The 114,091-nt window shown below is 53.2% G+C and carries 102 protein-coding genes, 4 tRNA genes and 5 pseudogenes (1 of these 111 cut by a window edge); 67 read left to right on the plus strand and 44 right to left on the minus strand.

All coding sequences use genetic code 11. From position 1 onward, the window contains the following. Positions 1-58: 58 nt before the first annotated feature. Both ACUTSU_RS10935 and argF read right to left on the minus strand, forming a co-directional pair. Positions 59-514 (minus strand): annotated as a pseudogene (locus tag ACUTSU_RS10935) (ABC transporter substrate-binding protein); the annotation flags it as partial. Positions 515-651: 137 nt separating this feature from the next. Beyond that, a complete protein-coding gene (gene argF / locus ACUTSU_RS10940; RefSeq protein ID WP_445651217.1) occupies positions 652-1,671 on the minus strand; it encodes an ornithine carbamoyltransferase in 1,020 nt (339 codons plus the stop codon). 163 nt (positions 1,672-1,834) lie between these two features. On the opposite strand from argF, the gene rraB reads away from it, so the two are divergent. Together rraB and miaE are read left to right on the plus strand one after the other, a co-directional pair. Continuing rightward, positions 1,835-2,263, plus strand: coding sequence for a ribonuclease E inhibitor RraB (rraB, locus tag ACUTSU_RS10945; protein ID WP_135314920.1), 429 nt, complete (start codon positions 1,835-1,837; stop codon positions 2,261-2,263). Positions 2,264-2,306: 43 nt separating this feature from the next. Further along, complete coding sequence (gene miaE, locus ACUTSU_RS10950) at positions 2,307-3,071, plus strand: tRNA isopentenyl-2-thiomethyl-A-37 hydroxylase MiaE (protein WP_445651218.1); 765 nt, start codon at positions 2,307-2,309, stop codon at positions 3,069-3,071. 23 nt (positions 3,072-3,094) lie between these two features. Here miaE and ACUTSU_RS10955 read toward each other — a convergent pair whose 3' ends face one another. After that, positions 3,095-4,702, minus strand: coding sequence for a GMC family oxidoreductase (locus ACUTSU_RS10955; protein WP_445651219.1), 1,608 nt, complete (start codon positions 4,700-4,702; stop codon positions 3,095-3,097). A 351-nt stretch (positions 4,703-5,053) separates the two neighbouring features. On the opposite strand from ACUTSU_RS10955, the gene ACUTSU_RS10960 reads away from it, so the two are divergent. Beyond that, entirely contained in the window at positions 5,054-6,058 is a 1,005-nt protein-coding gene (locus tag ACUTSU_RS10960; RefSeq protein WP_445654149.1) for an acyltransferase family protein, read from the plus strand. A gap of 47 nt (positions 6,059-6,105) precedes the next feature. On the opposite strand, the gene ACUTSU_RS10965 is transcribed toward ACUTSU_RS10960, so the two are convergent. From ACUTSU_RS10965 to pepA, 4 genes are all read right to left on the minus strand, one after another. Further along, the gene (locus ACUTSU_RS10965; protein ID WP_445651221.1) at positions 6,106-6,609 is read right to left on the minus strand and encodes a GNAT family N-acetyltransferase; all 504 of its coding nucleotides are present in this window, start codon (positions 6,607-6,609) and stop codon (positions 6,106-6,108) included. Positions 6,610-7,055: 446 nt separating this feature from the next. Continuing rightward, entirely contained in the window at positions 7,056-9,932 is a 2,877-nt protein-coding gene (locus tag ACUTSU_RS10970) for a valine--tRNA ligase (protein ID WP_445654150.1), read from the minus strand. 13 nt (positions 9,933-9,945) lie between these two features. Beyond that, complete coding sequence (locus ACUTSU_RS10975; RefSeq protein ID WP_445654151.1) at positions 9,946-10,395, minus strand: DNA polymerase III subunit chi; 450 nt, start codon at positions 10,393-10,395, stop codon at positions 9,946-9,948. A gap of 210 nt (positions 10,396-10,605) precedes the next feature. Then, complete coding sequence (gene pepA / locus ACUTSU_RS10980) at positions 10,606-12,117, minus strand: leucyl aminopeptidase (RefSeq protein WP_445651224.1); 1,512 nt, start codon at positions 12,115-12,117, stop codon at positions 10,606-10,608. 280 nt (positions 12,118-12,397) lie between these two features. Here pepA and lptF point away from each other — a divergent pair, with 280 nt between their 5' ends. Together lptF and lptG are read left to right on the plus strand one after the other, a co-directional pair. Next, the gene (gene lptF, locus ACUTSU_RS10985) at positions 12,398-13,492 is read left to right on the plus strand and encodes an LPS export ABC transporter permease LptF (protein WP_445651225.1); all 1,095 of its coding nucleotides are present in this window, start codon (positions 12,398-12,400) and stop codon (positions 13,490-13,492) included. Next, positions 13,492-14,562: an LPS export ABC transporter permease LptG gene (gene lptG / locus ACUTSU_RS10990; RefSeq protein WP_445654152.1), complete on the plus strand. Its 1,071-nt coding sequence runs from the start codon at positions 13,492-13,494 to the stop codon at positions 14,560-14,562. The genes lptF and lptG overlap by 1 nt, the downstream gene beginning before the upstream one ends. 66 nt (positions 14,563-14,628) lie before the next feature. On the opposite strand, the gene ACUTSU_RS10995 is transcribed toward lptG, so the two are convergent. The 3 genes from ACUTSU_RS10995 to ACUTSU_RS11005 are packed head-to-tail and all read right to left on the minus strand — an operon-like array spanning position 14,629 to position 17,792. Next, entirely contained in the window at positions 14,629-16,014 is a 1,386-nt protein-coding gene (locus ACUTSU_RS10995; protein ID WP_445654153.1) for a GntP family permease, read from the minus strand. Positions 16,015-16,016: 2 nt separating this feature from the next. Further along, positions 16,017-16,982: a D-erythronate dehydrogenase gene (gene denD, locus ACUTSU_RS11000; RefSeq protein WP_445654154.1), complete on the minus strand. Its 966-nt coding sequence runs from the start codon at positions 16,980-16,982 to the stop codon at positions 16,017-16,019. Positions 16,983-17,024: 42 nt separating this feature from the next. Then, a complete protein-coding gene (locus ACUTSU_RS11005) occupies positions 17,025-17,792 on the minus strand; it encodes a DeoR/GlpR family DNA-binding transcription regulator (RefSeq protein WP_445651228.1) in 768 nt (255 codons plus the stop codon). Positions 17,793-18,228: 436 nt separating this feature from the next. Between ACUTSU_RS11005 and ACUTSU_RS11010 the strand changes: the two genes are divergently transcribed. Then, a tRNA-Leu gene (locus tag ACUTSU_RS11010) sits at positions 18,229-18,313 on the plus strand. Positions 18,314-18,512: 199 nt separating this feature from the next. Next, a pseudogene (locus ACUTSU_RS11015) lies at positions 18,513-19,213 on the plus strand (tyrosine-type recombinase/integrase). A gap of 129 nt (positions 19,214-19,342) precedes the next feature. On the opposite strand, the gene ACUTSU_RS11020 reads toward ACUTSU_RS11015, so the two are convergent. The 6 genes from ACUTSU_RS11020 to ACUTSU_RS11045 form a co-directional block, all read right to left on the minus strand. Then, positions 19,343-20,269: an HNH endonuclease gene (locus ACUTSU_RS11020; protein ID WP_445654155.1), complete on the minus strand. Its 927-nt coding sequence runs from the start codon at positions 20,267-20,269 to the stop codon at positions 19,343-19,345. Beyond that, on the minus strand, positions 20,259-21,953 hold the full coding sequence (locus ACUTSU_RS11025) for an AAA family ATPase (protein WP_445654156.1): 1,695 nt from the start codon (positions 21,951-21,953) through the stop codon (positions 20,259-20,261). The genes ACUTSU_RS11020 and ACUTSU_RS11025 overlap by 11 nt, the downstream gene beginning before the upstream one ends. Continuing rightward, positions 21,953-23,143: a restriction endonuclease subunit S gene (locus tag ACUTSU_RS11030; RefSeq protein WP_445654157.1), complete on the minus strand. Its 1,191-nt coding sequence runs from the start codon at positions 23,141-23,143 to the stop codon at positions 21,953-21,955. The genes ACUTSU_RS11025 and ACUTSU_RS11030 overlap by 1 nt, the downstream gene beginning before the upstream one ends. Next, on the minus strand, positions 23,140-24,768 hold the full coding sequence (locus ACUTSU_RS11035; protein ID WP_445654158.1) for a type I restriction-modification system subunit M: 1,629 nt from the start codon (positions 24,766-24,768) through the stop codon (positions 23,140-23,142). Before ACUTSU_RS11035 ends, ACUTSU_RS11030 begins: the two co-directional genes overlap by 4 nt. A 61-nt stretch (positions 24,769-24,829) precedes the next feature. Then, on the minus strand, positions 24,830-28,243 hold the full coding sequence (locus tag ACUTSU_RS11040; RefSeq protein ID WP_445654159.1) for a DEAD/DEAH box helicase family protein: 3,414 nt from the start codon (positions 28,241-28,243) through the stop codon (positions 24,830-24,832). Between the two features lie 130 nt (positions 28,244-28,373). Next, a complete protein-coding gene (locus tag ACUTSU_RS11045; protein WP_445654160.1) occupies positions 28,374-28,949 on the minus strand; it encodes a hypothetical protein in 576 nt (191 codons plus the stop codon). A 14-nt stretch (positions 28,950-28,963) separates the two neighbouring features. On the opposite strand from ACUTSU_RS11045, the gene ACUTSU_RS11050 reads away from it, so the two are divergent. From ACUTSU_RS11050 to ACUTSU_RS11100, 11 genes and pseudogenes are all read left to right on the plus strand, one after another. Next, the gene (locus ACUTSU_RS11050) at positions 28,964-29,311 is read left to right on the plus strand and encodes a universal stress protein (RefSeq protein ID WP_445654161.1); all 348 of its coding nucleotides are present in this window, start codon (positions 28,964-28,966) and stop codon (positions 29,309-29,311) included. A 487-nt stretch (positions 29,312-29,798) separates the two neighbouring features. After that, a complete protein-coding gene (locus ACUTSU_RS11055) occupies positions 29,799-31,295 on the plus strand; it encodes an alanine/glycine:cation symporter family protein (protein WP_445651231.1) in 1,497 nt (498 codons plus the stop codon). Positions 31,296-31,566: 271 nt separating this feature from the next. Continuing rightward, positions 31,567-31,802, plus strand: a pseudogene (locus ACUTSU_RS11060) (CopG family ribbon-helix-helix protein). Positions 31,803-31,932: 130 nt separating this feature from the next. Next, on the plus strand, positions 31,933-32,568 hold the full coding sequence (locus tag ACUTSU_RS11065) for a carbonic anhydrase (RefSeq protein WP_020825036.1): 636 nt from the start codon (positions 31,933-31,935) through the stop codon (positions 32,566-32,568). Positions 32,569-32,868: 300 nt separating this feature from the next. Further along, complete coding sequence (locus tag ACUTSU_RS11070) at positions 32,869-33,051, plus strand: hypothetical protein (protein WP_445651232.1); 183 nt, start codon at positions 32,869-32,871, stop codon at positions 33,049-33,051. 336 nt (positions 33,052-33,387) lie between these two features. Then, positions 33,388-33,504 (plus strand): RNase A-like domain-containing protein, encoded by a 117-nt coding sequence (locus ACUTSU_RS11075; protein ID WP_445654162.1) that lies wholly within the window; start codon positions 33,388-33,390, stop codon positions 33,502-33,504. Positions 33,505-33,700: 196 nt separating this feature from the next. Further along, entirely contained in the window at positions 33,701-33,994 is a 294-nt protein-coding gene (locus ACUTSU_RS11080) for a contact-dependent growth inhibition system immunity protein (protein WP_445654163.1), read from the plus strand. 427 nt (positions 33,995-34,421) lie between these two features. After that, a complete protein-coding gene (locus ACUTSU_RS11085) occupies positions 34,422-34,598 on the plus strand; it encodes a hypothetical protein (RefSeq protein WP_445654164.1) in 177 nt (58 codons plus the stop codon). 344 nt (positions 34,599-34,942) lie between these two features. After that, the gene (locus ACUTSU_RS11090) at positions 34,943-35,323 is read left to right on the plus strand and encodes a putative T6SS immunity periplasmic lipoprotein (RefSeq protein ID WP_445654165.1); all 381 of its coding nucleotides are present in this window, start codon (positions 34,943-34,945) and stop codon (positions 35,321-35,323) included. Then, positions 35,284-35,760, plus strand: coding sequence for a putative T6SS immunity periplasmic lipoprotein (locus ACUTSU_RS11095; RefSeq protein ID WP_445654166.1), 477 nt, complete (start codon positions 35,284-35,286; stop codon positions 35,758-35,760). Before ACUTSU_RS11090 ends, ACUTSU_RS11095 begins: the two co-directional genes overlap by 40 nt. 86 nt (positions 35,761-35,846) lie before the next feature. Beyond that, positions 35,847-36,092 (plus strand): helix-turn-helix domain-containing protein, encoded by a 246-nt coding sequence (locus ACUTSU_RS11100; RefSeq protein WP_445654167.1) that lies wholly within the window; start codon positions 35,847-35,849, stop codon positions 36,090-36,092. Positions 36,093-36,216: 124 nt separating this feature from the next. Here ACUTSU_RS11100 and ACUTSU_RS11105 read toward each other — a convergent pair whose 3' ends face one another. After that, positions 36,217-37,425, minus strand: a complete 1,209-nt coding sequence (locus tag ACUTSU_RS11105) for a hypothetical protein (RefSeq protein ID WP_445654168.1) — start codon at positions 37,423-37,425, stop codon at positions 36,217-36,219. Between the two features lie 318 nt (positions 37,426-37,743). Between ACUTSU_RS11105 and ACUTSU_RS11110 the strand changes: the two genes are divergently transcribed. From ACUTSU_RS11110 to ACUTSU_RS11130, 5 genes are all read left to right on the plus strand, one after another. Beyond that, the gene (locus ACUTSU_RS11110) at positions 37,744-40,107 is read left to right on the plus strand and encodes a type I restriction-modification system subunit M (RefSeq protein ID WP_445654169.1); all 2,364 of its coding nucleotides are present in this window, start codon (positions 37,744-37,746) and stop codon (positions 40,105-40,107) included. Beyond that, entirely contained in the window at positions 40,107-41,444 is a 1,338-nt protein-coding gene (locus ACUTSU_RS11115; RefSeq protein WP_445654170.1) for a restriction endonuclease subunit S, read from the plus strand. The genes ACUTSU_RS11110 and ACUTSU_RS11115 overlap by 1 nt, the downstream gene beginning before the upstream one ends. After that, positions 41,441-44,689: a type I restriction endonuclease subunit R gene (locus ACUTSU_RS11120; RefSeq protein ID WP_445654171.1), complete on the plus strand. Its 3,249-nt coding sequence runs from the start codon at positions 41,441-41,443 to the stop codon at positions 44,687-44,689. Before ACUTSU_RS11115 ends, ACUTSU_RS11120 begins: the two co-directional genes overlap by 4 nt. A 115-nt stretch (positions 44,690-44,804) precedes the next feature. Beyond that, positions 44,805-46,880, plus strand: a complete 2,076-nt coding sequence (locus tag ACUTSU_RS11125) for an McrB family protein (protein ID WP_445654207.1) — start codon at positions 44,805-44,807, stop codon at positions 46,878-46,880. Next, positions 46,873-48,171 carry an McrC family protein gene (locus ACUTSU_RS11130; RefSeq protein ID WP_445651242.1) on the plus strand — a complete coding sequence of 433 codons (1,299 nt, stop codon included), beginning with the start codon at positions 46,873-46,875 and terminating at the stop codon, positions 48,169-48,171. The genes ACUTSU_RS11125 and ACUTSU_RS11130 overlap by 8 nt, the downstream gene beginning before the upstream one ends. A 45-nt stretch (positions 48,172-48,216) precedes the next feature. On the opposite strand, the gene ACUTSU_RS11135 is transcribed toward ACUTSU_RS11130, so the two are convergent. Together ACUTSU_RS11135 and ACUTSU_RS11140 are read right to left on the minus strand one after the other, a co-directional pair. After that, positions 48,217-49,335 carry an HNH endonuclease gene (locus tag ACUTSU_RS11135; protein WP_445651243.1) on the minus strand — a complete coding sequence of 373 codons (1,119 nt, stop codon included), beginning with the start codon at positions 49,333-49,335 and terminating at the stop codon, positions 48,217-48,219. A 243-nt stretch (positions 49,336-49,578) separates the two neighbouring features. Next, on the minus strand, positions 49,579-50,055 hold the full coding sequence (locus tag ACUTSU_RS11140) for an ash family protein (protein WP_445651244.1): 477 nt from the start codon (positions 50,053-50,055) through the stop codon (positions 49,579-49,581). Between the two features lie 400 nt (positions 50,056-50,455). On the opposite strand from ACUTSU_RS11140, the gene ACUTSU_RS11145 reads away from it, so the two are divergent. Both ACUTSU_RS11145 and ACUTSU_RS11150 read left to right on the plus strand, forming a co-directional pair. Continuing rightward, positions 50,456-51,013 carry a type IV secretion protein Rhs gene (locus ACUTSU_RS11145; protein ID WP_445651245.1) on the plus strand — a complete coding sequence of 186 codons (558 nt, stop codon included), beginning with the start codon at positions 50,456-50,458 and terminating at the stop codon, positions 51,011-51,013. Between the two features lie 2 nt (positions 51,014-51,015). Continuing rightward, positions 51,016-51,435, plus strand: a complete 420-nt coding sequence (locus tag ACUTSU_RS11150) for a putative T6SS immunity periplasmic lipoprotein (protein WP_445654172.1) — start codon at positions 51,016-51,018, stop codon at positions 51,433-51,435. A gap of 49 nt (positions 51,436-51,484) precedes the next feature. Here ACUTSU_RS11150 and ACUTSU_RS11155 read toward each other — a convergent pair whose 3' ends face one another. Both ACUTSU_RS11155 and ascF read right to left on the minus strand, forming a co-directional pair. Next, positions 51,485-52,915, minus strand: a complete 1,431-nt coding sequence (locus tag ACUTSU_RS11155; RefSeq protein WP_445654173.1) for a 6-phospho-beta-glucosidase — start codon at positions 52,913-52,915, stop codon at positions 51,485-51,487. Between the two features lie 226 nt (positions 52,916-53,141). Next, positions 53,142-54,587, minus strand: a complete 1,446-nt coding sequence (gene ascF / locus ACUTSU_RS11160) for a PTS cellobiose/arbutin/salicin transporter subunit IIBC (RefSeq protein ID WP_445654174.1) — start codon at positions 54,585-54,587, stop codon at positions 53,142-53,144. Between the two features lie 285 nt (positions 54,588-54,872). Between ascF and ACUTSU_RS11165 the strand changes: the two genes are divergently transcribed. After that, on the plus strand, positions 54,873-55,895 hold the full coding sequence (locus tag ACUTSU_RS11165) for a LacI family DNA-binding transcriptional regulator (RefSeq protein ID WP_445654175.1): 1,023 nt from the start codon (positions 54,873-54,875) through the stop codon (positions 55,893-55,895). 14 nt (positions 55,896-55,909) lie between these two features. On the opposite strand, the gene ACUTSU_RS11170 is transcribed toward ACUTSU_RS11165, so the two are convergent. The 7 genes from ACUTSU_RS11170 to ACUTSU_RS11200 form a co-directional block, all read right to left on the minus strand. Further along, positions 55,910-56,641, minus strand: a complete 732-nt coding sequence (locus tag ACUTSU_RS11170; RefSeq protein WP_445654176.1) for a Fic/DOC family protein — start codon at positions 56,639-56,641, stop codon at positions 55,910-55,912. Then, positions 56,638-56,901, minus strand: coding sequence for a hypothetical protein (locus ACUTSU_RS11175; RefSeq protein ID WP_208905170.1), 264 nt, complete (start codon positions 56,899-56,901; stop codon positions 56,638-56,640). Before ACUTSU_RS11175 ends, ACUTSU_RS11170 begins: the two co-directional genes overlap by 4 nt. Positions 56,902-57,155: 254 nt before the next feature. Continuing rightward, positions 57,156-58,118 carry a GTPase gene (gene yjiA / locus ACUTSU_RS11180; RefSeq protein WP_445654177.1) on the minus strand — a complete coding sequence of 321 codons (963 nt, stop codon included), beginning with the start codon at positions 58,116-58,118 and terminating at the stop codon, positions 57,156-57,158. 12 nt (positions 58,119-58,130) lie between these two features. After that, on the minus strand, positions 58,131-58,334 hold the full coding sequence (locus ACUTSU_RS11185; protein ID WP_004953088.1) for a YbdD/YjiX family protein: 204 nt from the start codon (positions 58,332-58,334) through the stop codon (positions 58,131-58,133). A 215-nt stretch (positions 58,335-58,549) separates the two neighbouring features. Then, complete coding sequence (locus ACUTSU_RS11190; RefSeq protein ID WP_445651252.1) at positions 58,550-60,730, minus strand: carbon starvation CstA family protein; 2,181 nt, start codon at positions 60,728-60,730, stop codon at positions 58,550-58,552. 244 nt (positions 60,731-60,974) lie between these two features. Next, positions 60,975-61,685 carry a trehalose-6-phosphate synthase gene (locus ACUTSU_RS11195; protein WP_445651253.1) on the minus strand — a complete coding sequence of 237 codons (711 nt, stop codon included), beginning with the start codon at positions 61,683-61,685 and terminating at the stop codon, positions 60,975-60,977. A 63-nt stretch (positions 61,686-61,748) separates the two neighbouring features. After that, positions 61,749-63,122: a glutamine synthetase family protein gene (locus ACUTSU_RS11200; RefSeq protein WP_445651254.1), complete on the minus strand. Its 1,374-nt coding sequence runs from the start codon at positions 63,120-63,122 to the stop codon at positions 61,749-61,751. 194 nt (positions 63,123-63,316) lie between these two features. Here ACUTSU_RS11200 and ACUTSU_RS11205 point away from each other — a divergent pair, with 194 nt between their 5' ends. Further along, positions 63,317-63,646: a hypothetical protein gene (locus ACUTSU_RS11205; RefSeq protein WP_445651255.1), complete on the plus strand. Its 330-nt coding sequence runs from the start codon at positions 63,317-63,319 to the stop codon at positions 63,644-63,646. Positions 63,647-63,927: 281 nt separating this feature from the next. Here ACUTSU_RS11205 and yncE read toward each other — a convergent pair whose 3' ends face one another. Together yncE and ACUTSU_RS11215 are read right to left on the minus strand one after the other, a co-directional pair. Further along, entirely contained in the window at positions 63,928-65,004 is a 1,077-nt protein-coding gene (gene yncE, locus ACUTSU_RS11210) for a 7-bladed beta-propeller protein YncE (protein WP_445654178.1), read from the minus strand. 339 nt (positions 65,005-65,343) lie between these two features. Beyond that, complete coding sequence (locus ACUTSU_RS11215; RefSeq protein ID WP_445654179.1) at positions 65,344-66,126, minus strand: hypothetical protein; 783 nt, start codon at positions 66,124-66,126, stop codon at positions 65,344-65,346. On the opposite strand from ACUTSU_RS11215, the pseudogene ACUTSU_RS11220 reads away from it, so the two are divergent. Next, positions 66,123-66,410: pseudogene (locus ACUTSU_RS11220) on the plus strand (SDR family oxidoreductase); the annotation flags it as partial. The gene ACUTSU_RS11215 and the pseudogene ACUTSU_RS11220 sit on opposite strands and share 4 nt — an antisense overlap. On the opposite strand, the gene ACUTSU_RS11225 reads toward ACUTSU_RS11220, so the two are convergent. Then, the gene (locus tag ACUTSU_RS11225) at positions 66,403-67,221 is read right to left on the minus strand and encodes an AraC family transcriptional regulator (RefSeq protein WP_445651258.1); all 819 of its coding nucleotides are present in this window, start codon (positions 67,219-67,221) and stop codon (positions 66,403-66,405) included. The pseudogene ACUTSU_RS11220 and the gene ACUTSU_RS11225 sit on opposite strands and share 8 nt — an antisense overlap. Positions 67,222-67,344: 123 nt before the next feature. On the opposite strand from ACUTSU_RS11225, the gene ACUTSU_RS11230 reads away from it, so the two are divergent. The 8 genes from ACUTSU_RS11230 (at position 67,345) to ACUTSU_RS11265 (ending at position 76,589) form a co-directional block, all read left to right on the plus strand. Further along, positions 67,345-68,223: a helix-turn-helix domain-containing protein gene (locus ACUTSU_RS11230; protein ID WP_445654180.1), complete on the plus strand. Its 879-nt coding sequence runs from the start codon at positions 67,345-67,347 to the stop codon at positions 68,221-68,223. Between the two features lie 289 nt (positions 68,224-68,512). Continuing rightward, complete coding sequence (locus ACUTSU_RS11235; protein WP_445654181.1) at positions 68,513-69,433, plus strand: L,D-transpeptidase family protein; 921 nt, start codon at positions 68,513-68,515, stop codon at positions 69,431-69,433. Positions 69,434-70,008: 575 nt separating this feature from the next. After that, on the plus strand, positions 70,009-70,941 hold the full coding sequence (locus ACUTSU_RS11240; RefSeq protein WP_445654182.1) for an Rpn family recombination-promoting nuclease/putative transposase: 933 nt from the start codon (positions 70,009-70,011) through the stop codon (positions 70,939-70,941). Between the two features lie 296 nt (positions 70,942-71,237). Next, complete coding sequence (locus ACUTSU_RS11245) at positions 71,238-71,645, plus strand: ExbD/TolR family protein (RefSeq protein ID WP_135314976.1); 408 nt, start codon at positions 71,238-71,240, stop codon at positions 71,643-71,645. A gap of 1 nt (position 71,646) precedes the next feature. Next, positions 71,647-72,393 (plus strand): energy transducer TonB family protein, encoded by a 747-nt coding sequence (locus ACUTSU_RS11250; RefSeq protein WP_445651261.1) that lies wholly within the window; start codon positions 71,647-71,649, stop codon positions 72,391-72,393. A 39-nt stretch (positions 72,394-72,432) separates the two neighbouring features. Next, positions 72,433-74,676: a TonB-dependent receptor family protein gene (locus ACUTSU_RS11255; RefSeq protein WP_445651262.1), complete on the plus strand. Its 2,244-nt coding sequence runs from the start codon at positions 72,433-72,435 to the stop codon at positions 74,674-74,676. Positions 74,677-74,695: 19 nt separating this feature from the next. Next, a complete protein-coding gene (locus ACUTSU_RS11260; protein ID WP_445651263.1) occupies positions 74,696-75,346 on the plus strand; it encodes a MotA/TolQ/ExbB proton channel family protein in 651 nt (216 codons plus the stop codon). Further along, positions 75,339-76,589: a phospholipase D-like domain-containing protein gene (locus ACUTSU_RS11265; protein WP_445654183.1), complete on the plus strand. Its 1,251-nt coding sequence runs from the start codon at positions 75,339-75,341 to the stop codon at positions 76,587-76,589. Before ACUTSU_RS11260 ends, ACUTSU_RS11265 begins: the two co-directional genes overlap by 8 nt. Positions 76,590-76,623: 34 nt before the next feature. Here the strand turns inward: ACUTSU_RS11265 and ACUTSU_RS11270 are convergent, their stop codons facing one another. From ACUTSU_RS11270 to ACUTSU_RS11280, 3 genes are read right to left on the minus strand one after another with little or no spacing between them, the layout of a single operon-like run. Continuing rightward, the gene (locus ACUTSU_RS11270; RefSeq protein ID WP_445651265.1) at positions 76,624-76,752 is read right to left on the minus strand and encodes a hypothetical protein; all 129 of its coding nucleotides are present in this window, start codon (positions 76,750-76,752) and stop codon (positions 76,624-76,626) included. Positions 76,753-76,755: 3 nt separating this feature from the next. Continuing rightward, entirely contained in the window at positions 76,756-78,264 is a 1,509-nt protein-coding gene (locus ACUTSU_RS11275) for a CoA-acylating methylmalonate-semialdehyde dehydrogenase (RefSeq protein WP_445654184.1), read from the minus strand. 15 nt (positions 78,265-78,279) lie between these two features. After that, positions 78,280-79,620, minus strand: coding sequence for an aspartate aminotransferase family protein (locus ACUTSU_RS11280; protein ID WP_445651267.1), 1,341 nt, complete (start codon positions 79,618-79,620; stop codon positions 78,280-78,282). Positions 79,621-79,755: 135 nt separating this feature from the next. Here ACUTSU_RS11280 and ACUTSU_RS11285 point away from each other — a divergent pair, with 135 nt between their 5' ends. Next, positions 79,756-80,685, plus strand: coding sequence for a LysR family transcriptional regulator (locus ACUTSU_RS11285; RefSeq protein ID WP_445651268.1), 930 nt, complete (start codon positions 79,756-79,758; stop codon positions 80,683-80,685). A 134-nt stretch (positions 80,686-80,819) separates the two neighbouring features. Here the strand turns inward: ACUTSU_RS11285 and ACUTSU_RS11290 are convergent, their stop codons facing one another. Beyond that, positions 80,820-81,947 (minus strand): iron-containing alcohol dehydrogenase, encoded by a 1,128-nt coding sequence (locus ACUTSU_RS11290; protein ID WP_445651269.1) that lies wholly within the window; start codon positions 81,945-81,947, stop codon positions 80,820-80,822. Positions 81,948-82,213: 266 nt separating this feature from the next. On the opposite strand from ACUTSU_RS11290, the gene ACUTSU_RS11295 reads away from it, so the two are divergent. Continuing rightward, a complete protein-coding gene (locus ACUTSU_RS11295) occupies positions 82,214-82,348 on the plus strand; it encodes a hypothetical protein (protein ID WP_445651472.1) in 135 nt (44 codons plus the stop codon). Between the two features lie 70 nt (positions 82,349-82,418). Then, a pseudogene (locus ACUTSU_RS11300) lies at positions 82,419-82,565 on the plus strand (FAD-dependent oxidoreductase); the annotation flags it as partial. A 118-nt stretch (positions 82,566-82,683) separates the two neighbouring features. Here the strand turns inward: ACUTSU_RS11300 and hpaR are convergent. Beyond that, a complete protein-coding gene (gene hpaR / locus ACUTSU_RS11305; protein WP_445651270.1) occupies positions 82,684-83,139 on the minus strand; it encodes a homoprotocatechuate degradation operon regulator HpaR in 456 nt (151 codons plus the stop codon). A 359-nt stretch (positions 83,140-83,498) separates the two neighbouring features. On the opposite strand from hpaR, the gene ACUTSU_RS11310 reads away from it, so the two are divergent. From ACUTSU_RS11310 to hpaC, 11 genes are all read left to right on the plus strand, one after another. After that, positions 83,499-84,131 (plus strand): fumarylacetoacetate hydrolase family protein, encoded by a 633-nt coding sequence (locus tag ACUTSU_RS11310; protein ID WP_445651271.1) that lies wholly within the window; start codon positions 83,499-83,501, stop codon positions 84,129-84,131. Beyond that, on the plus strand, positions 84,128-84,892 hold the full coding sequence (locus ACUTSU_RS11315) for a fumarylacetoacetate hydrolase family protein (protein WP_445651272.1): 765 nt from the start codon (positions 84,128-84,130) through the stop codon (positions 84,890-84,892). Before ACUTSU_RS11310 ends, ACUTSU_RS11315 begins: the two co-directional genes overlap by 4 nt. Further along, complete coding sequence (hpaE, locus tag ACUTSU_RS11320; RefSeq protein WP_445654185.1) at positions 84,889-86,343, plus strand: 5-carboxymethyl-2-hydroxymuconate semialdehyde dehydrogenase; 1,455 nt, start codon at positions 84,889-84,891, stop codon at positions 86,341-86,343. Before ACUTSU_RS11315 ends, hpaE begins: the two co-directional genes overlap by 4 nt. A gap of 357 nt (positions 86,344-86,700) precedes the next feature. Next, entirely contained in the window at positions 86,701-87,558 is an 858-nt protein-coding gene (gene hpaD, locus ACUTSU_RS11325) for a 3,4-dihydroxyphenylacetate 2,3-dioxygenase (RefSeq protein ID WP_445651274.1), read from the plus strand. 9 nt (positions 87,559-87,567) lie between these two features. Further along, positions 87,568-87,954 carry a 5-carboxymethyl-2-hydroxymuconate Delta-isomerase gene (locus tag ACUTSU_RS11330; protein ID WP_445651275.1) on the plus strand — a complete coding sequence of 129 codons (387 nt, stop codon included), beginning with the start codon at positions 87,568-87,570 and terminating at the stop codon, positions 87,952-87,954. Between the two features lie 10 nt (positions 87,955-87,964). Continuing rightward, entirely contained in the window at positions 87,965-88,768 is an 804-nt protein-coding gene (gene hpaH, locus ACUTSU_RS11335; protein ID WP_445651276.1) for a 2-oxo-hept-4-ene-1,7-dioate hydratase, read from the plus strand. A gap of 10 nt (positions 88,769-88,778) precedes the next feature. Next, positions 88,779-89,573: a 4-hydroxy-2-oxoheptanedioate aldolase gene (hpaI, locus tag ACUTSU_RS11340; RefSeq protein ID WP_445651277.1), complete on the plus strand. Its 795-nt coding sequence runs from the start codon at positions 88,779-88,781 to the stop codon at positions 89,571-89,573. Between the two features lie 30 nt (positions 89,574-89,603). Continuing rightward, positions 89,604-90,974, plus strand: a complete 1,371-nt coding sequence (hpaX, locus tag ACUTSU_RS11345; RefSeq protein WP_445651278.1) for a 4-hydroxyphenylacetate permease — start codon at positions 89,604-89,606, stop codon at positions 90,972-90,974. A gap of 141 nt (positions 90,975-91,115) precedes the next feature. Further along, entirely contained in the window at positions 91,116-92,024 is a 909-nt protein-coding gene (hpaA, locus tag ACUTSU_RS11350; protein WP_445651469.1) for a 4-hydroxyphenylacetate catabolism regulatory protein HpaA, read from the plus strand. A gap of 180 nt (positions 92,025-92,204) precedes the next feature. Then, positions 92,205-93,767 (plus strand): 4-hydroxyphenylacetate 3-monooxygenase, oxygenase component, encoded by a 1,563-nt coding sequence (hpaB, locus tag ACUTSU_RS11355; protein ID WP_445651279.1) that lies wholly within the window; start codon positions 92,205-92,207, stop codon positions 93,765-93,767. A 17-nt stretch (positions 93,768-93,784) separates the two neighbouring features. Then, complete coding sequence (gene hpaC / locus ACUTSU_RS11360; RefSeq protein WP_445651280.1) at positions 93,785-94,300, plus strand: 4-hydroxyphenylacetate 3-monooxygenase, reductase component; 516 nt, start codon at positions 93,785-93,787, stop codon at positions 94,298-94,300. A gap of 39 nt (positions 94,301-94,339) precedes the next feature. On the opposite strand, the gene ampH is transcribed toward hpaC, so the two are convergent. Both ampH and ACUTSU_RS11370 read right to left on the minus strand, forming a co-directional pair. Further along, complete coding sequence (gene ampH / locus ACUTSU_RS11365) at positions 94,340-95,482, minus strand: D-alanyl-D-alanine-carboxypeptidase/endopeptidase AmpH (RefSeq protein WP_261431783.1); 1,143 nt, start codon at positions 95,480-95,482, stop codon at positions 94,340-94,342. A gap of 160 nt (positions 95,483-95,642) precedes the next feature. Further along, a complete protein-coding gene (locus ACUTSU_RS11370) occupies positions 95,643-96,401 on the minus strand; it encodes a FadR/GntR family transcriptional regulator (RefSeq protein ID WP_445651281.1) in 759 nt (252 codons plus the stop codon). A gap of 235 nt (positions 96,402-96,636) precedes the next feature. On the opposite strand from ACUTSU_RS11370, the gene ACUTSU_RS11375 reads away from it, so the two are divergent. From ACUTSU_RS11375 to fucP, 7 genes are all read left to right on the plus strand, one after another. Next, positions 96,637-97,377, plus strand: a complete 741-nt coding sequence (locus ACUTSU_RS11375; protein ID WP_445654186.1) for an SDR family oxidoreductase — start codon at positions 96,637-96,639, stop codon at positions 97,375-97,377. A gap of 165 nt (positions 97,378-97,542) precedes the next feature. Then, entirely contained in the window at positions 97,543-98,388 is an 846-nt protein-coding gene (locus ACUTSU_RS11380; protein WP_445654187.1) for a fumarylacetoacetate hydrolase family protein, read from the plus strand. A 13-nt stretch (positions 98,389-98,401) separates the two neighbouring features. Then, positions 98,402-99,679 (plus strand): L-fuconate dehydratase, encoded by a 1,278-nt coding sequence (locus ACUTSU_RS11385; RefSeq protein ID WP_445651284.1) that lies wholly within the window; start codon positions 98,402-98,404, stop codon positions 99,677-99,679. A 14-nt stretch (positions 99,680-99,693) separates the two neighbouring features. Next, positions 99,694-100,557 (plus strand): amidohydrolase family protein, encoded by an 864-nt coding sequence (locus ACUTSU_RS11390; RefSeq protein ID WP_445651285.1) that lies wholly within the window; start codon positions 99,694-99,696, stop codon positions 100,555-100,557. Next, positions 100,535-101,311 carry an SDR family oxidoreductase gene (locus ACUTSU_RS11395; protein ID WP_445654188.1) on the plus strand — a complete coding sequence of 259 codons (777 nt, stop codon included), beginning with the start codon at positions 100,535-100,537 and terminating at the stop codon, positions 101,309-101,311. Before ACUTSU_RS11390 ends, ACUTSU_RS11395 begins: the two co-directional genes overlap by 23 nt. Further along, the gene (locus ACUTSU_RS11400; protein WP_445651287.1) at positions 101,308-101,667 is read left to right on the plus strand and encodes an L-rhamnose mutarotase; all 360 of its coding nucleotides are present in this window, start codon (positions 101,308-101,310) and stop codon (positions 101,665-101,667) included. Before ACUTSU_RS11395 ends, ACUTSU_RS11400 begins: the two co-directional genes overlap by 4 nt. Positions 101,668-101,690: 23 nt before the next feature. Beyond that, positions 101,691-102,920: an L-fucose:H+ symporter permease gene (gene fucP / locus ACUTSU_RS11405; RefSeq protein ID WP_445651288.1), complete on the plus strand. Its 1,230-nt coding sequence runs from the start codon at positions 101,691-101,693 to the stop codon at positions 102,918-102,920. Between the two features lie 17 nt (positions 102,921-102,937). On the opposite strand, the gene ACUTSU_RS11410 is transcribed toward fucP, so the two are convergent. Then, positions 102,938-104,011, minus strand: a complete 1,074-nt coding sequence (locus ACUTSU_RS11410; protein WP_445651289.1) for a GGDEF domain-containing protein — start codon at positions 104,009-104,011, stop codon at positions 102,938-102,940. Positions 104,012-104,273: 262 nt separating this feature from the next. Here ACUTSU_RS11410 and ACUTSU_RS11415 point away from each other — a divergent pair, with 262 nt between their 5' ends. After that, complete coding sequence (locus ACUTSU_RS11415; protein ID WP_037424165.1) at positions 104,274-104,558, plus strand: DUF1435 domain-containing protein; 285 nt, start codon at positions 104,274-104,276, stop codon at positions 104,556-104,558. An 83-nt stretch (positions 104,559-104,641) separates the two neighbouring features. Here the strand turns inward: ACUTSU_RS11415 and ACUTSU_RS11420 are convergent. The 4 genes from ACUTSU_RS11420 to ACUTSU_RS11435 form a co-directional block, all read right to left on the minus strand. Continuing rightward, a tRNA-Leu gene (locus tag ACUTSU_RS11420) sits at positions 104,642-104,728 on the minus strand. 43 nt (positions 104,729-104,771) lie between these two features. Next, positions 104,772-104,858, minus strand: a tRNA-Leu gene (locus ACUTSU_RS11425). 34 nt (positions 104,859-104,892) lie between these two features. Further along, a tRNA-Leu gene (locus tag ACUTSU_RS11430) sits at positions 104,893-104,979 on the minus strand. 72 nt (positions 104,980-105,051) lie between these two features. After that, positions 105,052-105,996 carry a LysR family transcriptional regulator gene (locus ACUTSU_RS11435; protein WP_445651290.1) on the minus strand — a complete coding sequence of 315 codons (945 nt, stop codon included), beginning with the start codon at positions 105,994-105,996 and terminating at the stop codon, positions 105,052-105,054. Positions 105,997-106,126: 130 nt separating this feature from the next. On the opposite strand from ACUTSU_RS11435, the gene ACUTSU_RS11440 reads away from it, so the two are divergent. Then, on the plus strand, positions 106,127-107,119 hold the full coding sequence (locus tag ACUTSU_RS11440; protein ID WP_445651291.1) for an aldo/keto reductase: 993 nt from the start codon (positions 106,127-106,129) through the stop codon (positions 107,117-107,119). A 62-nt stretch (positions 107,120-107,181) separates the two neighbouring features. Here ACUTSU_RS11440 and rsmC read toward each other — a convergent pair whose 3' ends face one another. Further along, positions 107,182-108,225, minus strand: a complete 1,044-nt coding sequence (gene rsmC, locus ACUTSU_RS11445; protein WP_445654189.1) for a 16S rRNA (guanine(1207)-N(2))-methyltransferase RsmC — start codon at positions 108,223-108,225, stop codon at positions 107,182-107,184. A 281-nt stretch (positions 108,226-108,506) separates the two neighbouring features. On the opposite strand from rsmC, the gene ACUTSU_RS11450 reads away from it, so the two are divergent. The 8 genes from ACUTSU_RS11450 to ACUTSU_RS11485 form a co-directional block, all read left to right on the plus strand. After that, a complete protein-coding gene (locus ACUTSU_RS11450) occupies positions 108,507-108,944 on the plus strand; it encodes a DNA polymerase III subunit psi (RefSeq protein ID WP_445651293.1) in 438 nt (145 codons plus the stop codon). After that, positions 108,889-109,332 carry a ribosomal protein S18-alanine N-acetyltransferase gene (gene rimI, locus ACUTSU_RS11455; protein ID WP_445651294.1) on the plus strand — a complete coding sequence of 148 codons (444 nt, stop codon included), beginning with the start codon at positions 108,889-108,891 and terminating at the stop codon, positions 109,330-109,332. The genes ACUTSU_RS11450 and rimI overlap by 56 nt, the downstream gene beginning before the upstream one ends. 167 nt (positions 109,333-109,499) lie before the next feature. Then, positions 109,500-111,089, plus strand: a complete 1,590-nt coding sequence (gene prfC, locus ACUTSU_RS11460; protein WP_445651295.1) for a peptide chain release factor 3 — start codon at positions 109,500-109,502, stop codon at positions 111,087-111,089. Positions 111,090-111,766: 677 nt separating this feature from the next. Beyond that, positions 111,767-112,381, plus strand: a complete 615-nt coding sequence (gene osmY, locus ACUTSU_RS11465; RefSeq protein ID WP_445651296.1) for a molecular chaperone OsmY — start codon at positions 111,767-111,769, stop codon at positions 112,379-112,381. 157 nt (positions 112,382-112,538) lie between these two features. Next, positions 112,539-112,700 (plus strand): DUF1328 domain-containing protein, encoded by a 162-nt coding sequence (locus ACUTSU_RS11470; protein ID WP_004857650.1) that lies wholly within the window; start codon positions 112,539-112,541, stop codon positions 112,698-112,700. A 58-nt stretch (positions 112,701-112,758) separates the two neighbouring features. Continuing rightward, the gene (locus ACUTSU_RS11475) at positions 112,759-112,944 is read left to right on the plus strand and encodes a CsbD family protein (protein WP_012005108.1); all 186 of its coding nucleotides are present in this window, start codon (positions 112,759-112,761) and stop codon (positions 112,942-112,944) included. Between the two features lie 10 nt (positions 112,945-112,954). Continuing rightward, a complete protein-coding gene (locus ACUTSU_RS11480; protein WP_445654190.1) occupies positions 112,955-114,076 on the plus strand; it encodes a patatin-like phospholipase family protein in 1,122 nt (373 codons plus the stop codon). Beyond that, a protein-coding gene (locus ACUTSU_RS11485) for a TatD family hydrolase (protein WP_445651298.1) crosses the window boundary here: on the plus strand, positions 114,073-114,091 show its start. It continues 758 nt past the right edge of the window; the window shows 19 of its 777 coding nt (coding positions 1-19); the start codon lies at positions 114,073-114,075; its stop codon lies off the right edge, out of view. Before ACUTSU_RS11480 ends, ACUTSU_RS11485 begins: the two co-directional genes overlap by 4 nt.

The following is a 114,091-nucleotide window of genomic DNA, read 5'->3' on the forward strand; positions in this document are numbered from 1 at the left end:
GGCGGCATTGGCCGCCTCTTCATATCCCCGCGCTTAAAGGCGCTTCCTTTGCTGCTCCTTATTTGCTGACGCGATCGTAATAGACCATGTCGGCATTCAGACCCTGTTGATAGCTTTTGACGTTATCGCGCAGCACCACTTCGGTTTTTGCCTGACTGATAAACACATACGGCGAGTTGCGTTGCAGTTCTTGCTGCATGGTAGTGTACAGCGCGGTGCGCTTGGCGGGATCGGCTTCGGCCACCGCCGCCAGCGTTTGCTGGTTCAACTGTGGGATCTGCCAGCCGTTGAGGCCTGCGACCGTGCTGGTCTTGCCGTCGTTATAGGCGAAGGCGCTGGCATTGGAGTGGGCGTCGAAATAGTCCGGGATCCACAAACGGATAGCGGCCTGATGCTGGCGGGAGCGCACCTGTGAATAGACCTGACTACCGGTGGCCGGCAGCAGTTCCAGTTTCACACCGCCCTCGGCAAAGCTGGCCTGCAACGCCTGGGCGATGGTGATAAACGGCGTTTTCGCCGCCAGAATGCCACGGTAGAGTCTTTGTCGGCGGCTGACAAAGGCCAATCGGCTCTTTGATATGCTTAAAATATATTAGACGGAAAAGGCGGGGGGACGCAGCATGCTGGATCACTGCGCCCCGGCAATGCAGATTAAAATGTTTCGCTCAGGGTGGCGACCATCACCGCCTTGATGGTGTGCAGACGGTTTTCCGCCTGATCGAACACCACGCTGTGCGCGGACTCGAACACTTCATCGGTAACTTCCATGCCGCCGTGCAGTCCGTATTGTTCCGCCATCTGTTTGCCGAGGGTGGTTTGGTCGTCGTGAAATGCCGGCAGGCAATGCAGGAATTTGACGTTCGGGTTACCTGTCAGTTTCACCATCGCCATATTGACCTGATAGGGTTTCAGCAGCGCGATCCGCTCCTGCCAGGTTTCTTTCGGTTCGCCCATCGACACCCATACGTCGGTGTACAGGAAGTCCGCGTCATTCACCCCTTCGGCAATATCCTCGGTCAGGGTGATCTTGGCCCCGGTCTGTTTGGCTAATGCCTGACACTCTGCCACCAGCTCCGGCTGCGGCCAGCAGGCCTTCGGAGCCACCAGACGCAAATCCATCCCCGCCAGTGCGGCGGCTTCCAGCAGAGTGTTGCCCATATTGTTGCGGGTATCGCCGAGGTAGGCGAACTTCACCTCGCTCAGCGGCTTGCCCGGCAGTTGTTCCTGCACCGTGAGCAAGTCAGCCAGCAATTGGGTTGGGTGGAACTCATTGGTCAGCCCGTTCCACACCGGCACGCCGGCATGCTGGGCCAGGGTTTCCACCAGATGCTGGCCGTAACCGCGGTACTGAATACCGTCATACATCCGGCCCAGCACGCGGGCGGTGTCTTTCATCGATTCCTTGTGGCCAATCTGGCTACCGCTCGGGCCGAGATAGGTGACCTGAGCACCCTGATCGAAAGCGGCAACTTCGAAAGAGCATCGGGTACGGGTCGAGTCTTTTTCGAAGATGAGCGCGATGTTTTTGCCCTGCAGGTGGCGTACTTCCTTGCCTTGCTTCTTGGCCTGCTTCAAATCGGCCGACAGTTTCAGCAGCGCCTGCAGTTGTGCCGGGGTGAAATCCATTAACCTCAGGAAGTGACGTTTGTAGAACGGGTTTATGCTACTCATAGGCGTATATCCTTACCTCTCAAATTGAATTTAAATTCACTTTATATGTATGAATATTCAAATTCAACCCCGCAGTGGAAATCTTTCACGTTTATCGTGGAAGCAATGCCGACGGTATGTGAAAATAGGCGCAATACAGGCCATTTGACTTGAGGATATAGGCATGGCAAACAGCGAACAGCTAGACGAACAACGTGAAGAGACCCGCCTGATCATCGAAGAACTGCTGGAAGACGGCAGCGATCCAGAGGCGCTCTACACCATCGAACACCATCTCTCTGCCGAAAAGTTTGAAGTGCTGGAGAAAGCCGCTGTCGAAGCCTTCAAGTTAGGCTTTGAAGTGACTGACGCCGAAGAGCTGGAAGTGGAAGACGGTAGCCTGGTGATGTGTTGTGACGTGATCAGCGAAGTGGGTCTGAACGCCGAAGTGATCGACGCTCAGGTCGAGCAACTGGTGGCGCTGGCGGCACGTTGCGGCGTTAACTACGACGGCTGGGGCACCTACTTCGAAGATCCGAACGGTGAAGAAGGTGACGATGATGAAGAAGAAGGTGACTTCATCGACGAAGACGACGACGGTAAACGCCATTAATTAACTCTGTGGGCCAACATCCGTTGGCCCCTGATAAGAACACATGAAATACCAATCCCTGCTAGCCCCGATTTTAAACTTCCTGCACTGTGAAACCCCAGACGCCTGGATTGACGCTGCGCGCCGCCCGGAAAACCTGCCGCTGTTGCTGACTGACCATATGGTTTGCGAGCTAAAAGCCGCACAGACCGGCATGTGGCTGATCCGCCGCTACGTGGCTGACAAGGAGAGCGGTGACGCGCTGCTGGCGTTACTCAGGCCCTACGAGGCATTTTTGCATGAAGCGCAGGGCCTGCCGGAAGCGCTGTTCCAGCAGAACAATTTCACCCGCAAGATCCTGCCAAAAAATGGCTCGGCCTACGGCCAGGATCTGGCGGACAGAATGGTGCTGCTGATCAAAGAAGAACTGCATCATTTTTCGCAGGTGCTGGAGATCATGCTGGCACGGCAGATCCCGTATAAGAAAATCACTGCCAGTCGCTATGCCAAAGGTATGATCCGTGAGATCCGCACCCACGATCCAGCCACGCTGATTGATAAACTGATTTGCGGCGCTTATATCGAAGCACGTTCCTGCGAACGTTTCGCCCGCCTGGCACCGCACCTGGACGACGAACTAAACCGCTTTTACGTTTCGTTGCTGCGCTCCGAGGCGCGTCATTACCAGGACTACCTGACATTGGCCGAACAGATAGCCGGTGGCGATATCAGCGAGCGGGTGGCCCACTTTGGCCGCATAGAAGCGGCGCTGATCCAAACCCCGGACAGCGAATTCCGCTTCCACAGCGGCGTGCCTGCCATCGCCTGATTGCCGTGCGCCTGTGGATAATTTTATTCCGGCGCGCCCAGCAGCAAATCCACCGCTTTTTCCGCCAGCATGATGGTCGGCGCATTGGTATTGCCACTGGGCACCTGTGGCATCACCGAGCAGTCGATCACCCGCAACCGTTCAAATCCGTGTACCCGTAGTTGTAAATCCGTCACCGAGTCCTGCGGGGATTGGCCCATGCGGCAACTGCCCACCGGGTGATACACCGTTTTGCAGAAGTTACGCACGAACTCCTCCAGTTGCGCTTCGTCATTCAGCCACTCCGGCTGTGGCATCAGCAGATCTTTGATGAGCGGTTTGAGGGCGGCGGTTTGTAGAAAACGCAGGCCGAACTTCACCGCGCGTACGCTGCCGGCCAGATCTTCCGGATGACCCAGATAGTTGGCGTGCAGCTTCACCGGATTTTTGGGATCGCGGCTGCGGAGCAGCACTTCACCGCGCGCCTTGGGTTGCAGATAGCCAACCTTGAGCGTGAAGCCGTGGATATTGGGCAGCGGTTCACCGGGCACCTCGTCCCAGCTGTCGAGCATCGGCAGGAAGTGGATCTGCACGTCCGGCCGGCCGTCGCCCAGGCTGTCGGTGAAGGCGGCCCCTTCCAGCACGTTGGAGCTCAATACGCCGCTGCGAAACGCCAGCCATTGGCTGCCGTGGCGTAGCGCCTGCAGGCCGCGATCGGCACCGTACAAACTGATCGGCTCGTGGGTACTGACGTTGATCGACATATGCAGGTGATCGTGAAAGTTCTTGCCGACCGGCAGATCCGCCAGCGGTTCGATACCCAACTGTTGCAGGTGTTCGCGTGGCCCGATGCCGGACAGCATCAGGATTTTCGGCGATCCTACCGCGCCGGCGCTGAGGATCACTTCCTGGGCTGCATGGGCCGTGACCTCGGCACCGCCGCTTTGGCTATACACCACGCCAGTAGCGACGTTGTTGTCGAATACCACCCGGTGTACCAGCGCATTCAGTTTCACCACCAGCCGTTGTTCATTTCGTACGGCTTTCAGATAAGTGCGTGCGGTGCTGGCGCGTTCGCCGTTGTGGGTGGTGGTTTGGTAGAAACCGACGCCGTGCTGGCTGTCGCCGTTGAAATCGTTGCGATAGGGCAGATCAAGCTCCTGACCGGCGCGGATGAACGCCATGCTGAGCGGGTGACGGTAGCGGTTCTCGCTGACCGGCAGCAACCCCTCGCCACCATGATAGCTATCCGACAGGCTTTCGTTGGCCTCGGCGCGTTTGAAGTAGGGCAGTACGTCCTGATAGCCCCAGCCGACGCAGCCATAGCGTTCGGCCCACTCGTCGTAATCCTGTCGCTGGCCGCGAATATAGATCATGCCGTTGACCGAGCTGCTGCCGCCCAACACCTTGCCCTGGGCTATCTGCATGCGGCGATTATTGGCATGCGGCTCCGGCTCGGTTTCATACGGCCAGCTTTTTTTGGCGATGATCTTCGCCACGCCGGCCGGCATCTTGATGAACAGGTTATTGTCGTCGCCGCCGGCTTCCAGCAGCAGTACCCGCGCCTGGGTGCGGCGGATCAACTGCGCCGCCAGTACACAGCCGGCAGAACCGGCACCGACAATGATGTAATCAAAAGCGTTTTCCGACATGACTGCTCCCTGTGCGATTGCGGCATGAGCCGATGTTGGCAGAGTAGCGCAAGCGGGCGGCGGGTCAATTTGTAATCATTAATTTGTTAATAAATATCACAAAAAATATTTTTATTTTCTATCATGTTAATGATTTTTATGGATAAAAAATAACGTAACCATGTTAATTATTTTTCGTAATATTTCTGCGGGTACAGGCTGAAGGGAAAAAATGCGTGATATAAACAAAGGGCGCATTGTTTCTTAAAGGAATATTAATTATGAGACTTATCCGAGCAGGAAAGAGAGTGTCAGAGCAAAAATGCTGCTATATGATGCGCCAATCTATTATCGGATAAGATATTAAGAAATATGGAAATTTCGATTAATAAATCTAATTATTTAAAAGGGATTGCCATCATTCTGATGTTAATCCACCACCTGTTTGCCTACCCAAGCCGTATTAGCCCGGATATCCCGATTTATCATATTGTTAACAGTGTCGATATTGAGATGTTTGTTGGCCTGTTCGGCAAGATTTGCGTGTCGATGTTCCTGTTTTTATCCGGCTACGGGTTCTCGCTAAAAAAAGAAGTTACGTTTAAATATATCTGGGGCAAGCTGAAGAACTTATATATCAGCTATTGGATAGTGCTGTTTATCTTTGTGCCAATTGGCATCATTTTCTTTCCGGGCGAAAGATATTCTCTGTCGCCGTCGCTGTTTTTCGAAAACCTGATGGGCATAAAATCCACTTATAACAGCGAGTGGTGGTTCTTTAAACTCTACGTGTTGTATGTGCTTTCTTTGCCGTTGTTATCGCGGCTGAATATTGGCCCGTTGCTGGGGCTGCTGTTTCTGGCGGCGCTGTGCGGCAAGGGGCTGCAGTATGTTGACTGGGCACCCGAGGTGTTGATCGAATATTGCACCTGGTTGCTGCCGTTTGGCTTCGGTATGGTGTTTGGCCGTAGCCAGAAAATGGCGCCGAGCTTGTGGCTGGTGAAACTGATTGCGGTCCTGAGCCGTACCCATCCGCTGATCTTGCTGATGGTGACGGTGGCGGTATTTATCGTCGCCCATAATCCTGGGCTGCTGCTGGTGACGCCGCTGTTTATTATTGCGCTGATGAATACGGCAGATGGCCTGGGCAGTTGGGTGAACCGGGTGGTGGGCGAGTTGGGCAGGCATTCGATGTACATGTGGCTGACCCACAGCTTCTATTGCTATTACTTCACCCAGAAGCTGATCTTTGCGCCACGCTATACGCTGCTGATCCTACTATTGTTAATTGCCGTATCCTACCTGACCAGCCTGGTGCTGAGCCAGATTGAGTTGGCTATCAAGGGCGGGGTGACGGAGAGGGTGCGATCCCAGTAGGGACGCTGCATGCTGCGCCCGCTATTACCGCGGGCGCAGTAGCAAGATTACAGTGTCTTCAGCATGGTGACTTCGCAGTCGACGTGGCCGGTGGTGCCCATCGGCTGGTCGATATGCTCAAAGCCCAAATGCTCATACAGGCCGATAGCCTGGGTCAGACTGGCGGTGGTTTCTAAATAACAACAGCGGAAACCCTGTTGACGGGCGAACTCCAGTGCCTGCAGCGCCAGGCGTTTTGCCAAGCCCTGGCCACGTAAAATTGGCAGGAAATACATTTTCTGCAATTCGCAAATATCCACGTCACCGCCCTGCAGCGGCGCAACACCGCCACCCCCGGCAATCTGGCCGTCGACTTCTATCACCCAATAAGCGCTGCGAGGCAGGCTGTAGAGCTGATACAAGACGTCCAGATTGGGGTCGGAAACGGTATAGCCTTTGTCCGCCGTCAAACCGTGTTCGGCAGAGACTTCGCGAATGACATTGGCAATAGCGGCATTATCGTCAGCCGTTATTGGGCGCACCAGAAGACGTACTGGGGTTGCTGTTGTCATGTTTACACTCGCCATAAAAAGAACCTTAGTGGTTCCGAAATTTCATTTTTGTTGCAGACAAAAACGCGCCGGAGTTTTATCCCGGCGGCGTCCATGCAGCATTAATATACCCGTCATCTTTCAAGTTGCAGCGTTGTTACCTGCACTCGCTCACCTAGCTGCAACTTGAAAGCTATAGGGTAGCCTTTGTAATAACATCTTAAGCGGGCCAGATGCAACGGCGATAAAAAAACAGCGGGGAAATCCCCGCTGTTTCAGACTGATGACAAACCTCATTTCTACCCAGAGCGAGTAGAGGCCGATAAATAAAAATCAGGAAAATCAATTTATTGATTTTCGGCTGCTCACCACAAAGCAGGAAAAACCACGCTTTTTCCTGCTTTGTCAGCAACCTAAAACAGCGGGGAAATCCCCGCTGTTTTCAGCTGTTGCAGTGAACCGACAGATTACAGCGCGGCGATGGTTGCCTGCTGTTCCTGCAGCTTCACTTTGCCTTCTTTGCAGGCAGTCAGACGTTCGCGCTCTTTGGCGACTACGGCTTCTGGCGCACGCGCCACAAAGCCTTCGTTAGACAACTTGCCTTCGATCGAAGCGATTTCTGCATCCAGCTTGCTCATCTCTTTCGACAGACGCGCGATCTCGGCGTCCTTATCGATAAAGCCGGCCATAGGGATCAGCAGCTCGGCACCGTCCACCAGTTTGGTGACAGATAACGGGCCTTTGTCACCGGCAGGCAGCAGGGTGATCGACTCCAGACGTGCCAGACGCTGAATAAAGCTCTGGTTCTCCTGCACGCGGCGCTCTGCGTCTGCATTGCAGTTGCGCAGCAGCACTTCCAGCAGTTTGCTCGGGGCGATGTTCATCTCGGCACGAATGTTACGCACCGCGGTGATCGCCTGCTTGATCCACTCGAGATCGTTCAGCGCTTGCGTATCTTCCAGCGCGGCGTCGTACTCTGGGAACGGCTGCAGCATGATAGTGTCTGCGGTTTCGCCGGTCAGGGTTTTCACGCGCTGCCAGATGGTTTCGGTAATGAACGGGATCACCGGGTGCGCCAGGCGCAGCAGGGCTTCCAGCACGGTGATCAGCGTATGGCGGGTGCCGCGCTGTTCCGCTTCGCTGCCGTTAGTCACGACCGGCTTGGTCAGCTCCAGATACCAGTCACAGAACTGGTTCCAGGTGAACTCGTACAGAATGTTGGCCGCCAGATCGAAGCGGTAGGTGTCCAGCGCTTCGCGGTATGCCTTCACCGTACGGTTGAATTCAGCCAGGATCCAGCGGTCCGCCAGCGACAGCACTTTCTCGCCGCCGTTAAAGCCACAGTCCTGGCCTTCTGCGTTCATCAACACAAAGCGGCTGGCGTTCCACAGCTTGTTACAGAAGTTGCGGTAGCCTTCCAGACGCTTCATGTCCCAGTTAATGTCACGGCCGGTGGAAGCCAGAGCCGCCAGGGTGAAGCGCAGAGCGTCGGTACCGTGCGGTTCGATACCGTTCGGGAACTGCTTTTCGGTGCGCTTGCGGATTTTTTCCGCCAGCTGTGGCTGCATCATGTTGCCGGTGCGTTTTTCCAGCAGGTCTTCCAGCGAGATGCCGTCAACCATGTCCAGCGGGTCGATCACGTTACCCTTCGACTTGGACATTTTCTGCCCTTCGTCATCGCGGATCAGGCCGGTCATGTAGACAGTCTTGAACGGAACCTGTGGCTTACCGTTTTCATCTTTCATAAAGTGCATGGTCAGCATGATCATGCGCGCAATCCAGAAGAAGATGATGTCGAAACCGCTGACCATCACGCTGGTCGGGTGGAAGGTTTTCAGCGCGTCGGTTTGCTCTGGCCAGCCCAGGGTGGAGAAGGTCCACAGGCCGGAAGAGAACCAAGTGTCCAGCACGTCTTCGTCCTGGTTCAGCACCACGTCAGGGCCCAGGTTATTCTCGCTACGCACTTCTTCTTCGCTGCGGCCAACATAGACTTTGCCGTTCACGTCGTACCAAGCCGGGATACGGTGACCCCACCACAGCTGACGCGAGATACACCAGTCCTGAATGTCGCGCATCCAGCTGAAGTACATGTTTTCGTACTGCTTCGGCACGAACTGGATCTCGCCTTGCTCAACCGCTTCCACCGCGACTTTCGCCAGCGGAGCGGTACGCACGTACCATTGGTCGGTTAGCATAGGTTCGATCACCACGCCGCCGCGGTCGCCGTAAGGCACCGTCAGGTCGTGTGGCTTGATTTCTTCCAGCAGGCCCAATTCTTCAAAGGCGGCGACGACCGCTTTACGCGCCGCGAAGCGCTCCAGACCACGGAACTGGGCCGGGATCTCGTTGCAGTAGTCGGTGCAGATTTCGCCCAGGGTGTTGAACACTTCCGCTTCCTGACGGATATCGCCGTCGAAAGTCAGGATGTTGATCATCGTCAGGCCGTGACGTTTACCGACTTCGTAGTCGTTAAAGTCGTGCGCCGGGGTGATTTTCACGCAGCCGGTGCCTTTTTCCATATCGGCGTGTTCATCACCGACGATGCGGATACGGCGGCCAACCAGCGGCAGAATAACTTCTTTGCCGATCAAATCTTTGTAGCGCGGGTCTTCCGGGTTTACCGCTACGCCGGTATCACCGAGCACGGTTTCCGGACGGGTGGTGGCGACCACCAGGTAATCTTTGCCCTCGGCGGTTTTGGCACCGTCGGCCAGCGGATAGCGCAGGTGCCACATGGAGCCTTTGGATTCGCGGTTTTCCACTTCCAGATCGGAGATGGCGGTGCGCAGTTTCGGATCCCAGTTCACCAGACGCTTGCCACGGTAGATCAGATCTTCTTTGTGCAGACGAACAAACACTTCGCGTACCGCGTTGGACAGGCCTTCATCCATGGTGAAGCGCTCGCGCTCCCAGTCCACGGAGTTGCCCAGACGGCGCATCTGACGGGTGATGGTGCCGCCGGATTCGGCCTTCCATTGCCAGATTTTGTCGATGAACGCATCGCGGCCATAGTCATGGCGGGTTTTGTTTTCTTCTGCGGCGATCTTGCGCTCAACCACCATCTGGGTGGCGATACCGGCATGATCGGTACCGGCTTGCCACAGGGTGTTTTTGCCCTGCATGCGCTGGTAACGGATCATGGTGTCCATGATGGTCTGCTGGAAGGCGTGGCCCATGTGCAGGCTGCCGGTGACGTTCGGCGGCGGGATCATGATGCAGAAGCTTTCCTGGCTGGTATCACCATTTGGCTTGAAGTAACCCTGGTTTTCCCAGTGATCGTACAGCTTCTGTTCGATCTCTTTCGGGTCGTAGGCGGTATCGAGGTGACTGTTTGTCTTTTCCATTTTATATCGTTGTTCAGTGAGTTGGCGGCGTGGCCGTGGTCAGATGGAAGCCGACGCTGCGATAAGCTTTATATCGGTCGCGCGCCAACTGTTTTAAGGTGTCTTCGTATGGGACGAAGTCTACCACTTCATGGAAAGCAGTAGCAAAATCTGCAAACTGCGGCAGCAGGGCAATCAGCAGGTCACGCGGGGCGTTGCCGCGTTTGCCGGGCCAGCACAGTTCAACCGGGGCGCCATAATGCGGGCCTTCACCGGCCAGGTTGTGTGGCACGAACTGGTGCGGATCGCGCTGCCATAGCGCTTCGTCCAGCCGTTGGGCCTGTTCCTGGCTTTCGCAGGCGATCAACACCCGTTTGCCGGAACGGAAGCTGTTGGCAGCAACGGCGCAGGCCACGGCCTCATGCGCGCTGAGCGCACCTGCCGGTTCCGCGTGTTCGATAAGATAGAACGTTGCCTGCTTCATATAACCCCTTCATCTTTCAAGCTGCAGCTGTGTTGGCTGCCCTCCCTCACCCCAGTCACTTACCGGTGTAAGCTCCTGGGGATTCTCTCGGTTGCCGCCTTGCTGCAACTCGAAAGCTATCGGGTTTATAAAATTGCGCACCATTACTAAAAATACAAGGGTACAGCATGCTGTACCCTTGAGGGATTATACCTGAATTACCGCTCAGATTTAATCGTCGCCGTTCAGGCCTGCACGGTTGAGCAGGAACTGCGCCAGCAGCGCGACCGGGCGACCGGTTGCGCCTTTGGCCTTGCCGGAACGCCAGGCGGTGCCGGCGATATCCAGGTGCGCCCAGCTGTACTTGCGGGTAAAGCGCGACAGGAAGCAGGCTGCGGTGATAGCACCACCTGGACGGCCACCAATGTTCGCCATATCGGCAAAGTTGGAGTCCAGCTGCTCGTAGTACTCGTCGGACATCGGCAAGCGCCACGCGCGGTCGCCGGCCTGTTCGGACGCGCCGATCAGTTCGTGCGCCAGCGGGTTGTGGTTCGACATCAGGCCCGTGATGTGGTGGCCCAACGCGATCACGCAGGCACCGGTCAGGGTGGCAACGTCAATCACCAGCTCTGGATCGAAACGCTCGACGTAGGTCAGGGTGTCGCATAGCACCAGGCGGCCTTCGGCGTCGGTGTTCAGCACCTCGACGGTCTGACCGGACATGGTGGTCAGCACGTCGCCCGGACGATAAGCGCTGCCGCCCGGCATGTTTTCACAACCGGCCAGCACGCCGATCACGTTCAGCGGCAGGTTGAGTTCTGCCACCACACGCATCACGCCGTACACGGTGGCTGCACCACACATGTCGTACTTCATCTCGTCCATGCCATCGGCAGGTTTGATCGAGATGCCGCCAGCATCGAAGGTCAACCCTTTACCCACGAGCACGATCGGCTTAGCATCTGGGTTCGGATTGCCCTTATATTCCATCACCGACATCAATGACTCGTTGCGCGAACCTGCACCAACCGCCAGATAGGCGTTCATCCCCAACTCTTTCATCTGTTGTTCGCCGATGACGCGGGTGGTGATGTTGGTGCTGAAAGCGTCCGCCAGTTGACGAGCCTGCGAAGCCAGATAACCGGCGTTACAGATGTTCGGCGGCATATTGCCAAGATCTTTCGCGGCTTTAATGCCTGAAGACACCGCCAGACCGTGCTGGATCGCACGTTCACCGCTGGTGAGTTCACGACGGGTCGGCACGTTGAACACCATTTTACGCAGTGGACGACGCGGCTCCACTTTGTTGCTTTTCAGCTGATCGAAGGTGTAAAGCGTTTCTTTAGCGGTTTCTACCGCCTGACGCACCTTCCAGTAAGTGTTACGGCCTTTCACGTGCAGCTCAGTCAGGAAGCAGACCGCTTCCATGGAGCCGGTATCGTTAAGGGTATTGATGGTTTTTTGAATCACCTGTTTGTATTGGCGTTCATCGAGCTCGCGCTCTTTGCCACAGCCAATTAACAGGATGCGTTCGGAGAGAATGTTAGGTACATGGTGCAGCAGTAACGTCTGCCCGACTTTACCTTCCAGTTCGCCACGGCGCAGCAAAGCGCTGATATAACCATCACTGATTTTGTCGAGTTGTTCTGCGATAGGGGACAAGCGGCGCGGTTCGAAAACGCCGACTACAATACAGGCACTGCGCTGTTTTTCCGGGCTACCGCTTTTTACACTGAACTCCATGCACTCTCCTGAATCTTAAAGACAAAGGCGGACGCTACGGCTAGAATGACGCACTCCGTAACGATCTCCGGCCATCGAGTTAACTAACTATGTTAACCTGAACGGCGTAAATTGCTCTGTTTTGGCGACTATAAGCAAGTTCCTATAGGACACCCAAATGCTAGATGTTGTAATACTATTTTAGCTGTGTCTGTTGCCATATGATGAGAATAAATGGCGGATTAGCGATGAAACTATCGATTTTCCTGCAAAAAGACAAGTTTTCACAGGCGTAATAAGCGTGATCATCATAAGATATCTGGTACGGGAAACGCTAAAGAGCCAAATCGCTATCCTGTTCATCCTGCTTCTGATCTTCTTTTGTCAGAACTTAGTCAGGGTGTTAGGTGATGCGGTGGACGGCGATGTCCCGACAAATTTAGTTCTTTCTTTGCTCGCATTGGGTGTGCCGAAGATGGCGCAGCTAATCCTGCCGTTAAGCCTGTTTCTTGGCTTATTGATGACGCTTGGGCGGCTGTATACCGACAGCGAAATCACCGTGATGCATGCCTGCGGGCTGGGTAAACGCACCCTGATCATCGCGGCCATGGTATTGGCACTTTTCACCTCCGTTATTGCGGCGGCCAACGTGTTCTGGGTCGGGCCCTGGGCCTCGCGCTATCAGGACGTGGTGGTTTCCGAGGCCAAAGCCAACCCAAGCATTGCCGGGCTGGCAGAAGGGCAGTTCAAGACCTCGCAAGACGGCAACGCGGTGCTGTTTATCGGCAACGTTAAGGGCAGCACCTTCAACAATGTGTTTCTGGCGCAACTGCGGCCGAACGGCAACCAACGCCCATCCGTGGTGGTGGCCGAACACGGCCAGATCAACCAATTGAAGGATGGATCGCAGGTGGTGACGCTGGATAAAGGCACTCGCTTTGAAGGCACTGCGATGCTGCGTGACTTCCGTATTACCGACTTCAACGACTACAAGGCGGTGGTCGGCCACCGTGCGGTCGCCGTGGACGGTAATCAGGCCGAGCAGATGTCGATGAAGACGCTGCTGGAGTCTGACGATCCGGACGCACTTGCCGAGTTCCACTGGCGCCTGACGCTGGTTGTGTCTGTGGTGCTGATGGCCTTGCTGGTCGTGCCGCTCAGCGTGGTGAACCCACGACAGGGCCGCGTGCTGAGCATGCTGCCGGCTATCCTGCTGTATTTGATATTCTTCCTGCTGCAGACCTCGCTGCGTTCTAACGCCGGTAAAGGCAAGTTGGACCCGATGCTGTGGCTTTGGCTGGTCAACGCCCTGTACTTTGCGCTCGCGCTGGCGCTGAACCTGTGGGATACCGTGCCGATGCGTAAGCTGCGCGCACGCCTGAGAGGAGCGGCCTGATGTTTGGTGTTTTAGACCGATATATCGGTAAGACGATTTTCAACACCATCATCATGACGTTGTTCATGCTGGTGTCGCTTTCCGGCATCATCAAGTTCGTCGACCAGTTGCGCAAAGTGGGCCAGGGTGACTATACGGCACTGGGCGCCGGGATGTTTACCCTGCTGAGCGTGCCGAAGGACATCGAGATCTTCTTCCCGATGGCGGCCTTGCTGGGCGCACTGCTCGGGCTGGGGCAACTGGCGACACGCAGTGAACTGGTGGTGATGCAGGCGTCTGGTTTTACCCGCATGCAGATCGCCGGATCGGTGATGAAAACCGCCATTCCGCTGGTGCTGTTGACCATGGCGATTGGCGAGTGGGTAGCACCGCAGGGCGACCAGATGGCGCGCAACTACCGTGCACAGCAGATGTACGGTGGCTCGCTGCTTTCCACCAAGAACGGCCTGTGGGCGAAAGACGGTACTGACTTTATCTACATCGAACGTGTTGCGGGCGAGAAAGAGCTTTCCGGCGTGAATATCTACCACTTCAACGACCAGCGCAGGCTGGAGACGGTGCGTTATGCCGCCAGCGCCAGTTTTGAAGACGGCGTATGGAAGCTTTCGCAGGTGGATACCTCTGACCTGACCAACGAAAAGCAGGTCACCGGCACCCAAACCCTGACAGGCGAATGGAAAACCAACCTGACCCCGGACAAGCTGGGTGTGGTCGCGCTGGACCCAACCTCACTCTCCATCAGTGGCTTGCACAACTATGTGAAGTACCTGAAACAGAGCGGCCAGGAAGCCAATCGCTATCAGCTGAACATGTGGAGCAAGGTATTCTCGCCGCTTTCCGTTGCGGTGATGATGCTGATGGCACTGTCGTTCATCTTCGGGCCGCTGCGCAGCGTACCGATGGGCGTACGCGTGGTGACCGGTATCAGCTTCGGCTTCCTGTTCTATGTATTGGACCAGATATTCGGCCCGTTGAGTTTGGTGTACAACATGCCGCCGGTACTGGGCGCGTTGCTGCCAAGCATACTGTTCTTGTTGATCAGCGTGTATATGCTGCTAAAACGCAAGTAGCGGAACGAGAGCGTTGATTGAGAAGGGTGCAGCCAGCGATGACTGCGCCCTTGCTGTTTCTGGCGGTTATAACACCCAGTCCAGCACCACCACGCCGCATAGGCTGATGGCCCAGGCAATCGTGGTAGGTACCGACCACACCATCATCTGCTGACGGACATCGGTGATCCCCATCATACGGTTAACGACCCAGAACATGCTGTCGTTGAAATAACTGAAGAACAGCGCTCCCAGTGTGGCAGCCTGCGCGGCTGCCAGCATATTGATACCTGGCAATTGGCTGATTATGGGGGCGGAGATGGACGCGGCGGTGATCATTGCTACAGTGCCAGACCCCTGGATCACCCGCACCAGCGTGGCGATCACAAATGGGATCAGCACCGGCGAGATCGGCAGATTAGCGACGTGTTGGGCCAACTGGGTACCTGCGCCGCTTTCGCGCAGCACCGCCCCTAATGCACCGCCGGCACCGGTCACAAGCAGAATGATGCCTGCGGTTTGTAGCCCTTCCTCCAACCTTTCCAGCGTGGTGTTTTTGTCAACCTTCGGCATTAGTGTGTACACCGCCAGCAGTGTGCTGATCGCCAGTGCAATCATCGGCGCGCCGAGGAAGGCGAACATTTGCCCCCAGAGGCTGTCAGGCAGCCAGCTCAGCCCGTCGGTTTTTGCCAGCATGTTGTTCAACGCATTGATGAAAATCAGCACTATCGGCGCGACAATCGGCAGTAGCGATAAGCCCAGCCCCGGCAACGACTTACCTTCTTTTTCCGCCAGATAACGCTGGTGCGCAGCCTGTAAATCTTGCGGTTCGTCATCAAACCCCGCCGGCTGAAAATCGGGGTAGCGCTTACCCAACCAACGGGCATAGAACACCACGCCGATCACGCAAGGGATCGCCAGCACCAGCCCAGCCAGCATCATCGCCCCAATATCCACCCCGAAAATGCCCGCTACCCCGAGCGGACCTGGCGTTGGCGGCACTGCATGGTGAGTGATGATTAAGCCCCCGGCCAATGCCACACCGAGCGTCAGCACGTTACGTTTACCTTTCTTTGCCAGCGCTTTCACCAACGGGTAGAGGATCACAAAAGCGGAGTCGACAAAGATCGGGATACTGACGATATAGCCGGTGATGGCAAGCGCCCATTCCTCGCGCCGTTTGCCCAGCCACTTGATAAAGCTGTAGGCGATCTGCTCTGCGGCGCCGGACACTTCCAACACCCGGCCCATCATCACCCCCAAACCAATGACAATGCCGATACTGCCGAGCGTAGAGCCGAAACCTTTACTGATGGCTTCTACCGTTTGCAGCGCGCCCAGACCGCCGCTGATACCGGCGATAGAGGCGGCGATCAGCATCGCCAACAGCGCATGCACCCGGGTACGTAGCACCAGAAAAATCAGCACAAACACGGCCACCACCAGCCCGATGATTGGAGTATAGAGCGCCATAATCAACCCTCTCCTTGCGACATGTCGTTACGGATAAAGGCACGGATCACCTGCTGGAAGGATTCATTGGTGCTAAAGCCGAGAGCAAGTGCGCGCTGCGTATCAAAATTGCTGGGCCAACCGGCGACAATGCGGTTGATGCGCTCGTCTTTCTCAAAGCGAACGCGGGCGCTGACCTGTTCACCGGCCACTTCGCGCAGTGCATCTAACATGTGCTGCACCTTGATGCTGATGCCGGGTAGATTGAGGGTGTGCGTTGTGCCAAATGCGCTCAGGGGCAGGGTAGCTGCGTGGATGAGATTGCGCACAACCGTCCCGGGGCTGGAGAGCCACAGTGGCAGTTCCGGCGAGACAGGACAGACGGCGGTTTCCCCTTGCAGGGGTTCGCGGATGATGCCGCTGGCGAAGGACGAGGCGGCCTGATTCGGTTTGCCCGGACGCACGCTGATGGTCGGCAGGCGCAGCACCCGGCCGTCGACAAAGCCCTTGCGTGTATAGTCGTTGACCAGTAGCTCACACATCGCCTTTTGTGCGCCGTAGGAGGACTGTGGTGCGACTGCACAGCCATCATCTACCACTGGGGGTAATTCACCGCCGAACACCGCCAATGAACTGCTGAAGATCAATCGTAGCGCAGGTGCATGTTGGCGCGCAGCCTCCAGCAGGTGGCGGGTGGCATCGAAGTTAACCTGCATGCCGAGATCAAAATCATTCTCTGCGTGGCTGCTGACGATTGCCGCCAGGTGAAACAGCACCGAACAGCCGCTGTCGATCAGGCTATTTGCTGCCTGCGGATCGGTAAGATCGATCGCCAAGCAACGCACTCGTGGGTCATTGCCCGGTGCTTGCGGCAGGTGGATGTCGGCCAGCACCAACTGACTGACGGTAAGAGGACTCTCGTTTTGCAATAACGCCTTGGCCAGCCGCTGGCCCAAAAAGCCCGCGCCGCCGGTAATAATTATCTTCATGTTGTGATCCTTTTGTCCTGTAGGGGGGGTTGTTAGCTGTTATTAGAGGGTGATGCTGTGTAGATGTAGCCCACGTTCCCTGAGCTGTTGCTGCACGGCTGGCGGCAACGCGGCATCGCAGAGGATATCGTCGAGTGCCTCCAGCGGGCAGACGCGGAACATGCCGTATTTGCCGAACTTGCTGCTATCGGAGACCAACACCCGACGGCGGGCAACCTCCAGCAACGCTTGTTTGACCAACACTTTTTCCTCGTGCGGCGTCGATACGCCGTGTGCCAGATCCCAGGAGCTGCTGCTGATAAAGGCGATGTCGATATTCAGCGTGTGCAGCAGCATGGCGGCGCTGTTGCCGACGCAAGAGTAGTTGCGTTGGTCGACCTGACCACCGGTGTGAAACAGGTTCAGCTGCGGCTTATTCATCAGGTGCTGGATGATGGAGAAATCGTTGGTGACGATGGTCAGGTTGAAACGCTCTGCCAGGTTGCGGGCGATTTCGAAGGTGGTAGTACCGGCATCCAGATACACCACCTGCCCATCTTCCACCAGAGATGCTGCGTATTTGCCTATCTCGCATTTGTGACGGTGGTGCAGCCGAGCCTTCTCGCTATAGGCCAGCTCTTGGCGCAGTGTGTCGCTCAGACGTACACCGCCACTGACGCTGACCACTTTGCCCTGTTCCTCCAGCACGCGGATATCCCGGCGCACTGTCATATGCGAGACACTCATCAGCTCGGCCAGCGCGGGGATAGCCGCCAGTTGGTATTCATGCACGTGGCGATAGATAAAATCACGGCGTTCGGAAGGGATCATCAGTACTCCTCTGCCGGGCTGACAGTGGCAGGGCACCACAGCACAGGCGTTGTTATTTTTTGTTATTGAGCTGAATTTTTAACCATCTGAATTCACAAAGAAACGATAGTTGTCACAGATGCAATGATGGTTAAAGGACATCATTTAGGCTTTTAAAGTGAATTTTTTCAATGTGTTATTTATTATCTTTGCGATAGGGTGAAGGAACACAATCTTGTGATAAATAATGTTACGAGTGGAAGGGATTGTGAGTGGTGTGTGACAACTGCGGGTGCAAGGGTACTGAAGGGAAGTGATTGTGCGACGGTAGCAGATAATGGCTCAATATGGCCCATCGGCGCTTTTTTCAGCACTTAACTCATTGAACCGCGGATAAGTGTTGCACGTGGATCGCTGAAAGGTATAATGCACCCGTTTTCCGCATACTACTTGCAGTGCCGAAGTGGCGAAATCGGTAGACGCAGTTGATTCAAAATCAACCGTAGAGATACGTGCCGGTTCGAGTCCGGCCTTCGGCACCATTAGTATGTAAATAGACGTCTACGGACGTCTTTTTTTATGTCTAAAATCCAGTCCCCGCAAGGTTTTGCCCCGCTTTTTCACTCAACCTAAGTCAACCTGATTCAATCTACATCAACTTACTGATGCGGGTACAACTGCGGGTATATCCCGGTACGATTATGTTTGTACCCACACAGGACCCTTGAAAGGATACTCATTATGGCTCTGAGTGATGTGAAGGTTCGTTCGGCTAAGCCTGAAGCAAAAGCTTATAAACTTACTGACGGTGAAGGAATGGTGTTGCTGGTTCATCCTAACGGCTCCAAATACTGGCGGCTACGTTATCGCTTCGGTGGTAAAGAGAAGATGCTGGCGCTGGGGAAGTACCCTGAAATATCGTTGGTTGATGCCAGGGCACGCCGGGACGAAGCTCGTAAGCTGTTAGCTAACGTGATCCGCTTGAAGGTGTGAAGCATTCACATCGAGGATCAAAGATGCGTACTCCTCATCTTGTTCCTTTATCGCAGCAAGCTCTCGCCATTCTGGAAAAGATCAAAAGCATGAGTGGAAACCGTGAGCTGATTTTCGTTGGTGACCATGATCCACGTAAGCCGATGAGTGAGAACACGGTTAATAAATCACTACGAGTAATGGGCTACGACACGAAGGTGGAAGTTTGTGGCCACGGTTTTAGAACAATGGCTTGTAGTTCATTGATTGAGTCGGGATTGTGGTCGAAGGATGCGGTAGAGCGGCAGATGAGTCACCAGGAACGTAACTCTGTGCGTGCGGCTTATATTCATAAGGCCGAGCACTTAGGAGAGCGGAGGCTGATGGTGCAATGGTGGGCTGATTATCTGGATGCTAATCGGGAGAAGGGGGTTAGTCCGTTTGATTTTGGGAAGTTGATAGTTATTTAAAAACCAATAATAGCATAGATAAATATAAATATCTCTTTTAGGTTATGACATAAATTATAAAATATAACGCTACCTAATTTTTAGGTGGCGTTATATTTTTAATGAATGCTATTGCGACCATATATAATATTAATTGAATTCAGGTAAGATACCGCTATCCAGATAATTAAGAAGGTTATTATTATTAAAAATACCCCTATAGAAAATGGCTTCCCATCTGTTTTGAGACTGATTATCGTATTGACGTTTGAATCGACGAATTATTCTTTGCGCGCTTTCGGGGGCTTCGTCCTGACGCTCTAAGGACATTGTGCGCAGCAAGGCCATATACTCATTTCGGCAGAACTCATCAAATCGTTCTAAAAAATCAATCCCATTGATATGGCGTATTAATAAGCTATGGAGCTCATCGTCAACCCCATCATCAGGAACTATCAATGTGAATGTTGGATTAGTGTATGGAGCGGTTATGTTTATACTTAACTGAACTTGCTCAATAGCATCAAAGTAAGGATGTATATAGATCTTGTCTCCATTGGCGTCTAAATAATCTGAGCTTTTTTTTTGTTGACACTCGCTACACATAGGAGTTAAATTTGCGATTATTATAGATAATTCAGGATAAGACGTTTTAGGTAAGTAATGATCTAAGGTTGTAGGTTTCCCTGGCTCACCACAGCACGGACAGAATAATAGGTTATGCTTCCTTCTTAATTTGTCCAGAATAACATAAGGTGATTTATCTTCCTTAGGGGAATATAATCCAATAAGACTTTTTTTTCTTTTTTGTTCGACTCTTATCTGTGCCGGTATAAGTCGATTGTCATTGTTTGTTTTAGCCTCTTCCTCAATTATTGCAGCCTCTGAGATAAAAGATGACAAAACTAAGGGGGAGATTATCTGTGGATCACCATGATGTTCCAAATAGTTTTGCACATGTAGAACCCATGCTTCAGTGAGTGCATTATAGAAATCTCTGAATTTCTCTCTTTCAGAAATTACTGCACGAAGCACTGTAATAGAATCATCCTCTGGTAAAGCTAACTTAGCGACCATGGGATTTCTTTCCTAAGCTCATGATTTTCATTATCATTTCCTCATTAACCTCCTCCCCTAACATTTCGATAAGTCGTTCAGGATCTCCAACTTCCTTTAACTGCATATCGAGCCATTCATCAAAGGGTTTTGAAATTGATTTATCTCCGAAAACATAAGATGAAATACGCTGGACATTACCACCGAATGTTTCAAATGGTGGAGGGACTATTTCTAAACCATTTTCTTCCTCGCGAAATATATGAACGCATTTTGAAGGAACTTCACGCGTGATAGATAAAGAATGAGTGGCCAAAATAGCTTTAGAGCGAAAAGGGGTTAGTACTTTTTTTAATAAACTTATAAATTCTATTTCAAGATTAGGATGTAAAAATAATTCAGGTTCATCGATAACAATCAAACTATTTTCCTTCATAGCGCCAACAACATTAATAGCTATATATACAAATAGTCGTTGTCCGGAACTCAAGCGTACAATATTTCCATCTTTAACGAAGATGACACCATCATTTAGTAATAAAGAATTAATTATTAAATCAATGTGTTCAGCCCATTGCATGATATTAATGGCAGGAAGATATTTTTCATTATTTATTGTAATAACATCATTTCCAAGATAGGATAAATCATCTTGAGATGATAATCGCAGCACACAGTAATCATAGCTGATTGCAGATTTGAGTGCAGAATCAACAGAGTTAAATTTTTTTACTCTATTTTCAATAAATTTGTATTTTTCATCATCAGATATCATTTCAAGTAAAGATTCACTTGAATTTAAAGCTGGCAAGTTGCGACTAATACCAATTTTCCCATCATCTCTCATTTGCCTAAAGCCAAAGTATTGGTATGCCTTTTTGTCCTGTAAGTTATTTTTTTCTAGATCGAGACTAAACTCTTCAAAAGGGCTATAGGAAACAAGAACAAGTTTACTTATATTTGGCCTTTCATCAAACGGTGTATGTTTACTCCTTTCAAGTATACGTGGCTCCCCCATGCCTGTTTGTAACCAATATTCAACCAGTGATTTAAGACAATGAGACTTACCAATTCCGTTCGGACCTATAATTACATTGATATCATAAGGTAATAATGATGATGATTCAAATTTGAACGGAATGCTTTTTACACAACAATCTTTAGATAAAATATTTAATTGAAAATCTCGTATTTCTGCATAAATATCTTGAAATATAAGATAACCATCTTGAAATGCTTTGTTTGCTCCACTTTCTCGAAGCAATGATTTTTTAAACCCATCATGTTCTATGAGTTTATTAGAAACTTCATTGTGGTATACATTTTTGCTAAAACCAGCATCGTGCAGTTCATTAAGAAGAGTAATTGCTTTTTCTTCACCAACTTTAGATATAAGTATTTTATAAAAATCAATATCAGATGGGAGCGCTATGTAATTAATATTAGGTATGGGGAATATACCATCCCATCCGTCCTTACATAATTCATCAAGTTTTATTGCTGTGTTATCTACATCTTCAATTAATAATTTTATAGAAAAATCAAATGATATTAATTGATTGTTAATGTATATCTTTGCATTTAAAGTCGTTTTATAGCTATAATCATCCCAGTTATTACTACTCAGAGACAATACATCTCCAAGTTGTGGTTTGGCTGGAGGTACTTCCCTCCAGTAAAGATTAGGCGTGTAAACAATTCTCATTATATAAATGCCTTTTTAGACAATGAGTTGAATGATTCCTCTGCAAATTTATTGCTTTTAATAATTTTATTTTTACAAAGCATCGTTTTATTGAACAAAGTACAAAATTTTTGTTGAACATCCAAATCTGGATAAATAATCTCAGTCTCTTCAAACTTACCTTTAGAGATATTAAGCATAGAACCGCTCGTGCCAGTTGCTTGCTTTGTTAATAACTCTCGGACTTTTTCATTTTGTATCAAAAAAATGAAAAACTCTGGTAGTAATAATTCATAATTTAACTTAATCGACCAAAGTTTATCAGGAAGAAAAATGTTATCGTAATCTTGATTAACCATACATATTGCAGCAACCAACTCCCGGGTATTTGCACGACTAAACAGTAAATCACCTTTCTTAGGCATGATAAGTTTTTTTGAAGCAGGAATGTTTTCGCGATCTACTACTTTATTTTCCTCTGGTTTAAATATTCCAGAAGTAACAGAGCTGATTTTTAATACACCAAACTCATCAAATTTACAGGGTTGATTATCTCCTGTTGCACTCCATCCGGAAATAATATCTAACACGCCTTTTTTTATTTTATTCTTTTTCCATCTCTTCGGATTTTCAACAGGATCGCCAAACATCTCCAGGAATGCATTACACAAAAATTCATCAGCTAATTTGATAGCTTGCCCACTTTTTTGGCGTATTCCATCTGCTTTATCGAGGATAGATGAGATGCGTTTTTGTTCAGTAAGCGAGGGGATGGGAATTTCCATCGCAGCCAAATCTTTCGTACTAAGATTTGGTTGCGCTGCCCCCCCAGCGTTTAGGAGTAATTTTTGAAGTGGACTTCCTGAAAATACGTATTTTAAATATTCTGAATTTTCAGGGCGTTTGCCCCGAACAACTGCTACTCGTTGATTTAGATATGCGCCTTCAGCCTCTGAATCAGCAACGGCTATTTTTCCAACAGTTGCGCCAGATAGAGCCATTAAAATATCACCGCTTTTGATTCTAAATTGTTCGCGAACGTTGTTAGCTTTGTAATCAAAGACCATAGCCTTACTAAGATCGATTCGGCCGTTCTTAAGATCACCAATCCGAATAACTATCGCATCTCCTGTACCAAACCATTCGCTTTTAAAAGCAAACCCGGATATAACTTCAGCAATATCGGAAATTTTTCCCATCGGCCAACTCAAAGCATCCCCTCCAGCTCATCCAAGTCCGCCAGAATTTCTTCTTCCAGATGCTTTAACCGCTTCAGTATCACTTTCGGATCTTCATACTCCTCCGTCTGATACACCACTTCTTTATAGCGATTAATGGAGAGATCGTATTTCTGCGCAGCGATATCTTCTTTTGGCACCACAAACGCGGCTTGCGTGCGATCTTTAAAATCAACGTCAACGCCTTTTGGATACTGTTGCTTTAGCAACGAGGAAAATTTCTCGCCCATAAAGTTATCTACCGGCAAACCACGTAAAGCACGATAGTGCTTCCAGCTCGCAAGTAAATGCGGCAGGTCGTTATCCTTTATCGGATTACGTTTGTCATCGAGGCTGTAGCCGTCATTGTGCAGGTCGTAGAACCAGACTTCATCTGTCTGGCCACCTTTAGTAAAGAGCAGGATCGCCGTCGCCACGCCCGCATAAGGTTTGAATACACCGGAAGGCAAGTTGATCACTGCTTCCAGTTGGTTATTTTCCACCAGCGTTTGACGTAGCGACTGGTGTGCCTTACTAGAACCAAACAACACGCCCTGCGGCACGATAGTGGCGCTGCGACCACCCACTTTCAGCATTTGAAGAATACGCGTCAGGAACAGCAGCTCAGTTTTTTTAGTCTTCACCATTCCCGACAGCGAGGCATCAATATCTTCCTCATCCAGTGAACCGGTAAATGGCGGGTTTGCCAGGATCAGGTTAAAGGCGTTTTTGCTGGCTTGCGGGAAGTTGGTGCTAAAACTCTGGCTCATGGTGTCCTGATAGTGAATATCCGGCTCTTCCACACCATGCATAATCAGGTTCATGGCGGCGATACGTAGCATAGTGGTATCGAAGTCGTAACCGTGGAACATACTGTTATCCACATGGTCACGCCACGGCGTCAGTAGATCGCCAGTAAAGATTTTTTGTTCTTCCAGCTCACCGCGTTCGTTGCTGCCAATCTCGGTATGAATGGATTCCAGCGAGCTGTATTTTTCCAGTAGATACTCATAGCTGATCGCCAGAAAACCACCCGTACCACAGGCCGGATCGCAAATCGTCTCACCACGCGCCGGATTTGGCTCCATCATCTCGACCATGGTACGGATGATATGGCGCGGGGTGCGGAACTGGCCGTTGATCCCGGCGGTAGTCAACTTGCTTAACAGGTATTCGTAGAGATCACCTTTGGTGTCACCACGATCCAGCGGCAGGTTTTTAATGACTTCCACCGCTTTGGTCAACAGCGAAGGCTTGACGATCTCTAGTCGGGCATCCTTCATAAAGTTACCCAACAGCGTGGCCTTCGTTTTATCCGCCTGCCCAAGTTGACGGAAGTGTTGGAATACGCCATCGCGCACCACATCCATCATTTCATCTGAACCCAGATTACTGTAGTGGCTGAAACGAAACTCCTGCTGCTCAGGTGCAAAGCGCGGTTTAAAATCAACCCCCGCAATTTGCTTACGCTTTTCGTCCCGTTGTTCCAGGGTATCCAGCATACGGGAATACATCAGGTAGGTGATCTGTTCGATAACGGTCAGCGGGTTGGTGATGCCGCCCACCCAGAAATCTTCCCACAGCCCGTCGATTTTACTTTTTAAGTCACCGGTGATCATCGTTAACTTCTACCTTGTTATAAATACAAAATCCCCGCTGCCGGGGCTTGTCATGAACGCATTATACCGTTGCCGTGTCGGTCACGACACCCAGCTCTTCGACTATCTTTTGCAAGCGGGTGATTTGTGCCACATCCGGGAATACGCCCGCGACGCCTCCTTGGTGAATATGTGTGAAAGGTTGTTCAAAGAGCTGCTTCATCTCGATAGTGCCGTAATCACGGATATGATTTTTCAGCAGCGAGAGGAAACGCAGTTGCGGGCTGGTCAGACTATTATCAGCAGCGAATTGCGCAAAACGTACTTCCACCGCGTCGCTGTCCATCCCGATAATGGTACGTAACAATTTATCTAGGCTGGCGGTTGCCTGAGGGTAGAAATCCTTCAGCGCCCGGATATCGACGTTAGGATTCTGGATCAAAACCAGTTTTGCCAGTTCATCGAGTTCACTTTGCGTTACCGGTTCGCCGTTGCGAATCTTCTTCAGCACCGGGTTTTGCTGGAACAGTGGTTCAAGTGCGCCCTGAACCTGCTGGCGATAAAGTTTGAAATCAATGGAACGAACATTAGTCTTGCGGGTTTCCGTCTGAATCTGGCCTACATCTTCGGTGATATCCACCTGCAAGGAACTGAATTGTGGCGTTGGATCTTTTTCCATCAGGTGCATTATGCCGCGCAGGTGAATGCGAATATCTTCCAGCTCTTCCAGACTGGCCTGCTTCCACCAGCTTAAATCATGGAGCTGATTAATCCGCTGACCCTGCTGCTGTACCTGCGCCAAATGTGGCGGTAAGCGCTCTATTTTTTCCACGATTTCCGGCCAAAGTACGTCTAGCTCTTCCGGGTTGGTATATCGAGCGGTTTGCGCCGCAAGGATGTCCATATCAAAGCGCATGGCGTCGCTTTGTCCGCGTACATCCAGCCATTGCATTAACGGTGCCAGAATAGAAAGCAGATCCTGCTGTGTTTTTGGTGAAAGCTGACGCAGCAATTTTTCATCGCTGTACTGCGCTTTTTGTTGCCATTTTTCCTGCACAGCAATCGACTTTTCATCCAACGCATTGATCTGTTCACGAAGTTGATGAGCTACCAAATCTACAGCTTGTTTGTCGAACTTACGCTGCGCTACTGCTCCCAAAATTACCCATGCCTCGAAGCGTTTTTGCGCCAGCGATTTCGTTGGTTTAACTTCGGCCTCTTCGGTATGAAGTTCGTGATACTCGAAATTGCCCCAATGATCGAAGATGCGAAATTTCTGTTTGTCTAGCGGTTTGCCGTTCTCATCGTTGCCGTACAGCCCCGAGCAGAGGCGCGTACCACGGCCAATCATCTGCCAGAACTTCACTTTCGATTTGACCGGCTTGGCAAAGACCAGATTCACAATTTCCGGGACGTCAATGCCGGTATCAAGCATGTCAACAGAGATAGCGATGGTCAGCTCTTTGTTGGTGCTTTCATCCAGCCCTTTAAAATCGTCAATCAGTTGCTCGGCGCGGGGATCGTAGTTGTCGATGACCTGGCAGAAGCGTCCGGCAAACTGCGGGTACATGTCGTCGAACAATTCATTCAACAGCAGCGCGTGTTTGTGGTTACGGGCGAAAATGATGGTTTTACCTGGCAGTTGGCCGTCCCGATCTTTCAGGCCATTTTCCATCAGGTTACGCAGGATATAGCGGTTGGTGTCTTTGTTATAAATTGCTTCATCAAGCGCCTTGCCATCAAATTCCAGCGTATTGGGATCTATACCCTGTTCTTCCAGCTCACGTATTTGCGCGTCGCTTAATTTCTCCCGTTTGATGCCTTCGCGCAGGAATTCCGTGGTGTGTGTGACGACGTCATAAGGCACCAGATTGTTATCAGCGATGGCATCTTCCAGGCTGTAGTTGGCGGTGGGGATACGTCCTTCACAACCAAACAGGCCGAAAGTGGTTTTACTCACCATGTCGATCGGCGTGGCCGTCAGGCCAATCTGGAGGGCATCAAAATACTTAAACAGATCGCCGTAAACGTTATAGATCGAACGATGGGATTCATCGGCGATGATCAAATCAAAATAACCGACATCAAAATGGTCCATGATTTTCATCATGCCGGGATAGGTGGCGATGTAGATCCTGGCATTCTGTCTGTCTGCTTTCTTCGATTTCCCGACCACATACAGCGGCTCATTGGTGAACTGATTGAAGGCATTCGCCGCCTGCTTACGTAGCTCTTTGCGGTCACAAAGAAACAGGACACGTTTTACCCAGCGGGCATCGATCATTAGTTTGCTTAGCGCAATTGCCACGCGGGTTTTGCCTGTACCTGTAGCCTGAACAATTAACGATTGTCGGTACTTATTAGTAAACCGTTCGCTGACGCGGGCAATGGTTTCAAGCTGATACAAACGTCCGGCAACAGCTTTACCTTCGTTGTCTTTTACGTGCGGCACACTGTTCAGTGGCAGACGGGTTTCTCGCTGCTGAATAAGATATTGCAGGCTTTCCATGCTGTAGAAGCCAAATACCCGGCGCGGAGGATAGCCATGAGTTTTATGGTCGTCCCACAGCCAGATGTCGTAGCCGTTGGTGTAGAAAATGACCGGACGCTGACCATATTCTTTTTCCAGCCAGTCTGCATACAGTCGGGCCTGAATTCGTCCTTGTTCGGCATTGACGCTGGTTTTTTTTGCTTCCACCACCGCCAGCGGTTTATGCGCTTCATCCCACAAGACATAATCCGCGTAACCGTCGCCGGTTGTAGTAGGTTGTTCTTTAACCGGGTGTTCCTGCGTAACCTGATCGGTATTCTTAAGTTCTTCACCTACATTCCAGTCAGCAGCAAGCAGACGAGAATCAATCAGACGGCGGCGGGTTTCCGCTTCATCAATAGAGAGGATATCGGCAACATGCTGGTTACGCGCTCTGGCTTCATTCAGGCGCTGAGTGAGGTGTTCGGCCTTTTCCTGCTCCTGTTGTAATGCGCGTTGTAATGCCAATTCGCGCTCACGGCTTTCATCTTGAGCCCTGATTGCATCTTCCAGACGTTTTTCATCTGCACGACCTGAAGATTGCGTTAACGGAGGGAGAGAAAATTTGGGGCAGTTATCAACATTACCGTGGGCGTAACGAACATATAGCCAGACACCTAATAAATACGCTTCCTTAAGCAGCCAGTAGGTATCTTTGGCTTTGATACGTCCACCGTGCGCGGCACGGTTGCCGTGGATACGCAGCGCATCCATTTTCATGATGATGGCTTCCGGCATCATGCTGGTAAACACATCGGCGTTCATTAAATCGTACAGATTTGCTTTGATGCCTTCAGGCAGCCGTTCCTGACGATATAACCAACGCACCATCAATTCGGTGTAGTTGCGCAGCTTGACCAGACAGCTTTCCGGATCGGAGTGAACATAGCGTTCCGCCATACACGCGAGTTCTGCCAGTTCCGGCCACTGGCTGCGCAACATTTCAAAATTGAGAGACTGCTCCATCAATCATCGCCTTATGTCGTGGATACAACAGCATTTCTGAAAAGAATATCACACTAATTTGGCAGACAAAGTGAGCTTGTACATATTCAGGGCACTGAAGAATGAACACGTGGTACGGGGCAGGATAACTTCAGTGGTGCGTAAAATTCACATATTCATCCATTAGATGGGTTAGCTTTGAGTTTTCTTCCTGACGCTGTAACAGCCAAAAGCAGAACTCTTCATCATTCATTTTCTTAAGGTTCTCCAGCCAGTCGTCGAGAGGCGCTCCGAGCATACGGTCATACCAGAAAAGCCAAACAAGCTTATGGCGATACTCCACGTTATTGAACTGCTGAAGTAGGCTTATCAGTTTATTGGCAAGTGAGCGTTGCTTGAGCCTGATACACTCGCTAAGCAATACACCTTCAAGGCCTCCGTGAGTAAAAAGCAATTGCCCGTCAGTCTCCAGGCTAAGACGTAAATCATTTTGAATACTCAGCGGTTCTGGCTTGGTTTTGTTATAGATCATTCGGTACAGGCACTGTGGTACGATCCCAGGTACAGGGCCGGTATCCGGGAAGTAGAGTGTCGACAGCGTAAGGTAATGGCTGGGATAAATATTCTGATGGCATATTCCATGCCTGACAGTCAGTTTGGTCAGATCGGTAAGCCAGCTTTGGTAGGTTTTGAGTAAAAAATCATAGCGAGCGATTGTATCTTGCATGGGGAATTATCCGTATGTGCTGTATTCAAACTGGCGTCATATTGCGCTTTGGGGAGGAGGTCAATTCATATTATTATTCTGAACTTGGCCGTCCTGTACAAAACTTTTCGGAATCCCAGTTTGAGGAGAAGATAAGAAATGAAATGTTGCCGGTGATTAATGCGGCAGACTACCCCATCTCTGAAATTATTGTCAGGCGCGGTGAGCTGGCTTATGAATTAAAAAATGCAGCAGAGGAAAAGAGCATAGATTTGTTTATTTTTGGTCATCATCAAGATATATGGAGCAATCTTTTTTCATCCGCAAGGAATGCCATTAACGTATTAACCACGGATGTCCTTGTTATTCCATTAAAGAGCTAAATCAAAAGCTGGATGGCACCAGCGCTAGGGTATTGAGGTTCACCTGCTCAGCAGGCGGTGAACAGTAGTGCACAGCTTGATGATAATTAAGTTAGCGTACTGGATAGGCTGAGAAAAATCTTTTTAGGGCGTTGACCTCAGGCGTAGCTGCTCCCACCGTCGGATCCCTCAGAGGGGAGCGCTTAATAGCGATATGGGTATTAATTAACCGATTGGTTTGGCAGTGGCTGCCATTTTAAGTTGGTCGTAAGGTTGGATATTCAGATAAATTGTTTAAATATGCGAGGTATTCCACATCGTTACGCTTGCAAACGTCGGGTTTTTGCGACAGGTTACAGATGTGTGAATTAGTTACTTGATGTAACTATACAAATCAGTACAGAATAAATCTCACGCTCGACGGCGCATATAGCATATAGGCAGTAGCCCAGTATCAGGCAGGTGAACGGCCAGTATTACCTGGGCATCAACTAAGGGGTTGGATTGCATGAATGAATTTGTCAATGCCGTCAACGGCGTGATCTGGAGCCCAGCGCTCATCTATCTGTGTTTGGGGACAGGCCTCTACTTTTCTTTGCGTAGCCGCTTTCTGCAACTGCGTCACCTGAAGGGCATGGTGCGTTTGATATTCCAGGGCAAAGCCAACGCCGCCGGGGTTTCTTCATTCCAGGCGCTTTCCATGACTCTGGCGGGGCGAGTGGGGACCGGTAACATCGCCGGGGTTGCTACCGCTATTACCTTCGGTGGGCCGGGAGCGTTGTTCTGGATGTGGATGGTTGCCTTCCTCGGCGCGAGTTCAGCGTTTGTGGAGTCGACATTGGGCCAGGTCTATAAAGAGAAGCTCGATGGGGAATACCGCGGCGGCCCGGCCTTCTATATCGAGAAAGGGCTTGGCATGAAATGGTATGCCTGGGTTTTTGCCATCGTTACCATTTTTTCCTGCGGCGTGCTGTTGCCGGGCGTGCAGGCCAACTCCATCGGGGCCAGCCTGGATGTCGCGTTTGGGATAAGCCCCAATGTGACGGCCGCGTTGTTGGCAATGCTGTTGGGCTTCATTATTTTCGGCGGTGTTAAGCGGATTGCGAGTTTTGCCGGCACCGTCGTGCCGTTCATGGCGCTGGGTTATATCATTGTGGCTTGCGTGATTGTCGCGCTCAATATCGAGCAACTGCCGGGCGTTATTCTGTTGGTCTGGAAAAGCGCGTTTGGTCTTGATGCTGGGTTTGGCGCTATTCTGGGGCTGGCTATTATGTGGGGGGTTAAGCGCGGAGTGTATTCCAACGAGGCGGCACAGGGGACTGGCCCGCACGCGTCTTCCGCCGCAGCGGTCAGCCACCCGGTGAAACAAGGGCTGGTGCAGGCGTTCTCGGTCTATATCGACACATTGTTCGTCTGCTCCGCCACCGGTTTCATGCTGCTCATTACCGGTTTGTATAACGTTCAAGGGGCCGATGGCGGTGCTCTTTATACCGGGGTAGCCGGCGTTGCCGCCGGTCCTGGGTATGTGCAAACTGCGATGGAGAGCATGATGCCCGGTTTCGGCAGTTACTTTGTCGCTATTGCGCTTTTCTTCTTCGCCTTCACCACCATCATTGCCTACTACTATATTGCCGAGACCAATATCGCGTACCTCAACCGGAAGATACATCGCCCGTGGCTTACCTTTGTGCTGAAAATCGGGTTAATGGCATCCGCCGTTTACGGCACGGTTAAGACGGCTGACCTGGCATGGGGGTTGGGGGATATTGGCGTGGGACTGATGGCCTGGCTCAATATCGTTGCCATTTTGCTGCTGCGGAATAAGGCGTTCATCTGCCTGAAAGATTATGAAAAGCAGTTGGCTGAAGGTGTCGACCCAGTATTTCACCCTGAGAAGCTCGGAATCAAACAGGCGGACTATTGGGTAGATAATCGGGCCGAGGTGAACCTGATGCGTGAGTCAACGGGAAATATTGATGAAAACTCAGGGCTTTCCGGCAGATAGTGCATCATGGCGCGAACAGGTTCCTGATGTTTCCTGATACAGCGTATTCAAACCGGCTTAGGCCGGTTTCAGACTGATGACAAACCTCATTCCAGCCCAGAGCGAGTAGAGGCCGATAAATAAAAATCAGAAAATCAATTTATTGATTTTCGGCTGCTCACCACAAAGCAGGAAAAACCACGCTTTTTCCTGCTTTGTCAGCAACCTAAAACCGGCTTAGGCCGGTTTTTTTACCTGCAGTTCATGCCATTCGCCATACGACACGCAGGCACTGTCCCGAAAACGATATCGTGGCGAAACACTATCTTGGGATGCTGTCGTCGAAAATCTGGCTATTGAGTTGGAGCGCTCTAAAGCTGGATTATTAAAGAAGCCTTGACCCGCATGCTGGCCGAAAGAGAAGGGCGTCACCAGAGCATCCAGGTCGGTCTTGCTGATGTGGAGGCCGGTCGTGTAGTGAGTCATTCGGACATAGTGGATTTTGCCAATCATTTAAAGAAAAGCTGATAAATGGAAATTTACTGGGCGCTTAAAGCTCAGCATGACCTGGAACGCGCCTTTTTTGCCTACGAGATGCTGGACTAACGGGAAGTGATGCTTATCATGTTATCGAGACTACCGATCCAGAGAGCGTGCTATGCAACATATCATTGAAGGTTTCCTCAGCTTCCAGAAAGAGATTTTCCCTCAGCGTAAGGAACTCTTCCGCAGCCTTGCCTCCAGCCAGAACCCTAAAGCGCTTTTTATTTCGTGTTCTGACAGCCGCCTGGTACCCGAGCTTGTGACTCAGCAAGATCCGGGGCAACTTTTCGTTATCCGTAACGCAGGCAACATCGTTCCTTCCTTTGGCCCGGAACCGGGCGGGGTGTCGGCGACCATCGAATACGCGGTTGTGGCGCTAGGCGTTACGGATATCGTGATTTGCGGCCACTCGAACTGCGGCGCCATGAAGGCGATAGCGTCTTGCCAGTGCCTTGACCCGATGCCGGCTGTGGCCCATTGGCTGCACTATGCGGACGCGGCCAAAGCGGTGGTAGAGAAGAAAACCTGGGATAACGAAATCGACAAAGTTAACGCTATGGTCGAAGAGAACGTAATAGCCCAGCTAAATAATATTAAGACTCACCCGTCGGTTGCCGTGGGCTTGCGCAACAATGGCCTGCGTCTGCACGGCTGGGTGTACGACATCGAAAGTGGCGAGATTCGCACGTTGGATAAAAATACGAAGAATTTCGTGTCACTGGCAGATAACCCTGAAGTTCACTTCGAATAAAGTGATGCCTGGCCTTGGCCATGAAATTGAATCCACGCTTCGGCGTGGATTTTTTTTAGGGTAGATATCTCCGCACTGGATATCAGCAATGAATCCCGGCAGGTTTCGCAGTATACAGATGTGCGGTTCGACAATATTAAGACCCGGCTGCGGACCACCCATGCGAAGAGCATCGACGGAGGAATTCACGACGAATTGGGTAGTTCCATGGCGCACTTCAAGACGGGATTGATGGCATAACGTACAGAGAGAATTTACCATCGCTATACAGGTGCTTTTTCTCAATGGATGAGGTTTCTCATGGATGATGGTTTGGTTGTTGCATTATCGCCAGTCCAACTGGCAGCGGTGATTTCAGACAAATCAGTTACAGAAGGCGAGACACTCAGCAATCGTTTGTGGGGAAGCCTGGAGTTGGTTTTAGGTGCGCTTGAAATGGCAGGTGCGACAGCGCTTGCGCCGCGTCAGAACCAACGGGATTAACAAAGGTAGGCTGTGTTGCCGTTGGCGCCCATAGTATGGATACAGTCAAAACGGCTGCTGATAAAGTGATTACAGGACTGAGCACACGCAGTGCGACACATCGTTCAGCAGAAGCCCTGGCTAAGAAATTTGGCGCTGATGAAGATACTGCATTCAAAATAGGTCTGGCTGTGGATGTCGCTGTACCTCTGGGGTTTGCAACGGCAATGGGGGCCGCCAGAGTAGTTTCAATCCGCTATGGGAGAATTAGCCTTGCTTCACATGAGTCCTTAACTGGCATGAAACTCTGGGGGACATACCATTGCAAGACATGTAGGTAAATCTCCAGAAGAATTATTGCAACGTTTAGCCAGCAGTCCTGGTATGCAATCGGCCTCTACGTTCACCGACTTACGGACTGCAGAGAAAGCCATAAGCCAAACATTAAAAACTAATCGGCAGGCTATTAAATAATAGGCTGGTTATCCATCATCAGCAATTGTTCTTGAGTTAACTCACAGTACAGGGAATACAGTCGGTTTTGGTTTTCGTCAAGGGAGTACAGTCAGACTGACGACAAGTGGCGTGCGTGTAGTTTTATTGAAAAAATGTATAACGGTCAATCTTATTATATCCTGACAGCATATCCGATAATTAAATAAGAGTTCATATGAATACAAACTTTATCCATCTTGGTGTTTTGGTTCGTGTATTTTTTGGTCAGGGCTATGATTTATTTGGTGGGACAGTAGATGAAATATTCACCGCCTACAAAAATACAGAAAATCCACAAACTGTTCAAAAAACAATTAATGAAGCAAATGATTTGTTAAAATTATTTTCTGATGAGAAAGAGTTAGAGTCAGTTTTTGCTGAGCTTACTGATGGAGAATTTTCCCCCGCTGCCTGGGGGCTTACTCCACAGTCTTTCCTCAAAAAAGTTGTTGATGTTTTGAGTACCTAGAGGAGGTCTTGGCTAACTATTCACAATCTACCAATCATACACTTGCTGTATATTTATGCGTTGGCAGAATAGCAATGAGGCTATCTCGATGGAGAGAAAAGCGGCAACGCCTTACTGCCTGTCTAAATGAGCATAGAGGTGATCTCATTGAATTTTTTAGCACAATCAGTAGATCACAAAACGCTATACCTGTCTTTTTTCTGGGGCTCCCTCAGACCTAAAGGTGGTTTTTTTGTGCGTGCGATCTCATTCTGCCAAATGCCCCTCACTTTTCTTTCAAAATAACTCAGCCTGTTCAACCCGCATGTACGCTGCCATTGCGGGAGCCAATTGAGGGCTTTCTGATAACGCCCTCAGGCTTATCTTATTGACGTAATAGGTTAAAAAAGAGTTTTATCTCTTCTTCTTTTGATCGGGGAGTTCCAGGATGGAACAGAAACAAGAAGGGATAAAACGGGCGTTAACGCCTGGCGAAGTTAATCTGGCACGTTCGGTGTTTGGCAACTCGATTTTCTATAACAGAGTGCGGGTGCATTGTGACAGCTATCTGCCGTTTGGGTTGCAAAATCAGCTTACCGCGATGAGTCCCAATGGAGAGTTATAATTTCGTAAAGCCTTATATAACCGTAATTATGCGAATGAGGATCTTGAAGCGCAGCACCTTTTCATTCATGAGATGGCACATGTTTGGCAGCATCAAAGAGGCATGTGGGTGCGTACCCGAGGGCTTCTCAGTTGGGCGGTGAACTATCAATATCGGCTCGATAAACAATTGCTGAGCCACTACAGTATGGAACAGCAAGCATCGATCATTGCAGACTATTTCGTTCTCAAAAGATTTGGTATGAATGCCTTCTTCGGTTTGCCAAATAGGAATCACATAGGGATAGTGGACAGAAATACATTGTCAAAATTTCAACCAATAATCAGAAGCGCAGGGCTGCCATTATGAGTAAATACTTATTACTTCTTCTGCCTCTTTTTCTCTCAGGCTGCCCCATGGGGGATAGATTCAACTTATACCCAGCGCAAAGCAAGGTTGTAGCCGGTAAAGTTTGCGTTTTTTTTGATGAGAAAGAAATAGTAAGAAAAGAGTCTATTTTAAAGATAGCCATCTGGAAACATGGTGGTGATGACTACGTTTACGAAAAATCATATGCCTACAGCCCTGTGGCTTTGGAAGCCGGGAAGTGTGTCCCAGGCATCGGCGAGTTTAATTTTATCGCCGGCGAAGGGTATACCGTTCTGGTTAGAACACCGCTGAACTCATATCGTTCCAGCTTTATCGTATGGGCAAAGGGCGAAAATATTTTTTTGAAGCCGAATTAGATTTTAACGAAATGATGATACGAATTATTGTTTTATTGACTTCAGCTTTGTTGCTCTCTGGTTGTATGCATATGAAGGATCCAAGGCCCAAGAACTACACGGCCAACGTCACTACCTTTGATAATCAAGTTTGTGTGCTGGTTCAACCTGAAGGGGATGAGCGGTTATCTGGCGTTATTATCGAGGAGTTCGGCAATGCTACTCATATCTTTGGCAAGAATTTCTCTAATAACGAGATGCCAGCAGTGGTATCGGATAAATGCATTCCTGACTTTAACTACAAATTCGAAGGCGGAAAGTCTTACGGGGTTTCGGTGACTTTGCTTTCGCAGGATAAACGACGTAAGGGCATTGAGCCTGCTGCCAGGGTGTTTGGGGCTGGGTTTGGTGTGCGAAATGATAATGGGGTAATTAAAGTGATTCCTACTAATCTGTGATTGAGAATGTTATCCCCTTAAAGGGGTAGGACTTGATTTATCCCTTTAAGGGGATAATACTCATTTCATCCGCTTGGGGGGATAAAATGAAAATTACCTCGGCAAAGATGTTGGCGCATGCGCTACGCAACGAGCGTAAGAAGCGTAACCAAAGCCAAAGTAAAGCCGCTGACAGCGTTGGGTTAAAACAGGCCACGGTTTCCGCGTTTGAAAACAACCCGGACGGCACACGGCTGGAGACGTTATTCAAACTGCTTGCTGCGCTGGATTTAGAGCTACAAGTGACTCCGCGCGGCAAGCCGGTCGATCCCAAAACCTGGGATCAGGAGTAGTGAGCATGGAAAAGCTACGTGTGGCGCTAAATGGGGCTGTTGAAGGTCAGCTCTCCTAAAATTATTAATGGAGAGCTGGGAGAATAGAGTTTATTTCAACGAATGGAGAATTTTTATCATCGAGTTATTTTTGGTTTTTTTTTAATTTATCGTAATAGATTGGCTCTGAAATTGGTGAGTCCCATATACTGATGTCTTTTTTATTAAATGGGATGCAATCCATAGCAATATTTTTTAAATGGTTTGTTTTTTTATCGTGCTCCTTGGTGTTATCTATTGTCAGCTTTAAGCTTTCCTTTCTGGCATGGATGATTGTAGTCGGGCAGATTAGTTGTGTGTTGCCTAAGGTGAAAATGCTAACGCCAGTGATAAAGAACCTATTAGGTATCTCTTGAAAGTATCTCGTGTTCCACAATTGTCCATTAAACATAGCGTGCGGATGGACATTTTCTTTAATATAAAAATCATGAGCACGCCAGTCGCTGATGCCTGATAGGTTCATTGTCATATTTATAATCATATTTGGTATAGGGCGAAATATCATAGATAAAAAAACTAAAGTTGTAATAATTGATATCAAAATGATAGTTATAGCACGAAATAAATCGCCATTTTTCTTCTCATTGATGTAAATCGCACCGGGTAAAATGCTTAATGTGGAGAATGCTATGGCGACAGCAGTCAGTAAACTTATCTGGGCGAAATCGCTACTACCTTCCGTGAACTCCAACTGATTTAAGAAAAACGAAAGTGGGAGCATTTGCACAACTGCAGGAGTAAGAAGCAGTAATGGCAATAGTATTTTTGTGGATGTTTTCTCTAAATTTCCTTTGGCCTCATTGTTATTCTGAAGGTAATGTTTCATTGGGTCTAAAATATTCTTTTTAGTGATGTAAAAACTAAATAATACGGATGCTATCAGAAAGGCTATAGTGGTTAAGTGTCCGTTAAAATTAAAGTAATAATAAGAAAAAAAACATAAGGACAATAAAAAACATAATCCAAGGCTGTTCAGTAGACCAGTAATGGAAAAGCCATGGGTTATTTTATTGTGTTCTACTAATTCCTTTTCATAGTGGGAGAATATAAGTACCATCATAAATGACGATGAAAATATTAACACACTAAAACCTAAGAGTGATAGTATGGCGAACCCAAATATGAAAGCTATAGCCGAGCTGGCACTAGTTGCGTCATAGAATATATCTAATCTGTCTAAGTTAGATAGATATAGCCATATTACTGCAAGAGTTAATCCTGTCATAAATGCCGATGATGAAATTACGGATAGGATGAATTTCTTGCTTGGGATTTTAAAGTGGCTGTTTTTCACTATATGACTTCCTTATCTGCTTATGTCCAATAAATGTACAGCTGCTGTTATGCTACAAATCAAGTTTAATATCAAATGCTCTATGTTTTTTACATTTATTGATTATTAACTTGCTAATTATATAGATAATATCGAAATGGAATTATTTCTAATTTGATATGAAATTATGTTTAGAAGCGTGCATTAGAGCGAGTTTGCCAGCTTCTTTAGCCAGTGCCGGTTGACAGGTAAAAACCACTACGCACTGATGTCACAGCAAGCTGTATTGATTCATGTATAATCTACCCATCTTTTTGCGCCCCTATTCAGGTTGTTGATATGGCTAACACAAACTTCTCTCAAACTGCTGCTTTCATTTGGTCGGTAGCCGACTTGCTTCGCGGTGATTTTAAGCAATCCCAGTACGGGCGGGTGATTTTGCCTTTTACGCTGCTGCGCCGTCTGGAGTGCGTGTTAGCGCCGAGTAAAGATGCCGTTGTGGCACAAGCGGAAAAGTTGAAGACCAGCCCGTTGCCGGAAGAAGGCAGGGATAAGTTTCTGTTACGTGCGACCAATGGCCTTTCGTTCTTTAATACCTCGCCGATGGATCTTGGCAAGATGGGGCAGAACGATATCAAAGCTAACCTGGAGAACTACGTTCAGTGTTTTTCCAAGGACGCGCGGGAAATCTTTGAGCACTTCAAATTTAGTGAATTTGTCAGCCTGTTGGATGATGCCAACCTGTTGTACAAGGTGGTTAAAAAATTCGCCACTACCGAGCTGAGCCCAAAAGCCATTTCTAACCATGATATGGGCCTGGTGTTTGAAGAGCTGATTCGCCGTTTTGCGGAAAGTTCGAATGAAACTGCCGGGGAGCACTTTACCCCGCGCGATATCGTGCGTTTAACCACTTCGCTGGTGTTTATGGAAGATAATGACGCCTTGTCGAAAGACGGCATCATCCGCACCATTTACGACCCAACAGCCGGTACCGGCGGTTTCCTTTCCTCTGGCATGGAATACGTGCACGAGTTGAACCCGAACGCAGTAATGCGTGCCTTCGGCCAAGAGCTAAACCCAGAGTCTTACGCCATCTGTAAAGCCGATATGCTGATCAAAGGGCAGGATGTCAGCCGTATCAAATTGGGGAATACGCTTTCCAACGACCAATTACCGCAGGACCAGTTCGACTACATGCTGTCTAACCCACCCTTTGGCGTGGATTGGAAAAAGATTGAAGGTGAGATTAACGACGAGCATCAGCAGAAAGGCTTTAACGGGCGCTTTGGCCCAGGCTTGCCGCGTGTCTCTGATGGTTCGCTGCTATTCCTGATGCACCTGATCAGCAAAATGCGTGATAGCCGTAACGCCGATGGCTCTGTGAGCAATGGCGGGCGAATCGGTATTATCCTCAACGGTTCCCCGTTATTTACCGGCGGGGCGGGCAGCGGTGAGAGTGAGATTCGCCGTTATATTCTGGAAGCCGATTTGCTGGAAGGCATTGTCGCGCTGCCAACAGATATGTTCTACAACACCGGCATTGCGACCTATGTGTGGATCCTGTCGAATAAGAAGGCGGCCGAGCGTAAAGGCAAAGTCCAACTGATTGATGGCACCCACCTGTGCGGCAAGATGCGTAAGTCATTAGGTTCTAAACGTAACCTGATGGGCGAGGACGATATCACGCTTATCACCCGCACCTTTGGTGACTTTGAAGTGGTGGATGCGACTGCTCTTGAAGATTTAGGCCTGGAAAAAGCGCCGGAGCAGAAATCTAACCGTGGCCGCCAATCGGCAACGGCGAAAACCGAAGCGCCAAAAACCTTCGCCAGCAAAATCTTTAACAGCACGGATTTTGGCTACCGCCGCCTGACCATAGAACGCCCGCTGCGTTTGTCTGCACAGGTCACTGATGAGGCCATTGCCACACTGCGCTTTGCTCCGAAGCCGTTTAATGCCTCCATGGAACGTCTGTATGAAGAGTTCTTCGCACAGTGGCAAAACGATAATTACGGTGACTTTAGCGAGCTGGAAGTTGAAGCCCGCGCCATTATCAAAGCGGAATTTGCTGAGCTGAAAGAGAAGCAAATTAAAGACCTGCTGGACAGCAAACTGTGGCTGGCACAGCGTGCCTTAATGGATAAAGCACAGCAAATCCAAACGGCGTTGGGGGCTAAAGCGGGCGGTAAATCACAGGTTAGCGATGACTTTAATGAGTTCCAACTCGCACTAAAAGGCGCAATTAAAGCGGCAGGCGTGAAGCTGGATACCAAAGAGAACAAACAGTTTATCGACGCTATCACCACCAAAAATCCCGCTGCTGAACCGGTAGTGAAAAAGGTGCTGAAAGAAGCCGCCCAGCCGTTGTACGGCGCGTTTGAATACCAAGGCAAAGTGGTGGAGTTTGAACAAGACGGTGAGCTTCGCGACAACGAAAACGTGCCGTTAAACCCAGAAGTGACTACCAGTGATTTGATCGAGAGCTACTTTAAAGTGGAAGTGCTGCCGCATGTGGCAGATGCCTGGATTAACGCCGATAAACGCGATGCAAAAGATAATGAAGTGGGTATTGTCGGTTATGAAATTCCGTTTAACCGCCACTTCTATGAATATCTGCCACCGCGTCCGTTGGAAGAGATTGATGCGGATCTGGATGCCGTCAGCGCCGAGATTATGAAGTTGCTGCAGGAGGTACATTCCTGATGGCTAAATATCAAGCTTATCCAGAGTATAAGGATTCTGGTGTTGAGTGGTTGGGGGATATTCCAGTTGATTGGCATATCACAAAATTAAAATTTATAGCTTCTTTATTGACGGCTAAATCTTCATTAGGCGATGATAAATTTGTCGGGTTAGAGAATGTGTCAAGTGGTGATGGTAAGTATATTGCCAAAGAGGAAAGTATCTCAGAAGGTACGTCGCTTTCTTTTAAAAAAAGTGATGTTCTCTTTGGAAAACTGAGGCCCTATCTTGCCAAATCATGGTTAGCCACTTTTTCTGGTGTATGTTCATCTGAGTTTTTAGTCCTCCGAACTGAAAAAGTACATCCGCGATTTCTGAATTATTACTCTTTAACAGCTAATTTTATTGATCAGGTAAATTCATCTACCTATGGTTCAAAGATGCCTCGCGCGAGTTGGGAGTTTATTAGCCTATTACCTGTGCCAACATGCTCGTTTATGCTATCTGAGAAGATTGCCACTTTCCTCGCTCACGAAACCGCAAAAATCGATAACCTGATCGAGAAGCAACAGCAACTGATTGAACTGCTAAAAGAAAAGCGTCAGGCAGTGATTAGCCATGCTGTGACTAAAGGGCTAAACCCCGATGTGCCAATGAGAGATTCTGGTGTTGAGTGGTTGGGGGAAGTACCGGAGCATTGGGATGTATGCGCTATAAAAAATATAGTTTCAACACCAATCACCGATGGTCCTCATGAAACACCAAATTTCATTGATGAGGGTGTTCCATTTATTTCTGCGGAGGCTATATCATCCGGGATAATAGACTTTGAGAAAAAGAGGGCATGTATCTCTATTAAAGATCACATAAGGTTTAGCAAAAAATACACCCCTAAATTTAATGATATATACATGGTTAAATCAGGAGCAACGACAGGAGTTACTGCGATCGTTGAGACTGATAGTGAGTTTAATATATGGTCCCCATTGGCTGTGATTAGATGTGATGCCTTATCCCATCCATATTTTGTATTGAATTTTCTGAGGTCAAACCCATTTCAAACAGCTGTTGAGTTAAACTGGAGTTTTGGTACTCAGCAAAATATTGGTATGGGTGTTATAGGCAATCTGCGTATAACTCGCCCCCCAATTTCTGAAGCTATTGATATTGCTAAGCACCTTCAGTTTAAATGTTCTAAGATTGAAATGCTGATTAGCATGGCTATTAGTCAAATATCTCTTATGCAAGAACGCCGCACTGCCCTTATCTCCGCGGCCGTCACCGGCAAAATCGACGTACGCAATTGGGTCGCACCAGAAGCCGAAAAAGCAGAGGTATCACAGGAGGTCACCGCATGAGTATGGACACCACCAAAGAGGCAATCTTCCAAAATGAGATGATTGCTCAAATGGTTGCCAAGGGATGGATTATCGGCAAATCTGACGGTTACGATCGCGAACGTGCTTTGTATGCGCAAGATGCGATTGCTTTTGTGCAAAACACCCAGCCGCTGGAGTGGGAAAAATTTTCCAAGGTTTACCCGACCGATACCGAGCGCCATTTCCTCGATGCGTTGGTGACCCAACTAAAAAAAGCGGATAACAACGCCACCGATATGCTTTCGCGCACTTACGGCACGCTGGGCGTATTGCGCCACGGAATCAAAAGCCATAACGCACGATTTTCCCTGTGCCAGTTTAAGCCCGAACATAATCTCAACCCGGAAACGCTGGCGCGCTATCAGCAGAACATCTGCCGCATTGTGCCGGAACTGGTTTATAGCCCCTATGCCAACAAAGCGGCATTTGATGAAACAGGGGCAAAAGCCAAGAATTGGCGAATCGATCTGGTGCTGTTTGTTAATGGCTTGCCGATAGCCACGCTGGAGCTGAAATCTGAGTTTAAGCAGGCGGTGCAAAACGCGATTAAACAATATAAGAAAACGCGTTTGCCGAAAGATCCGGTTACCAACAAGCCGGAGCCGCTGCTCACCTTCAAGCGTGGTGCGCTGGTGCACTTTGCCGTCAGTCAGTACGAAGTGTTTATGGCTACCAAACTGGCGGGTGATGACACCTTCTTCCTGCCGTTTAACAAAGGTACCCAAGCCGGCGGTGCGGGGAACGATATCCCTGAAGACCCCAATCGCTATGCCACCGACTACCTGTGGAATGAAGTTCTGCTGCCAGACAACCTGCTGAAAATTCTCGCCAGTTTTGTGCATCTGCAAATCGAAGAAAAAGAAGAGTGGAACGGGCTGAAAGGCAAGAAAGAGAGTCTGATTTTCCCGCGTTATCACCAGTGGGACGTGGTGAATAAACTGATTAGCGCGGCCACGGTGGAAGGAACGGGGCATAAATACCTTATTCAGCACAGCGCCGGTTCCGGGAAATCGAACTCTATCGCCTGGACGGCACATCAGCTTTCCACGCTATACGACGAGAAAGGCGAGAAGCAGTTCCATTCGGTGATTGTGGTCACGGACCGCACGGTACTGGACGATCAGCTTCAAGACACCATTTACCAGTTTGAACACGCGGACGGCGTGGTCGGGCGCATCAATAATAAAGAAGGCGATGGTTCGAAGTCGGAGAAACTCGCCAACGCGCTGGAAAACTCACAGCCGATTATTATCGTTACCATCCAGACCTTCCCGTTCGTGCTGAAAGCCATAGAAAACAGCGTCAGCCTCAAGCAGCGTAAATATGCGGTGATCGCCGATGAAGCGCACTCATCGCAAAGCGGCTCCACGGCGCGTCAGTTGAAAGAAGTGCTGATGACGGAAGAGGCGGATGATGATGTCGAGTTGTCGTCGGAAGATATTCTTGATGCTACCGTCGCCTCGCGCAAAGGTAGCAGCAATCTTAACTACTATGCATTTACCGCCACGCCAAAAGCCAAAACCCTCGAGTTGTTTGGCCGTCGTCCTAACCCTCTTGAACCGGCATCGAAAACCAATAAGCCAGAAGCTTTCCATGTTTACTCTATGCGCCAGGCAATTGAAGAAGGTTTTATTCTGGACGTGCTGAAGAATTACACCAACTACAAAGTGGCATACAAGCTGCTGCAAAAGTTGGACGATCCCGATCGAGAAGTCGACAGCAAAAAAGCCAAAATCAAACTGAACCAGTGGGTGACGCTGCACGACCATAACGTTGCCCAAAAAGTAAAAGTGATCGTTGAGCACTTCCGCAAGCATGTGATGCATTTGCTGGGTGGGCAGGCCAAAGCGATGGTGGTGACCAGTTCACGTAAAGCGGCGGTGCGCTATAAGCTGGCGTTTGATAAATACATTGCCGAGAATCACTACGCGAAGATCAATGCGATGGTGGCATTCTCTGGCGAGGTGGAGTTTGTTGAAAATGACCACAATAGCCTTGCGCTGCTGAATCAAAAGTTTACCGAAATGAATATGAACCCAGGGCTGAAAGGCCGGGACATGCGTAAAGCTTTTGATAGCGAAGATTATCAGGTGATGCTGGTGGCAAATAAATTCCAGACCGGCTTTGACCAACCAAAATTATGCGCCATGTATGTGGATAAAGCGCTTGGCGGTGTGGAGTGTGTACAAACGCTGTCGCGTCTCAACCGTACTTATCCAGGCAAAGCGCAGTCGGGCACTTTTGTGCTGGATTTCTATAACGAGCCAGATGAGATCCTTGCCGCTTTCCAACCTTACTACCAAACGGCAGAACTGGCGGATGTCAGCGATCCCCAACTAGTCTTTGAATTATTTGAGAAACTGCGTACCAGCGGCATATTCCTGTGGAACGAAGTCGAACAGTTCTGCGAGGCTTTCTTTACCAAAAACAAATCCAATGCGGCGATCAGTAATATCTGCAAGCCGGCCGTTGAACGTTGGAAGAAGCGCTATACCTCGGCTATCGATGCCTACGTGCTGGCAAAAGAGATCTTTGAACGCACGAAAAAAACCAACGATGTGGTGTTGATCACCAATGCTGAAAACAGCTTCAAAGACTGCAAACAAGAAAAAGACAAGCTGGATATCTTCAAAAAAGATCTCGGCAGTTTTGTCCGTTTCTACGAGTTTATGTCACAAATCGTTGAGTACGATGACAAGGATCTGGAAAAACTGAGTCTGTTTTCCCGACATCTACGTCCGCTGTTGCACGAACAGCGTATAGAAGAAGATGAGATTGATTTAAGCAATGTGGATATGAGCCATTACCGTCTCTCGAAAATCCACGAACAGCATCTCAAGCTTCAGGAAGATGCCGAAGACTATAAAATCGAGCCGGGTAATGACATCGGCACAGCCAAGCCGAAGGATAAGAAAGAAGAGTTCCTGTCGAACATTCTGGCGCGCCTTAACGACCTGTTTATGACTGATAATCTCAGTGATAAAGACATGATCAACTACGCGTTTACCGTACGCGACAAGCTATCGGAAAACCAAGCGGTGATGACGCAGATAGCCAACAACACCCGCGAACAGGCCATGCTGGGGGATTTCCCAAAAGCCATTGATGATGCGGTCATGGACAGTAATGAAGCTCAGCACGAAATGATGGTGCAGTATCTGTCCAACCCAGAGCTCGCCAAGGGATTTGCCCGCGTGGTGTTTGATATGCTGAAAGGCGCTTAAGATTGATTAGGCAGTGGCTAGCAGCCTTGATGTTAACGTCTTGGCTGCCGTAGTTTTGTAGTAATAGTACCGGTTTTCTTTCAAATAAAAATGTCACCGTACAGGAACTATCGTGATGGATATCGTTGCCGATGTTGAAGCAGGTAAGCTGACTCTCAGTGAATTGATTAACTCTCTGGCCGTATACAAAGATTATTCTCATTCAGAGTGGAATAGCCGTTATCGTGAATTTACGGCATTGCTGCAACAAACCCAGACATTTTCAGAGCCGGAGACGGATGATCTGGTTAAACGGCTTTGGTATGAGCGTGATAACGGAATTGCCAGTATCCGCCAGGGTGTTCCGTCGTTGGCCGAGTTCCAGCAAAGTCTCCCATTACTCAGAGAACTGACCGAGCGTATTCATCGTCAACCCGACGAACAAACTTACCAATATGTAGAAGCTGCCTTGCAGCAAGCCAAGGAGACTGGGCAGCTCAAGCGGATGTATTGGAGTTTGAGAAATCGCGTCTTTGCTGCCTTTACTCCGGCAACCTGTACCAGCACGGTAGACGAGAATGCGTTTACCAAAACCGCGATGTTTTTGAATGAGCAATTCTCGCTTGGCCTGACGCTTGCTGGCGATTGGCTGCAGAAAAACCATGAATTGAAGGGCGCGATTAACAGGCAACTGCCAGATGCGGACCCTTACTATGTGAACATGGCGATCTGGCATCTCTATGAGCTGCTGCGTGAGCGTGACAGCGAGCAAAAACAAGAGAAAATGGTTAGCAGCGCAGTCACGGTGAGCAATGAAGTGGTGAGCGTGACGATACCGCAGCATTCACCCGTCAATATGATCTACTTTGGCCCTCCGGGAACCGGGAAGACCTTCATCTTGCAGCAAAAAATGAAGGAGTACACCACGCAGGCCGCTCCCGCCGATTATGATGCCTGGCTAGATTCTCGCCTTGAATCACTTAACTGGATGCAGGTGACAGCGCTAATCTTATTGGATCTGAAGAAACGCGCCAAAGTTCGCCAATTGACTGAGCACCAGTGGTTCCAACGGAAAGCCTTATTGAATGGTCGCAGCAGTAATTTATCGCAAACGGCTTGGGCCACGCTGCAATCTTTTACCGTGCCGGAATCCACCACGGTTGAATATAAAAACCGCCGTGAGCCTACGATTTTCAATAAAACGGCCGAGAGTGAGTGGTTCTTGGTTAAGTCGCAGCTAGAGCAAGTGGAAGATCTTGTTTCACTCTATGATGAGTTAAAACAAGGGCCGCAAACAGCGGAGGCCATTCAGCGGTTTGCCGTGGCCACCTTCCATCAGTCTTATGGCTATGAAGAGTTCATTGAAGGGATGCGCGCGCGCGCCGACGAGGGCGGAAATATCTCTTATCCTATTGAGCCCGGTATTTTCATGCGGTTATGCCAACGTGCTAAAGCCGATCCGGCGCATCGCTATGCCATTTTTATTGATGAGATCAATCGTGGCAATATCTCCAAGATTTTCGGTGAGCTGATTTCGCTGATTGAGATCGACAAGCGCGCCGGTATGAGCAATGCGATGAGCCTGCAGTTGTCTTACAGCGGCCAGACATTCAGTGTGCCTGGCAACGTCGATATCGTTGGGGCAATGAATACCGCAGACCGTTCGTTGGCGTTGATGGACACGGCATTGCGCCGTCGCTTTGACTTTGTCGAGATGATGCCGGACCTTTCATTGCTCAGTGGGGCCACAGTAAAAGGTATTGAGCTTGAATCGTTATTAGAGAAACTGAATAGCCGAATCGAGGCGCTTTACGATCGTGAGCATACGTTAGGGCATGCGTTCTTTATGCCGGTAAAAAAAGCCTGCGATGCGAAGGATGAAGAGAAGGCATTTAAACAGCTGAAGGCGGCATTCCAGAAAAAGATCATTCCTTTATTGCAGGAATATTTCTTCGACGATTGGAACAAAATACGGTTGGTGTTGGCGGATAATCAGAAGCAAGACGATAACCTACAGTTTGTCATTGAGAAAACCGACGATCTAGACATGCTGTTTGGTGCTGAACACGCTTTACGGCGTCACGATCAGCAATCAACAACCTACCAATTACAAGCTTTTGATGAAGAAGTCTGGAATATGCCCCAGGCTTACCGTGCAATTTATCAACCCGAAGAAGCTGCCCCTGTTACACAGGCTGCGCAAAATGGGTGAGGTGATCTCTGTTTTTGAGTATGACCTGTTAGGTGTTGAAAAAGAAACGCCGGCGGGTGCTGTTCCTCTTCCTCGTGAGGTATTCCATTATTTAGAATCGCTTAGCCTGACCAGCGAGAAGGGGAGCCAACTGCTCAAACTCACCTCACGCTCTGGGTGCCGGTTGCTTCAAGTACAGAATTACGCAGGGATATTTTATACCCCCTATGGCCTGCAGCTTGAAGTTTTGCCCAAGATAGGCAAAAACCTTTCGCGTGGGCACGCACGTGAAACTTTGCTGATTATGCTGAGCCATCTGTCTGGTTTTCGGCATATCCAAACTCAGCAGGCTTCAGTTCATGCGCAACGAATGCCTTTGCTAGAGATTTTTATTAACCAGTTTTTGCATAGCGTTAGCCAACTGCTTAAGCAGGGCCTGCGCTCAGACTATGTGAATGAACAGGGTAATTTACCCTTCATGAAAGGCAAGCTGATGCTGTCCGCTCAGTTGCGGCATAACATTGTGGATCGTCATAAATTCTGTGTCGATTACGATGACTATTTGCCCGACTGTGCTGCCAATAGGCTCTTACACTCAGCACTTCATAAGCTAGGCAGCCTTAGTCTGTCATCAGAGAATCAGCGCTGGCTACAGGAAATGCGCTTTGCTTTTGATGGGGTTCCGTTTAGCCGAGATATTGATGGGGATATATCGAGCCTGCGCCTGGATCGCAGTATGGGTCATTATCATGAACCGCTTGCATGGGCGCAATTGATATTGCACGGAATGAGCCCGAGTGCTTTGCAAGGGGATGCTAAAGCCTTATCGCTGTTGTTCCCTATGGAGGCAGTGTTTGAGTCTTTTGTCGCGCAGACTCTTGCTGATGAGTTGCCACACGGCTTCAAATTGAAGCCGCAGGCTGCGAGCTATTCGTTGGTTAAACATGGTGAGAGGGACTGCTTTAAGCTGCGCCCAGATTTGTTGATTCAGTCACGCCATCCGGTAAAAACCACGATGGTGTTGGATACCAAATGGAAGTTGGTGAATAGAAATTCTCAGGAGAAACCCCTTTACGGAATAGCGCAATCCGATTTCTATCAAATGTTTGCATACGGCCAAAAGTATCTTGATGGCGACGGTGACATGTATTTGATCTACCCGGCACACGATGACTTCAATCATCCGATACCGCAGCATTTTGCTTTCTCAGATACATTGCGGTTATGGGTGGTACCTTATCGGATCACAGCAAAGCGTGGTCAGAGGATGATGTGGGGGAAAGATGATCCTTTTCTAGACCCGTCTCTTTAAACACCACCCCCGAACACTTCTACTCAAATAGTTTTTGAATAATGGCTATTTAAAGCTCGCCTCTTTCAGCTCTAATTTCACCATCAAAGTCTGGTTCAGCGCTTTCCCATCAACCCCACTGTGTATCCTGCGGTGGCATGTAGGGCAGATAGCACCCACCCACTGAGGGTGATCGGGGCCTTCATCGGCTAAGCGTTTTGTGTGGTGAGGCTCCAGGTAGGGTTCGCCATTCTTTTTCTGGAACGGGGCTGGTTGCTCGCATGATTCACAGATGCCGCTAGCGCGTTGCAGCACGTATTTTTTTACGTCCTCGCTGCGCTTGAACCAGGAATTCTTGCTGTCACTCTCTTTGCGCTGGCCTGTCATCATGGATGATTTTATCGCCTTGGCACGCAGCTGTTCGAGCGTTTCTTTCTTTTGTACTACTTCTGATGCAGTGGTGTCATTGTCAACGTCTTGAGCAGAAGATACCCGGAATAAGTTAAAAACGATCCCTTGCCTCATGTTTTTAGCGGTATCTAGACAATGGGTGTAATTCCATGAATCGCACTCAAACAATCCAACAAATTTTACGCCAGTACGTTTTTTATTATATTCAAATAAAAGTATATCCCTACCATTATCTTTATGGTCTCGGACGTGTTTATTACCGTTGGTAAACGCCATATCACCGTTTTGACCTTCTCCCGTGTAGGAGAAGTGGTCGTCGGTAGACCATCCATCTTTGTACCCATGAGTTTCGCCAATCTCACCAGTAAAAATGAAGATCACGGGGAATTCTTTTGGTGTGGATATTCCACCCTGCTCTTGTCCACCGTAGAGGTCGTGGATCGCCTTGCGTTTGTAAACTTCCCCTTTAACTAAATGCTCAAGAGGATGTGGCGTTTCTACGATCTCGAAACCGAGGTTTTTAAGCGCTTGGATAGCGCTCTTAGCACCACTGTTAGAATTTATTTTTTCGAATGGTATTCCGAACTGCTCAATATAAGCTGCCGCGACGATACCTTTGATATCGTACTTTGCGTTATTATAAAGAAGCTCACATTTTTTAATTCGTTTGACTTTGTATTTTTCTAGGAAGGCATCACGGCCTAGTAATTTATATTCTTCGATGGCTTTTAAAACAGCATCTTTCGAAGATAACGTCTCTATCTTAGTAGGCAAAACCATCCCCTCATTGCAGAATAGATTCTGATCAATGCGTTTGCGTACTGCCAGCGGCCATGCGTCGTCACCCAGCAGTTAACTCATCGATTTATCGAATGCGTTAACTATGCCAGGTCACGGGGGAAATGCCTACCTTCGTGAATGTGTTTATCGTGATGTGTCAGTCAGATCTATGAGATTTACCGGAGTGATAAGAACGGCACAAAACTAATACCGTTCTTATTATTTACTTTTACCTTATCAGCTCTGGCATTCCATCTCGCGCAGCGCGCGGCCATAGAGGTTGCACAGCGCAGGCACCAAGTGAGCCGTTGCGTTGAGGTAATGATTCAGCTGTTTCCACTGGATGTCATCGGGTTGCGGGTGCTTTTGCATAAGTTCACCAAACAGCGACAGGCCGTGGCAGAGCCCTTCGGCCTGTTCGGCGGAGAGGGCGGCAAGGTCTAGGAGTTGTGTCGAGTCTAAGGTACTGAGATCGAGCTGGTTGAACAGTTGGCGATAGAGGGTGAGGGTACTTGGCGCTGCTTCAGAAGTTTTCGTTGAGGAGGTGTTTTCCATATCGGTCATTTCCATTGGGGGAGAAATACCGCTACCAGAAGAGACGCTAAACTCGGGGGTGGTAGCTCGAGCGGCGTTAGCGTAACCGGCCCCAACGGATCCCGGCCTTCCCGGAGGAAGCACCACCCGAGCCACCATTGTTTGGGTGCGCATCGGCATGCCCGAATTTATACCATATTCGAGCAGGGTTGGGGGATTCGGAACGCTAACTCCGGCTGCGATTGTGCCGCAGCCAGGAGACTATAGCGCTGTTGGAAAAGTGAAAAAATAACCTGTATGAAATTACAGTAAACTATCTGCCAAATATGGAATACGGCTCGCAGTTAATGATGCCACATTTTTATATTTATTTGCTTGGTGAATATATTTGTTTTTATCAAAAGTAATAATTATTAAAACGCAGGGCGTAGAAATTATTAGGAAAATGGTTGTCATTAATTAATATGATTAATTCATTGATAATGTATGTATTTATTCTAATGGATAAATATATCATCTGGACTGTGTGAAAAATGATCGTTAATATTCCGTTTCCATATAGTCATAGGGAATTTGACTTATGCTAACTACAGAGCAAAAAAACCAACAGGTGGAAGAAGGTACGTTACGTCTAATGACGCTTGGCGAGATCACCATGGCTCGCCGGGTTTTCGGTAAATCAGTCACCTACAGCCGTGTATGGGTTCATTGTAATAGTTACTTGCCGTTCGGCCTGCAAGGTAAGCACGTTGGCATGTCGCCCAACGGCGAGATCTATTTTCGTAAAGAGGAGTACGAAGTAGACTTCTCTCGGATAAAGAAGTATGAAAAACAGCATTTATTTATCCATGAACTGGCTCATGTCTGGCAGCACCAGCATGGTCAATGGGTACGCCTTAGGGGCGCTTTTAGCTGGGCAGCTAATTACAACTATAGATTGGATGTGAATAAGACACTCACAAACTACTCTTTGGAACAGCAAGCTTCGATCATTGCAGATTACTGGCTATTAATATGTTATGGCTATGATACTTGGGGAGATGGTCTTGGGTGGCTTGTGAAGTATGTTGGTCCTCAAGATAGCGCCATTCGTTTCAAGTATGAGCAGGTCTTGGCCAAATTTCTACGTCAGAGGTAATAATGAAACGAATTTTTATACTTGCGTTACCTTTCCTGCTCGCCGGCTGTCCGTCGATAGCCGATCGTATTCCTGTAGACTACCCCGCAACCATTAGCCTGCGCGCCGGCGCAGTGTGCGTGACCGTGATGCCGGAAGGGGATGAGAAGTTAGCGAGCATCTCGATTTACCGACTGGATGATGCGGAGCATCGTGATTTCAAATTCTTCGACCCGCTGCGCGATATCACGCCTAATCAGTGCGTCCCTTATGAAGACTACGTATTTGTGCCAGGGCAGGAATATCATTTCTCAGTGAAACTGTTATCCCCTAAAAAGCGACTGGCGGGGGTTTTTCCCTCTGCGCGTAAGTTCGAAACCACATTCGCGCTCAGTCAGGTGAACGGGGCTTTGCAGGTTGAAGCACTTCCCAATCTGCGTTAAGCCAACCGCAGGAACCTGAGGATCTCAGGCCCCTTGTCGCCAACCCAACCTACCCCAAATCCCCCCCATTACTCGCAATCACCTTCTTATACCACCAGAAGGATTTCTTGCGCGTGCGGGCGAGGGTGCCGTTGCCTTGGTCGTCGCGGTCGACGTAAACAAAGCCGTAGCGTTTGCTCATTTCGCCGGTTGAGGCCGCCACCAGGTCAATGCAGCCCCAGGTGGTGTAGCCCATCACCGGCACGCCGTCGGCGATGGCGTCGGCCATGGCGCGGATGTGTTCCCGCAGGTAGCTGATGCGGTAATCGTCCTCAATCTCGCCTGCGGCATTGAACTCGTCGTGTGCGCCGAGGCCGTTTTCCACCAGGAACAGCGGTTTTTGGTAGCGGTCGTACATCATGTTCATGGTGATGCGCAAACCCAACGGATCGATGCCCCAGCCCCAGTCGCTACGCGGCACGTGAGGGTTTGGCAGCGATTTCACCACGTTGGCGGCGCTGCTGTTGTTGTCGTTCATATCGGCAGAAGCGCAGCGCGAGGCGTAATAGCTGAAGGAGACGAAATCGACCGTGTTCTTCAGGATCTCGGCATCGCCTTCCTCCATCGCGATGCGCACGCCTTTTTCGCGGAACACCCTGGCGGAGTAAGAGGGGTAAGCGCCACGGGCCTGTACGTCGATAAAGAACAGGTTCTCGCGGTCTTTCTCCAGCGCGGCCCACACGTCTTCCGGCTTGCTGGACCACGGATAGAAATTGCCGCCCGCCAGCATGCAGCCCACCTGGTTGGCGGGGTTCACCTCATGCGCGATGCGGGTCGCCAGCGCGCTGGCCACCAGTTCGTGGTGCGCGGCCTGGTATTTCACCTGCTCGGGGTTTTCGTCGGCCTCGAACACCAGCCCGGCGCCGGAAAACGGGCTGTGCAGCACAATGTTGATTTCATTGAAGGTGAGCCAGTATTTCACCAGCCCGTCGAAGGCTTCGAAGCAGGTGCGGGCATAACGGGTGAAAAACTCCACCATCTTGCGGTTGCGCCAGGAGCCGTATTCGGTCACCAGGTGCATTGGCACGTCGAAATGGCACAGGGTGACCAGCGGCTCGATGCCGTATTTGCGGCACTCCTCGAACAGGCTGCGGTAGAAGGCAATGCCCTGCGGGTTGGGCGTCAGTTCGTCGCCATTCGGGTAAAGCCGGCTCCAGGCGATGGAGGTGCGGAATACGCTAAAGCCCATCTCTGCCATCAGCGCAATGTCGTCGCGGTAGCGGTGGTAAAAATCAATGGCGTCGTGGCTTGGGTAAAACTCGTCTTCACGCAGGGTAAAGCGCTTCTCCAAGCCGAGTTTTACCGGCATGCGGTTGGGGCCGTGCGGGAGCATGTCGACCGTGGTCAGCCCTTTCCCGCCCTCCAGATAACCCCCTTCAGACTGGTTGGCGGCCAAGGCGCCGCCCCATAAAAACCCTTGCGGGAATGTTGAATCAGACATGCAATCCTCAATAATTACCCGTCATACTTGAAGCTGCCTCTGTGTTGGCTGCGCTCAGTTACGTGGCCCGTCCATGGGCCACGCCCCTTCGGGGCCGCTGCAAGCAGCGTTCAAATCTGCTCCTGGCAGATTTGTCACCCGAATCACTTACTTGTGTAAGCTCATCGGGATTCGCTCTCTTGCCGTCTGAATGCAACTCCAATTATCTAGGGTAAAAAATAGTGTGTTAATGGGTCGCGTTAGCGGTATTCGCCGCAGGCGAAGTGGCCGCCGGGCTGGCTGCTTCGCTTTCCGGGATGTCTTCGAAGCCCAACAGCAGCGTGAGCACGAACGACAGCACCACGGCAAGTACCATCACGCCGCCGACCCAGACAATGCTCATCGGGTTGGCTGGGTCGAAGAACTGCACGCTGGTGAACAGGCCGGGGGAAGCCATCGAATGGCTGGCTAATCCGCCAATGCCGGCGACGGCCCCGCAGATAAAGCCGCTGATCAAACTGGCGATTAACGGGCGTTTAAGCCGCACCGCCACACCATACAGCGCCGGTTCGGAAATCCCCGCCACAATGGCGGAGGCGGCAGCGGCCAGTGCGGTCTGGCGCAGTTCGCGGTTTTTGGTTTTGAACGCCACCGCCAGCGAAGAGCCGCCGAGCGACAGGTTGGCACCAATCTCCGCAGGCATCACCATGCCCTCTTTGCCGGTCTCGGCGATGGTCTGAATAATGGTCGGCGTGAACACGCGGTGCATGCCGGTCATCACCAGCAGCGGCCAGATGGCCCCCATAATGGCGACGGAAAGCCAGCCCAAATAGCCGTGCACGGTGTACACCAGCGCCGAAATACCGCTGCCGATCCAGATGCCCAGCGGGCCGATAAACACAATCGCGATCGGCGCGGCGAGCAGCACAATCAGCATCGGTTTGAGGAAGTTCTTGGTCACCGCCGGGGTGATGCGGTCAACCCATCGTTCGATATACGACAGGATCCAGGTCATCACCAGTGCCGGGATCACCGTATAGGTGTATTTCACCGCCGTCACCGGGATGTAGGCGAACTCCACGGCCTGGCCCTGCGCCGCCTTGGCCATCAGATCGATAAAGTTGGGGTGCAGCAGCACGCCGGCAATGGCGATCGCCAGCGACATGTTGGTTTTGAACTTCAGCGCCGCAGAGGCGGCGACCATCACCGGCAGGAAGAAGAACGCGCCGTCGCCGATCACGTTCAGGATGATCAGGGTCGAGGAGCCTTTTTCGAACACGCCGGCCATATCCAGCATCATCGCCAGCAGCTTCACCATCGAGCCGCCGATAATCGCGGGGATCAACGGCGACATGGTGCCCACCAGCGCATCGAGAATGCCGGCACCGATGCCTTTCAGGGTGATTTTGCGTTTTGCGGGCGCGGCGGCGGGGGCGTTACCCGGCAGGCCGAGCGCCAGCACCGCCTGATAAGCCTTCGACACTTCATTGCCGATAATCACCTGGCATTGCTCGCCGCTGTGCACCACGCCCAGCACGCCATTGATCGCTTTTAGTGCAGGGGTGTCGATCAGCGCCTTGTCTTTAACAACGAATCTCAGGCGGGTCATGCAGTGCGTCACGGCGTCGATGTTGCCGAGGCCGCCCACCGCATTCACGATGGCCTGCGAGATCTCTGTGTAGTTCTTCGACATGAAATATCGTCTCTTAAGATATGGATTCGGATTGCCCAAAGGCGAATTTTTACTGCTTGGGCGATCCGCCGTTCCATCTGAATGAAACGCCCATAAGAAACCGGTTTCACAAAATCATTATTTGATCTTTATTTCTTGGCAAGAATTATGATTTTTTGGTTTTTAATTTCGTGATGTTGATCGCTTTTGCTTCAGGGGCAACGGCAGAAGCGGGCGTGAAACCATTTCAAACCGGGGGCGTCTTGGGTAGACTGCGCTGACTCAATCGACTTTGACGGCGCAGAGATGGCAACAATACTTGAGGTAGCTAACAGGGCGGGCGTTTCTAAGGCGACGGTGTCCCGCGTGTTGTCCGGCAGCGGCTATGTCAGCCCGGAGAAGCGTGAGCTGGTGGACAAAGCCATCGCCGAGACGGGTTATCGGCCCAATCTGCTGGCGCGCAATCTGGCGACCAAAACCACCCAGACCATCGGGCTGGTGGTGACCAACACGCTGTACAGCGGTAACTACTTCAGCGATCTGATGTTTCAGTCGGCACGCACCATGGAAGAGCATGGCCGCCAGCTGATTTTGGCGGACGGCAAGCACACCGCCGCAGAAGAAAAGGCCGCCATTGAATACCTGCTGGATATGCGCTGCGACGGCGTGATCATCTACCCGCGCTTTCTGTCGATTGCGGAAATGGACGAGATCATCTCCCGGCACAAGCAGCCGATCCTGGTGATCAATCGTCGGCTCAGACTTAACGACAGCTACTGCATCTTCAGCGATCAGCACGCCGCCAGCGCGACGGCGGTGCAGCAACTGATCGAATGGGGGCATCGCGATATCGCTTTTATCACCGGCTCACTGGATTCCCCTACCGGGCTGGAGCGGCTCTCCGGCTATAAATCCGCGCTGGCGGAACATGATATTGGTGTTAATGATGCGCTGATTGTCGAAGGGAAGTGGAACGCGCAAAGCGGTATGGCTGCGGTCGATCAACTACTGGCCGGCGGCCACGCCTTTAGCGCGATGGTTGCCAGCAACGACGAAATGGCCATCGGCGCCATCAAGCGGCTGACGGAATGTCAAATCCCGGTGCCGTCCGCCGTCTCAGTGATCGGGTTCGATGATATTCCGTTGGCGCCTTATACCATCCCTTCGCTGTCCAGCATGAAAATGCCGGTGACCGATATGATCAAGGAAACCATTCATCGGCTGGTATCGATGCTGGACGGCGGCGAGCTGAGCAAACGCCCCAGCTTTCCGGCCAGGCTGATGCTGCGTGACTCAGTCGCGGCGGGGCCGTATTTTCAGGTGGGGTGAGTGGTAGGGTGATCTTATTGTTTGTCACGGTACGTCATATAAATTTTTTGTACCTCAGGATCATCCATACTGCCGTATGAGATATTTTCTTTATCTAAACCGTCCAATCCTTTGATTCCACCGATGATTTTTGGCCAGTCATCGCGGCTTGATATGTCTACAACAAAAGGTGTTAGATAATGATCAAGATGTCTCTGAGAGGGGTCTCCGATCTCGTTAGTCAAAGCCCGGAGGTAGTCATCTTTACGGGTCTCCGACCAGTTAATACTGAACCCGGCACGGAAGCTGAGCTCCATAAACACCAGCAAAATCGTGCGACCATTACCGTCGAGAAAAGGATGTGCGAAAGCCAGTAATCCCATTACTTCCCCTGGTCGTTCCCTGAAGCGCTCCTTGTCCGCTGCAAGGTGCAGCGCATAATCAACCGCCATACGGATGGAATCGGGGCGTTCAAAGACGGTATGGCGTAAATTATCCGGTGAGCCCTTGAAGACGGCCAGATGAGGAACAAGCTCATTTCGGTCCTTTCCCGCCCAAGGGTAGAAGTCAGAGAAAAGTGTTTCGTGAACTTGTAGAACAGATTGGTAGTTGATGGGGTTCGTTTGGGCGAGATAACTTAGGGCGTCTTCGATGCTTAATTCGAACGAAAGATGTTCCGCTCTTTTTATTTCATCAGGCTCTTTGAGCGCCAGGCTATTCTGAAGATAGCCTGAAGTATCAAAGTCACCGAACGGATCAAAAATCATGCTCTGAATTTCTTACGGGCATTCCTTTGTTCAAGAAAGTAACGCCCCTGAAGGTTGAGTATTTCAGACTTGGTAAGAACACCCTTCCGTTTAAGATTAACCAGTAATTGCTCAACGTCATCCAATTCGACAGCGTCGTCAGCCAGACCGGTAATGGCAACCGCCATACGGCTCATGCCGTCGCGGTAATCTGTAATATCATGATCGTTTGCAAGTTTATGAACATAACTTGCAACGCTAACAACAGTTCTTTGGGTCATTGGGGCATCCTCAGTTCTTGGCTATATTTTAGCATGCCAATACAGCCATGTCGCTAAAGTGCAGCGCGTTCCGGTTCTATATAACTGAGTTTACTACCGCTGCACCCTAAGCTTGAGGCGGGTGGGAGCCATTGCAGGTTAGCCGCCCCTTGAGCGCAGGGGGTCACGGCGTGTCGGCGTTCTGTATGGCTCCCGCCTGTAGCGCTATCAGGCGCAGTTCTTTAGGTTGCCCCCATTAATGCGGCTTTTCACTCTCAACCCAACGTAGCAAACCGTCCCCGGATCTCCTCCTCCGGCAAATCTAGCCCAATAAACACCAGCGTACTACGGCGCTCTTCCTCGGGTGGCCACTCGCAATCCCAGTCGGCGTTATACAGCCGTTGCACTCCCTGGAACAGCAGGCGGCGCGGTTCGTCACGGATCGACAAAATTCCCTTATAACGCAGCAGGCTGTCGGCGTACTCCAGCAGCAGGCCTTCCATCACTTCGGATATCTGCATCAGTTCCAGCGGCTGGTCGTGGTACACCACAATCGACTGAATGTTGTTTTGCGCCTGCGGAATGCGGCGGAACAGCGGCGTCGGCGGCGTCAGGTTCAGCTTGTCGTTCAACACAAAGCCTTCGATGTCGAACAATACGCCAAGATCGATATCGCCGTGCGTCACTTTATACACCGGTGCGCGGGCGTTCATCTGCTGCAGGCGTTGCATCAGGGCTTCACAGTCCGGTGCCACGTCAGTTTTGGTTAGCAGAAGACGGTCGGCGTAACCCACCTGTGCCTGTGCGATGCTGAACTGATTGAGTTGTTGGTCGGCGTGTGCGGCGTCCACCAGGGTGATGATGCCGTCCAGCAGGAAGCGTTCGCAGAGGATCTCGTGCGAGAAAAAGGTCTGGGTGATCGGGCCGGGGTCGGCCATGCCGGTGCATTCAATGATCAGCCGGTCGAACTCCAGTTGGCCCTGATCGACGCCGTCCAGCAAGTCCAGCAGCGCGTCGGCCAGTTCGTTGGACTTGCTGCAGCAGATGCAGCCGTTGCTGAGCGTGGTGATGCGGCTGGCGCGGTCGCCGATCAGCGCGTTGTCGATCGGCACTTCGCCGAACTCGTTTTCAATCACGGCAATCTTGTAGCCATGTTCGGCGTTGAGAATATGGCGGAGCAGGGTGGTTTTACCGGCCCCCAAAAAGCCGGTCAGAATGGTGACTGCGATGGGTTTCATTGCGGATCCTTGTTAACAACAGCGCATGCCGCCTTTGCCGTCCCCACCGTAGCGGGCCTGCTGGCGTTCGCGGAAAAACTCTTTATAGGTCATCACCGGTTTGTCCGGATGGTTGTCTTTCATATGCTGGACGTAGGTATCGTAGTCAGGCACGCCCACCAACATGCGCGCCGCCTGCCCGAGATATTTACCCGCCTGGCCGAGATTTCCGAACATAGTTTCTTACTCCCAAATACCCTGCTTACCCTTCGTCTTTCGAACCGCAGCGGTGTTGGCTGCACTCCCGAACCCCAGTCACTTACTTGAGTAAGCTCCTGGGGATTCGCTCATTTGCCGCCTTGCTGCGGCCCGAAATCCTTTGGGTACCGGTTAACTTTCATGTCGGTACTGCATAACTGATTTCATTATGCAGGGTATCCGTTAAATCGCCATCAGTGCTGCGGCGAAACTTTGACCTCCCCCTCAGTTACGCCGTTGGCAGGCGCTTCTTCAGGCACCGGCACGTAAGGGGTTTCCTGGTCGCTGCGGTTCGGATTTTTGTGCGCTGCCATGGCGGTTTTCACCCCATAGAAAATGATGCTGTACACCACCAGCAGGAACAGAATGCTCAGCCCGGCGTTGGTGTAGTTGTTCACCACGATATGGTTCATGTTGGCGATCTGCTGGGCGGTCAACTCGGCACCGCCTTCAGCGATTTTGCGCTTGTACTCGCCGGCCTGGAAGAAGAAGCCTTCCAACTGCGGATTGTTGCTGAACAGCTTCAGGCCCAGGGCGTAGGTGGTACAAATCAGCAGCCAGACGGCTGGCAGCACGGTGACCCAAATGTACTTGGTGCGTTTCATCTTAATCAGCACCACGGTCCCCAGTACCAGCGCCACTGCGGCCAGCATCTGGTTGGAGATGCCGAACAGCGGCCACAGGCTCTTCACGCCGCCAAGCGGATCGACTACCCCCTGATACAGCAGGTAACCCCACAGTCCGACACAACCAGCGGTGCCGACAATACCGGCGACCAGTGAGTCGGTTTTTTTCAGGAATGGCACAAAGTTGCCCAACAGGTCCTGCAGCATAAAGCGGCCGGAACGGGTGCCTGCGTCCAGCGCGGTCAGGATGAACATCGCTTCAAACAGAATACCGAAGTGGTACCAGAAGCCCATATTGGCGCCAGGAATGATCTGGTGGAACACGTGGGCGATACCCACCGCCAGGGTTGGTGCGCCACCGGCGCGGTTCAGTACTGAAGGTTCACCGATGTCTTTGGCGGTTTGCAGGATCTGTTCCGGACTGATGACAAAGCCCCAGGAACTGACGGTCGCCGCCGCATGCGCAGTTACATCACGCAGAGAGGCCATGATCATCGGGGCGTCTTCGGTACCCAAACGATGCAGGTCCGGCATGGTGATGCCCAGTGCTGCCGGCGGGGTGTTCATGGCGAAGTACAGGCCTGGCTCGATAATCGAAGCTGCCACCAGCGCCATGATGGCGACGAAGGACTCCATCAGCATCGCGCCATAACCGATAAAGCGCGCGTCTTTTTCATTGGCTAACAGCTTCGGCGTAGTGCCGGAGGCGATCAACGCATGGAAGCCGGAGACCGCGCCACAGGCGATGGTAATGAACAGGAACGGGAACACCGAGCCTTTCCACACCGGGCCGGTGCCGTCGATAAACTGGGTCATCGCCGGCATTTTCAGCTCAGGGTTGAGGATCACGATACCAATCGCCAGCCCGACTATCACGCCGATTTTCAGGAAGGTCGCCAGATAGTCACGCGGCGCTAGGATCAGCCACACCGGTAGCAGAGCGGAGATAAACGCATAGCCAATCAGCGTATAGGTGATGGTGGTGTCTTTAAAGGTCAGCGCGGGGCCCCAGAACGGGTCTTGGGCAATCACGCCACCGAACCAGATCGAGAGCACCAGCAGCAGAATGCCAATCACCGAGATCTCACCGACCCGGCCGGGGCGCAGGAAGCGCATGTAAATGCCCATAAACAGGGCAATTGGCACGGTGGAGCAAACGGTGAACACGCCCCACGGGCTTTCCGCCAGCGCTTTCACCACGATCAGGGCCAGCACCGCCAGAATAATGATCATAATCAGGAAGCAGCCAAACAGCGCGATGGTACCCGGTATCGGCCCCATTTCCTTTTTGATGATCTCACCGAGCGAAGCCCCGTTGCGGCGTGAGGAGATGAACAGCACTAAAAAGTCCTGCACTGCCCCCGCCAGTACCACGCCGCCCAACAGCCACAGCGTGCCGGGCAAATAGCCGACCTGCGCCGCCAGCACCGGGCCGACCAGCGGGCCTGCGCCGGCAATGGCGGCGAAGTGGTGGCCGAACAGCACGTACTTGTTGGTCGGCACATAGTTCAGGCCGTCGTTGTTGGCCACCGCCGGGGTGGCGCGGAAGGCGTCCAGCTTCATCACCTTGGTGGCGATATACAGGCTGTAATAACGGTAAGCCACCAGATACACCGCCACCGACGCGACGATGATCCACAATGCGCTGATGTGTTCGCCGCGACGCAGCGCCACCACACCCAGGCAGGAAGCGCCGAGTATCCCCAGCAGCATCCAGGGTATGTGTTTTAAAATCCCCTCTCGGTTCATTGAGATGTCCTTCAGTTAAAATCTGCAAAAAAATGAGTAAGTTAATCCGCTTATAAGATGTTTAGGCGCGTGGCCCGGGTGCGGATAACGGTCGGGTATAGGTATAGGAACAGCTCATCATTGCGGGTCGGGGCAGGGGAAGACATCTGAATTTCAGTCAGCGGTGCTATAGGGAAGCTAAGCGGTCAAAATCCCGGGGTGAACGGTTGGGCGCTGTGCGGCAACGCCAACCGGGCGGCGATGTTCAGTAGATGTTGCGGGCGTTGATCCCGGCCGGGAAGATGCCGGTAGCAAAGATTTGGCCATTAACCTGTAGCCGATCGTTGGGTAGCATCTCGACCGGATATTCATTTGTCAGATAATTGAGGAAGTTATTACGGTCATCGAGCGACTGAAAGCCGATCAGGTCGTAGAAAAATAGCGACTCGATTAACCCCTGGTGCTCGGGGATCTGCCTGAGCAGCCACGCCGAAGGGAAGGGTAAGTGGAAGAAGAACGCGCAGGGGTTCAACAGCCCCTGTTCTTTCAACGCCTGGCCGCAGGGCAGCAACTGATAATCATCAATGCAGATGATGTCGTTCGGGCACACGTACTCGCAGGCGATATCGGCGAAGTGCTGGTTGAGCTGCCGGTAAGCCCGATAGTTCTCCGGGGTGAAGTGCGCCTTCTCCGGGTGATTATGGAACACCGGCCACAGGCCATCGTGGTAGTAGCCCTGATAGTGGAAGTGAAACTCTTCGGTGGACAGCGGAAAGGTCACTTGCTGATAGCCGCTGCGGTGCTGATGGCTGATCGGACGCAGCGGTGCGGCACCAAAGTTCTGCACGTCGCCGTTCCAGCCCAGCCACAGGCCTTGCTCATTATCGCTGGTGTCAACGGGCGATAGGGCCTGCGAGGCGCAGGTCAAATCTTTGCTGTCACACTGCTTATTCGAGATCAAAACCAAACGAGACATGTTTTGTTCCTTGTTCAATTATGGGGCGAATATATTCGCCCGATGAATGCAGAACCCGGCGGGTTAAAGCATCCAACTGACTTCCGCTGCGGTAACCAGCCCTTCAAAGCGGCGCAGTTCGGCGGTTTTGCAGGTGTACCACAGGGTGCAAAATGCCGGGCCAAGCAGCTCGCGCAGCGGCTGACAGCGACGAAACAGCGTAAGTGCCTCCCGCTGGTTGAGTGGCAGTGGTGCGGCGCTGTCGTTTTCGTAGCCGTTGGTGCTCGGGGGCAACGGCAGGGGCTGTTCCAGCCCGTGCAACAGGCCGCCGAGTATGACGGCCACCGCCAGATAAGGATTGGCGTCGGCACCGGCCAGCCGGTATTCGATACGCTGGTTGGCGCTGTCGGCACAGGGCAGGCGTAGCGCGACGGTGCGGTTGTTGTGCCCCCAGGAGGCACGCAGCGGCACATGCATACCGGGGTGAAAACGGCGGAAGGCGTTGACATTCGGTGCCAGGATGGCCATCGAGGCCGGCATCAATGCCAACATTCCGGCCATCGCCTGTTGCATGTTGTCGCTCAGTTCGCCTGGAGCGCCGGTCAGTAGGTTGTTGCCCTGCTCATCCTGGAGGCTGATATGAAAGTGCAAACCGCTGCCGGCGGATTGCGCGCAGGGTTTGGCCATAAAGCAGGCGTGCTGGTGGTGTTTTTCCGCTATCTGGCGCGTTAGCCGTTTCAGGGCCAGCACCTGGTCGCAAGCTTCCAGCACCCGGGCACTGTGGTGCAGGTTCAGTTCGTACTGACCGGAAGCCGCCTCGGCCACCACGCCGGTTAGCGGCAGCGCCTGCAGTCTGGCCTGATGTTCGATGTCATTGAGCAGTGCATGGTGGCGCTCTGGGGCATCGACAGAAAAACTTTGCGTCGGGCACTGCCCGGCATCGGCGGGTTGTTGTCGCGGGTCATGCAGATAAAACTCCAGTTCTGCCGCGATCACTGGGTAGTAGCCCTTGGCCTGCAGGCGTTTGAGTATCTGTTGCAGTACCACGCGCGGTTCCAGTTCGCACGCCTCACCCTCGGCATTTTTCATCGTCAGCAGCAACTGGGCGTGGTGCTGTGGATCACGGGCGCAGGGGCGTAATGTGCCCGCTACCGGCAGGCACAACCGGTCCGGTTCCCCGGCCTGCTGACCCAGTCCGCTTTCTTCAATTACCTGGCCCGCAAGATCCATGGCATAGATCGACAGCGGGAAATAACAGCCCTTTTCCAGCGTGAATAACTCGGCGACCGGCAGCCGTTTGCCACGGAATTGACCGTTTAAATCGTTGAGATAAATATCGACGTGTTCAGTATCCGGATAACGCTGTAAATACTGTTCAACTTCCTTGCCAAATGGGCGTGGCTGCGTAGCGGTAATATCCGCCAGCATCGGGTTGAAACCAATAATATTAGAGTACATGAAACATCCGTCTCGTGAGGCCATATTGGCGATGTAATGATGTTATCCGTGCCCCTAAAAGCTGTCTGTAAAAACGCCGTAACTTTATTTCTGCCCGGAATAAAAAAACTGTAAATAATGCGTCGCCGTCTGATGGCTGAATAATAAATAGCCACATATACTGCGAATCATTGGGTTATTCAGGAGAGAAGTTGATGATCAGAACCTTAATCGTATTTATCGCCGCTATCACGGCGTTCAACGTCGCTGCGTCGTCGGAAGCTGCCTGGGCCAGTGGCGATAAAGCGCTGCAAGCGGCCTGTCTGAAAACTAGCGGACTGAAAGGCGCCAAAGCCGTCGGTAGCATTATTCATTATGGCGACGACATCGGTTACTCGGCGCTGCTGATTAGTGGCCGCTACCCGCAGGCGTTTATGCACAACAAACCGGGCAAGGAGCTGTGTCTTTACCAGCGTGCCACCAAAAAAGTGGTGATCCAGGACGCCGATGGGCTGGTGGGTAAGGTTCAGACAACGGACTATTAATGGCTAAATTTTCGACAATGGCGTTGTGTTTATAGACTGCAGTCTATATGCCGGACGGCAAGCACGTCGGGTTTAAGGTTTAGACCGATAAAAGGGGGGCCGTAGCGCCCCCCCAGACTGATGACAAACCTCATTCCAGCCCAGAGTGAGTAGAGGCCGATAAATAAAAATCAGGAAAATCAATTTATTGATTTTCGGCTGCTCACCACAAAGCAGGAAAAACCACGCTTTTTCCTGCTTTGTCAGCAACATAAGGGGCGCTATAGCGCCCCCTGTCGGTGTTATTTCAAAGCGATGCGGATCACGTCATCCGGCGCCGTGGCTTCTTTCTCACGGCTGGAAGCCTGCTTGACGCTGACGTACAGCGTCTGGCCATCCGGTGACAGCGCCAGGCTGTTCGGGTGGGTCGGCGTCTTGATGGTTTGCAGCAGCTTGTAGCTCTTGGCGTCAATCACGCTCACTTCACCCGCCTGGCGATGGGTCACGTAGACTTCATTGCGCGCCGGGTTGAACAGCACCGCCAGCGATTCCGGCACGTCAATCTTGCTCAGAATTTTGCCGTCGCGGGTATCGACAACCAACACCTGCGCTTGCTTGGAGTCGGTGATAAAGGCGCGGTGAGTGGCCGGATCCAGGCTGATGTTCAAGAAGAAGTGTTCTTTGGACTCATCGAGCTTCTTGCGGCTGACCACCTTGTTGGTTTTGGTGTCGATAGTCACCAGTTCGCCGTCGGCGTTGGTTACGTACAGACGGCCGGCAGCGGCGTCCAGCGCCAGGCCGGTGCCATATTTACCGGTCTCGGTGATGGTGGTGCGCAGGGTCAGATCCTTGCCGTTCACCACCCAAACCACGCTGGATTCACCCAAGCCGGTGATATACAGGGTATCGGTGGTGGCATCGGCGACCAGCTCTCGTGGTGCCAGGGGTTTTACCGTCTCGGAGCGCTTGCGCGCGTCCAGCACCAGGCGGCCTTTCACTTCACCAGTTTTACCATCAATGGCGGTCACCGAGTTGCTGGTGGTGTTGCCAAAGAACAACGTGTCGGTCTTGCTGTTAATGGCTGCGCCGAAAGGTTTGATGTCGTTGTGAATGATCTGGGTGATATCCAGCGTCTGTGGATCCAAACGATAGACTACGCCCCCTTTATCCAGTTTGCGGCTTTGCGAAGTGGCCAGATACAGCGCGTTCTCGCCCTGGCTGTAGACCATCTCATAAGCGCCTTTAGCGACCGGTTTACGCAGCAGTTCTGGCTCGCCCTGGGCCAGCAGCGGGGCAGAAAACAGCATAGAAGTGAGTAGTAACAGTGGGAAAGCGGTGCGTGTGCCGAAACGGCGGTTGCGAGTTGTTGCAGAGTTCATAACCTCTCCATGGAGTTAAAAAGCTTGTCGCCGCAGAGCCGTTGCCCTGAGGCCAAGAAAGCTCAACATTGAATTAAGGGTAAAGTCCTGCCGGTCGCGTCGTGGCGCATCGGGTTTTGTGTTTGAGAATAGTAATCATTATTTATTGAGAATGGGAGTTATTTCAATGCAGGATGGGGTGAAAATCACAGTGTGGAGGATTGGCGGGCAGCCATTTCTCGTTCGATAGCGGCGGCCAGCCCAGTCCGCAGGCGCCGACTGGGCGATGGTTGTTGAATATCACTGTGATAAAAAGTGTCAGAACGGGAATGTGCTTAAGGCTTTCTTCATTATAGATTTCTAACTTTTTGTATTATTTATAAAATAAATAAGAATGCACATAAGAATCAAGATCGCACCCTGAAGCATTATAGTAAAATAATCAGAAGCCGCACTACTGGCAGCAGAACCGAGTGCTCCACCTGCCGCAGCTCCTTCTACCCCACAAGCCAGTGCACCGACACCAGCAGTTACGGAGCCGAGTACTATTGCACATGCACCCATACCTATGGCGGTGCCAAACCTTCCGCCTATAATCCCGGCTGAAGTACTCGCAGCAAAATTGCTGTACCCCTTAACCGCAATCTTGGTGCATTCCTGCTTCCGGCCGCTGGTGCAGGCATTATAAACGTCATTGGTGGTATTCAACCCACTGAGGCCGATGCCAACCCAGCCGCCGGCTTTCATAAATTTCGCGGCGCGGCTGGCGCTGTCGATATAGTTCGAATAGCCCTTAATCGCGCCGACTCCGGCGGTACTCCATTCATGTACCAGTGATTTGCTGGAAAGCCCCAGAGCATGCTTTATCTGGCTATATTCTTTCATATTGAGCTGGGCGCGGGTAAGGCGATTGAGTAATGGTTTTAATGTACCAAACAGTCGTGCTCGTTCCACCTGAAACTGGGTGCCGATTAGCGCACCGCTCATGCGGAATTGATTCTGGTAGGTTTTTTCAATGTCGACCAGGATGTTTTTGATCTGGCCAAAGTAACGTTCATCGGCATCAGAAGCCAGCCCGATAACGGTATCACCGGGCGAACAACGGTACGCAGGTTGCACCCAACTCGCCCATCTGTTGTTCACACAGCGCCATTACCTGCAACGCCATCTGCCCCGGTTGGGAGCTGACGCCGCTGGTGCAACAGCAAATTGATCAGCGGATTGCCGCCGGCACCGATCCACAGCAGGCGCGTGATGACCTTTTGGCGGAGAAACAGCCCTCGCTGGAGTTTGTGACGCCGGAGCAGTTGGGCGAACTGGCGCTGTTTTTGTGCAGCGACGCCGCCGTGCAGGTGCGGGGTGCCGCCTGGAATATGGATGGCGGCTGTTGGCGCAGTAACTTTGTGGCCGGTTTCGGTACTACATGACGATCCCGGCCCCTTGTGCCCGGTCCGCCGCGTTTTTCTCTGCCAGATAGCGCGCCGGCGGTTTACCCACCGCTTTTCTGAACATGGTGACAAAACCGCTGGCGCTTTCATAGCCCAGATCCAGCGCCACCCGTTGCACGCTGTCACCCTGGGTCAGCCGTTGCAACGCCAGCACCACGTGCAATTGTCGCCGCCAATGGCCAAAGCTCATGCCCATTTGTTGTTGCAGAGTGCGGTTGAGCGAGCGTTCGCTCATGCCGATACGCTGCGCCCACTGGCCGAGTGTTGCCTTGTCCGCTGGGTCGGCCAGCAGCCGCTCCGTTAACTGGCGAATGCGCGCGTCGTTGGAGACCGGCAGGTGCAGGTTCTCAACCGGTGCCTTGACCAACTGATCCAACAATACGCCGGCCAATCGTCCTTCCGGGCCTTGTTGGTCGTACAACTGTTCGAACCCGCAGGCCTGGAACAGCAGTTCACGCAGCAGCGGGGACACCGCCAGCGTGCAGCAGTGGGTCGGCAACCCGGCGATAGCATCCTGATCGACAAACAGGCAGTAGCACTCGCTGGCACTGGCCCCTTGGGCGTTATGCAGCACATTGCTGGGCATCCATAGCGCACACTGTGGCGGCACCAGCCACAGACCGTTTTCCACCTCGCAACGGACCATACCACGCACCGTATAAATCAGCTGTGCCTTGCGGTGCCGGTGATGAGTGATCTCCCAATCTTTATCAATGGTGGAACCCTGCACGGCAAAAATGGCGCGCGGCACCTGATCGATATCAAAACGCGGCTCGGTGATAAAGGTCATGAGAATAATTCTCAGTTTGGCGGAATTGAAAAATATTATGTCCTGATTGTGCAATGTGGTCTAGCACCGCTACCGCTACAGTGAGCGCTGGTTTTAGCACTCTCAGGAGATAAGGTGGCGCCTATGTATCAACAACAGGTTATTACGGCACTGCTGGCCTGGATCGAGCAGAACCTCGACCAGCCGCTGACGCTCGACGATATTGCGGCCAAATCAGGTTACTCAAAATGGCACTTGCAGCGGTTATTCAAAGAGTTAACCGGTGAGGTCTTGGGGACATACGCCCGGCGCAGGAGGCTGACGGCCGCCGCGCGTGAACTACGGCTCACCAACCACGGCGTGGCCTTTATCGCTGACAAGTATCAGTTTGATTCCCAGCAGACTTTCACCCGCTGTTTCAAAAAGCAGTTCGGTATGCCACCGGCCGGTTATCGCCGCAGTGCGGACTGGCCAGGGCAGGGGATGCAGCCTCCGCTGCGGCTGATGGATACGCCATTGCCACAGGCGGAGATCGTTACGCTGCCGGCAATGCAATTGATTGGTCACACCCAGCACCGCAGTTGTACGCTGGGGCAGCTGCTGCATTTGAAAAACGAGCTGCGTCAGCACGCCTGGCGACAGATGATGCCGAAGGAAGCCGAAACTTTGGCGGTGGTCTATGGCCTCACCAGCTTGGAGGCTGACAGCAGGCTACGCGGCAGGCAACGGATGGCTTATACTCTGGCGCTCGCGGACGAATGGGCAGAAGGCGAAAGGGTAGTGATCGAGCAGGGCGACTACGCCAGCTTTGCCTATCAGGGGCAGGTTGAAGAGTTACAAAACTTTATCGCCCGGCTGTATGACACCGCGATACCCATGATGAAAGCAATCCGGCGGCCGGGTAAGGATATCGAACGTTTTTATCCCGCGTCGGGTGGCGTTTGCAGCGCAGGCGGTACGGTAATCCGCTGCGAATATCTGATCCCTATCCGCCTGATGTCACCGCCAATCGCCGCGCTTTAGCGGCGGTTTTCACAGTTATTCCTCTTGGTGCCGCACCAGGTTACAAAAAAGTTCGATATTGCGCCGGTAATGTTTCACACTTAGGTCGATGTGCACATATAATGCGCATCCGGTCATACCCTTCGCCTTTCAAGCTGCTGCGTTGCTGGCTGCGTGCGGTCACCTTGGTCACTTACCTGAGTAAGCTCCCAAGGATTCGCGCACTAGCCGCCTAGCCGCAACCTGAAATTCTTTGGGTAGAGAGGGCCGAAATAACCTATAACTGCCAGTGGCCACAACCAACACGAAGATGAAAATGAGCATTCGCGCGTTACTAACCCTGTTTACGGCACTGGTGGTATTCAGCCAAGCTGCCTTCGCCGTTGTCTATCCTTTACCCGCTAAAGACAGCCGTCTGGTGGGGGAGAACATCCAAATCACCGTACCGGAAGACAGCAAGCTGCCGCTGGAGAGCTTTGCCGCTCAATACCAGATGGGCCTGAGCAATATGCTGGAAGCCAACCCGGGTGTGGATCCGTTCCTGCCGAAACCCGGCAGCACCCTGACCATCCCTCAGCAGTTGATTCTGCCTGACGCTCCGCGTGAAGGCATCATCATCAACAGTGCCGAGATGCGTCTGTACTACTACCCGAAAGGCACCAACACGGTGATCGTGCTGCCAATCGGTATCGGCCAATTGGGTAAAGATACCCCGCTGAACTGGACCACCACGGTACAGCGCAAGAAAGACGGCCCAACCTGGACGCCAACCGCCAAGATGCGCGCAGAATACGCCGCTGACGGCGAGATCCTGCCAGCAGTATTCCCGGCCGGTCCTGACAACCCGATGGGGCTGTATGCGCTGTACGTTGGTCGTCTGTATGCGATCCACGGTACCAACGCTAACTTCGGTATCGGTCTGCGCGTGAGCCACGGCTGCGTGCGTCTGCGTGCTGACGACATCAAGTTCCTGTTCGACAACGCGCCTGTCGGGACTCGTGTGCAATTCATCAACGAGCCGATCAAAGCCAGCGTCGAGCCGGACGGTTCCCGTTATCTGGAAGTGCACAATCCGCTTTCTGCTAACGAAGAGCAGCTGAAGTCGAAAGATCCGGTGCCGTTGACCATCTCTGCGCCAGTAGGCAAAGTGATGATGGACCCAGCCGTTAACCAGAGCGAAGTGGACGCGGCGATGAAAGCCCGTTCCGGTATGCCGGTTAAAGTGAACTGATTACATCAGTGCTGCAAACAAGACGCCTTCGGGCGTCTTAGGTTGCTGACAAAGCAGGAAAAAGCGTGGTTTTTCCTGTTTTGTGGTGAGCAGCCGAAAATCAATAAATTGATTTTCCTGATTTTTATTTATTGGCCTCTACTTGCTCTGGGCAGGAATGAGGTTGGTCATCAGTCTGAGACGCCTTCTGGCGTCTTTTTTTATGGTTTTTATTTGAAATTAGAATATTTATTTCTCAAGTAAGTAAATTGTTGCCCGGTGGAAAGGATAGTTGGAATTTAAATATGTCGGAGTTATATTTCAAAGATGTATTACTATTAGTGGGTATTTGTGGGGCGATGTTTTGCGGCAATAATTAACCTGTTTTTAAATAATATAAGTGCGCTGAAATAATCCTATTAATATATTTATTTTCAGAATGTTTATCTAAATTTTATTAAGTTTTTAATTTTAATTCATAGCCTTATGTTGTGTTGAGTTCTGTATTGCACGTTCATCTTACCATGATTGCTAATATAACCCGGCCGTTGCTTGTGATAATGTGAAATTAAATAATACTCAAAGGCTATCAGGGAATGAAAAAGAAAAACAAAACGCCAACGCCACACGATGCGGCATTTCGTCAGTTTTTGACGCAGCCGGAGATTGCCCGCGATTTTATGGAGCTCCATCTTCCGCCAGAACTGCGTGCCATCTGCGACCTCAGTACGTTGAAACTGGAATCCGGTTCTTTCGTTGAAGATGACCTTCGCCAGTATTTCAGCGATGTGCTCTACAGCCTGAAAACCATTACTGGGGATGATGGTTATATCCACGTCCTTATTGAGCATCAGTCTACACCCGATAAACACATGGCTTTCAGGCTAATCAGGTATGCAATAGCGGCCATGCAGAGGCATTTGGATGCCGGTCACAAAAAACTGCCGTTGGTGATACCTGTCCTGTTTTATACCGGCAAACGCACTCCTTATCCTTATTCCACCAACTGGCTGCGGGAGTTTTACGATCCGGAACTGGCGGGAAAACTCTATACAGCCGAATTTCCGCTGGTCGATGTGACGGTTATCCCTGATAACGAGATCATGGACCATCGCAGCATGGCTGCACTGACCTTGCTGCAGAAACATATTCGGCAGCGAGGCCTGGCAGAGCTGATTGACAAACTGGCCACCATCCTGCTGAGTGGCTATCTGTCTTCGCCACAGGTGATTTCGCTGGTACACTATATTCTTCTGGCCGGAGAAGCGGCCGATGCTGAAGCCTTTGTACGCGAATTGGCACTGCGGGTACCGCAACATGAGGATGAACTAATGACTATTGCACAACAGCTTGAGCAGAAGGGCATCGAGAAAGGTATCGAGAAAGGTATCGAGAAAGGGCGTCAAGAAGGCATGCTTGAAGGAAAGCTTACCGTTGCCCGCGCCATGCTGGCGAATGGCATCGACCAGGACGCGGTAATGAACATGACCGGTTTGACGGCCGACGACCTGGCACAAATCCGCCATTAATTGTGTGAACCCCTCATCCAACGTCCTGATGCAAAAGCACGGTCTGAAGATCTTGCTATAAAGTGTCAGGATAATCACAACTTACCTGCCTATATATTAACCGCTATAAATTCCATTCCGTCATTATTCCATTAAAAATCATATCCAATTAACCAGTTATATAACTCCCCTGACCCGTTTTCATTTGAGAAAATCATCTCAAATAATGTGCGTTGTGAAAATAAGATCACACAAGCGTAACAAAAGGTAAACATAGGCTCTCTATATTGGCTGCTTTGCTTTTGGGAGGGAGTGCCATGCGTAACTGGAACGAGCCGAAGAAGAACAAAGCGCACATCGAACTGATCCCGATGATCGACGTGATGATGTTTTTGCTGGTGTTTTTTGTGTTGATTAGCCTGAACGTGATCCCGGCCCTCGGGCTGAAAACTCAGTTGCCGTCCGCCGGTAGCGCCCAGCAGTTGAAACCGCAGAAGAAAGCAATCATTACGCTGGGTGCCGAAGATCAACTGCAGCTCGACGGCCAACCGGTCGCGCTTGGCGCTCTGGTCAATACGCTAAAACAGCAGCAGCAGGAGAACCAGACCACCACCATCATCGTCAACAGCGACAAGGGCGTCGCGGTAGAGCGGCTGGTGGCGGTGATGGATAACCTGCGTCAGGGCGGTTTCTACTCTGTCTCTATCGCCACACGGAAGCTGTGACATGTATCTGCTCTATCGTTCACGTCACCTTTTCAGTGGGTTACCGGCGCTGATCGTCGTTGGCTGTGTGCTGTTTGCCAGCCAGCAGGCGGCGCTGAAAATTCAGCCGCGCTATGACGAAACGGCCATGGAGCTGGCATTGGTCGAGCCTGAACCTGCGCCGGAACCTCAACCGGAAACATCACCGGAGCCGCAACCCGAACCTCCGCCACCGGAACCAGAACCTATTCCCGAGCCTGTGGTGCCGGCCCCGGAGCCGATTATCGAAGCCAAACCGGTGCCCAAACCACAGCCGAAACCCAAGCCCAAGCCGGAAAAAGAAAAAGCCAGGCCGGTGGAGAAGGCTAAACCTGTCGCGGCCCCAACAGCACCAAAAGCGCTGGTCAGCAAACCGGTGGCACAACCCGCTCCGGTCGCCCCGGCGGCGCCGAAAGTGAATACGCAGGCGATCGAAAACGGTTATCTGCAGGCGTTGCGTCATGAGCTGGAGCAGCGCAAGCGTTACCCGAGTGGTCGGCAGGCGTCACTTGAGCGGCCGCAGGGCAACGTCGAGGTCTGGCTGGAAGTCGATCGTAGCGGTCGGGTGCTCTCGTCCGGCATCGCCAATAAAGCGGCCAGCATGCTGCTCAACCGTGCGGCGCTTAGCAGTCTGCAAAGTATCAGCCAGGTGAAGCCGTTCCCAAGCGGGGCTTTCAACGGGCAAACAACAAAACGATTTTCAGCCACGTTCAATTATCAGGCGCCTTGACGCCTGGCATAACAGTTTGATTTTTATGGGAAGGGAACAATGAAATCTTTCAATCGATCTGGGCTTTATCTGGCGGTGATGTCGGCGATGCTGCCGGGCGCGGCGATGGCGGCGGACACCACCGACGTCGGTACCATCAGCGTGAAAGGGCAGTCGCTGGGCGGCGGTATGATGGTGCAGGACGACAGCGCCAAGGCGCGCTCCACCGTCACCAAAGAGGCGATGGACAAAATGCCCGCCGCGGCCAATGCCATCGACAAACTGAAATACACGCCGGGCCTGAACGTCAACAGCAACGACGCCAGCGGCCTGAGCGGCGTCGATTACACCATGCGCGGCATGAACTCTGATCAGATCGGCCTGTCGATGGACGGTATCCCGATCAACGACTCTGGCAACTATGCGGTTTACCCGAACCTGCTGGGCGACTCGGAGAACCTGGAGGAAGTGTTCGTCACCCAGGGTTCATCCGAGGCGGATGGTCCGCACATTGGTTCCAGCGGCGGCAATATCGGCATGGTGACGCGCCGGCCGGCAAAAGATTTCGGCGGCTTCGTCAAACAGACGCTGGGCAGCAACAACCTGAGCAAAACCTTTGCCCGTCTGGAAACCGGCGAGTACAACGGTTTCAGCAACTGGATCTCCTACTCGCACACCGAGGCGAAAAAATGGCGCGGTGAAGGGCGCGAATATTCCAACAAGTTCGAGATGAACTCGCTGTACGAAGACGGCAACGGCAACAGCAGTAACCTGGTCATGAAGTACAACCGCCAACAGAACGTCAACTACAACACCCTGAGCAAGGCGCAGTTCGAAAGCGACGGGCGCCATACCGACTACGCGACCACGCCGGAATACAACAGCAAGGGGCAGTTGAACAAGTACTACAAGCTCAATCGCAACCCGTTCGATACCTTCACGCTGTCATTCACCCAAAAGTTGCAGCTGCGCGACAATCTGTCGCTGACCCTGCAGCCGTATTACTACTGGGGCAACGGCGGCAGCTTCACCGGCCAGACGGCGTCGGTGCTGTCCAAGACGTCGGACAAGGCAGGGCAGTACGATCTGAGCAATTTGCAGTCCAACACCTATTACCGCCCGTCATGGACCCAGACCTGGCGTCCCGGCATCACCACCAAGCTGAAGTGGGACATCAACGACCAGCACAGCCTGGATATCGGCTACTGGTATGAACGTGCGCGCCAGTTGCAGACCCAGCCGTTTATCAGTATCAAGGACGACGGTAACCCGGCGCAGATTTCAGGCAAACCGGGCGGTTCCGATCAGGTGCAGGACGCCAACGGCAATACCGTGCAGGGCCGTAACCAATACACCATCACCCCGGCGCAGAAAGTGTGGCTGCAGGACACCTGGTACGCCACGCCGGACTGGACCTTCGTCGGCGGGCTGGCCTATCAGTACGTGGAACGTAAAGGGGACAACCGGGGCAGCCTGTACAACGCGCCGGAGAAGCGCGATGCCACTTACCACGAGTTCCTGCCGAACTTCAGCGCCAGCTACAAGCTGAACCAGGAAAATCAGGTGTTTTATAACCTGACGCGCAACATGCGTACCCCACCGAACTATGTGCTGTACAACGTCGGCGACTCGATCAGCACCAAGCCGGAGCTGAGCTGGAACCACGAGCTGGGCTGGCGTTTCCAGCAGGAAGACATGCTGATGAGCGCAACACTGTTCTATATGCGCTACAGCGACCGTCAGGTCTCCACCACCAACGCGTCCGGCGACTACGAGATGATGAACATCGGCAACGTGGAGAACAAAGGGCTTGAGCTGGAGTGGAGCGGCCAACTGCCGCACAACTTTAACTACTACACCTCTTACACCTATACCCAGTCGAAGCAGAAGAACGACATCGTCAGCAACGGCGGGCTGCCGCTGCCGACGTCCGGCAAAGAAGTGCCGAACGTGCCGAAAAACCTGCTGAACATGACGCTGGGCTACGACGACGGCCTGTATTACGGCAGCGTCAGCGGCAAATACGTCAGTTCGTTCTACGGCGATCTGACCAACGACGAGAAGATCGGCGGCCGCACGGTGTTCGATCTGGCGGCGGGGGTGCATTTGCCGGTGGACAAGAAAATCATCAAAAGCGCGGCGTTGCGTTTCGGCGTCAGCAACCTGTTTGACAAGGAATACCTGACCTCGGTACGTACCACCACCTTCAACGCCGCGCCTTATGGCGGCGTGAAAGCCAGTACGCCGTATTACAACGTCGGGGAAGAGCGCACCTTTAGCGTGTCGCTGGAAGCCACCTTTTAACTAATTTGAGGGGTATGTTATGAATGCCAATTTATTGCACGACATTATTTTCTACGTGATGTACGCCGCGCTGGCGATTGCGCTGGTGATCATTGTTGAGCGCGCGCTGTATTTCGCCTACACCCAGCGCCAGGCCCGTCGGTTGGAGCAGGCGCTGACGCCGGACGTGCATCGCGCCGCCGATCTGCCGGATGAAGTGACACAGCGCAACAGCCTGCCGCTGGCGGTGATCGCACCGGTACTGGAGCAGAAGCACCGCGCCGGTGACCGCGAAGCGATAGGGGATCTGGTCGACGCGCAGTACCTGTTGAGCAAACCGCTGATGGCGCGTGGTCTGTGGCTGCTGGAAACCATCGTCACCGCCGCCCCGCTGTTGGGGCTGTTGGGCACGGTGATGGGGATTATCGAAACCTTTAAGGCGCTGGCCGCTTCCGGGGTGTCCGAACCTAGCCTGGTATCCGCCGGCATGGGTACCGCGCTGTACGCCACCGGGCTGGGGATCGCCATTGCGCTGTTGTGCCTGGTGGGCAACAACTACCTGCAAAGCCGCATGGAGCGCATCAACGAACTGCTGAAAGTGTTGTTGATCCGTGCCGGGGCACCGGCCAGCCGCCCGGAAAACGGCAGTCGCGAGCAATGGGTTGACAGTGAGGCTCCGCGCTATGCCTAATGGCCATCAACCACGGCGGCCATTAGGTCGCCTTTACACGGCGTTATGGGGTGGCTGTCTGTTGATGTTGAGCCAGAGTGCGGCGGCGCGTTTTGCTATTCCCGGCTACGAGCTGGTGTATACCGCGCCGGTGGAAACCGCTTTGCAGGCGGATGACCTGCGTAACACCGCGCAGGTGTGGCAGCAGATGTTCGATGTGGCGAAAACCCGCATCGATCTGGGTCAGTTCTACGTGGCGAACCAACAGGGTTCGCTGCTGGATGGCGTGCTGCAACACTTGAAGGCGGCGGGCGAACGTGGGGTGAAAATCCGCTTTCTGATGGAAGAGAAGGGCATCCGTATCTCTACCCCCGAGACGCTGGAACAGCTTAAGGCGATCCCTAATCTGGAACTGCGCATTATTCCTTATCAACGGCTGAGCGGCGGTATTTTGCATGCCAAATACCTGCTGGTGGACGGTGAGCAGGCATTTGTCGGCAGCCAGAATTTTGACTGGCGTGCGCTGGCGCATATCCATGAAACCGGGCTGCGCATTAGCGATGCCGGGGTGGTCGGGCAGATCCAGGCGATCTTCGAGCAGGATTGGCAAGCTCAGGCTTTGCTGACGGCGGATAAGCCAGTGTCGCCACTGCCTTACCGGCCGAGTCCCGAAACGCTGCAGGGTAACTATCTGGTCGCCAGTCCACGCGCCTATAATCCGGCTGGGGTGATTGACTCGCAGGTGGAGTTGCCGCGCTTGCTGGCAACCGCCAAACAGCGCGTACGGGTACAGGTGATGGACTACGCGCCACTGTCCTTTGGCCCGGAACACAGCCGACCTTACTACGCGGTGATCGACAATGCCCTGCGCAGCGCCGCCGCCCGTGGTGTGAAGATCGAGCTGATGGTCGCCAACTGGAACACCAAAAAACCGGATATCGCCTGGCTGAAAAGTTTGGCCCTGGTGCCTAATGTGCAGATAAAGATCGTCACCATTCCCCCTGCCAGCAGCGGATTCATTCCTTTTGCACGGGTGATCCACAGCAAGATAATGACCATCGACGGCGAAACGGCGTGGATCGGCACCAGCAACTGGACCGGCGGTTATCTGGATAACTCGCGCAATCTGGAACTGGTCCTGCACAGCCCGGTGATGAGCCAGCGAGTGGATAAGCTCTACAGCCAGCTATGGGACAGCGTTTACGCCGAACCGCTCAAGCTCGATTATGACTACCCGGCTCCCAAACCGGGCGGTGAGTCCTGACTGACTCAGGGCGCGCTATGCCGCGCCCCCACTCTTAACCTCGCCAGTCGGCTTGTTCCAGCGGGGCAATGACGAAGATCGAACTGGCCGGTGTGACGCCGGAGGCGGTGATCATCACCACGTCGAGGACGCTGAGATTGCCTTTGAATTTATGTTCTGTCATGGCTCAATCCTGCCCGGATGGGAAACTGAAGCTGGCATATTGGGCATCGCTGGAGGATGGCCAGCGCTGGGTGATGGTTTTGCGTTTGGTGTAAAAGCGCACCGCATCCGGGCCGTAGGCGTGCAGGTCACCGAACAGCGAACGTTTCCAGCCGCCAAAGGAGTGGTAGGCCACCGGTACCGGCAGGGCGACGTTAATCCCCACCATGCCGACCTGAATATGGCTGGAGAAGTAGCGCGCCGCCTCGCCGTCGCGGGTGAACAGGCAGGTGCCGTTGCCGTATTCATGGGCATCAATCAGCGCCATCGCTTCTTTCAGCGAGCCGACCCGTACCACGCCCAGCACCGGGCCGAAGATCTCTTCCTGATAAATTCGCATGCCGGGCCGCACATGGTCAAACAGCGTCGGGCCGAGGAAATACCCCTGACTGAGCAGCCCGCTGTCGTCCCGCACTTGTAGCTCGCGGCCGTCGACTACCAGGCTGGCACCTTCCTCAACGCCCTGGCTGATATAGCTTTTCACCTTCTGATAATGATCGTGAGTGACCAGCGGCCCCATGTCGTTGCGGCTGTCGCTGCCTGCGCCCACTCGCATGTTGAGCATTTGCTGTTGCAGCCCGGCGAGCAGTGCGTCGGCGGTGTCATTGCCCACGGCCACTACCAGCGGGATTGCCATACAGCGCTGCCCGCAGGAACCGAAGGCCGCCCCCATCAGCGCGCTGACGCTCCCGGCGATGTCGGCGTCCGGCAATACTACCGCGTGGTTTTTTGCCCCGCCCAAGGCCTGCACCCGTTTGTTTTGGCCGCAGCCGGTGTGATAAATATGCTCCGCTACCGGCGTCGATCCGACAAAACTCACCGCTTTAACGCGTGGGTCGTGCAGCAGGGTTTCTACCGCCTCGCGGTCGCCATTGACCAGATTCAGCACGCCCGGTGGTAGCCCGGCCTCTGACGCCAGTTGGGCGATATACAGCGTGGAGGAAGGCACGCGCTCCGAGGGTTTCAGCACAAAGGTATTGCCGCACACCACCGCCATTGGCCACATCCACAGCGGTACCATCGCCGGGAAGTTAAACGGCGTGATGCCCGCCACCACCCCCAGCGGCTGGAATTCGCTCCAGCTGTCGATACCCGGCCCGGCGTCCTTGCTGTGTTCGCCTTTCAGCAGCTCCGGCGCATAGCTGGCGTACTCAATATTTTCGATGCCACGCTGCAGTTCACCCATGGCGTCGCTGAGCACCTTGCCGTGCTCGGCGGTAATCAACTGACAGATGTGGTCGGCGTGCTGCTCCAGCAATGCTTTCAGGCGGATCATGATCCTGGCTCGCTTCAGCGGCGGGGTATCGCGCCAGGCCGGGTAGGCCTGCTCGGCAGCATCGATGGCGCTTTCCACCGTGGCCCGGTCGGCCAGCAACACTTCCAGTTGTGACTGCCCGGTCGCCGGATCGAATACCGGCTGGCTGCGGCTGCCGCCGATGGCGGACTGACCGTTGATCCAATGTGCAATAGGCATGGCATTCGCTCCTGATTATTCGGTTGCGTTGATGGCGTCACCCAGGGCGTTGAGCAACGAATCGATCTGCGCCTCGCTGCTGATAAACGGTGGGGCCAGCTGCAGGGTGTCGCCGCCGTAGCGGACATAGAATCCTTTTTCCCAGCAGCGCATCGCCACCTCATACGGCCTGCGGGCCACTTCCCCCGGCCGTGCCGCCAGCGTGATGCCGGCGGCCAGACCAAAGTTGCGAATGTCGGTGACGTGGCGGCAACCCTGTAAACCATGCACCGCCTGTTCGAAGTAGGGGGCCAGTGCCTGCACTCGCTCAATCATCTGTTCGCGTTCAATGATATCCAGCGTCGCCAGTCCCACGGCGCAGCTGACCGGATGGGCGGAATAGGTGTAGCCGTGTGGGAACTCAAGCAAGTACTCGGGTTCATCGGTGGCCATAAAGGCCTGATAAATCTCTGGCCGTACCACCACCGCACCCATAGGCTGCGCGCCGTTGGTCACCTGTTTGGCGATATTCATGATGTCCGGCGTGACGCCGAAGGCTTCGGCACCGGTCAGGGCACCGCAGCGGCCGAAGGCAGTGATCACTTCGTCAAAAATCAGCAGGATATTGTGTTGAGTGCAGATCTCGCGGATGCGTTGCAGATAGCCGACCGGTGGCACAATCACCCCGGCGGAGCCGGAGAACGGCTCGATAATCACCGCAGCGATGGTCGAGGCATCGCGCAGCGTGATGATCCGGTTCAGCTCTTCCGCCAGTTCGGCCCCCTGTTCGGGCATGCCGCGTGAAAAGGCATTACCTGCCAGCAGGGTATGCGGCAGATGATCCGCTTCGGCGCTGGCACCAAAGGCTTTCCGGTTTCCGGCGATACCCCCTACCGCAATGCCACCGAAGTTAACGCCGTGGTAGCCCTTTTCGCGGCCGATAAAACAGGTTTTGCCTGCCTGACCTTTGGCCCGCCAGTAGGCGCGTGCCATTTTTAACGAGGTGTCCGCCGCTTCAGAGCCGGAGCCGGTGAAAAACACATAGTCCAGCCCGGCAGGCGTCATGGCTTTAATCTTGTTGGCCAGTTCGAAAGATAATGCATGGCCAAACTGAAACGCCGGGGAATAATCCAGCCGGGAAAGTTGTCGGTAGGCCGCCTCGGCAATTTCCGTGCGGCCATGACCCAAGCCGCAGCACCAGAGTCCGGATAAACCGTCAAAAATTTTGCGGCCGTCCTGGCTGGTATAATAAACGCCTTCCGCGTGGCTTATCATTCGTGGGTTGGCTTTAAAATTGCGGTTGCCGGTAAAGGGCATCCAATGAGCGTCTAACCATTCACGTTCGGGTTTATTTTCAGGGTGATTTAAATCAGCCATTTTTCCCTCCGGGCGGGAGAATCGATGAGGTTAATTAAATAACCTGGCGTGTTAATGAATTGTTGCTTTAAATTGACTATGTGCCGCTTCTTCACTAATGTGAATAATCAAATATCGAAACTTACTTAAGGTTTTATGCAAGTAAAAAAGCGTGCGATTTTAGGGCAGTTGTCGGATATGGATCTGCGCTTGCTGCGGGTGTTTAAGGTGGTGGTCGACTGTGGTGGCATGAGCGCCGCCGAACTGGAGCTGAATATCAGCCTGTCGACCATCAGCAAACATATCAAGGATCTGGAGCAGCGGCTGGGGTTGACGCTATGCCGCCGCGGGCGCGAGGGGTTTGCGGTCACTGACGAAGGGCTGCTGATTTACCAGGAAACAATCAATCTGTTGGCGGCAACCGAGGCTTTTCGCCGAGGGGTGGATGACGTACACCAGCGCCTGGGCGGGCAACTGCACGTGGCGATATTCGACCATACCGTGAGCAATCCGCAGGCGCATATTGGCCGGGCGATTGCGTTATTTAGCGAGCAGGCACCGGAAGTGTCTTTGCAAATGTATGTGGAGCCAATAAATACCATTGAACGCGGCGTTATTGACGGTCAATTTCAGATTGGCATTATTCCCATGCACCGCAGTGCGGAAAGTTTATCTTATAGTTCATTATTTAGTGAGAGGATGTTCTTATATTGCGGCGCGCAACATGAGTTATTTTCCGCTAATCACGACGCGCTGAATTGGGATCTGTTGCACAATTATGCCTTTGCCGGCTTGGGCTATCACTCGCCGAATATGGAACTGAGTCTGCAGCAGCATTTGCAGCGCAAGGCGACGGGCTTTGCCCAGGAATCTATCGCCACCTTAATCCTCTCCGGCAAGTATGTGGGCTTTCTGCCCGACCACTATGCGGCGTTTTTTGTCGCGCAGAATATGATGCGGGCGATCAAACCGGCGTTGTTCCGTTACCATTGCGAGTATTCCAGCGTACTGCGGCGTTCACCCAGCCCTCAGCGGGTCGTCAAGCTGTTCCACGAATGCCTGCTGATGACCCATGGAACAGCCTAATGTTTATTGCTCTTTCTTCTTGCCAAAAATCTTGATTAGCACGCCGACCAGGATGCCGATGGCGATACCGGTGAAAATCCAGCTGATAATACCCATTTCCTATCTCCCGCTATTACTTTGATCGAATTATATAATCATTCAACGCGGAAAGCGCCTTCGATCATTAGCTGCCGCTGCGGCGCGCTGTAGTCGAGCAGTGAGTTTTTGCTGTTGGATTTTGCCAGCGTGACCGCCAGTTCGTCGGCGGTGATCGGCAGATCGTCCTGCCAGAAGCTGGCGATGGCGTTACGGGTAATAAAGTCGATCAAATAGCGCTCAGGGCTGTCTTGTTGGTCGGGGAACAGGCGGGCGGCAAGTTCGGCCATCAGGGCTCGTTGCTGTGGTTGGTCGCTTTGCGCCAGCAGTTCGAGGAACGGCAACAGCAGGCGGCCGCAGACCTGGCCGTGGTGATAATCACGCAAGGCGCCTATCTCGCCGGCAATGCCGTGGATCACCCCCAAACCTGCGGCGCTCAGCGTCAGTCCGCCAAGGTAGGAGGCCTGTAAAATGTCCTCGCGTGCCTGGGCACTGCGGTTGAGTGTTGGCCAGGCGAGCAGGAAATGGCGAATGCCGGTCAGCGACATTTCGCGCGTCATGGCGTTGGCGGTTTTGGACAAGTAGGCTTCGAACAAATGAGTGAAGGCGTCGATGGCACAATAGGCCAGCACCTTGTCCGGCGCGCCTTCCAGCAATTGCGGATCCAGAATGGCGGTATGCGGCACAAAGTTGTTATGGCGCAGCGAGGCTTTCACCTTGCCCAATTGAGTGTCGGTGATCACCGCGTTCTGGGTGACTTCGCTGCCGGTACCGGCGGTGGTCGGAATGGCGATCAGCGGCAGCGTGGCTCCGCTGATTTTGGTGTCGCCGATCTTTTCCATATAGCGCAGGGTCGGCAGCGGGTGCTCCACCAGGGCAGCGAACGCCTTGGCGGCATCCAGCACGCTGCCACCGCCGATGGCGACGACACGCTGCGCTTTTCCGCGCCAGCGTGCCACCCAGGCGTCAATCTCTTGCGGTGAGGCCTCGTGGCTGACGATCTCGGTGCCAATCAGCAGTGGCGTTAGTGCATCAGTCAGAGAAGAGTACACCGCGCCATTGAGGAACGAACGGCAGCTAAACAGCAGCGTCGGTTGCGGTTCAGCGGTCAGTAGCGGGATCAGTTGGCTGATACTGCCGTGGCCGAACCAGGTATGGCGGTTGGCTATCGTCAGGCTGGTCGTCATGGTCTCTCCTTGGCGCGCGAAAACTCCAGCATAATCCAGCCTCTGCGGCTGAACCACTGCTTTTCACTGCCTGAAAGGCCTTCCATTAATATATTAATCCAGCGTCTCTGAACCAGACGGCAATAACCGGGCGAAGGTGTAATTTGTTTAACATGTAAACAATTGTGCTTTTGCATTTGGCGCTATTGAGTGTTTTCTATAACAAGCAGGCCAAGGCATAGCCGAAATAAAGTTATTGTTAATTTATTAATAATTGCGAGGCGAAGATGAATATTCAGGTCGAAAGATTATCGGCAGTGATCGACGCGGTGGCGACGGCATGCTTCCATCCCAGCCTGCTGCTGGCCACACCGCTGCGTCGCAGCGCCTGGGTGTTAATTATTTGTTGCGAATGTCCCTAAGGGGACATAGTGGCCACCGGGCCGCTTGCTGATAATCCGATGACAGAGCTGGGTCATCGGGAGTGCGGCAGTGAATAATGATATCGAATCCTTAACCTATTACGCGGCAACCAAAAAGTACGATCTGCGCTTCCCGACGATGGAAGAGGATCTGGACGTTGACGTGGTGATCATCGGCGGTGGCTTCTCCGGCATCAATACTGCGCTGGAGCTGGCGGCGGCCTATATCGCCGGCTAAACGCTGGTGGTGGATAGCGGCGCATGACTACCCGAGGCTCATCCGTAAGAGACGAACAGGTTCGTCCCGATTTATACGGGCGCAGCAGGCAGCGCTCCTAAAGCTTTTTAGTTGGATGGGCGGTCACATTGGCGGGCAGTTGGTCGCCAAGCCGGATCAGTTCGTCCAGCAAGGTCATCAGTTGGCCCATTTTCTGCTGTGAAAAGGCGGCTTCAATCTCACCGTAGCCCTGTTCCACCTGATGGCGGGCCACTTCATATAGTTCCTGGCCCTGCTGGGTCAGCGACACATACAGCTTGCGCTGATCGTTAACCGGCTTCAGGCGGAAGATCAGCTTGTCGCGCTCCATGCGCGACAAGATGCCGGTCAGGCTGGGGCGCAGAATGCAGGTTTCTGCCGCCAACTCGTGGAACTCAATTGAACGGCTGTTGGCCAACACGCGAATGATGCGCCACTGCTGCTCGGTCAGATTATGGCTTTTCAGGATCGGGCGAAAAAAGCCCATGGCGGTTTCACGCGCTTGCAGCAGGGCAATGGTTAAGGACTCATGCATAGATTTGGCCTTGGCTATAAAGGTGTTCGTTATTCTGGCATTTACTGTTGTGGCTCAGCAGGTGGCCGTACGGACACTGCAATACCCCCATCGGTAAATCCTGATTTTATTAATAACTTAATAGTAGCCAAGTTTACCCGGATGGATAAAGCGAAAACGCATCTGCAGCGGTAAAAATCACCTAAAAATGATTAATTCGTTGAATAATCACACCAATGTTTATGGGGTGTGAATATTTTGTTATCACGATCACAAATCAATCCACCCGCGTTGCGTAAAAGCTGAACAGCGTATAAAAGTATTTATTAATATATTAATGAATACAGAATTGCCCTGTTGTGTCATTGAAAGGAGTTTGCATGAAAGGCACCGTATTTTCCGTCGCGTTGAATCACCGCAGCCAGATAGACGCCTGGGATCAGGCGTTTCATCAGCCGCCGTATAAAACCCCGCCCAAGACCCCGGTGTGGTTTATCAAACCGCGCAATACCCACCTCGCCAACGGCGGGGCGATCCCGTTCCCGGCCGGTGAGAAGGTGCAGAGCGGCGCTACGCTGGCGGTAGTGATCGGCAACACCGCCCGCAAGGTGCCGGCCGAGCGGGTGGCGGACTATCTGGCCGGTTATGCGCTGGCCAACGACGTCAGCCTGCCGGAAAGCAGCTTTTACCGCCCGGCGATCAAGGCGAAGTGCCGCGACGGTTTTTGTCCGCTGGGGGATATCGGCCAGCTGTCGGCAACCGGCAAGCTTGAGATCGTCACCGAAATTAACGGCGTGGAGCGGGATCGCTGGTCGACGGCCGATCTGGTGCGCTCGGTGCCTGAACTGATCGCCGCCATCAGCGATTTTATTACCCTGCAACCGGGCGACGCGGTACTGATCGGCACGCCGCACCAACGGGTGGAGATCAAACCTGGGGATGAAGTGACGGTACGCGCCGCCGGTCTGCCGACCCTGACCAACCGCGTGACGCAGGCAGGAGCATTATCATGAGACACGCCCGTATTCGCCATTATGGCCAGATCGTTAACGCCCGCGTGGATGACCAGCTGCGCGTTACCCTGCCGGACGGCACTGTGTTGCAGGAGCGGGACGTCGAGTGGCTGCCGCCGGCGCAGGGCACGGTGTTTGCCCTGGGCCTCAATTACGCCGACCACGCCAGCGAGCTGGAATTCAAGGCGCCGGAAGAGCCGCTGGTGTTCCTGAAAGCGCCGAACACCCTGACCGGCCACCGCCAGGTGTCGGTGCGCCCGGCCGGCGTGGAATACATGCACTACGAAGCCGAGTTGGTGGTCGTGATCGGTAAAACCGCCCGCAACGTCAGCCGCGAAGACGCCATGGACTATGTGGCCGGTTACACGCTGTGCAACGACTACGCCATCCGCGATTATCTGGAAAATTACTACCGCCCAAACCTGCGGGTGAAAAGCCGCGACACCCTGACGCCCATTGGGCCGTACATCGTCGATCGCGATGATATTGCCGATCCGCACCGCCTGGCGCTCAGCACCTACGTCAACGGCGAGCTGCGCCAGCGTGGCAGCACCGCCGACATGATTTTCGATATCCCTTTTCTGATCGCTTACCTGAGTGAATTTATGACGCTGCAACCGGGCGACATGATCGCCACCGGCACGCCGAAAGGGCTGGCCGACGTGCAGCCGGGCGACGAGGTGGTGGTGGAAATCGAGGGCATCGGCTGTCTGGTTAACCACATCATTAGTGAAAAAGATTACGAGGAAAGCCTGAGATGAAAACCATCAACCATTGGATCAACGGCAAGAACGTCGCCAGCAAAGACTATTTCACCACCACCAACCCGGCCAACGGTGAGGTGTTGGCGGAAGTGGCATCCGGCGGGCAACTGGAAATCGACCAGGCGGTGGCTGCCGCCAAGGCGGCTTTCCCGAAATGGGCCAATACGCCAATGAAAGAGCGTGCGCGCCTGATGCGTCGCCTGGGCGAACTGATCGACGAGAACGTGCCGCAGATCGCCGAGATGGAAACCGCCGATACTGGCTTGCCAATCCACCAAACCAAAAACGTGCTGATCCCGCGTGCCTCGCACAACTTTGAGTTCTTCGCCGAGATCTGTCAGCAGATGAACGGCCGCACCTACCCGGTGGACGACAAGATGCTCAACTACACGCTGATTCAGCCGGTCGGAGTGTGTGCGCTGGTGTCGCCATGGAACGTGCCTTTCATGACCGCCACTTGGAAAACCGCGCCTTGTCTGGCGCTGGGCAATACTGCGGTGCTGAAAATGTCCGAGCTGTCGCCGCTGACCGCCGATCGTCTGGGCGAACTGGCGCTGGAAGCCGGTATTCCGGCTGGGGTGCTCAACGTGGTGCAAGGTTATGGCTCTACCGCCGGGGATGCGCTGGTGCGCCATAAAGACGTGCGCGCCGTTTCCTTTACCGGCGGTACCGCTACCGGCCGCCGGATTATTGAAAGCGCCGGGCTGAAGAAGTTTTCCATGGAGCTGGGCGGCAAATCGCCGGTGCTGATTTTTGAGGATGCCGACATCGAACGCGCGCTGGATGCCGCGTTGTTCACCATTTTCTCGATCAACGGTGAACGCTGCACCGCCGGGTCGCGCATCTTTATTCAGGAGAGCATCTACCCGGAATTCGTCAAACGCTTCGCCGAGCGCGCCAACCGCCTGCGGGTGGGGGATCCACAGGATCCCAACACGCAGGTCGGGGCGTTGATCAGCCCGCAGCACTGGGAAAAAGTTTCCGGCTATATCCGCCTTGGCATCGAAGAAGGGGCAACCCTGCTGGCCGGCGGCCCGGATAAACCGGCCGGTCTGAGCCACGGCAACTTCCTGCGCCCGACGGTGCTGGCGGATGTCGATAACCGGATGCGCATTGCGCAGGAGGAGATTTTCGGGCCGGTGGCCTGCCTGCTGCCGTTCAAATCAGAAGAAGACGGCCTGCGCATGGCCAACGACGTGGAATACGGCCTGGCGTCGTATATCTGGACGCAGGATGTGAGCAAGGTACTGCGTCTGGCCCGCAATATTGAAGCGGGCATGGTTTTCGTCAACACCCAAAACGTACGCGATCTGCGCCAGCCCTTTGGCGGCGTGAAATCCTCCGGCACCGGCCGCGAAGGCGGGGAATACAGCTTTGAAGTGTTCGCCGAGATGAAGAACGTGTGTATTTCCATGGGTGATCACCCGATCCCACGCTGGGGCGTTTGAGACAGATATAGGCAGGCTATTTTACTTGCCACTTTGTGGTTGGGCAGTGCTCAGACAAAGGTTTTAACCTTTGAACGCACATGGTGCGGCCCGGAGGGTGAACGTAGTGAATCATCCTCACGTACTACGTGTACGCTGCGGTTCTTGCGCGCTGTCCGCCCGCAAATTGGCTGCGACAATAACGTCTGTTGATACCGTTCCCGTATTTTAGAACTGAAAAATATCGCCAAAATCATTGGAGTTGCATCAAGGCGACCAGAGCGGGAATCCCCAGGAGCTTACTTAAGTCAGTGACTGGGGTGAGCGCTCGCAGTCTACACAGAGGCAGCTTCAAGGATGAAGGGGATAGGAGGTTGTATGGGTAAGTTAGCTTTAGCCGCCAAGATTACGCATGTTCCATCGATGTATCTGTCGGAAATGCCTGGAAAAAACCACGGGTGCCGCCAGGCGGCGATCGACGGTCACAAAGAGATCAGTGCGCGCTGCCGTGAAATGGGCGTCGACACCATTATTGTGTTCGACACTCACTGGCTGGTGAACAGCGCCTATCACATCAACTGCAGCCCGCATTTCGAAGGGCTGTATACCAGCAATGAACTGCCGCACTTTATCCGCGACATGACCTACGAATACGAAGGTAACCCGGCACTGGGTCAGTTGATTGCCGCTGAAGCCTGCAAACTCGGGGTACGCGCCAAAGCGCATGAGATCCCAAGCCTGAAGCTGGAGTACGGCACGTTGGTGCCGATGCGCTACATGAACAGCGACAAGCATTTCAAAGTGATCTCGATTTCGGCGTTTTGCACCGTGCATGACTTTGCCGACAGCCGCCTTCTGGGTGAGGCGATCAAAACCGCGATTGAGAAATACGACGGGACGGTGGCGGTATTGGCCAGCGGTTCACTTTCACATCGTTTCATCGACGACCAGCGTGCCGAAGAGGGCATGAACAGTTACACCCGCCAGTTTGACCAGCAGATGGATGAACGGGTGGTCAAGCTGTGGGAAGAAGGGCGCTTTCGCGAGTTTTGCGAAATGCTGCCGGAGTACGCCGACTACTGCTACGGCGAGGGCAACATGCATGACACCGTGATGCTGCTTGGCCTGCTGGGCTGGGACAACTATGACGGCAAGGTGGAGTTTGTTACCCCGCTGTTTGCCAGTTCCGGCACCGGGCAAGTCAACGCCATTTTCCCGCTGCCGGCCGAAGCCTGAGGAGTCTCCATGCCCCATTTTTACGCTGAATGTACCGACAACATTCGCCGCGAGGCGGATTTGCCCGCGTTGTTCGCCAAGGTCAATCAGGCACTGGCGGACACCGGTCTTTTCCCACTGGCCGGGGTGCGCAGCCGTGCCATCTGGCTCGATACCTGGCAGATGGCCGACGGCCAGCGGGACTACGCTTTCGTGCATATGACATTGAAGATCGGCCACGGCCGCAGTCAGGAAAGCCGTGAGCAGGTGGGGGCGATGCTGTTCACCCTGATCACCGAGCACTTCGCCGAACTGATGGCCAACCGCTTTCTGGCGCTGTCGTTCGCCATGGAAGAGCTGCATCCGGTGCTGAACTACAAGCAAAACAATGTCCACGCGCTATTTCGGAAAGAGTAAGGGGCCGTCCATGTTGAATAAAGAGTTGGTGAGCCGTGCGGTGCAGCGTTTGCATCAGGCGGAACAGAACCGCGAGCAGATCCGTGCGTTGTCACTGGATCACCCCGAGATCACCATCGAAGACGCTTATGCCATTCAGCGGCAGTGGGTGGCGCTGAAAATCGCCGAGGGCCGCATGCTTAAGGGCCATAAAATCGGCCTGACGTCACGTGCTATGCAGGTCAGTTCGCAAATCACCGAACCGGATTTTGGCGCGCTGCTGGATGACATGTTTTTCAACGACGGCAGCGATATTCCGATCGATCGCTTTATCGTGCCACGCGTCGAGGTTGAACTGGCATTTGTATTGGCCAAACCGCTGCGCGGACCTAATTGCACGTTGTTCGACGTTTATAACGCGACTGATTACATCATCCCGGCGCTGGAGATCATCGATGCGCGCAGCCATAACGTCGATCCGGAAACTCAGCGCCCGCGCAAGGTGTTCGACACTATCTCCGATAACGCCGCCAATGCCGGTGTGGTGATGGGGGGGCGGCCGATTAAACCGGATGCGTTGGATCTGCGTTGGATCAGTGCGTTGTTGTACCGCAACGGGGTGATAGAAGAATCCGGCGTGGCGGCGGCGGTGTTGAACCATCCGGCCAATGGTGTGGCCTGGTTGGCCAACAAGCTGTTCCCGTATGACGTGGAGCTGGAAGCCGGACAGGTGATCCTCGGCGGCTCCTTTACCCGACCGGTGGCTGCACGACGCGGTGATACCTTCCATGCCGATTACGGCCCGATGGGCTGCATTAGCTGCCGGTTTGTTTAGGAGAAAATCAATGTTAATCAACGCGTTCAAGCAGGCTCTGCAGGAAAAACGCCCGCAGATCGGCCTGTGGTTGGGGCTGTGCAGTAGTTACAGTGCCGAACTGTTGGCCGGCTCCGGCTTTGACTGGTTGCTGATCGACGGCGAGCACGCGCCCAACAACGTACAAACGGTGCTGGGCCAGTTGCAGGCGATCGCGCCTTATCCGAGCCAACCGGTGGTACGCCCGGCGTGGAACGACGCGGTACTGATCAAGCAACTGTTGGACGTCGGTGCCCAGACGCTGCTGATCCCCATGATTCAAAACGCTGAACAGGCGCGTGAAGCGGTGCGTGCCACCCGTTATCCGCCACATGGGATACGCGGAGTCGGCAGTGCGCTAGCGCGTGCGTCACGCTGGAACCGGGTGCCGGATTATCTGCAACAGGCCGACGCACAGATGTGCGTATTGGTGCAGATTGAAACTCGTGAGGCGGTGAAAAACCTGGACGAGATCCTGCAGGTGGAAGGGGTCGACGGGGTGTTTATCGGCCCGGCAGATCTCAGTGCCGATATGGGTTATGCCGGTAATCCCCAACAGCCGGAGGTGCAACGCACCATCGACGATGCCATTGCGCGCATCAGCGCTGCCGGCAAGGCGCCGGGCATTCTGACCGCCAATCCTGAGCTGGCGCAGCATTATCTGGCGTCAGGCGCGCTGTTTGTCGCGGTAGGGGTGGATACCACCCTGTTGGCGCGGGCGGCGGAGTCCCTGGCCGGTCGTTTTAAGCAGGAGCGGCCACCCGTGCAATCCCCAAGCGTTTATTAGGTTGCCGGACGCAACCTCACTGGAGACACCATGAGCAACGTCGATTCGCTGCCGCCGGTCAACCCGGCGCAGCAACATAAAGCGTTAACCGCCACCGAACAATCGGTGATTAAAAAGTTATTTCGGCGACTGATTATTTTCCTGTTTGTGCTGTTTGTTTTCTCTTTCCTCGACCGCATCAATATCGGTTTCGCCGGGCTAACGATGGGCAAGGATCTCGGTCTCAGTTCGACCATGTTCGGTCTGGCAGCGACCCTGTTCTACGTCACCTATGTAATTTTCGGTATCCCGAGCAATATCATGCTGGGGATCGTCGGGGCGCGGCGCTGGATCGCCACCATCATGGTGCTGTGGGGCATCGCCTCAACCTGCACTCTGTTTGCCACCGGGCCAACCAGTCTGTATGTGCTGCGGATGATCGTCGGCATTACCGAGGCCGGCTTCCTGCCGGGTATTCTGGTGTATCTCACCTATTGGTTCCCAGCGTTTTACCGCGCCAGGGCCAACGCGCTGTTTATGATCGCCATGCCGGTGACGATGGCGATCGGCTCGCTGGTGTCCGGCTATATTCTGGCACTGGACGGGCTGATGAACCTTAAGGGCTGGCAATGGCTGTTCCTGGTAGAGGGTATTCCGTCGGTACTGTTGGGGGTGGCGGTATGGTTCTACCTGGACGATACCCCGGCCAAGGCCAAATGGCTGACCGACGAAGAAAAAACCAGTCTGAAAGCCATGATGGACGCCGACAAGCTGCAACTGGTGCAGCCCAATGGGCCAGGCAGTCATCGGGCGATGCAGCAGCGCAACCTGTGGCGGGAAATTTTCACGCCGATCGTGCTGATGTACACGCTGGCCTATTTCTGCCTGACCAATACCCTGAGCGCCATTAACATCTGGACACCGCAGATCCTGCAGAGCTTCAACCAGGGCAGCAGTAACATTGTGATCGGTATTCTGGCGGCGATCCCGCAAATCTGCACCATCGCCGGGATGATCTGGTGGAGCAAACGCTCGGATCGGTTGCAGGAGCGAAAATACCACACCACCCTGCCGTATCTGTTTGCTGCCGCCGGTTGGCTGCTGGCCTCAGCGACCGATCACAGCATGATCCAACTGCTGGGGATCGTCATGGCGTCAGTGGGGTCGTTCACCGCTATGGCCATCTTCTGGACTACGCCGGATCAGTCGATCAGCCTGGAGGCGCGGGCGATCGGGATCGCAGTGATCAACGCCACCGGCAATATAGGATCGGCGGTCAGCCCGCTATTGATTGGCTGGTTCAAGGATCTGACCGGCAGCTTTAACTCCGGGCTGTATTTCGTTGCGGCGCTGTTGATAGTGGGGGCGCTGATCGTCTGGCGTATTCCGATGCAAGGCTCGCGTCCACGGGCCACGCCATAAGCTTTACTTGCCATTTTGGCCTAGGGCAGTGCTCGGAACCCTTACGTACTGCGTGTACGCTCGGGTTCCTGTGCGCTGTCCATGGCCAAGCTGTCTGCGACAATGACGCCTAATAAAGGCTTATCACTGATCTCATCGCTGATGGAGGATGATGTGCAGAAAAGTACCGGTTTTATCGCCAATATCGATATCTGCAAAGAGTACGATGCGCGTTATGCCACCGATGAAGTGCATTACGAAACCTTTGCCGGGCTTGCGGCCTTTTTTGGTCGCGATATGCAGGTGCACTGGCACGATCGTTACTTCCAGGTGCATTTTCTGGAGACCGGCAAGATTGAGCTGCAACTGGACAGCCAGCACTATTCGGTGCAGGCACCATTGTTTATCCTCACGCCGCCCTCGGTGCCGCATGCGTTTTTCACCGAGCCGGACAGTGACGGCCACGTGCTGACAGTGCGTCAGGAGTTGATCTGGCCGCTGCTGGAACGGCTGTACCCTGGCAGCAACCTGGCGCTGGACATGCCGGGTATTTGCCTATCGATGGCCGATGCACCGCAAGAGCTGACGGCGCTCAGCCATTACTGGGCGCTGGTCCGCCGCGAATTCAGCCAGCGCCTGGCCGGTCGCGAACAAACGCTGGCGCTGCTGGCGCAGGCGGTGTTCACCCTGCTGTTACGCAATGCATCGCTGGAAGACTCTGCCGCCAGTGGAGTACGTGGTGAGCTGAAATTATTCCAGCGTTTCAACAAGATGGTGGACGAACGTTTCCGCGATCACCTGCCGGTGCCGGACTATGCCCAGGCGCTGGGCGTCACCGAGTCACGGCTCAATGACCTGTGTCGGCGTTTCGCCAATCAGCCTCCCAAACGACTGATATTCGATCGCTTGTTGCGTGAAGCCAAACGCATGCTGCTGTTTAGCGCCTGCACGGTGCATGAAACCGCTTATAGCCTGGGTTTTAAGGATCCGGCTTATTTCGCCCGTTTTTTCAATCGGCTGGAAGGTTGTTCCCCCTCGAGCTACCGCGCCGCACAACATCCCCTTTCGTAAGCTGGATCACAGTTTGCAGCGATAGTGGCTAAGCTTGCCTGAAAAGTACCGGCGATTGCCGCAAAAGTCTCTTCTCGAAATCGGCGTTGGGGGCTTCAATTAAGCAACCAAAAGAAAACATTATTTTAACAAGTGGCCGGGTCCGCCGCCCATAAAATGCCGATTACGAGGAAGACTTAAATGAAACCTGAAGACTTTCGTGCTGACAACAAACGCCCGTTCACCGGTGACGAATACCTGAAGAGTTTGCAGGACGGCCGCGAAATTTATATCTATGGCGAGCGGGTGAAGGACGTTACCACCCATCCGGCATTCCGTAACGCGGCGGCCTCGGTCGGCCAGTTGTACGACTCGCTGCACGATCCGGTCAGCCAGGACCGTCTGTGCTGGGGCACCGATACCGGCAACGGCGGCTACACCCACAAATTCTTCCGTTACGCCCGCAGCCCGGATGAGTTGCGTCAACAGCGTGATGCCATCGCCGATTGGTCGCGTCAGAGCTATGGCTGGATGGGGCGCACCCCGGACTACAAGGCGGCTTTCGGATCTGCGTTGGGCGCTAACCCGGCGTTTTACGGCCAGTTCGCCGACAACGCGCGCCACTGGTACAAACGCATTCAGGAAACCGGTCTGTATTTTAACCACGCCATCGTCAACCCGCCGATCGACCGCCACAAGCCGGTCAACGAAGTGAAAGACGTATTTATTCAGGTGGAAAAGGAAACCGACGCCGGCATTATCGTCAGCGGTGCCAAGGTGGTCGCCACCAACTCGGCGCTGACCCACTACAACTTTATCGGCTTCGGCTCGGCTCAGGTAATGGGTGACAACCCGGACTTTGCGCTGATGTTTGTCGCACCTATGGATGCCGAAGGGGTGAAGTTGATTTCTCGCGCCTCCTATGAACTGGTCGCCGGTGCCACCGGATCGCCATTCGATTATCCGCTTTCGAGCCGTTTTGATGAGAACGATGCGATCCTGATTATGGATCATGTGCTGATCCCATGGGAAAACGTGCTGATCTATCGCGATTTCGATCGTTGCCGCCGCTGGAGCACCGAGGGTGGTTTCGCCCGCTTGTTCCCGCTGCAGGCCTGTGTTCGTCTGGCGGTGAAGATGGACTTTATTACCGCGCTGCTGCAAAAGAGCCTGGCCTGCACCGGTGTGCTGGAGTTCCGTGGCGTTCAGGCCGATCTTGGCGAAGTGGTGGCCTGGCGCAATCTGTTCTGGTCGCTGACCGATGCGATGTGCGCCGAGGCTACCAAGTGGGAAAACGGTGCCTATTTACCGGATTCCGCCGCGCTGCAGACTTATCGCGTGATGGCGCCGATGGCCTACGCCAAGGTGAAGAACATCATCGAAAAGAACGTCACCAGCGGCCTGATTTACCTGCCGTCCAGCGTGCGCGACATGAATAACCCGGAAATCGACAAATATCTGTCCCGCTATGTACGTGGCTCCAACGGGATGGATCATGTCGAACGCATCAAGATCCTCAAACTGATGTGGGATGCGATCGGCAGTGAGTTCGGCGGCCGTCATGAACTGTATGAGATCAACTACGCCGGCAGCCAGGACGAGATCCGCCTGCAATGCCTGCGTCAGGCGCAGGGATCCGGCACCATGGGCAAGATGATGGAAATGGTCGACAAATGCCTGTCCGACTATGACCAGCACGGCTGGAAAGTGCCGCATCTGCATAATAATGACGATATTAATCAGTTGGATAAACTGCTTAAGTGATCCGAAAGGAGGTTTGTATGTCTCAGGAAAATGAACACCGTCTGCTGTTTCGCGACGCCATGGCCAGCCTGTCCGCCGCGGTGAATATCGTCACCACCGACGGCCCGGCAGGACGCTGCGGTATTACCGCCACCGCAGTGTGCTCGGTGACCGATACGCCGCCAACGCTGCTGGTGTGCATTAACCGCAACAGCGCGATGAACCCGGTTTTCCAGGCCAACCAACGGCTGTGCGTCAACGTGTTGAATCATGAGCAGGAGCTGATCGCACGCCACTTTGCCGGTATGACCGAGGTCAGCATGGAAGAGCGTTTCCGTCTGGATGACTGGCAGAGTGGCGCACTGGGGCAGCCGGTGTTGCGTAACACGCTGGCCAGCCTGGAAGGGGAGATCGAGCAGATCCAAAGCATCGGCACCCATCAGGTGTATCTGGTGCAGATCCGCAAGATCGTAGTCAGTGCCGCCGGTAACGGCCTGATCTACTTCAAGCGTAACTTCCATCCGGTGATGCACGAAAGGCTGGCTCTGGCCTGAAGATTGTGGGGGCGCAGTTCACTGCTGCGCCCGATAACATCAACTTTTATTCGCCGCCAAATCACTCACCAGTCGGTTCACCGGATCGCTCATGTTGGTGAACTTGCTCAGCTCCGAGCGGGTCACCACCACAAATACCCCAACGTTTTTCTGCGGGATCATCGCCATATAGGTAATAAAGCCACCACCACCACCGGTTTTCTGAATAATCCCCGGCAGTTCGCCGTTCGGTGCCATATACACCCAGCCCAGACCCAGCGCACTGGCTTCACCCGGTACGTCCATGCCTTTTAGCGACACTAGATCGTTGCGCTGGAAGTACATGGTCTGTTCGCTGGCGGCGGTCGATTTACGTGCCCCCGAGACGTTGGAGCTAAGGAATTGTTGCATCCAGCGCTGCATGTCGCGTGGGGTGGAGTAAACGCCACCGCTACCGGCCGCGGCGGTGGTATCACGGCAGGCACTCGGGCCGGCGGAAGCCACCATCAGGCGTGAGCACTGTTCGGCACTTGGGGTCAGAGTGGTGTCAACCATGCCGAGCGGCGCGGTGATTTTTTCCTTCAGCAGCGCGGTGTAAGGCTTGCCTGCTGCACGCGACAGCGCATCCGCCAGCAGATCATACGCCAGGTTGGAATAGGAGGCGCGCACGCCCGGTGGCACCGTAACATTGGCATGTTCCAGCCACTGCCAGCGCTGTGCTTTGGTCGGCCAGGTAAAGACCGGCGTTTTCGGCGGCTTCTTGCCCGGCTGTTCACGCGGCAGGGCGCTGGTGTGGGTTGCCAGGTTCAGCAAAGTGATCGGTTGGCGAGCGTTATAAGCCGGTACGTAAGCCCCCTGTGGGGCATATTTGCGCAGCGGATCGTTGAGTTTGACCCGGCCTTCCGCCGCCATCTTGACCATCACTTCACTGGTCATCAGTTTGGTGATGGAGGCGATGCGGATCAGCGAGTCCGGGCGCGGACGCAGGTTATTACCCGGTTTGGTATCACCGAAACTGCGGTTAACCACCTGGTTACCGTCGATCACCACTAGCGCCATACCGGTGGCACCGCTGTTATAGAAAATATGTTCGGCATACTGGTCGACGATTTGCGAAGCCAGCTGCGGGGCGGCGGCCTGCGCGGCCAGCGGGGCGGCACAAAGGCCGAGCGCCAGCAATGAAGCGGAGAAAGAGTTCTTCAACGGTGGTTATCCATTTTAAAAGGCAACAGGGAGAGGCCGTGGCCGCAGTATGACCCGGTCTTTTCTGTTGTCAGTGTAATGTGCCTCGGCCCTGGCTGCATGTGGAAAAAAGAGCGGTTTGATAAATAATTTTCTGCCGCCCTGGTGTCGCCGGATCGCCCTATTGCGCGCGGGTGAAAATGGCTATCACTTCGTCCAGATGGGCTTTCATCGCTTTACGCGCACCGCGCACGTCACGCGCCTCGATCGCCGCCAGAATGGCCTGATGTTCCTGTTCGGAGCGGTGTGACATATCGTCCGGCGTATAGTTGCGTTGCAACACGCGGAACATGCTGCCATATCGGTGTCCGAGCAGGTGGCCGATGATAAATGCGTAGGCCGGGTTGCCGCTGGCCTGGGCGATGCGGATATGGAACAGGCGGTCGCCGGGGTGGGTGGCCGAGCCTTCACGGTTATCACGGCAGTTTTGTTCGTAGGCGGTACGGATACCCGCCAATTCCTGTTCGGTAGCATGGCGTGCCGCCAGCGCGGCGGTTTCCGGTTCGATCAATAAACGGGTTTGCAGCAACGAAAATGGCGGCAGTTCGGCATTAAAATCCAGCTCGATATTCAACTCATCGTCGATTTCCGCCCACTGACCGCGCCCGGCCTGTGCCATCACCGGCTCCTGCGAAACCATGGTCGGCGTTTGTGCCCGGACAATCACCCCATTGCCGACTTTGACATCCACCAGACCAATCACTTCGAGCGCGATCAGCGCCTCACGCACGGAGGCGCGGCTGACCTGTAACTGCTGGGCCAGATCGCGTTCGGACGGCAGGCGGCTGCCTGGAGGAAATTCGTTATTATCGATGAGCCGCTTCAATTGGTCGGCTATCTGTCTGTAAATACGTGGGTTTTCCAGTCTGGTGATCGGCATTTTTTACCTTGGGTTGTTCGATGTTAAGTGATGTTGCGCACAAATATTGCTCAAGCCGCTTGAGTAATGGTTAATCAGGTGTAAAAAATTGGTTAATAAAAATGCTGTTTTAAGTGTGTCTCATCACATTATCACCAAACCATAACGCGTAAAGCGTCTTTTGTCATGTTAAAGGCCTGACCTTTAACCGCCTTTAATGGCCTGACCATTAGGCCTTTAGGCCAAGGGAGATAAAATGAATTTAACCGGAAAACGCGTACTGATCACCGCTGCGGGTCAGGGGATTGGCTTTAGCACCGCGAGACTGTTTGCCGATGCGGGGGCCGAGGTGATCGCCACCGATATCAACACCGACCAGCTGCAGGGGCTGGCCGGTATTCAGCCGATGACGCTGAACGTCACCGATCCCGTAGCGATCGCTGCGGCTGCGGAAACTCTCGGACCTGTCGACGTGTTGTTCAATTGTGCCGGTGTGGTGCATAGCGGCTCGATCCTCGAGTGCAGCGAACAGCAGTGGGCGTTCGCCCTCGATCTGAATGTGACGGCGATGTTCCGCATGATCCGTGCCTTTCTGCCCGGCATGCTGGCACGCAAAAACGGTTCGATTATCAATATGTCGTCGGTCGCCTCCAGCGTGAAGGGGGTACCGAACCGCTTTGCCTACAGCGCCACCAAGGCGGCAGTGATTGGCCTGACGCGGTCGGTAGCGGCGGACTACGTCACCCAGGGCATCCGTTGCAACGCCATTTGTCCCGGTACGGTGGAATCGCCGTCGTTGCGCCAGCGCATAGCCGAGCAGGCACGCGAGCAGGACCTTAGCGAAGAAGAGGTGTATCAGGCGTTTGTTGCCCGTCAGCCGATTGGCCGCATCGGCACCACCGACGAGATTGCCCAGTTGGCGCTGTATCTGGCGTCCGACGCCAGTTCCTATACCACAGGTACGGTACAGATTATCGATGGCGGTTGGAGTAACTGAGGAATAGGCCAGCAGGCTGTTGCGTTTGCCATTTTGAGATTGGGCAGTGCTCGGACTCCTCACGTACTCCGTGTACGCTCCGGGGCCTGCGCGCTGTCCGCACTCAAACTGCCTACACTCACGACGTCTGGTGACCCATTCCTCCACTTTCCTGGAGAGGACTGAATGAAACTTTTACGTTATGGCGTACCGGGGCAGGAACGCCCAGGGATATTGGACACTGAGGGTCAGATCCATGACCTCTCGCAGCACATCGCCGATCTCAGTGGTGACGCACTGTTGCCTGCCACGTTGGACCAACTGCGCGCGCTGGACATCAATCAATTGCCGAAGGTGGCTGGACAGCCGCGTTTGGGGGCCTGTGTGGGCCACATCGGCAAGTTTATCTGCATTGGTCTCAATTACGCCGACCATGCGGCGGAAACCGGCGCAGCGATCCCCTCTGAGCCAGTGGTGTTCAGCAAGTGGACCAGTGCGGTGGTCGGGCCGAACGATCGGGTGCAGATCCCGCGAGACTCGCTCAAGACCGATTGGGAAGTGGAACTGGGGGTGATCATTGGTCAGGGCGGGCGCTATATCAGCGAGCAGGACGCGATGCAGCACGTTGCCGGTTACTGCGTAATTAACGACGTCTCGGAGCGTGAATTCCAAATCGAACGCGGCGGCACCTGGGACAAAGGCAAGGGGTGTGACACCTTTGGCCCCACCGGCCCCTGGCTGGTGACTGCCGATGAAATTGCCGATCCCCATAGCCTGAATCTGTGGCTGGAAGTGGACGGCAAACGCTATCAGGACGGCAATACCAGCACCATGATTTTCCGCATTCCACAAATTATCAGCTATCTGAGCCGCTTTATGAGCCTGCAACCGGGTGATGTGATTTCTACCGGCACGCCGCCGGGCGTCGGCATGGGGCAAAAGCCCACACCTCTCTACCTGAAGGCCGGGCAGACGATGCGTCTGGGCATTGAGGGATTGGGTGAACAGCGTCAAACAACCGTACAAGCCTGATGGGGAGCATGCCATGACCACAATTACCGCACTGCGGGTTGAAGATATCCGCTTCCCCACCTCGCTGGCGCTGGAGGGATCCGACGCGATGAATCCGGATCCGGACTATTCGGCGGCTTACGTGATCCTGGAGACCGATCGCGACGATCTGACCGGCCACGGGCTGACCTTTACCATTGGCCGCGGCAATGAGATTTGCTGCGCGGCGATCCGTGCGCTGGAGCATCAGATCGTCGGGGTCCGGCTTGAAGAGATCACCACCGATATGGGGGCCTTCTGGCGGCGTTTTACCGGTGACAGCCAGTTACGCTGGATCGGCCCGGACAAGGGAGCGATCCACCTGGCGACCGGAGCGGTGATCAACGCGGTTTGGGATCTGTGGGCCAAGGCCGAGGGTAAACCGGTATGGCGGCTGGTGGCAGAGATGACGCCAGAGGAGCTGGTGCGCTGCATTGATTTTCGCTACATCACTGACTGCATTACGCCACAGGAAGCGCTTACCCTGCTCAAACAGCGGGCGCAAGGCAAGGAGCAGCGCCTGGAAAGGCTGCTTCAGGACGGCTACCCCTGCTATACCACCTCTGCCGGTTGGCTGGGTTACCCGGACGATAAGCTGCGCCGGTTGTGCCAGGAAGCGGTCGACGCCGGTTTCTCCTACCTGAAGCTGAAGGTCGGGCGCGATCTGGAAGATGATATCCGCCGGGTGCGCATCGCCCGCGAGGTGATCGGCCCCGATCGTCAACTGATGATCGACGCCAATCAGGTATGGGAAGTCAACGACGCCATTCCCTGGGTGAAGCACCTGGCGTTCGCCAAACCCTGGTTTATCGAAGAGCCGACCAGCCCGGATGATGTGGAAGGACACCGCCGTATCCGCGAGGGGGTGCATCCGGTCAAGGTGGCCACCGGCGAGATGTGCCAAAACCGCATCCTGTTCAAGCAGTTCATTATGCGCGAAGCGATTGACGTGGTGCAGATTGACGCCTGCCGTCTCGGTGGGGTCAACGAAGTGCTGGCGGTGATGCTGATGGCGGCCAAATACCATCTGCCGGTGTGTCCGCATGCCGGTGGCGTGGGGCTGTGCGAATACGTTCAGCATCTGTCGATGATCGACTACCTGTGCATTGCCGGTACCCACGATGGCCGGGTGATCGAATACGTCGATCATCTGCATGAACATTTTGTCCATCCCTGTGAGGTCAAGGGGGCGGCCTATATGCCACCGCTCAATCCCGGCTATTCGATTGAGATGCATGTGGCGTCGCTCGAACAGTACCGGTTCCGCGGTTGAACGGGAAACACGCCATGCTGCGTATCGATGCTCACCAACATTACTGGCATTACCATCCGCAACGCTATCCGTGGATCAGCGAGCAGATGACGGTGTTGCAACAGGATTTTGGCCCAAAGCAGCTCGCCCCCCTGCTGCAACAGCAGGGTTTTGACGGTGCGCTGGTGGTGCAGGCCCGGCAGTGCGAGCAGGAAACCCAGACGCTGCTGACACTGGCGCAGCAAAGCTGTGGTGTGTGCGGGGTGGTGGGTTGGCTGGACATCACCGCGCCGCAGCTACCGCAGCGGCTTGAGGAATGGCGCCAACAACCGCTGCTGCGCGGGTGGCGTCATCTGGTGCAAGACGAGCCGCAGCCGGACGCCTGGCTGGCGCGATCGGAGGTGCGACGCGGTATGCAGGCGTTGCAGCGACAGGGGTACGTTTACGACATTCTGGTCACTCATCGGCATTTGTCGGCGGCGGCGCAGTTTGCCGCTGAACACGACGATTACTGGCTGGTGCTGGATCATCTCGGCAAACCGGATATCGCCCAGGGGGCAGAACATTGGGCGCAGCAAATCAAACCCCTGGCAGCGTTGCCGCACGTGGTCTGCAAGCTTTCCGGGTTAATCACCGAAGTGCCTGGCGGCGATTGGCAGGCCTCTCAGCTATTGCCATTTTTTGAGGCGGCGCTGGAGGTGTTCGGTCCACAACGGCTGATGTTCGGTTCTGACTGGCCGGTGTGCCTGCTGGCGGGTGATTACGGCCAGGTTTATCAACTGAATGAGCAGGCCATCGCCACGCTGAGTCCTTCGCAGCAGGCGGAGATTTGGGGGGGCACGGCCTGCCGAATTTATGGGTTAACGGAGTCGGGTTATGGATCTGTATCTGAAAGATAAGGTGGTGATTGTTACCGGTGGCGGCTCCGGCATCGGTGCGGCTGTTTCCCAACTGCTGGCTGAAGAAGGGGCAATCCCGGTGATGGTCACTAACGCCATGCCGGAGGCCGAGTTTCTGGCGCAGCTGCGTCGCTTGCAGCCACGGAGCACGGTGATTATCACCGATTTGTGTGAAGAACAGCAGTGCCGGCGGGCGGTGGCGCAAACGCAGGAAACCTTTGGCCGTATCGATGCCTTGGTGAATAACGCCGGGGTTAACGATGGGGTAGGGCTGGAGGCCGGGCGTGAGGCCTTTGTCGGATCGCTGGAGAAAAACCTGATTCATTACTACCTGATGGCGCACCTGTGCCAGTCGGCGTTGCAAGCCGGCAAGGGGGCGATCGTCAATATCGCCTCCAAGACTGCTCTGAGCGGGCAGGGTGGCACCAGTGGCTATACCGCCGCCAAGGGCGCGGTGCTGGCATTGACACGCGAGTGGGCGGTGTCGCTGCGCCATGAAGGGGTACGGGTCAATGCGGTGGTACCGGCGGAGGTGATCACGCCGCAGTACCAACGCTGGATCAATACCTTTGAGCAGCCGGAGCAGCAGCTCGAGAAAATTACCGCGCGCATTCCTTTCGAACAGCGGATGACCACACCGCAGGAAATTGCCAACACTGTGGTGTTTTTGATTTCCTCGCGTTCGTCGCACACCACCGGACAGTGGCTGTCGGTGGACGGGGGTTATCTGCATCTTGACCGGGCGATCACATGAGTGGCGTGACGGGGACGGGGCAGCGCTTCTGTCAGGCGCTCGATCTGGTCGACTCACCGGCATTGATCGAGGAATACCTGGCCTATCACCAACGCATCTGGCCAGAAATTGCCACTCACCTGCGTGAGCACGGCATCCTGGATATGGAGATTTACCGACTGGGTACCCGGCTGTTCATGATTGTTGAAGTCAGTAGCGGATTCAATGCCGAGCGGTTTGACGCCGCCGGTTTGAGCAATCCCCACGTGCAGCGCTGGGAAGCCCTGATGTGGCACTACCAGGTGGCCACCCCCTGGACGCCGCAAGGCGAAAAATGGGTGGTAATGGAGCGGATATTCTCTTTGAAACAACAATAACTTACCCTACCGAGGATATATCAATGCTTGCTGAAAAAACTGCTGCCCCACCTCAGGTGGGTGCCAAGGCGACGGCCAATCTGCGCTGGGCTTTTATCCTGGTTACCAGCCTGTTCTTTATGTGGGGGCTGTCATATGGCCTGCTGGACGTATTAAATAAGCACTTTCAGGAAACGCTGCACGTGACCAAGGCGCAGTCGGGATTATTACAGGCAGCGTATTTCGGTGCCTACTTCCTGGTGGCGCTGCCTGCCGGCTATTTTATGGATAAAAAAGGCTACAAAGCCGGCATTCTGATCGGACTATGCCTGTATGCGCTGGGGGCATTGCTGTTTGTGCCGGCGGCTTCCGCCAACAGTTTTGGCATGTTCCTGTTCGCACTGTTTGTCATTGCCTGCGGGCTGGGTTGCCTGGAAACCGCCGCCAACCCTTACGCCACGGTATTGGGGGACGCACAGGGAGCGGAAAGACGCTTGAACCTTTCCCAGTCGTTTAACGGGTTAGGACAGTTTATCGGCCCGATGATCGGCGGCACGCTGTTTTTCTCTGCTACCCAGGGTGCTGGCAGCGGTGACCAAAGCGCGGTGAAGATGACCTATGTGGCGATCGCCGTGCTGGTGTTGCTGATTGCCTTTTTGTTCAGTCGCACCCGGTTACCGGACATTCGCGAGGAAGAACGGCCGGAGCACGGTGAAATTGCTCAGGGGTTGTGGCAGCACAAGCACTTTGTTGGCGGGGTGATCACCCAGTTCTTCTACGTGGCGGCACAGGTCGGTGTCGGCGCCTTCTTTATTAACTACGCCACCGAACACTGGAGCGACGTTTCCAACCAAAGCGCGTCCTATCTGCTCTCTATCGCCATGATTTGCTTTATGGTCGGGCGCTTTTTCAGTACCTGGCTGATGGGCAGGGTCAAACCGGCCACGCTGTTGATGGTTTACTCGCTGGTCAACATTGTGCTGTGCGGGGTCGTCATGCTCAGTATGGATGGCATCTCGGTGGTGGCGCTGATCGCCGTATTCTTCTTTATGTCGATCATGTTCCCGACCATTTTCGCCCTCGGGGTGAAAAACATGGGTAAACACACCAAGCGCGCCAGCTCCTTTATGATCATGGCGATTGTTGGCGGCGCCATCATGCCTTACTTTATGGGGGCGCTGGCGGACAGGTACAGCACGGCGTTGTCGTATTGTCTGCCACTGCTGTGCTTCGCCGTGGTGTTTGCTTACGGCTTGCAGCAGCGCCGCCGCTAAGCTCACAGCCCGCCGGCTTAGCCAGCGGTGGGCTGTATGATTTGGGCCAGTTTAATGTTATTGCGGCCGCTGTTTTTTGCTTGGTATAACGCGGCGTCGGCCGCCCGGATTGCCGAGGCGACATCCAGCTCGTGCAACACGGAAATTCCGGCACTGAGCGTGACCGTGGTGGTTTCAAACTGATTAAAGCGATGTGGGATTTTTAATCCCTGCACCCGCTGACGCACCCGCTCAGCCACCTGAGTGGCATAATCCTCGCTCACGTTGGTCAACAGCACCAGAAACTCTTCCCCACCGTAACGCACCACGATATCGCGTGAACGTACCGAATCGCGGATGGTGATGGCGACCTGCACCAGCGCCTGGTCACCCATGGTGTGGCCATAATTATCGTTATAAGCCTTGAAGTGATCGATATCGAGCAGTAGAACGAAATGGCTTTCTGACGCGGCTGCCGGCAACATATTGATTTTATTCTCCATGCCACGGCGGTTATAAAGCCCGGTTAAGGGATCGATCATGCTTAAATTGCTGAATCTGTCCCGTTCGTTATACAGATTAGCCACCAGCGTTTGAGTAAAGTGTTCACTGCGTTTAAGCATCAGGTGGTGGATAGAGAACGCGATAATCGGCAATACCGTGGTGAATACTATCCGCATGGTATTGTGCATACCGTCCAGTAATAGAATGACTAATGCGGACGGAACGGCGTGCAGGCAAAAGGCGATAAAGTTATCGGTTAAGGCAATGGCGCTGATAAAGAACATACTGAACAGGCTAATTAATAGAAAACTTTGGTTGTTCGGCGCACAGTGCTGACTTTTAAGGTAAATATGCGTTGCCCACAGCAGACCAAGAACGCAGGAAAATAGATTCAGTTTTCTGACATATAACCGCGGAGACTGGAGGGTAAATAATAGTGCCGCCAGACAAAATAGCGGTATACCTAATAAAGGCAGGGTAAAAGTGGGTTTGTTTTGAAACGGGACTAATAATGTAAATACGGAAGAGGCAGCGTTCATCAATAAAAATAAAAATAATGATAAGCGGTGTTTGCTGTTCAGCAGTTCCTGATAAGAACGCGCGTTCATCGGAGTTCACTCTTTACAATATCGATCTTTCGAAAAGGTAAGGTTGCGAAAAATTCTGTCGGTGGGAATTAAACACTCACATTGTATGGTTGTAGATTGTGATTATTAACATGCGAATTAGACTAAGAATTTTCTTATGGCAAATTATCATTTTTCAACCGCTATGTCATCCGCGTTTGAGCGCCGTGGCGGAAATGATGCGCAGTGAAAAAAAATGTTATATGATATTAGTTATCATTATCACTTGAAGGGTAGGGTTATCATGATTGCAGCCATGATTACCGCGTGTGGGTTGTGGGGCGTCAGTTGGTGCCTGGGTAACCGTTTGGCCAGCGCCTGGGGCGTTTTACTGCCCTGCGCCTTGATGCCGTTACTGGCATTGATCAACCTGGATATGATGCAATTGCGCACGCTGATTGTGATTGCCATGCTGGCCACCCTGGTGATGCTGTTCAATAGTCGCTGGCGTCACTACCTGTTGCTGCCTTCCTGCATGGCGCTGGCCGGCGGACTGGCTGCTATCGGTCTGAACTTCAATCTGGGCTGAAAACGCAAAAACCACGCTTTCGCGTGTTCATCATCGTTCAATTGGGGATTGCTTTGGGGATATTACCGGAGAGAGTTATCGATTGGTGCGAAGAGAGGGACTTGAACCCTCACGTCCGTAAGAACACTAACACCTGAAGCTAGCGCGTCTACCAATTCCGCCACCTTCGCACAGCCGATATCTTTATTTTGCTTTCGATTTATATCACCAGCTTGGTGCGAAGAGAGGGACTTGAACCCTCACGTCCGTAAGAACACTAACACCTGAAGCTAGCGCGTCTACCAATTCCGCCACCTTCGCATTGATGCTGTGCAATATAAATCATGTGGTTATTTGGTGCGAAGAGAGGGACTTGAACCCTCACGTCCGTAAGGACACTAACACCTGAAGCTAGCGCGTCTACCAATTCCGCCACCTTCGCATTCCAAGAAACATTACCGGAGTAACGTACCACGGAGGCGAATTCTAGAGATTTTGGTGGGGACGTCAATAGTTATTTCCCCTGTTTGCGGGTGTTTGCTGGAAAAACGTCCGTTTTGGGCGGTTGATACTGTTCAAACAGCCAAATCAGCCAGTCAATCAATACTCTGACCCGGGGCGCAAGGAAACGACCGGGGGGATACATGATGTAAATTGGCATTGGCGGCGGCGGGGTTTCCGCCAACACTTCGACTAATTCCCCCTTCTGCAACCAGGGGGCCAGTGAGTAGTGTGCCGCCTGTATCAGACCCATGCCAGCGCGACAGCCGCTGGTGTAGGCATCGGCACCGCTGACGCTCAGCCTGGCGGGCAATTCGCGCAATTCCACTTTGCCGTTGCGGCAAAACTCCAGCGGGTAATTACGATTACTGGCGAGGGAAAAATAGCCTACCGTCTGATGCTGCTGCAACTGGTCAATCGACTGGGGGACGCCGAACGTGGCCAGATAGCCGGGAGAGGCGCAGGTTAACTGGGGCAACATGGCGATGCGCCGTGCCACCAGGCTGTCATCTTCGGTTTCCCAGGCACGCAGTACACAATCGACTCCCTCGCGCAGCAGATCAACATGAGTATCGTTGGCGCCCAACGCCAGGGTCAGATCCGGATAGCGTTGGTAAAAGTCATCCAGAGCGGGGATCACGATTTCACGCGCCAGCGAATGGGGCATATCAATGCGTACCTTGCCAGAAGGCTGCAGTTTATGGTGGCTGAACAGCGTGTCTGCTTCTTCCAGCGCTCCCAGCAACTGCACGCAGCGCTGATAATAAAGCGTGCCTTCGCTGGTCACCTGTACCTGACGGGTAGTGCGGATCAACAAACGGACGCCGAGGCGCTGCTCGAGCCGTTTGAGCGCATTACTGACCGTGGCACGCGGTAACTGCAAACGCTCGGCTGCGCGGCTGAAACTGCCCAGTTCGACGATGCGGGTGAAAATGCGCATGGCCTGGATCTGATCCATTTTGCCGCTCCGTATTGTTAGCGATTTTTGAATAGTGATGTGCAATCTGCATTATTTATCTTTTCAGGGTAAACAACCAGACTCAGTTGTACCAGCACTCCGCTGATGAAAACCGCATGAGGGCAACACAATGCAACAACGTCAATTAGGTCCCAATGGCCCGACCGTTTCTGCCCTGGGGCTGGGCTGTATGGGGATGAGTGATTTCTATTCGACGGCTCAGGATGAGAAAGAGGCTATCGCCACACTGCACCGGGCATTGGAGCTGGGGGTCACCCTGCTCGATACCGCTGACATGTACGGCCCGCACACCAACGAACAGCTGATTGGTAAAGCGATCAAGGGCAAACGGCAGCAGGTCTTCCTGGCCACCAAATTTGGCATCCTGCGCGATCCGGCCGATCCCGACGCCCGGGGCGTCAGCAGTCGGCCGGAGTATATCCGTCGTTCGGTAGAAGGCAGCCTGCAGCGGCTTGGGGTTGAGGTGATAGATCTTTATTACCAGCATCGTGTGGATCCAGAAGTGCCGATCGAAGAGGTGGTGGGCACAATGGCAGACCTGATCAGCGAAGGTAAAATCCGTTACATCGGGTTGAGTGAGGCTTCGGTCGCTACGCTGGAGCGTGCGCATAAGGTGCATCCGATAACCGCATTGCAGACCGAGTATTCAATGTGGACGCGTGATGCTGAACAAGGGGTATTGGCGGCCTGTGAACGTTTAGGAATTGGTTTTGTACCTTACAGCCCGTTAGGGCGAGGTTTTCTGACCGGAGCTATTCAACGGCCGGAAGATCTGGACGCCGACGACTTCCGCCGCAGCAACCCGCGTTTCCAGGGGGAAAACTTTGCCCGCAATCTGGAACTGGTGGCGAAAGTGACTGAATTGGCCAAACAGAAAGGCGTAGCACCTTCACAGCTGGCATTGGCGTGGGTATTGGCGCAAGGCGAACATATTGTGCCGATCCCGGGGACCAAGCGCCGACGTTATCTGGAAGAGAACATTGCGGCGGTCGAACTGACGCTGAGCCAGACGGAACTGGCGGCGATTGAGGCGGTGTTCCCGTTGCAGGCGGCGGCAGGCGCACGCTATGGCGCAGAGTCGATGACCTATATCAACGGATGAAAAAAAGGGCGCGGCGTGTGAACGCTGCGCCCTGATCCCCGATTTTTGCGGGTCGGAGTGACTTATTTTTTCTTTTTCGGATCGCGTGGCGGACGGCCGACCGTCGCCTGATACACCTTGAAGCGGCCGTTTTGTGCCAGCACTTCATGGCTGCCGAAGGTGGCGTCCAGAATATCCGGGTACGGCAGGAAGGCGTTGGCCACGATGCGCAGACGACCGCCGATAGGCAGATGTTTTAATGCGCCGCGGATCAGGGTTTCCGCCGCCGTCAGGCTGGTTTGCAGCCCGTCATGGAACGGTGGGTTGGAGATGATCAGGTCGAAACGGCCGGTAATGTCGGAATAGACGTTACTGACGATCACTTCGCCTTCAATGCCGTTGGCGGCCAGCGTCGCGCGGCTCGATTCAATGGCTGCGGCGTTGACGTCGCTAAGGGTCAGCTTCATTTTTGGCGACAGTTTGGACAGCACCGAGGCCATCACACCGGCACCGCAGCCCACGTCCAGCACTTTGCCTTTCATGTGTTTATCCAGCGTTGACAGCAGCAGTGAACTACCGACATCCAGCGCGTCGCGGCTGAACACGCCCGGCAGGGTTTTCACTTCCAGATCGTGCAACTGATAGCTTTCCCACCAGTCTTCCAGGTTGAATTCGGTCTGGGTGTCCAGGCGACCGTGATACAGGCCACAGCGGCGGGCGCTGTCGATTTTCACAAGCCGGGCGTAGTCTTCCACCATCTGATCGGCGCTGCGCACACCGCTGCGGTTCTCACCGATCACGAACACGTCGGCACCTACCGGCAGCAGTGCCAGAATGTTGCACAGCTGGAATTGCGCTTCCTGTTTGCTCTTCGGCCAGTAGTAGATCAGCGTATCGCACTCGGCGACGAACGCAGCGTCTACGGTCAGGCCGTACTGCACGTTGTCACCCATCGCCCGGTTCAGTAACTGCCAGTGATGGTATTGCTGGGTATGGACACGCACATCCGCGGCCTCAAATTGGGCCGGCAGGGCGTCCTGCAGGTCACCGGCGAACAGAACGCGGCGTTCGATAAACTCATCACTGTGGCGCAGCATGACTTCACTGGCGGGGGTTAATGCAGACATCAGGTTTTGGCTCCTAGAAATTAGACCGGGGATTATAGAGCTTTGTGGCGATATGTTCGACGGGTTTATGCCCAATAGCTTTCTGGCTCCAGCAAGGCGGCGATCGAGAGAGCTCCCGGGAGCTGAGATAACTCAGTGACTGGGATGAGCGAGGGAAGTCAACGCCGCTGCAGCCTGAAAGATGAAGGGGATGTTGGCGCAGGCCGCGCGGGTTTGTTAGCATAGCGCGGCGCATGGCAGGCATGGCGCACCACAACGGGTAGATCCTGACAGGAATCGGAATGGCATCAAAACGCGACTGGCTGTTACAACAACTGGGTATTACGCAGTGGACATTGCGCCGCCCGGGCGTGTTGCAGGGCGAAGTGGCAATCAGTCTGCCGCCCGAGGTGCGTTTACTGGTTGTGGCGCAGGCCTTGCCCGAGCATAACGATCCGCTGTTTTGCGACGTGCTGCGCAGCCTGGGGCTGACCCCGGCGCAAATCTATGGTCTGACGCCGGATCAGGTGGCGATGTTGCCTGAGGATACCAAATGCAACAGTTGGCGGCTGGGCGTTGCACCGCAGCTTGCGGTGGCCGGCGCGCAGCTATACAGCCCGGCACTGGCCGAGCTTTCTCTCGATGCGAGTGCCAAACGCGCACTCTGGCAGCAGATTTGTCATCATGAACAAGATTTCTACCCTGACCGCGGCCGACCTGGCCACAGCCTTCACGATTGAGCAAGCCAGCCACGCCTTTCCCTGGACACAAGCTACCTTTGCCAGTAATCAGGGCGATCGCTACCTTAATCTGAAACTGGAAGCCGACGGGCAGATGGCGGGATTTGCCATCACCCAAATCGTGCTGGATGAAGCCACGTTGTTCAATATCGCCATTCATCCCGATTGGCAACGCCAGGGTTTTGGCCGTCAATTGCTGGAAGCGCTGATTGAACAACTGGAACCCCGTGGCGTGTTTACGCTGTGGCTGGAAGTGCGTGCCTCTAACCGTGCGGCCATCGCGCTGTACGAAGATCTCGGCTTTAATGAAGTGACCATCCGCCGTAACTATTACCCTGCTGCCCATGGGCGCGAAGACGCGATCGTGATGGCGCTGCCGTTGGCATAGCGAACATCTCGGTCCTAACTTTTCCGCTGGTAAAAGCATTGATTGTCACCGGTTGGTAAATCAGCGAAAATGCCCGGCTATTATCTTTTATTTACCGCTTTGCCTGGCGCCGTGCGCGGCGCGTTCTGATGCTTTCGCAGGGCGGACTAACTGTAGAATCTGAAAACATGCCTCCTAGTGAATTTGCCCGCGAAGTCTCGAAAAGAAGAACTTTCGCCATCATCTCGCACCCCGATGCCGGTAAAACGACCATTACCGAAAAGGTGTTGTTATTCGGACAGGCTATCCAGACCGCCGGTACGGTAAAGGGCCGCGGCTCAAGTCAGCATGCGAAATCCGACTGGATGGAAATGGAAAAGCAGCGTGGGATCTCAATCACCACCTCGGTGATGCAGTTTCCGTATCGTGAATGCTTGGTTAACCTGCTGGATACCCCGGGGCACGAAGACTTCTCTGAAGATACCTATCGCACCCTGACCGCAGTCGACTGCTGTCTGATGGTGATCGACGCCGCCAAAGGGGTTGAGGATCGTACCCGCAAGCTGATGGAAGTTACCCGTCTGCGCGATACGCCGATCCTGACCTTTATGAACAAATTGGACCGCGATATCCGCGATCCGATGGAAGTGATGGATGAAGTGGAGCGCGAGCTGAAAATCGCCTGTTCACCGATCACCTGGCCTATCGGCTGCGGCAAGCTGTTTAAAGGGGTTTATCACCTGTACAAGGATGAAACCTACCTCTATCAGACCGGTAAAGGCCACACCATCCAGGAAGTGCGTATTGTCAAAGGGTTGGATAACCCGGAACTGGACGCCGCCGTGGGTGAAGACCTGGCCGCGCAGCTGCGTGAAGAGCTGGAACTGGTACAGGGCGCATCCCACGAGTTCGATCATGAAGCTTTCCTGAGCGGTGAGTTGACGCCGGTATTCTTCGGTACCGCTTTGGGTAACTTCGGTGTGGACCATATGCTTGACGGCCTGGTGGCCTGGGCTCCAGCGCCGATGCCGCGTCAAAGCAGCACGCGTGAAGTGGTAGCGGCGGAAGAGAAATTCAGCGGTTTCGTGTTCAAGATCCAGGCCAATATGGATCCTAAACACCGTGACCGCGTGGCCTTTATGCGTGTGGTCTCCGGCCGCTACGAGAAAGGCATGAAGCTGCGCCAGGTGCGCACCGGTAAAGACGTGGTGATCTCCGACGCCCTGACCTTTATGGCGGGTGACCGTTCGCACGTCGAAGAGGCTTATCCGGGCGATATTATTGGTCTGCATAACCACGGCACCATTCAGATCGGCGATACCTTCACCCAAGGTGAAGACATGAAATTCACCGGTATTCCGAACTTCGCACCGGAGCTGTTCCGTCGCATTCGTCTGCGCGATCCGCTGAAGCAAAAACAGCTGCTTAAAGGCCTGGTGCAACTTTCTGAAGAAGGGGCGGTGCAGGTATTCCGTCCGATCGCCAGCAACGATTTGATCGTCGGTGCGGTCGGTGTGCTGCAGTTCGAGGTGGTGGTTGCACGCCTGAAAAGCGAATACAACGTGGAAGCCTTGTACGAGTCGGTCAACGTTTCGACCGCCCGTTGGGTGGAATGCAGCGATGTGAAGAAGTTTGAAGAGTTCAAGCGCAAGTGTGAGCTTAACCTGGCACTGGACGGCGGCGACAACCTGTCTTATATCGCGCCAACCATGGTTAACCTGAATATCACCCAGGAACGCTACCCTGAAGTGGTGTTCCGCAAAACACGTGAGCACTAACAGAACAGCAGAGCGCCTTAGGGCGCCCTCAGACTGATGACAAACCTCATTCCTGCCCAGAGCGAGTAGAGGTCGATAAATAAAAATCAGGAAAATCAATTTATTGATTTTCGGCTGTTCACCACAAAGCAGGAAAAACCACGCTTTTTCCTGCTTTGTCAGCAACCTAAGGGCGACCTGACTCATCCCCCTCCACAGTCTGCTAATTAGTTAACCTCTCTCACCAGTTATTGCATTTCTCATTGCTAACCGTTTTGCCGGGCAGCGCCTGCTTTTTTTGCTATATGGTCTATATTTAACAGGGCATAACCTATCAGGTAAGCTTAATTCACTGCTTTTTTTCATAACTGCAGTGAGTTATTCGGAGCTGTTGCCAATCAGAGACAGTGTGATGTCATGTAAATCAATAACATAGCGGCAAAATGGATTTTACTGATGTGTTTTGTCGTCAATAGGCGACATTTATTAGCGTAAAATCTAAGCGTTATTAATTTTGTTATTGATTTTAAATGATTTTTTAAGATTGGCACAGCCGTTGCAATACTCCTGATGTGGCAACAATCGTTTAGCGTGAATGTTTGAACGTATAGAAATCGTGAAGTATTACTGAGTGGGCCGCGTTATGGCGGCTGAAGGATCCGTAACCATTTTGGATCCACAACCAAAGGAAGAGATCGATGAAAAATACTAAATTTGCACAATCACTGATGGCTGTTGTTTTGGGTTCCGTTCTGGTTAGTGGCAGCGCGCTGGCTGAAGACACCATGCTCAATAAAGCGTCAAGTGCCGCTGATAGCGCGGGTGCCAAAATCGATAGCTCCATGAAAAAAGTTGACGGCTACATGGATGACAGCGCAACAACGGCTAAAGTTAAAACTGCGTTGGTTGATGACAAAACCATCGCCAGCTCTGATATCTCGGTGAAAACTGAAAAAGGCACCGTCACCCTGAGTGGTTTCGTCGGCAGCCAGGCGCAGGCCGAGCACGCGGTTGAAGTGGCCGGTAAGGTGGAAGGCGTCAAATCCGTCAGCGACAAGCTGCACGTGAAAGACGAAAGCAAGCAGTCCATAAAGGCCTATGCCGGTGATACTGCGACGACCAGCGAACTGAAGGCCAAACTGCTGGCCGATGACATTGTTCCGTCGCGTAACGTGAAAGTAGAAACCACCGACGGTGTGGTACAACTTTCCGGTGAAGTGAAAACTCAGGCGCAGTCAGAACGTGCTGAAAGCATTGCCAAGGCTATCGACGGTGTGAAAAGCGTTAAAAACGACCTGGTCGTTAAGCCATAAATTTTTTAGCAAGCGTAACAACAAGCACCAAATCCTGGGTTAGCCGTGAGGCTAGCCCAGGATGCACCATCAAAAAAAGAAACTGACCTGTAGTCTGGTTGCGCCCGAGAAGGGCACGGATTGCGATGCGTTTTTTCACTATGGTAAGGAGAAGCTTATGTTTCGTTGGGGCATTATCTTTTTAGTCATCGCATTGATTGCTGCAGCATTAGGTTTTGGTTCACTGGCGGGTACCGCCGCCTGGGCTGCAAAAATCGTCTTCGTCGTAGGGATCATTCTGTTCCTGGTCAGCCTGTTTACCGGCCGCCGACGCCCTTAGCTTTATCCTCAAAGTGTAACAAAGCTTAATCTGTTTTCTCGCAGTAGGGAGGTCAGTCATGAACAGCGACATTATCCTCGGACGCTGGAAACAGCTGAAGGGCCGGGTGTGTCAGAGGTTGGCGCAGTGGTCTGACAGCGACTGCATCTGGCTGATGGGCAGCAATGATTGCCTCTCTGGTGTACTGCAAGAGGATTACGGAAGAGAGCAAGACAAGGTATCCTCGGGTAAAACGTCTCACTGAGGATGCAGGGTTGGGATACAGAATACCCATCACGCTCGGCAATATCGAACCGCTGGCGTATAAACCTTACCGGCCTGGTAAAATGGCGCTGGTATGTGAAGGGGGCGGGCAGCGCGGCATTTTTACTGCCGGCGTGCTGGACGAATTCCAGCGTGCCCGTTTTAATCCTTTTGATCTGATGATCGGCACTTCTGCCGGCGCGCAAAACCTCTCGGCTTTTATTTGTGGCCAGATGGGCTACGCGCGACGGGTGATCACCCGCTACACCACTTCCGCTGAATTCTTTAACCCGTTGCGCTTTGTGCGCGGCGGGCATCTTATCGATCTCGACTGGCTGCTCGATACCACTACCCAACAGCTACCGCTGGCGATGGACGTTGCGGAAAAAAGCCTGATTGATGGCCGTGAATTCCTGATGTGTGCCTGCCGCAGTGATGACTTCGAACCGACCTACCTGCCCGCGCAACGCGAAAGCTGGCTGCCGGCCATCAAAGCATCCAGCGCCATCCCCGGTTTTTATCGCATGGGCGTGGAGTTGGACGGCGTCAGCTATCAGGATGGCGGCATCAGCGATGCGATCCCGGTTGAAGAAGCCTATCGCCGTGGCGCGGATACCATCGTGGTGATCCGCACCGTGCCGTCGCAGATGTACTACACGCCGCAGTGGATGAAACGCATGGAGCACTGGCTGAGCGAAAGCAGCCTGCAGCAGATGGTGCGCATCCTGCAACACCACGAGCAAAGTTACCACCGCATCCAGCAGTTTATTGAGAAGCCGCCCGGCAAGCTGCGCATCTTCGAGATTTTCCCGCCGAAACCGTTAGCCAGTAATGCTCTGGGGAGTCGTGTCACGTCGCTCAATCAGGACTATCACCTGGGCCGTAAGTGCGGGCGCTACTTCCTGGCGACCGTTGGCCACTGGCTGGTAGAGCAGGACAAACTGGACGGCATGAAGGTGAAAAAGGCGCTGTCACGCCGTTTGATCCAACCGGAAAACGTGATCATGCCTTCACCGATCATTACCGACATCAGCCATCCGCGTGATCTTGCCAATCCGTCGGAAGCCAAGTTGGCGGCGATGGACATTATTTTGCCGGGCGAAGTACCACCGGGCGAGGGGGGCCTGCTGTGATGCACGACTTCACCG

This window comes from Serratia sp. NA_13 (assembly GCF_052691735.1).

Excerpts from the sequence above, each read along its gene's own strand:
- ascF (WP_445654174.1), bottom strand. The coding sequence starts at position 54,587 with ATGTCGAAGAACTACACAGAGATCTCGCAGGCCATCGTGAATGCGGTG.
- ACUTSU_RS11085 (WP_445654164.1), top strand. The coding sequence starts at position 34,422 with ATGGAACAGAAACAAGAAGGGATAAAACGGGCGTTAACGCCTGGCGAA.
- ACUTSU_RS11250 (WP_445651261.1), top strand. The coding sequence starts at position 71,647 with ATGTATCTGCTCTATCGTTCACGTCACCTTTTCAGTGGGTTACCGGCG.
- ACUTSU_RS11170 (WP_445654176.1), bottom strand. The coding sequence starts at position 56,641 with ATGATTTTTGATCCGTTCGGTGACTTTGATACTTCAGGCTATCTTCAG.
- ACUTSU_RS11375 (WP_445654186.1), top strand. The coding sequence starts at position 96,637 with ATGAATTTAACCGGAAAACGCGTACTGATCACCGCTGCGGGTCAGGGG.
- ACUTSU_RS11290 (WP_445651269.1), bottom strand. The coding sequence starts at position 81,947 with ATGACGACCAGCCTGACGATAGCCAACCGCCATACCTGGTTCGGCCAC.
- ACUTSU_RS10960 (WP_445654149.1), top strand. The coding sequence starts at position 5,054 with ATGGAAATTTCGATTAATAAATCTAATTATTTAAAAGGGATTGCCATC.
- argF (WP_445651217.1), bottom strand. The coding sequence starts at position 1,671 with ATGAGTAGCATAAACCCGTTCTACAAACGTCACTTCCTGAGGTTAATG.
- ACUTSU_RS11120 (WP_445654171.1), top strand. The coding sequence starts at position 41,441 with ATGAGTATGGACACCACCAAAGAGGCAATCTTCCAAAATGAGATGATT.
- ACUTSU_RS11240 (WP_445654182.1), top strand. The coding sequence starts at position 70,009 with ATGAAAAAGAAAAACAAAACGCCAACGCCACACGATGCGGCATTTCGT.
- ACUTSU_RS11065 (WP_020825036.1), top strand. The coding sequence starts at position 31,933 with ATGCAACATATCATTGAAGGTTTCCTCAGCTTCCAGAAAGAGATTTTC.
- ACUTSU_RS11140 (WP_445651244.1), bottom strand. The coding sequence starts at position 50,055 with ATGCCGATGCGCACCCAAACAATGGTGGCTCGGGTGGTGCTTCCTCCG.
- ACUTSU_RS11100 (WP_445654167.1), top strand. The coding sequence starts at position 35,847 with ATGAAAATTACCTCGGCAAAGATGTTGGCGCATGCGCTACGCAACGAG.
- ACUTSU_RS11265 (WP_445654183.1), top strand. The coding sequence starts at position 75,339 with ATGCCTAATGGCCATCAACCACGGCGGCCATTAGGTCGCCTTTACACG.
- ACUTSU_RS11190 (WP_445651252.1), bottom strand. The coding sequence starts at position 60,730 with ATGAACCGAGAGGGGATTTTAAAACACATACCCTGGATGCTGCTGGGG.
- ACUTSU_RS11440 (WP_445651291.1), top strand. The coding sequence starts at position 106,127 with ATGCAACAACGTCAATTAGGTCCCAATGGCCCGACCGTTTCTGCCCTG.
- ACUTSU_RS11225 (WP_445651258.1), bottom strand. The coding sequence starts at position 67,221 with ATGACCTTTATCACCGAGCCGCGTTTTGATATCGATCAGGTGCCGCGC.
- hpaR (WP_445651270.1), bottom strand. The coding sequence starts at position 83,139 with ATGCATGAGTCCTTAACCATTGCCCTGCTGCAAGCGCGTGAAACCGCC.
- ACUTSU_RS11005 (WP_445651228.1), bottom strand. The coding sequence starts at position 17,792 with ATGATCCCTTCCGAACGCCGTGATTTTATCTATCGCCACGTGCATGAA.
- yjiA (WP_445654177.1), bottom strand. The coding sequence starts at position 58,118 with ATGAAACCCATCGCAGTCACCATTCTGACCGGCTTTTTGGGGGCCGGT.
- ACUTSU_RS11050 (WP_445654161.1), top strand. The coding sequence starts at position 28,964 with ATGTGCTGTATTCAAACTGGCGTCATATTGCGCTTTGGGGAGGAGGTC.
- ACUTSU_RS11045 (WP_445654160.1), bottom strand. The coding sequence starts at position 28,949 with ATGCAAGATACAATCGCTCGCTATGATTTTTTACTCAAAACCTACCAA.
- ACUTSU_RS11145 (WP_445651245.1), top strand. The coding sequence starts at position 50,456 with ATGCTAACTACAGAGCAAAAAAACCAACAGGTGGAAGAAGGTACGTTA.
- ACUTSU_RS11230 (WP_445654180.1), top strand. The coding sequence starts at position 67,345 with ATGTATCAACAACAGGTTATTACGGCACTGCTGGCCTGGATCGAGCAG.
- ACUTSU_RS11370 (WP_445651281.1), bottom strand. The coding sequence starts at position 96,401 with ATGCCGATCACCAGACTGGAAAACCCACGTATTTACAGACAGATAGCC.
- ACUTSU_RS11110 (WP_445654169.1), top strand. The coding sequence starts at position 37,744 with ATGGCTAACACAAACTTCTCTCAAACTGCTGCTTTCATTTGGTCGGTA.
- ACUTSU_RS11115 (WP_445654170.1), top strand. The coding sequence starts at position 40,107 with ATGGCTAAATATCAAGCTTATCCAGAGTATAAGGATTCTGGTGTTGAG.
- hpaI (WP_445651277.1), top strand. The coding sequence starts at position 88,779 with ATGTTAATCAACGCGTTCAAGCAGGCTCTGCAGGAAAAACGCCCGCAG.
- hpaE (WP_445654185.1), top strand. The coding sequence starts at position 84,889 with ATGAAAACCATCAACCATTGGATCAACGGCAAGAACGTCGCCAGCAAA.
- ACUTSU_RS11055 (WP_445651231.1), top strand. The coding sequence starts at position 29,799 with ATGAATGAATTTGTCAATGCCGTCAACGGCGTGATCTGGAGCCCAGCG.
- ACUTSU_RS11275 (WP_445654184.1), bottom strand. The coding sequence starts at position 78,264 with ATGCCTATTGCACATTGGATCAACGGTCAGTCCGCCATCGGCGGCAGC.
- hpaC (WP_445651280.1), top strand. The coding sequence starts at position 93,785 with ATGTCTCAGGAAAATGAACACCGTCTGCTGTTTCGCGACGCCATGGCC.
- prfC (WP_445651295.1), top strand. The coding sequence starts at position 109,500 with ATGCCTCCTAGTGAATTTGCCCGCGAAGTCTCGAAAAGAAGAACTTTC.
- rsmC (WP_445654189.1), bottom strand. The coding sequence starts at position 108,225 with ATGTCTGCATTAACCCCCGCCAGTGAAGTCATGCTGCGCCACAGTGAT.
- hpaH (WP_445651276.1), top strand. The coding sequence starts at position 87,965 with ATGTTGAATAAAGAGTTGGTGAGCCGTGCGGTGCAGCGTTTGCATCAG.
- ACUTSU_RS10965 (WP_445651221.1), bottom strand. The coding sequence starts at position 6,609 with ATGACAACAGCAACCCCAGTACGTCTTCTGGTGCGCCCAATAACGGCT.
- ACUTSU_RS11235 (WP_445654181.1), top strand. The coding sequence starts at position 68,513 with ATGAAAATGAGCATTCGCGCGTTACTAACCCTGTTTACGGCACTGGTG.
- ACUTSU_RS11125 (WP_445654207.1), top strand. The coding sequence starts at position 44,805 with ATGGATATCGTTGCCGATGTTGAAGCAGGTAAGCTGACTCTCAGTGAA.
- hpaA (WP_445651469.1), top strand. The coding sequence starts at position 91,116 with ATGGAGGATGATGTGCAGAAAAGTACCGGTTTTATCGCCAATATCGAT.
- denD (WP_445654154.1), bottom strand. The coding sequence starts at position 16,982 with ATGAAGATAATTATTACCGGCGGCGCGGGCTTTTTGGGCCAGCGGCTG.
- ACUTSU_RS11330 (WP_445651275.1), top strand. The coding sequence starts at position 87,568 with ATGCCCCATTTTTACGCTGAATGTACCGACAACATTCGCCGCGAGGCG.
- pepA (WP_445651224.1), bottom strand. The coding sequence starts at position 12,117 with ATGGAGTTCAGTGTAAAAAGCGGTAGCCCGGAAAAACAGCGCAGTGCC.
- hpaX (WP_445651278.1), top strand. The coding sequence starts at position 89,604 with ATGAGCAACGTCGATTCGCTGCCGCCGGTCAACCCGGCGCAGCAACAT.
- ACUTSU_RS11040 (WP_445654159.1), bottom strand. The coding sequence starts at position 28,243 with ATGGAGCAGTCTCTCAATTTTGAAATGTTGCGCAGCCAGTGGCCGGAA.
- ACUTSU_RS11090 (WP_445654165.1), top strand. The coding sequence starts at position 34,943 with ATGAGTAAATACTTATTACTTCTTCTGCCTCTTTTTCTCTCAGGCTGC.
- ACUTSU_RS11205 (WP_445651255.1), top strand. The coding sequence starts at position 63,317 with ATGATCAGAACCTTAATCGTATTTATCGCCGCTATCACGGCGTTCAAC.
- ACUTSU_RS11150 (WP_445654172.1), top strand. The coding sequence starts at position 51,016 with ATGAAACGAATTTTTATACTTGCGTTACCTTTCCTGCTCGCCGGCTGT.
- ACUTSU_RS11435 (WP_445651290.1), bottom strand. The coding sequence starts at position 105,996 with ATGGATCAGATCCAGGCCATGCGCATTTTCACCCGCATCGTCGAACTG.
- yncE (WP_445654178.1), bottom strand. The coding sequence starts at position 65,004 with ATGAACTCTGCAACAACTCGCAACCGCCGTTTCGGCACACGCACCGCT.
- ACUTSU_RS11070 (WP_445651232.1), top strand. The coding sequence starts at position 32,869 with ATGGATGATGGTTTGGTTGTTGCATTATCGCCAGTCCAACTGGCAGCG.
- ACUTSU_RS11415 (WP_037424165.1), top strand. The coding sequence starts at position 104,274 with ATGATTGCAGCCATGATTACCGCGTGTGGGTTGTGGGGCGTCAGTTGG.
- ACUTSU_RS11380 (WP_445654187.1), top strand. The coding sequence starts at position 97,543 with ATGAAACTTTTACGTTATGGCGTACCGGGGCAGGAACGCCCAGGGATA.
- ACUTSU_RS11400 (WP_445651287.1), top strand. The coding sequence starts at position 101,308 with ATGAGTGGCGTGACGGGGACGGGGCAGCGCTTCTGTCAGGCGCTCGAT.
- ACUTSU_RS11310 (WP_445651271.1), top strand. The coding sequence starts at position 83,499 with ATGAAAGGCACCGTATTTTCCGTCGCGTTGAATCACCGCAGCCAGATA.
- ACUTSU_RS11200 (WP_445651254.1), bottom strand. The coding sequence starts at position 63,122 with ATGTACTCTAATATTATTGGTTTCAACCCGATGCTGGCGGATATTACC.
- rraB (WP_135314920.1), top strand. The coding sequence starts at position 1,835 with ATGGCAAACAGCGAACAGCTAGACGAACAACGTGAAGAGACCCGCCTG.
- ACUTSU_RS11475 (WP_012005108.1), top strand. The coding sequence starts at position 112,759 with ATGAACAGCGACATTATCCTCGGACGCTGGAAACAGCTGAAGGGCCGG.
- fucP (WP_445651288.1), top strand. The coding sequence starts at position 101,691 with ATGCTTGCTGAAAAAACTGCTGCCCCACCTCAGGTGGGTGCCAAGGCG.
- ACUTSU_RS11035 (WP_445654158.1), bottom strand. The coding sequence starts at position 24,768 with ATGATCACCGGTGACTTAAAAAGTAAAATCGACGGGCTGTGGGAAGAT.
- osmY (WP_445651296.1), top strand. The coding sequence starts at position 111,767 with ATGAAAAATACTAAATTTGCACAATCACTGATGGCTGTTGTTTTGGGT.
- hpaB (WP_445651279.1), top strand. The coding sequence starts at position 92,205 with ATGAAACCTGAAGACTTTCGTGCTGACAACAAACGCCCGTTCACCGGT.
- hpaD (WP_445651274.1), top strand. The coding sequence starts at position 86,701 with ATGGGTAAGTTAGCTTTAGCCGCCAAGATTACGCATGTTCCATCGATG.
- lptG (WP_445654152.1), top strand. The coding sequence starts at position 13,492 with ATGTTTGGTGTTTTAGACCGATATATCGGTAAGACGATTTTCAACACC.
- ACUTSU_RS11390 (WP_445651285.1), top strand. The coding sequence starts at position 99,694 with ATGCTGCGTATCGATGCTCACCAACATTACTGGCATTACCATCCGCAA.
- ACUTSU_RS11385 (WP_445651284.1), top strand. The coding sequence starts at position 98,402 with ATGACCACAATTACCGCACTGCGGGTTGAAGATATCCGCTTCCCCACC.
- ACUTSU_RS11185 (WP_004953088.1), bottom strand. The coding sequence starts at position 58,334 with ATGTTCGGAAATCTCGGCCAGGCGGGTAAATATCTCGGGCAGGCGGCG.
- miaE (WP_445651218.1), top strand. The coding sequence starts at position 2,307 with ATGAAATACCAATCCCTGCTAGCCCCGATTTTAAACTTCCTGCACTGT.
- ACUTSU_RS11175 (WP_208905170.1), bottom strand. The coding sequence starts at position 56,901 with ATGACCCAAAGAACTGTTGTTAGCGTTGCAAGTTATGTTCATAAACTT.
- ACUTSU_RS11095 (WP_445654166.1), top strand. The coding sequence starts at position 35,284 with ATGGGCAAAGGGCGAAAATATTTTTTTGAAGCCGAATTAGATTTTAAC.
- ACUTSU_RS11245 (WP_135314976.1), top strand. The coding sequence starts at position 71,238 with ATGCGTAACTGGAACGAGCCGAAGAAGAACAAAGCGCACATCGAACTG.
- ACUTSU_RS11315 (WP_445651272.1), top strand. The coding sequence starts at position 84,128 with ATGAGACACGCCCGTATTCGCCATTATGGCCAGATCGTTAACGCCCGC.
- ACUTSU_RS11130 (WP_445651242.1), top strand. The coding sequence starts at position 46,873 with ATGGGTGAGGTGATCTCTGTTTTTGAGTATGACCTGTTAGGTGTTGAA.
- ACUTSU_RS10995 (WP_445654153.1), bottom strand. The coding sequence starts at position 16,014 with ATGGCGCTCTATACTCCAATCATCGGGCTGGTGGTGGCCGTGTTTGTG.
- ACUTSU_RS11295 (WP_445651472.1), top strand. The coding sequence starts at position 82,214 with ATGAATATTCAGGTCGAAAGATTATCGGCAGTGATCGACGCGGTGGCG.
- ACUTSU_RS11025 (WP_445654156.1), bottom strand. The coding sequence starts at position 21,953 with ATGAGAATTGTTTACACGCCTAATCTTTACTGGAGGGAAGTACCTCCA.
- ACUTSU_RS11255 (WP_445651262.1), top strand. The coding sequence starts at position 72,433 with ATGAAATCTTTCAATCGATCTGGGCTTTATCTGGCGGTGATGTCGGCG.
- ACUTSU_RS11450 (WP_445651293.1), top strand. The coding sequence starts at position 108,507 with ATGGCATCAAAACGCGACTGGCTGTTACAACAACTGGGTATTACGCAG.
- ACUTSU_RS11020 (WP_445654155.1), bottom strand. The coding sequence starts at position 20,269 with ATGGTCGCTAAGTTAGCTTTACCAGAGGATGATTCTATTACAGTGCTT.
- ACUTSU_RS11395 (WP_445654188.1), top strand. The coding sequence starts at position 100,535 with ATGGATCTGTATCTGAAAGATAAGGTGGTGATTGTTACCGGTGGCGGC.
- ACUTSU_RS11195 (WP_445651253.1), bottom strand. The coding sequence starts at position 61,685 with ATGTCTCGTTTGGTTTTGATCTCGAATAAGCAGTGTGACAGCAAAGAT.
- ACUTSU_RS11280 (WP_445651267.1), bottom strand. The coding sequence starts at position 79,620 with ATGGCTGATTTAAATCACCCTGAAAATAAACCCGAACGTGAATGGTTA.
- ACUTSU_RS11285 (WP_445651268.1), top strand. The coding sequence starts at position 79,756 with ATGCAAGTAAAAAAGCGTGCGATTTTAGGGCAGTTGTCGGATATGGAT.
- ACUTSU_RS10970 (WP_445654150.1), bottom strand. The coding sequence starts at position 9,932 with ATGGAAAAGACAAACAGTCACCTCGATACCGCCTACGACCCGAAAGAG.
- ACUTSU_RS11080 (WP_445654163.1), top strand. The coding sequence starts at position 33,701 with ATGAATACAAACTTTATCCATCTTGGTGTTTTGGTTCGTGTATTTTTT.
- ACUTSU_RS11260 (WP_445651263.1), top strand. The coding sequence starts at position 74,696 with ATGAATGCCAATTTATTGCACGACATTATTTTCTACGTGATGTACGCC.
- ACUTSU_RS11410 (WP_445651289.1), bottom strand. The coding sequence starts at position 104,011 with ATGAACGCGCGTTCTTATCAGGAACTGCTGAACAGCAAACACCGCTTA.
- ACUTSU_RS10955 (WP_445651219.1), bottom strand. The coding sequence starts at position 4,702 with ATGTCGGAAAACGCTTTTGATTACATCATTGTCGGTGCCGGTTCTGCC.
- ACUTSU_RS11165 (WP_445654175.1), top strand. The coding sequence starts at position 54,873 with ATGGCAACAATACTTGAGGTAGCTAACAGGGCGGGCGTTTCTAAGGCG.
- ACUTSU_RS11270 (WP_445651265.1), bottom strand. The coding sequence starts at position 76,752 with ATGACAGAACATAAATTCAAAGGCAATCTCAGCGTCCTCGACGTGGTG.
- ACUTSU_RS10975 (WP_445654151.1), bottom strand. The coding sequence starts at position 10,395 with ATGAAGCAGGCAACGTTCTATCTTATCGAACACGCGGAACCGGCAGGT.
- ACUTSU_RS11470 (WP_004857650.1), top strand. The coding sequence starts at position 112,539 with ATGTTTCGTTGGGGCATTATCTTTTTAGTCATCGCATTGATTGCTGCA.
- ACUTSU_RS11155 (WP_445654173.1), bottom strand. The coding sequence starts at position 52,915 with ATGTCTGATTCAACATTCCCGCAAGGGTTTTTATGGGGCGGCGCCTTG.
- rimI (WP_445651294.1), top strand. The coding sequence starts at position 108,889 with ATGAACAAGATTTCTACCCTGACCGCGGCCGACCTGGCCACAGCCTTC.